Origin of the sequence: Acinetobacter sp. ANC 3781 (assembly GCF_004331285.1) — a bacterium.
Classification (GTDB): Bacteria; Pseudomonadota; Gammaproteobacteria; order Pseudomonadales; family Moraxellaceae; genus Acinetobacter.
This window is the reverse complement of sequence record NZ_SJOH01000016.1, coordinates 1-105,910: the sequence shown is the minus strand read 5'-3', so window position 1 is coordinate 105,910 and position 105,910 is coordinate 1. Positions and strand designations below refer to the sequence as shown.

Here is a 105,910-nt window from a genome sequence, read left to right as displayed (position 1 = left end):
GCGACAATAGCAAGAGTGAACCACCTGATCCCTTCCCGAACTCAGAAGTGAAACCTCTTTGCGCTGATGGTAGTGTGGGGTTACCCATGTGAGAGTAAGTCATCGCCAGCTCATTATTCCAAAAGCCCCGCTCAATAGCGGGGCTTTTTTTATGCCTCAAAAATAATCACTGAAAGAGCCAGAAAAGAAAAAACGTTTTATATACAATTCCTTATTTTTTTTAAATTTTTAGTATTTAAAAGGAATAATGCAAAATATTTAAAACAAAAAAAGAGGGTAAGATTAAAATCATTTAACTATATAACAAGCAGCAGATTTCTTGAATATTTAAAAAATAAGATTTGAGCAAAATATGCAGTGGTATAAGCAGTAGAATAGTTGAAGATACTATGCAAGCTATAAGTAGATTCCAGATAAAATGTGAAAATTACATGCAATGGAACAAATCAATGGTGAACCTGAGGTGCTACTACATGATCATATAGTGATCAGTGTATTTTTATGGATTGTAGGATAGAAAGTCGATTGGATCATAGAATCTTATCCTATGACCAAAAAGTATTAAATATCAAGAAAAGCCAATAAATTTAAAAAATGCAGTCTTGAATCTTACTCTATTTATGGGAGTGGAGTGCTTAAGCGAGCATGAATATTATGAATTGCAAGTGAAATATTCGAGGAGTAGGCAAACTTCAAACTAGTTATTCCCAGCTAATAAAATTCGAAAGAAAGGTGGTGTTTTTTTGCTAATAAGGGTTATGGACGAGTTCTCGTTTATTACAACGGAGCAGAATCTTATATGGTTGTTGAGGTTTTAGAGCTTACAGAGAGTCTGCAAAAGAGATTAAATAAGTAAGCAGAATTGCCTCCTATCTAATTGATAGGAGGATTTCGATTAATTTATAAAGCATCTTTTAAGGTAGTGTGGTGTTGTTTAACTTGTTGGGCATATTTTTCACCTTGTTTTTTCATCTTAAGGTTAGAATTATAGCCTGTAGGTCCAACATTGTAATAAGCAAGAGCTTTAGGCCAACTTCCCGCTTTATTGTTATATGAGGCTAGAATATACGTTCCGCAATTAATATTATGATATTCATCACTTAAATCACCTGGGCATATCTGTTGCCAGTAACGTGGAATTACTTGAGTGAGGCCCACAGCACCAGCTGGTGAAATAGCATAGTTTCTATAGCTAGATTCTTGTCGAATCATAGCCGCTAATAGTAAGGGATCGACAGCATATTTTTCTGCACTTTGAATAATCATTGGTGATACACGATTTGCAGTATCTGGCGCAACAGCATATGCTTTTTGAATACCTGTAGATAATTTAGCAGATCGTTTAGCGACTGAGCCCCCATTAAAGGAAGTACAACCGGTAAAAGCTAAAGTAGTAATGACGATAGCTATTGATTTAAATGAAAAAAAATGAACAGAAGGGAGTTTTAAACGTAGGCTCGATAAATGATGCGTAATTAACAAGGTTAGAAACCCAAAGAAAATTTTATTGAAGTTATGCTAGTGGTCTGGGCAGAGCGAGTCAAGAGCCAAGGCTTTGTATTATTCAAATGATTTATGAAGTATTTTTATAAGTTGATCTTTGAGTGATTAAAATTTTAAACTTATGAAAGAACGAGTTCCATTATATTAATGGAACTGATCTTCTTAGTATATTTAATCAATCCATCTCATGCAAAATTGCCTGATTAAATGCCAGAATATCATCTGGGCATCGAGAAGTAATTAAAGGCCAGTTATTGGTATTACAACGATGGACTTCTTCATTTACCCAATTTGCACCGGCATTTTCTAAATCCAGTTTTATACTTTTATAAGAAGTTAAATTTTTATCTTTAATTCTTTGGGCATTAATCAATACCCAGGGCCCATGACAAATGGCTGCAATCGGTTTTGCATTGTCAGTAAAGTGCTGAATAATTTTATGAGCATCTTCATTTAAACGTAAGGTATCTGCATTTACCGTTCCACCCGGAATTACTAAAATATCATAATCCTCTGGAGAAACTTTAGATAAAGTTGTTTGCGGTGTATAAGCGGTTGTAGGTTCCTTATCACTTTTAACTGTTTGAACATCCTTTAATTCTTCTGCGGCATGAATCACTTCAATACCTTTTGATTGTAAAAATTCAAATGGTTTAATCAACTCATCTTGTTCTACGCCGACATTAGAAGTAATAAATAATGCTTTCTTAGACATGTTAGTGATCCTGAATTACTTATTGAATATTCAACCTTAACAAGCTGAACGGATGAAGCTGTACAGATTTTGGCTTATTCTTGTTAAGGTTTGAAAATTCTTGGTAAAAATAAGCCCTATCATCATAACGGGGCTTATTTGATATCAGTTGCAAGGTATAACTCCTGTTTTACCCTTATCCTTCCTGCTTATATCGTTAATTGTTTTTATTATGGAAACATCCTGCTTCCTGATCTTTTAATCATAAGGTGCATACTAGTTCTAGCATAGGCGTCAATAAATACTTTCTGTGTAAGTAAATGCTGACGTGATTTATAAATAAATTGAGTTAATAGAGAAGATCTCACTTTAAAAAGTATTATTTTACAACTGAGACAGGTTTGAAAATGTAGAAAAATTACAATCGTTTTTCCATCCAGATCTCACATGCATGACTATGTCCAGTGTTACCTTTGGGATGATTTAGATACTCAAAACCCAATTTTTCATAAAGTTTGACTGCTTGCCAAAGTTCTTTGGTCGTTTCTAGGTAACAAGATTGGAAACCATGCTGTAAAGTAAACTGAAAGGCTTTTTCCAGAAGTTGCTTAGCAAATCCTAGACCGCGTATTTCGGGCAGAAAGTACATTTTTTGAATTTCTAGAATGCTAGGATCCCCTTTTAAAGGCGATAAACCACCACCACCTAAAATTTCACCCTGTTCATTTTCAATCACCCAGTATTGAGCATTAGATTGCTGATAAACCGTGTATAAGTCATCTAAAATGGGGTCAGCTACAGCAAAACCTGATTCAGGAGCAAGTTCAAACTCTTTGGAAACTTCGCGAATAACACGTGCAATTTCAGCATTATCTTGTGCTTGAATAGGTCTAACTTGATACATAAGCTTAAATATATAGAAATAAAAAGAGATGGATTTTTATAGCGCTATATCTGATAAAAATCCATCTTTTGGCCAATTTTATGCTTTGAAAAAGCGAGATATTATTTTAACTCACTTGAACTCTTGCCCAATTCCCGACGGGCAATAATGAGTTGTTGAATCTGTTGTGTGCCTTCAAAAATATCGAGGATTTTCGAGTCACGTGCCCATTTTTCCAATAACTCTTCTTCGTTATAACCTACACTTGCAGCAAGTTCTACGCATTTTAAAGTGATTTCATTACACATTCGTCCAGCTTTTGCTTTGGAAATGGAAGCTTCACGTGAGTTGGGCTTTTTATTATCTGCCATCCAAGCTGCCTTCATGGTAAGTAAGCGAGCCGCTTCCCACTCCGCCTCCATCCGGTAAATTTGTGCTGCAATATAAGAGGTTTGCAAATAAGGAGTAGCATAATTTTCATCTAATTGATCTTTAAAAATTTGTTTAATTCTTTCTAAAGAGGCTTTTGCACAACCGACCGCCATTGCAGCAACTAAAGGACGAGTATTGTCAAAAGTTTCCATTACACCTGCAAAACCTTTGGCAATATCAATTTCAGCATGCCCCAGCAAATTTTCTGCAGGTACTCGGCAGTCGATAAAGCTGATGACAGCCGTGTCGGATGCTTTGATCCCCAATTTATGCTCCAGACGTTCTACCTTCATGCCAGCTGTTCCTTTTGGAACGACAAAGGACTTAATAGCGGCACGTCCAAGTTTTTTATCCAAAGTTGCCCAGACCACAATCGAGTCTGCACGCTCACCAGAAGTTACGAAAATCTTTTCGCCATTTAAGATATAGTCATTACCGTCTTTTGTGGCTGTAGTATGAATGGCAGCAGAATCTGATCCGCAGCCGGGTTCAGTAATCGCCATTGCGGCCCATGTGCCTTTCAAACGTTCCAGCTGTTCGTCATTTGCCACAGCTGCAATGGCAGAATTTCCTAAACCCTGGCGTGGCATGCTCAGTAATAATCCGGTATCTCCATAGCACATCTCGATCACTCCAAGTACTGTAGACATATTGACGCCATTTTTATTGCCGACTTCAGTGTTGCCACGTTTTCCGACAGCAGCTCCGGCATTAATGCCTTCGCCACCTTCATTCATGCCATCAATGAGTGAGGAAAACATGTCGAGTTCCTTAGGATAGTGGTGTTCGGCTTTGTCATACTTACGTGAAATGGGGCGTAATACATTTAAAGCTGATTCATGAGCTTGATCAATCAACATTTTAAATTTTTTAGGATTTTGTAAATTCATCTGCATAATTCCTTATTTTTATAAATTAAGCATGTAGGCCTGACTGTAAGATAGCTGTAGCACGTAAATCACGATACCAACGTTCAACCGGATGTTCCTTAGTAAATCCGTGACCACCCAGAATTTGCACCCCATCGGTACCAATTTTCATGGATTTCTCGGCGCAAAGTAAACGTGCTAGATAGGCTTCCCGATGGAAAGGTTGGCCTGCCTCAGCCAGACTGGCAGCATTTAGAATCAACATACGCATGGCATCAATTTCAATCGACATATCTGCAATCATGAAAGCCACACTTTGGCGATGTGAAATAGGTTCGCCAAAAGCTGTACGTTGATTGGCATATTGAATACAGTAAGCTTTTACTGTTTCACAGGTTCCCACAGCCATCGCACACCACATTAAATTCCCTAAATCTAAAAAAGCAAAATAATTAAAGTCATCATCACCTAATAATTCAGCTGGGGTATGATTGAGATGTAATGTCACGGTTTCTGTAGCTTTCAGGCCCATTGCTGGACTTTTTTTTGCGGTAATGCTGCTATCGCGTTTTACGATGAAAACTTCGGGTGAGCCATTCAGTTCAGCATTTACCAGAAATAGATCGGCAGTTTCCCCCAATAAAACTAAAGTTTTTTCTCCATGAAGGGTGTATTTCCCATCAATTGAATTCGCTTTGGTTTTTAGCTTAAAAGGATTGAAGGCAGCGGTTGCTTCTTGTATCGCAAATGTCGCGTGAATATCCGCATCATTTGCAAAACCAGGTAAATAGGTGGACTGAATTTTTTCAGAACCCCATTGAGTAATCGCATTAATCACGCTAAAGGTTGAAAGTAAGCCTGCCGTTAAACTGAAATCGCCCTTAGCCAAATGTTCAGCAATGAGGATATTACTTAAAATATTTTTTTCGGTTGCCACTCCACCCAGAGCCTCTGGAAGTGCGTAGTAATTTAGTCCCAAGTCTGTTGCATGTTGCCACAATGCTAGGGGAAACTTTTCATCTTGGTCAGCTTGAGCTGCCAATGGATAAAGCACTTCTGATGCAAAATGATCCATCACATCGCAGGTCATTTGTTGTTCTTCAGTCAGGTTTAAGTCAAATAATGCTTTGTGTTGATTCGGTAAACGTTGCTTGCTGACATGAGAATCTGCTTTAAATACCTTTTGGGTTTTACTTAATGTTTTAAAACCAATTTTTGAACCTTGATATAAAGATTTTTCAATAAATTTACGTAGTTTGAGTTGATCAAGAACCTCGCTACCTGCAATTTTAGTGATCAGTGATAGCCCAAATCCTTGTGCCTTATTTACCATATTGGTCATTGTTATCGTCCATCAATTTTCGATTCTTTGTATTTTTATGCTGACATGGGGAGATCGAAATGACTATGTCGTGGCTGACAATTTAAATTGACTTGGATGGGTGGTTTGAAATGAATTTTAAATTTATTAAATAATTGAATAATATTTATTTTTAATCATTATAAGAGCGGGTTGGGAAGTGAAAATTGACTAGAATGACAAAAATGTCATCCTAGTCAGCAGTCACTATAAAAAATTTTCGACCATTTTGCGCACATTGGTTTTTGCATCGATCACGGTCATAAAGGTATATGCGCCAATGAATTTACGACTAATAAACATAAATTCTTTCGGTGGCACGCTGAAATAACGCGATGCCATGGATTTAGAGGCACGTTGCATCACACGACTATGCAACTGGCTCTTTTTCCAGTCATAACGTTGCTGCTCATCCATGACAGCTGAAGGTAAGTCCGGATTATTTGCTATTGTACTAAAGGCCTCAGTGGCCAGTAAAAATACTTTTGCCATATCTGGTTTAATACTCTGCGGAATTGAATCAAAAAATTCATAACCTGTCATGGCACGAACCATTTCATCAAGATCATGATGATAACCGGCTTGAATCAAATTGCGTGCAACACTCAGCAGGTGCTCATCAAATTGACGAATGGCACCAAAATCTAACAGGACAATTTTATCTTGGCTATCTAAACCATTGCCCAAACGAACTAAATAATTACCAAAGTTTGGGTCGGTCTGCATTTCACCCCATTCAAAAATTTCACGTACCGCAATCTCGAGAGAAGCTTCACCGAGCTGGTTGCGACGTTCTTGAGGCAGAGACAACATGACAGGGCTATTGATTGGTACGCCTCGTTCAAAAGTCATGCATAAAATTTGATCGGTACAATATTCGTCTACAATCTGCGGCACGATATAACGTGGATCATCTTTTAAACGCTCAGCGAAACGACGCGTGGTCGCAGCTTCAATGTCATAATTTACTTCACGGTGCAACATTTCACGAACTTCATCAAACCACTGATCAAATTCACGTGTTTGTGGCACTATGCGAGTCAATTTAAGCATATTTCTAAACAGACTCATATCTGAATCAATGGCGGCCGCTACACCTGGGTATTGGATTTTGAGTACAATTTCCAAACCATCTGATTTGCGTGTCGCGCGATGTACCTGAGCTAAAGATGCAGTACCGAGTGGTTCATGATCAATCGTTAAATCATTGAGCTTAGAACCCAGTTGTTGTTCTAGATGCTGTTTAATTGCAGGCCAAGCAAGAGCGATGGTTTGGTTGTTTAAAGTATTCAGTGCTTGAGTAATTTCTTCAGGTAAAAAATGTTCGCCATAAAGCGCCATCATTTGCCCAATTTTAACGATAGAACCTTTGAGTTTGCCAATTTCAGAAACAAGATAATCTGCCTGTTCTTTCATGGCTTTTTTACGTTTCTTTTCTTTTTCTGCTTCACTGGAAAACATGGTGGTCGCACTCGAGGCGGCCCATCGCGTTCCTGCCAGTAAGGATGCTTTAGCGATAGATAAACGTCGATCCATAGAGGAGGTTTTGAGTTGTTTAAGCTTATCGTTCTGATCTGACATTAAACAAAATCCTTTAATCAGCAAGTCGCAGAATAATTAATTGTAGCGGATATTACCGTGTATTCACGTATTAAAAAAGTTCAACCTGCTGTACAGGGCATTAATATGTCTAATATTTAATTTATTTCCCATAAAAGCTTCAGTCTTAGAAGAGGGAAACGCTTTTCACATGAGTGAACTAAATGAGTTACTCGCACCGGTATGAGCGTTGAGAAGGATATCCACACTAAAATTGTGCTGTATATAAATTGGACGAATATTTACATGCGGAATTGAATTTTAATGTCACTTTTGTGCTGCAATATGGTTTTATGAGTTTGAAGATGTTTAAAAATCATGGCTTGCACGGTGCCATGTTTAAAACCCAAGGCATAACCTTTGACAATAATAATACTCGGTAAACTGAAAAACAGATATTTTGCATCATCTTCGGAGGGTGTGGGATAAATTGTATTTTCGATTAAGACTTGTTGAAAAAATTGTTTCTCGCTTTCAACTTGGGCAGAATGGGTATCATTCCAGTAGTTTTGGCGCATTGCCATTAAATTATTGTGCTTGTAGCTCATAACAAGAAGTATTTAGAAAATAATGAGAACTATATAAGGTCATTTTAGTCAGATTCAATAGCCAAAATGTTGCAATGTTTGTTGTGCGTTGGCTTGAACTGCGGTGATATAGGAATCTTCACAGCTTTGTTGTAGTATTCCTAAATAAATAAAATGAATATTATTTAAAATTGAGTCATTTAAGACAGGGGAATATGATGCGATTTTTAATGCCAGTGATTTTCAGTATGGCTGTTTTGGGTTCAACTTCAGTTTTAGCACAAGGATATTCTGACGAATATAACAAATGTCTTAACACATCTTATGGTCAAACTGAAACAGTCAAAAAATGTGTAGAGAAAGAGTTGAAAAATCAGGAAAAACTCCTCAATAAATATTATAAAAATTATTTAAAAAACAGTGGAAATAACCAAAGTAATGTCGAGCAACAACATCAACTTTGGTTAAAACGTGTTAATCAGCAATGCTATTTAAAAGTGACCTCGAGCTTGCTTAAAGTCAAACAGGAAAAATGTATTTTGGAAATGACGATGGAACGTGCTTACTATTATCAAATTAAATAAATCGCTTATAGATTATTGTTTTTAATCTGCTTGAAACGTTATAAAAAACCAATAAAACAAGGTATCATAAGGCGTTTTAAAAAATTTCACCTTGGAGATGCCTTAAGTGGATCAACTGACAATTAGCCCTGAACATTTACAGGAAGCCGCTGAAAACTTAACAACTATTCGTGATTTTATCCGTTTTGGTGTTTCAGCTCTACGTCAATACGATGCACACTTAGGTCAAGGTACAGAAGACTTTTTTGCAGAAAGTTCGGCTTTAGTATTGCAAACACTGGCACTGGACTGGAACGCAAATCCAGAAATTTTAGATGCCAAATTGTTACCAAGTGAAAAAGCAGAATTTATCAGTTTGCTGGAACGTCGTATCAATGAAAAAGTGCCGACTTCATATTTGTTAAATCTAGCATATTTCTGCGATAAACCTTATTACGTAGACGAACGTGTACTTATTCCACGTTCACCGATTGCAGAATTGATTAATCAACGCTTTGCGCCTTATTGCCTCGATGAAAATGGTCTGGTGCGTGAAGCGTTAAACAATCTTCCTGAAAATGATCATCCGCAAATGCCGCGTCGTATTTTAGATATGTGTACCGGTTCGGGTTGTATCGCGATTGCATTAGCTTATGCCTTCCCTGAATCTGAAGTGGATGCAACCGATATTTCTAAAGAAGCTTTAGAAGTGGCATCGATTAACGCTGAACATCACAATATGCAATATCAGGTTGCATTGATGGAATCAGATTTGTTCGCAAAAATTCCTGCTGAAAATCAATACGATTTAATCGTGTCTAATCCTCCGTATGTGGATGCAGAAGACATGGCTGATTTACCGGCTGAATTTTTACATGAGCCAGAACTTGCACTTGCTGCAGGTCAGGACGGTTTGGATTTAGTTCGTAAAATGTTGGCGCAAGCTGCAGATTACTTAACTGAAGATGGCTTGATTGTCATTGAAGTGGGTAATTCTGAATGGGCAATGAAGCAAAACTTTAATACGGTTGATTTCCATTGGTTAACTTTCCAAAAAGGTGGTTCGGGTATTTTTGCTTTAACCGCAGAGCAATGCCGTAAATACCGTGATTTATTTGTACAATCTGTTCAAGCATAAGGAGTTTTGAACATGGCAGGTAATAGTATTGGACAACTGTTCCGTGTAACGACTTGTGGTGAATCTCATGGCGTGGGCCTGATGGCAATTGTCGATGGTGTGCCGCCTGGGATCGAACTGACTGAAGCAGATTTACAAAAAGATTTAGACCGCCGCAAACCGGGTACCTCTAAATTCGCGACCCAGCGTAAAGAGCCGGATGAAGTGGAAATTATTTCAGGTGTATTTGAGGGTAAAACCACAGGTACATCCATCGGTTTATTGATTCGTAATACGGATCAAAAATCCAAAGACTACGGCAATATTGCGCAAACTTTCCGTCCCGGTCATGCTGATTATACCTATACCCAAAAGTATGGTTTCCGTGATTACCGTGGTGGCGGTCGTTCAAGCGCACGTGAAACTGCGATGCGTGTGGCTGCCGGTGCAATTGCAAAGAAATATCTGGCTGAAAAGTTTGGTATTAACATTCGTGGTCATGTCACACAAATTGGTACGGAAAAAACCGAAAAATTAGATTGGAATGAAGTTCCAAATAATCCATTTTTCTGTGGTGATATCGATGCCGTGCCACGTTTTGAAGCTTTAGTGACTTCATTACGTGAACAAGGTACAAGCTGTGGTGCGAAACTAGAAATTCTTGCGGAGAATGTTCCAGTCGGTTGGGGCGAGCCAGTCTTTGACCGTCTGGATGCGGATATCGCGCATGCCATGATGAGCATCAATGCTGTTAAAGGTGTGGAAATTGGTGATGGTTTTGCTGTTGCAGAACAGTTTGGTCATGAATCGCGGGATGAATTGACTACAGAAGGTTTCCTGGCCAACCATGCCGGCGGGATTTTGGGTGGTATCTCCAGTGGTCAAACCATTCGTGTGGCGATTGCCCTGAAACCGACTGCAAGTATTACCACGCCGGGTAAAACCATTAATATCGGCCGAGAAGATACGGACGTATTGACCAAAGGTCGTCATGACCCGTGTGTCGGTGTTCGTGCGACACCAATTGCAGAAGCCATGTTTGCGATTGTGTTGATGGATCACTGCATGCGCCATCGTGCACAAAATGTCGATGTCATTGCGCCATTTGCCCCGATTTAAATCTAAGTATCTCGTTAAGGCTACGAGATTTAATGATAAAAAACCAGACTTTAAGTCTGGTTTTTTTATTGCTAAAATTTTACTCGATGATACTTTGTGATAATTTTCTTTTAATTCAAATTTTTAGAAAAATAATGAACTCATTAAGATATAGAACCGGAAATTTAAATGATATCGACAACCTAATAGGCTTGATTAATTAGGCATATTGCAAGAATACTGGTTCTAGTTGGACCAGTGAACAAGATATTGTTGCTGGAGATCGAATCAATCAACAGCAATTATTGCAAAGTTTAAAACAAGAGAATTTCTATCTGTTTATAGCTGAAGCTATTGAAGATGTGCAAACACATTTGGTGGTATGTATAGGCTTAACATTCAAAGCAGATCATATAGAAATTGGAACGTTTTGTGTAGCTTCAGCTCAAAATCAGGGTATTGGCAAACATGTTTTAAAATATGCTGAGAAAATGGCAATAGAACACTGTCCTACATTAAATCATTATGAAATGTGGGTGCTGGATAGCAGAACAGAACTGATTCAATATTATGCACGGTGTGGCTATGCTAAAAAGCAGCATACCGAACCTTATCCCATTCATGCCAATGTAGGACAACCCTTGATTGATTTGCAATTACAACAGATGTCAAAGTCGGTGCTCAGTAGTATAAGTTAAGCACTCAAAACAGTACATAACCTTAAAATAATAGCCTAAGCTATACCATTGAATTAAATTGGTTATAATTTTAAGTAATTAAAAAATATATTTATTTATATCGCAATAACTGTGCTTAACAAATAAATCAATTTAGTGCTCGCGCATGGTATAAAAATTGCTCATATTAATATAAGAAAATTATTGCAGGAGAGATGTTCTTCTGTGAACACGCCGAAGGAGCAACGACCCCGGAAACTCTCAGGCAAAAGGACTGTAATAATTTCAAAAATCTGGAGAGAAGCATATAAGAAAATATGCTCACCGAAGGGGATGGTCAGCGTTAAAATTTTAACGTCATGATCGAAGCTCTCAGGTAACCATGAAAGATGGGGCTCAGAAGAAATGTATACACATTTCCAGGGAGTGTCGTATGTGTCATATCGTTGTGATCGGGGCAGGCATTACCGGTGTTACTTCTGCCTATGAGCTGGCGAAATTGGGTTATAAAGTTACCGTTATAGATAAACATTTATATCCCGCCATGGAAACCTCATTTGCCAATGGTGGACAGCTCTCTGCCTGTAATGCAGAAGTCTGGAATCAAAAAGCCACGGTACTGAAAGGTATCAAGTGGATGTCCAATAAGAATGCACCACTATTACTTAACCCTTCATTTGATGTGCATAAATATGGCTGGTTAATAGAGTTTCTTGGCAATATTAAAAATTACGAAGCCAACACTCGCGATACTGTGAAAATGGCGCTATTAGCCCGTGAGCGTTTATTTGCTGTGGCTGAACAGGAAAATATTCAGTTTGATTTGGAAAAGCGTGGAATTCTACATTTTTACCATAGCAAACTGGATTATGAAGTGGCGACTCGGGTAAATACTTTGCTTATTAATGGTGGTCTAGAGCGAATTGCAATTACACCGAGCGAAATTAAAAGCATAGAGCCAAGTTTGAAGGGTGAATATTATGGCGGTTTTTATTGTCCCGGAGATGCCACAGGCGATATTCATAAATTTACCAAAGGGCTTGCCGAAGCATCTGAAAAATATGGGGTGAAATATATATTTGGTATGGAAGTGACCCATGTAAAACATCATCCCAATGGGATCACTGTGCTTTACCATGCCAGTAATGAAAATATGCATCTAGATGCAGCTTCAGTTGAATCCTTGGAAGCGGATGCTGTAGTGGTTTGTGGCGGTGTCGGAAGTTGTCACTTGGCAAATTTACTGGGCGATCGGGTCAATATATATCCAGTCAAGGGTTATTCAATTACGCTAGATTTGAATGATGAGGGCAGCATCAAGAATGCACCATGGGTAAGCCTGCTTGATGAAAGTTCTAAAATTGTGACTTCACGTTTAGGGGCAGATCGTTTACGCGTTGCAGGAACGGCAGAATTTAATGGTTATAACCGGGATATACGTGCAGATAGAATTCAGCCCTTAATTGATTGGGTGAATAAAAATTTTAATATCAGTACTGAAAATGCTGTGCCTTGGGCAGGTTTAAGACCAATGATGCCCAATATGATGCCGATTGTACGCCGTGGAAAGCGTGAACGGGTTTTTTATAATACTGGACATGGCCATTTAGGTTGGACTTTGTCTGCGGCGACAGCGGTGATGATTAGTCAGCAAGTGGCTTCGCAACATCCGGTTTAATTACATAGAAACTAAAAAGTGCAACGTGATATGTTGCATTTTTTTTGCCAGTTTAATATATGATTATCAAAAGATTTTCGTGAGATGTAAGATAATGAACAAAGTTTGTCCAGTAATTCTTCGGAAAAAAAATCAAATATTGGAAGTTTTACTTTTCAAACATCCGACAGCGGGTATTCAGCTTGTAAAAGGTACAATTGAGAGATCAGAACGAATTTTTCAGGCAGCTATACGTGAATTGTATGAAGAATCGGGGATCGTTGTGGAAGAACAACATTGTTATGATTGGGGATCACATCAAATAAGCAATCAAACGTGGTATTTTATTTTTTGTGATACCTTAAGTCAAAATTTAAAGGATCAATGGAGTTATGAAACATTAGACGATTATGGGCATCGTTTTGAGTTTTTCTGGCAAAATATTAATGCATATAACCTTCCAGATTTACCTCCCAAATATGTACAAGCTCTAGATTTGATCAGGCAAAAAATGAATCTGTATGTTAAGCAATAAAAAAGCGCTAATATTTAATTTCCAAAATCACTCATTATATTAGAATAATTAATCATAAATCCGATAGACACCTACAAAACGTTCACAGCCTTTTTGCTCAGTTTTAACCGATAAAATGGCCTTATTAAAATCAAACTGGTATTTGCAATCATGTTCGTTATCCATGATTTCACTTTTCTTATCGGGTGTTGTATAGGCCAAGAAAGGAATGGTTTGTGTTTCTAATTTATTGTTCGGGTTGCGGTAGGCGATGCCTTCAATTTTAATTCTGTCTTTAGTGAGTTGATGGACTTGTAAATGTACGGGTTGACTGGCAATTTTCCCATTTTCAAATTTTAAATAATGATTAGTTAAACTCTGATTTAACGAGGTATAAAAATTCAGATCATCAGTACGCAATTCAAATTGTTGCTTATAACAATTTAAACTTTTACATTGCTCTAAACGCTTAAACCATAAAGTGTGGGTATCTTCTAATAACTGAACCGGTGCATCACTAACCAAAAAAGCAGTCATATAGTGATTGGTCAATTTTTCCCGCAATTCGGTAAAACTTTCGGCACAAATCTGTTTCATTGACGACGTATTCGGACTAGAACAGTCAATTTTTTGAGCATGAGCCAAAGTTGAGCACAAACAGCCAATACTGAATAATGTGCATAATGTTTTAATGAGATTAATTTCGGTATTCACCAGCATGATCGCTTATAATTTCACTATGTTGCGCTGCTGTAACTATAGCGAAATAGAAAGCGTAAATACAATATTTCAATCATTTATTTCTTAAGGATGCTTAAAGTGGTCGCACAAATTCGAATTGGTCAGGGAATGGATGTACACGCTTTTGAAGAAGGTGATTTTGTCACTTTAGCAGGGATTAAAATTCCGCATACCCAAGGCTTAAAAGCCCATTCAGATGGTGATGTGGTATTACATGCTTTATGTGATGCTTTATTGGGTGCGCTGGCTTTGGGAGATATCGGACAGCATTTTCCAGATACCGATGCAAAATTCAAGGGAGCGGACAGCCGGGGATTGCTTAAACATGTTTATCAACTGATTTTAGACCGCGGTTATGTGTTAAATAATGCCGATATTACCGTGGCATGTGAACGCCCAAAACTGGCAAAACATAATCTGGAAATGCGTCAAAGTATTGCAGATGTTCTGGATGTACATGTTACCCAAATTAGTGTGAAGGCAACCACCACAGAAAAGTTAGGATTTACCGGACGTCAGGAAGGAATTTTATCGACCGCAACCGTGTTAATTTCACATCAGCCAAAATGATCTGGATGCATTAACGACTGCTGTAATTCTTGGGTACCCTTGCGACCTTGCAGTTGTAGGGCTACTGCATGAATGAGACCTGTCCAGGTTTCATTCGGCTCCCAAATGCTGTGCATCAGTTCCTGCGCCGTAGGCATGTCCATATCCATATAGTACTGACGATATAAATACATCAAACAACTGACATGATAATTCTTGCTACAGTGAACCCAGACCATTTGATCTTGGACTAAATGATTGAGCAGATCTAATATCAGTAAACATTGATCATCCGAAGGGGTGTCTGGTGAAATGGGAAACTGAATATAATTTAAGCCTAAATCCAGACAAATCTTATCTTCATGGTGTAAATGCTGCTCTGCATCAGATAATGCCAGATTGACAATAGTCGTCACGCCGTATTCTTTAATCAGTTTCAACTGTTCAGCAGAAGGCTGAGCTGACGTGAATAAATGTTCGTGAATAAACTGGAAATTTTCGATGTGGCTCAATGCATTTTCAATTTCATTCATGAGAGAAAATTTTCCTAAGGTTAAAGTAGAAACGCCATCTATCTAGATGGCGTTTTAAATCTCTTAGCGATTTGATAAAACGTCTTTGAGGGCTTCATGCATATCGAGCAGGGCTTTTTCAGTGGTTTCCCAATCGATACAGCCATCAGTCACTGATTTGCCATATTCAAGATGATCCAGATTGTCAGGAATATCTTGACGGCCGCCTTTAAGATGACTTTCAACCATCAGACCAACAATGGACTTGTTACCATCCAGAATTTGTTCTGTAATGTTTTTCAATACCAGCGGTTGCAAGTATGGATCTTTGTTTGAATTGGCATGACTGGTATCAATCATGATTTTGTTGCTGACTTTGGCTTTGGCTAAAGCATTCTCAGCTTCTGCCACAGAGCCTGCATCATAGTTCGGCTTGCCATTACCACCACGAAGCACCACGTGTGCGTATTGGTTGCCGCTAGTACGAATGACAGAAACCTGACCTTGATCATTCAGACCGAGGAAGCTATGACCGTGTTTAACTGATTGCATGGCATTGGTAGCCACTGTTAAACCACCATCTGTACCATTTTTAAAGCCTACAGGTGAGGATAAACCTGAAGACATTTCACGATGCGTCTGGCTTTCGGTAGTACGTGCGCCAATTGCTGACCATGAAATTAAATCTTGATAGTACTGCGGTGAGTTCGGATCAAGTGCTTCAGTAGCGCAAGGTAATCCTTTTTCATTCAGTTCAACCAAAAGCTGGCGACCAATGCGAAGACCTTTTTCAATATTGAAAGAGTCATTCATGTCGGGGTCATTGATTAAACCTTTCCAACCAACAGTGGTACGTGGTTTTTCAAAATAAACACGCATCACAATATAAAGGGTATCTTTAATTTTTTCGCTTAAAAATTTCAAACGATTTGCATACTCATGTGCAGCAACTGTGTCGTGAATTGAGCAAGGACCAATGACTACAAATAGACGATTGTCTTTCCCATCAAGGATATTGCGAATGGTTTCACGACCTTTTAGTACGGTTTGATAGGCATGTTCAGTCAGAGGTAACTCTTTTTTTAATTCAGCAGGAGTTACCAAAGGCTGAATGCTTTGTACATTCACGTCGTCGATGTCTGATTGGATAATAGGATTTGACTGTAGTGTATTCATTGCCGTCACTGGTTCGATCATACAAAAGTTTATTCTCAATCTGAATATAACACGAATATATGTTCACCATGTTATAAAAAAGATCAATATATAGGTCAAAAAAAAGTGATGAATCGTATAGTTAAATTAAACTTTCATCGATTTTTCAATAATGATCACTTGCGCTGTAGCTGGTTTTTCTACAGGTTTTGCTTTTACCGGATGAAGTATGAAATTCATGCCTAAGGCGAATAAGGTAATCCCCAGAATCTTACGGATAATTTTTTCTGGCAGACGAGAGCTGATTAAAGTTCCAACCACAATGGCAGGAATTGAACCGACTAACAACCATCCAAGTAAATGTAAATCTACATTACCCGAGCTCATGTGTCCAAGTCCTGCGACTAAAGTCAAAAGCACGGCATGGACGACATCGGAACCAATAATACGAATCATCGGTAAATTCGGGAACATCAACACCAGTGCCATGATGCCAAATGCCCCTGCACCGACTGAAGAAAGGGTCACAAATATACCCAGTACAATGCCCATAATCACAATATACGCACGTTTGTCTTTTGCCCGAAAATTGACCTTTTCTAAATCTTGAGTCATATCCAAAGCTTCATTTTTACGGAATTTGTTAAAGAAGCGTTCAATGTGACTACGGAACATAATTGACACACCGGTTAAGGTCAACATAAAGCCCAATACCATGGTCAAAACAGCTTTATAACTGCTTGAGTGGCTAAGATAAGTGTCTAAAACCCAATGGGTTGCAAGCGAGGCGGGAATACTTCCCACTGCAAGCCAGATCACAATTGGCCAGACAATATTCATTTTTTTTGCATGAACTAAAGATCCGCAGAATTTAGAAATTGCGGCATAGAGCAAATCGGTACCAATCGCGATATGAGGCTCGATTCTAAACAGGCTAATCAGGATGGGGGTCATTAATGAACCACCGCCAACACCCGTAATCCCAACACAGAAACCGACCAAAACACCTGCTAAAATAAATTCCAGTGGACCAAACATGGTTATATGCCAAATATCAAAAAACGTGCTTATGTTATGACTTTTTCATATAAGTCGTTGTCTTGATTATTGATTTGCTTATGCAAAAAAATGAAATAGAAAAATAGCTATTCTTAGAAAACAGAATTTAATTTGAATTTTTTCATATTTAAATTCAGGTATTGTTACTTCTGAAAAGATTTAAGTTCATTCATAGATAAAATAAAGATAAAAATCAGCGGGGTGGAAAATATCCAGAAACTGACAAACCCGATTGAAGCACCTTCTTTTTGTATAAAAATGAATAGCGCTAGTATCAATGAAAGCAGGCAAACAACGCGTGTAGTTTGTGGATATACGAGCAAAATAGACCACTTAGACAGTCTGGTTTTTTTAATTTGTTTTTCACTGACCTGATATAAACCCCAAACGCCTAACAGAATGAACAGAAAACTAAAGAGAATATTCATCAGCAGCCTTCCTCTTTATGTTCAGGTTCCACTATTTTAAGTTTGGTTCTTATCCTGCTTTGCGCTTTGTGCTGAATAGGAGTGATATTTCTATAAAGAAATATGGCTAATAAACCGAAAATAAGAATAAATAAATCAAGTTTAAAAAATATCCAAAAACCTGTAAAGTTTGGAATGAGGTTTTGCTGAAGAAGAAATAAAAAATTAAAAACAGGTAAACAGAAAGCCAAAGCAATAAAAATCCCCAAGTTTATTTTCCAGAGATATTGTTTTTTAATGCATAAACTCATTCCAAAAATGCTCAGCCAAATGATAAAAAAACTCATCACTTCATAATTTTGTGAACTTTGAATTAGTAAGCCGATCCGGTTTGCATAAAAGTAACCCAATACCGCAATCGGCAAGCCTACAATTGCACTGATATTCAGCCGTTGCACCAGATAATGTCCAACATGGAATTTTTCAGTTTTAGTTTGTAATTGCCGTTTTAAACTCCAGAGCAGTAAACCTGATGCCACCATCACACAGCCGAGTAAACCCGAAAAAAACAGCGCCAGACGAAGCAGGGGTTGGGCAAAGGTTGCCATATGCAGTCCATATACGCCGGCATTAAGTGTGGCAATCGCACTATCATTTTTAGTGCTGGATAATTTTTTTCCCGTGATTGCATTCAGGGTGATTTGTGCCTGATTACGGGTAATCGAGTGATCTTTAGCTTCGGTAAAAGTAATTTGTGCATGTTCGGTATTTGGATTTTTCACATGGATGGTGCTGTACTCAGTTTTTCCCCATTCACGTTGTAGCGGTTGCATCAAATTGTGAATAGATTGCATTTGAGCAGGTGAGTTGTTTTCAATTTTAGGAGTAATTTTAGCGTTAATTTCTTCGAAATACTGAAAATTATTTTCAGAATAAAGTTTCTGCATACCCCAAGGTAAATATAAGTAGAAGAAAATGGCCAAGCCGGTAAAAGTAATGGTTAGAAAGAAGGGTAAGGCAATAACAGAGCTGACATTGTGAAAATCCAAATAAGAGCGTTGTCCTTTAAATGCACGTAATGTAAAGAAATCAGTCAGAATCTTTTTATGGGTGATAACCCCGGAAATAAGAGCAATCAGCATGATAAATGCTGCCAGTGAAACGATTAACCGGCCAACTAAAATAGGCACGCCAAACAGTTGAAAGTGGAGTTGATAGAAAAAATCTCCGCCTTGTGTTTGTGCCAGATTCAGCTCTTGTCCTGTATTTGGATTTAAAGTCTTGTTTTCATAAGCGCCGTCGGAGCTTTGCCAATAGATTTGGTTTACCGGTTTTTGCTGGTTCGCGACATTCATAAACCATGTCTTGGCATCAGGCGCATGTTGTTCTAAATACTGATATGCCGTGCGTATTGCGGTATCTTGATTAACCTGGATGCGGGCAAGTGAGGGCTGCATCCATAAACTAATGTCATGACGATAATAAGACAGCGACCCCATCAAAAAGATGGCAAACAATAACCAGCCAAAAATCAGACCTGTCCATGAATGTAACCAAGCCATAGATTGACGTATCGATTTTTGCATGACTTAACCTGCGATCCGGTAAATAGCAGCCAGACCAGTAGCCAAACTAATGCTGATCAAACTTAACTTAGGTAAAGATGGAATGCAGAAACTGCTAATGACAAAACTGACAAAGAATAAAATACTGATGAATGCTGCCAGATAGATCGCTTCTGCTTTTGAAAATAGAAGATAAAACAGTACCGTTAAGTTGCTGGCTAACAATGCGGTGCAAGCATAACCGAGCAGAAAGGCGATGATAAAGCGGTAGAGCACAGCAAAGCGATATTGAACGGTACTGGAAATCATGAGCATTCACTCGCATGAAACAGATAAAAAAGAACCTAAGTCAGTTTTAACTTAGGTTCAGGGTTACAGATTAATATTTATAACGTACTGCTACGCTATAGTTTGCAGGTGCACCATAGAAACCTTGTGCATCCGGGAAATTAAATAAATATTTTTCATTGGTAATATTATTGGCATTGGCTTGTAACGACAACTGATCATTAATCTCATAGCTTGCCATTAAATTAATCAGGGCGTAGGAGTCTTGACGAATGATTCCGGCATTTTGAGTAATTACACCAGCGGTGTCGGTGGCTTCAGGTACATCTAGATAAGTGTTGTCCTGCCATTGTACGCCTGCACCAATTTTGAGTTGCGGTAACTGCGGGACGGTATAAGTCGTAAGTAAGTTAAACATCTGGTCTGGATTGTAGGTTCGGGCTTTACCTCCATTGATCAGGTCTTTCAGACTGAACAGGGTATAACCGAATGAAACATTCAGATTATCGCTAAGCTGCCCAGCCAAGCCAAATTCATAACCTTGCGAGCGTAAGTCGCTGACCTGTACTTTACGATTGATCGGTAAACCATCTGAATTTCGCAGCGGATAATTACTTTCTTCAGTTCTGAAAATGGCCATTGAGCCAGTCAATCGGTCATCTAGCCATGAGCTTTTTACTCCAAGTTCATAGCTTTCACCTTCAATCGGTTTATTTAAACTGCCATCCAAAGCCCGGGTGGTCTGAGGGCGAAAAATCGAGCTATAGCTCATATAGCCCGTATATTCAGGTGTGAAATTATAAGTCAGGCCGGCATAAGGCAGTATTTTATCTTCATCATAATAGGCATCTGCACCATAGCTATGGCCTTTGCTTTTTGCCTGTACGTAGTTGCTACCCAAAATCATTTTCAAATCATCATTAAAATGAATGCGCGTCGCTGCGTAATAGCTTTGCAGGTTTTGCCGCATATGGGCTTCACCACTGGTCTGGGTCATCTCCCAAGTGGGTTCAGCAGGCGTCCAACTGGCTAAATCGGTAGTCAAAGGATTGGTGTAACTGCCCGCATAGCCCAAGCCATTTACCTGGTTTTCTGCCCAGCTGTAGCCGATGACTGCTTCATGCCGTTGTCCAAATAAGGGGAATGTCCCTTGAGCACTGATACTGGCTTGGCGCTCTTTATTATCATCTATATATCTGCCTGGCCATAAAAAAATGCCCGAGGTATTGTCACTACCCGGGTTGCCAGAAAGATATAACAGTTTTGCATCACGGTCGATGTGAGTTTCATCATAATTCAGCTTGAGTTCCCAGTCACCGCCAAGCTGTTGCTTGAGTTCTGCAAAATAATTTTGAATATTGCTATCCCAATAGGTCCACTCAGGGCTGTAATTATATGAACGTGAATAGCCAAGCTGTTCACCGCTGCTATTCATCAGAGGATTTGCGCCCCAGTTATTGCTATCCGATTTGCTATTGGTGTGGCTATAACCTGCACTCAGTAAAGTTGAATCAGTCAGATCCGCTTCTACAATCACCCCGACGCCATTTTTTTCCTGAGCGTAATGATCGAGGTAAGAATCCCCCGTCTGCTGATAACCGAAGACTCGTCCACGAATACGTCCATCTTCCGTCAAGGCAGAGGAAACATCGGCTTCATAACGCTGGGTATCCCAAGATCCATAACTGGCAGAAACAGAACCTTGTACATCCTGGGTAGGGCGTTTGCGCACCATATTGATCGTTGCACTGGGGTCACCAATCGCATTGCTTAAGGCATCTGCACCTTTGATGACTTCAACGCGGTCATACAAGAAAGTATCCGGGTTACTGTTGTTATAGTTATAACCTTCCAAGGGAAAACCTATACCATCGACCTGAATATTGGAAATTTCAAAGCCGCGAGAGAGATAGGACGTACGATTAGTTTCCTGACTACTCACGCTGACACCGGGGGTATTACGTAAGACATCACGCGTATTACTAATGGCAAAATCATCTAGCTGTTGTCGTGTCACGACATTAATGGTTTGCGGTGTTTCTTTGGTTTCAAGATTGAGCTTGGTGGCATTGCTGCTTTTTTTAACGATATAGGCTTTAGTTTTTTCTGAACTCTCTTCGGTATTAGCGGATTGAGCTTGTAATTGAATGGTCGATAAAGTTGGTACCTCCTCAGCAAAACTAGATTGCACGCCAAATAGGGCCAAGCTGAGAAGTGAAAGTTTGAAATTATGGGAAAAAAGGGGAGTTATTGTGTGCATTTCTATATGGTAATGGAAGTGATTATCATTTATATTAATGTTAATTGAGATTAACCTCAATATTGAGGTAATTGGTATTTTAGATTGATCATTAGTAGGAAAATGATAATTTAGATGGTGTTCAATCGATATAGCGCTATTAATTTATGCATCTGTTGCTACAGATAAGATTTAAAATAGATGGATATGTTAAAATCTTGATAATTTTACAGAGGGTAAAAGTCTTGCAAAATCGGAAGCTTAAAATCGGTATGGTGGTCGGGGAAGTGTCTGGAGATACGCTTGGTGCTAAACTCATCCGCAGTTTTCGTGAGCAAGGAATTGATGCCGAATTTGAAGGCATTGGTGGCCCTCAAATGATAGCAGAAGGCTTCAAGAGTTATTATCCGATGGATATTTTATCGGTGATGGGAATTGTTGAAGTTCTAAAAGATCTTAAAAAGCTGTTTGCGGTACGTGATGGGCTGGTCGAGACCTGGACCAAAGAGCCGGTCGATGTGTTTGTCGGAATTGATGCCCCAGACTTTAACTTGCGCTTATCCAAAAGCTTAAAACAGAAAAATTTACCGATTAAAACTGTGCAATATGTCAGTCCTTCAGTTTGGGCATGGCGTCAGGGACGGGTACATGGCATTAAAGCCAGCATTGATTTAGTGCTGTGTTTATTTCCGTTCGAAAAAACTTTTTATAAAAAATTTGATGTGCCAGCCGCGTTTGTGGGGCATCCACTTGCCAGTCAATTGCCTTTGCAAAATCCTCTGATTGAAGCTAAGCAAGAGCTGGGGTTAAATGTTGAACATAAACATATCGCACTTTTACCGGGCAGCCGCCGTGGTGAAATTGAAAGACTTGGGCCGTTGGTACTTGATGCAGCGAAAATCGTGAGTCAAAAGCATCCTGAATATATTTTTTTGATTCCTGCGATTAATGATGCACGCAAGCAGCAGATTGAAGCATTGCTGCAACAATATCCTGCTGATTTTGTCGCTAAAGTTTGCTTGATGGAAAATACGGAGACAGAATCGAAAATTGGTCGTCAAGTCATGAATGCCTCAAATATTGTGGCCTTGGCATCAGGAACGGCAACTTTAGAGGCAATGTTATTACATCGTCCGATGGTGACGTTCTATAAGTTGAATTGGCTGACGTATGTAGTGATCAAATTCCTGATCAAAATTCCTTATTATTCTTTACCCAATATTATTGCCGGTAAAAAAATTATTCGAGAATTGATTCAGAGTGATGCAACGCCAGAAAATTTGGCTATTGAAATTGAAAAACTGATGAATGTTGAAATCGCACAAATTCAGGCCATGCAGCACATTACCATGCACAAGAAATTACTTTCCGGAAATAGCGAAGATCCCGTTCAAGCCATTCTGAATATCTTAAATCCGGTGAACATACCCAACCCAGAATGATTTACTGAAATTGTTGCCGATACTGGCTTGGGGTCAAATCAAACAGCCGCTTAAAGGTTTGGCTAAATGCAGTTTCTGAAGAATAGCCTACGCGATGGGCAATTTGCTGAATCGACAATTGTCCTTCGCGTAAATGCTGTGATGCCAAACGGAAACGATATTGCTGTAAATATGCCAACGGTGTTTCACCTACAATATTGCTAAATAAAGGGGCAAATTTTGAGCGCGACATACAGCATTGTTCTGCCAAACTTTCCACTGTCCAAGCCTGTTCCGGTTTGCCGTGAATAGCGGCCAAAGCATTCGCCAGTTCGGTATGCACTAAAGCTCTAAGCCAATTATTAGAATCCTTTAATTGCGCGATGTAGTCACGGACACATTCAATAAATAGAATACTAACCAAATGATCCAGAATTTTGTCGCGACCCGGCCGAATTTGATAGGCTTCAACTGCTAAAAAATGTAAGCCAATTTGTAGCCATTCCGGTGCGGTACTGCCGGTTATATGATGAATATGAATATAGTTGGGCAGGGCATTGAGTAGAGGACGCGCCATAATCGTATCGATATGACAACGAATCGCTAAAATGAGCGCAGGCTCACCACTTGTACTCCCAAACTCGATGGTTTCCTGCCTTTTTCGATCAAAAAGTTCAGTAATATTTAAGGCTTCAACCAAATTGCTTTTATTATTTTTATGGCAAGAGTGGTTTTGCCCTGATGGGATTAGCACCAAATCCCCCGCTTCAACATGTAGTTGAGTATGAAGATTCAGTTGAATCGTCATCTTGCCCACCAGAACCACATAGCCAATCATGGCATCTTGTTCCTGATACGAATAGGCCCAGTCACCTTGCGGTTTTAAATAAATATATTCAGATTTATTAAGATGAATATCATCAAAAATTTTACTTAAAGCATCCATGTCTTATCGTTCTGTCATCATCTAGTAAAATTATAAAAGCTTTGATTCACTCAAGCATGTGTTTTTAGGTCAAATATTGGCTATTAATGCCAAGGACGTTTGCATAGCTTTTTTGGACGTTTAAAACTGTTCTTGATGGCCCATTTCTAGAAATATAACGGTAGAACAAAAAATAGGGAAGATCGTCAGCATGAATGCACCAGTAAATTTAAATCAAACAACAATTCAAACCCTTCCAACTGCGTCAGGTTTAGCACTGGATAAAAAACGCTATTGGTGGTTATTAAGTCCAGGTTTACCTGTCATTGGTATGGGTATTTTGGCCGGCTATCAGTTTGGTCCTAAATTGACGAAAAAAATATTTGCTTTGGGAGGGCCTTTATTACTGCATGTGATTATTCCCAGTATCGATTCAATTGTAGGTAAAGACAGTAATAACCCAAACGATGACCAAATTACCTCATTAGTTAACGATCCTTATTATGACCGTATTGTGAAATTGTTTATTCCTTTGCAAATGGCAGCCAATCTATTTGCAGGCTATGTGGTGAGTCGTAAAGATACCTCTTTTGTCGATCAGCTCCTGTTGGGGATTTCGATGGGAGCAATTAATGGCATTGGGGTAAATACTGCCCATGAATTGTCCCATCGACCGAATAAAAAAGATCACTATTTTTCTCATGCCACATTAATGCCGTTGTTTTATAACCATTTTCGGGTTGAGCATCCGTATGGGCATCATAAACGTGCTGCAACACCTGAAGATCCGGCATCTTCTAAAATGGGGGAAACCTTCTATGAGTTTTGGCCAAGAACGGTATTTGGGGGTCTTAAATCAGCGGTTGAAATTGAAAAGAACCGTTTAAAACGCAAAGGTTTATCATTTTTTAGCAAAGAAAATGAACTGCTTCAAGGCTGGGCGATGAGTGCAGGTTTTCATGCCACCATGTTGAAACTGTTTGGTAAAGATGTGATTCCGTATTTGGTAACACAGGCTTTTTATGGGGTAAGCTTATTTGAAATTATTAACTATATTGAACATTACGGTTTAATGCGTGATAAAAAACAAGACGGAACTTATACGCGTACCATGCCAGAACATAGCTGGAATAATAATAACATTACCACAAATTTGTTTTTGTACCAGTTACAGCGTCATTCAGATCATCATGCATATCCTACACGTCCATTCCAGGCATTACGTAACTTTGATGAAGCACCTGAATTGCCAAGTGGTTATGCAACCATGTTATTGCCCGCTTTAATTCCATCGCTATGGTTTAAAATGATGGATAAACGTGTATTTGATCATTACGAAGGCGATTTAAATAAAGCCAATATTCATCCGAAACGCCGTGCGAAAATTTTCAAGAAATTTGGCGTGCTTGATCGTTTATTGAATAAAGAACAATAAAGTAGAGCGCTTAACAAGCAACTTATTTGAAGGAAAGCCTAGTTGATAAATTGTTAAAAAAGCCTAGCTGATTAAAACTAGGCTTTTTTAAGTATATTTATACAATTATATTATAATTTTATGTTATTTCATCTTTTTAACGAGTTGTTCAGCCATTTGTAAATGCTTGGTAACTGCAGTACGAGTTTGAATCAGCATATTTTTTAATTCTGAATTTTTGGCATTTGGTATCAATTGCTTATCAATAGTCATTAAAACTTTACGATGTACTTCAACTTGAGTCATCATATAGTCTTTGTCAGCTGCTGATGAATGAGTTAGTTTATTCACCATCTTATCACTATCATTTTGCAATGATGTACTGAGGTTGCTCACTTGTGGAGTTAACTTTAGACGACTTGCCAACGCTTGGCCTTTTTTCTCATTCGCTGAATGCTCATTAATCATCAGTTGAGCATATTTACGGGTTTCATCCATTTTAAGTTTTGGCAAAGCAGTTTTTGCCTGCTTAATCTCACCGTTATTAGCCGTACTTAACACTTTGATCACTTGACTATCAGTTAAATTTTCATGATTGTCATGCAACATTTTGGGTGGATTTTTGCTGTCATGTGTGGGTTGCTGATCCATTGCCGCCATAGTTTGAAAGGCAGTAAAACTCAATACACTACTAACAGCAATACAGTTGATCATCTTCTTCATTGGAATAGTTTTCATCGTGGCATCCTTTAAAGTTTCTATTATTTGATTTGCCTTTATAAGATAGGTTGAGGACACTGAAAACAGTGTATCTTTTGCGTAGATTTCTTGGATAGATATATAAATCGGTTATTGATTTAAGTAAAGATGAGGAGCTATTGGTTTATTTAAGGTCAGCACAAAAAAAGGAGAAAGCAAGGCCGCATAGTGCTTTACCTGCATATAATAGGAATTAAGAAGATAGTATCATTCAATTCTATCGTGCTTACACGATAAATATGAACTACTTAAAAATTTAAGTCTAAGCAAGAACTAGGCGAAAATCCGATTATGAGGCCACTTAGTTATTTCAGGAATATTTTGTCACTAGAGTTAATTTTTATTTGATCAAATTAAAGCTTGCTTCGATGTTCCATGTCTTTTCAAGGCAAAAAATATCCCTAATTTTTGCGAAAAATTCTGAACATAACTTTTAATCAATTATGAAGGTTTTAGCTCACAATGATTCAGAAGAGCTTTCTCTCATCTCGATTCCAGATAAGAGTAGCTAGAATATTCTTGGCCTTAAAGCACAGATACAGGGATGCTATAGCAGATCATTCTTTTTGAAATGATTAATATTCAATATGCTCTAAATTAGTGCGATAATATGATGTAATTTAGACTAGGCATTGAGGTTCAATATGAGTTTTTTAAAAAAGAAAAATAAAGCGAGTTTTGTATTTTTCATCATCACACTTTACTCATTCATTGGCTTCGGTCTAGGTTACCTTATTTGGGAATATTTTCTATAAGTGAATAGGGTAAAGAGAAAGGGAACTCTACATTGAGATAGAGCTTCTGGCAATAAAATATACAAGCTTCAAGGTTGAGTGAAAATTAAAGCTTAAGTTCTACTTTGTGGTTTTTTTTATTTCATTTCAAAATACAAAATTTTATCAAATAGCATTATTTAACTTATAGGCAATTATATAAAGCATTTTATTTTATAACTTACTTTGATTCACAGATAAAGTAAAATGAAGATAAATTAAGCTAAGAATAGCCTAAGCATGCTAAACATTGACTTTGAAAAAGCATATAATTTAGCGCTCCAGTTCTTTATATAACCGAAAAATGACACCTGCTTGCAAAGTTTTAAAATCAAATAAAATCGAATTTTCTATCCACGAATATGAGCACAATGTAAATGCAAAAAGTTTTGGATTAGAAGCGGCTGAAAAGTTAAATTTAGAAGTCAAAGAAGTCTTTAAAACCTTATTGGTGAGCGATGATAAAAATTTCTATGTTGCTGTTTTACCGGTTGCACATCAATTAAGTTTGAAGAAAATAGCTGCAGCGGTAGGGGCTAAAAAATTACATATGGCAGATCCGAAAGATGCCGAACGCTTAACTGGTTATTTGGTGGGTGGGATTAGTCCAGTCGGACAGAAAAAGCGCTTAAAAACTGTGATAGATGGTTCTGCCGAGTCATTAACCAAAATTTATGTCAGTGGTGGCAAAAGAGGCTTAGATATTGGGGTAAAACCACAAGATTTAGTCAAAGTCTTGGGGGCACAATTTGCAGATATTTTAGATCAAGATTAAAACTAAGCATTGTATTCAGAACAAGTCTTAATAGTAAAGATGGGTTGAATATAAAATGGAAAAAATCCATTAGGTCGGTATTGTTGCGTGTATAAAAATAAAATTTGTTTAAATTGAATAATGAATCAGCACAATGCAGGCTTTATTGTATTTGGTCCATTGGCCAGTTCCGGTTTGTATCAGTAGCATAGCGATTATCCATTTTATTTGCTAATTATAATGTTTGTACTTCTTGCTGTTTATTTCCTGTGTTATCAAAAGAATATGCAGCCATCTTCAGTTCCGGTGTGAATTTCTTTATGAAGTTATAGTTCTAAGTTGGATTTTGGAGATCTATTGATGAAGCAACGATGTGTGTGACACGATTTAAGTATCTAAAAAGCTGAATATAATTCATTGTTGGTTGAATATTACTAAATCAACACCTCGAGAAAATTAATATCATTCATGCTTTAATAAGGTGATTGAATTTAAAGTGATTTGATGTGTGTTCTTAAAGCCTTCTACGCCCGTTGTTCCTACATTTGCAGGGGATTATCCTGAATGGCATCGCGGACGCGAGCATTTTTCGTTATGGTATATCGAAATTCAGCATCCAGAATTATTAGAGTATTTAAATCAGCTGCGTTCGGTTTTTTCAGATTTTTTATACACGCCAAATACCCGCCAATTTCACATTACTTTATTTATTTGTGGCTTCCTCACTGAACAAAACCCAGTTTGGGATGATGATTTTGCTATTGAAAAGATGCATCAACATATTCGACACTTAACCGATGATTCTCAAAATATAATTCAATTAAAAACAGGCCGTATCAACAGTTTTGAAAGTGCCTTATTTGTCGAAATTATTGATGAAAATGATGTACTTTTAAAATTGCGTCATTTATTTGGACAAAGTTGCAATGAAATTGCACCGCTCGACTATTGTCCACATTTGACTTTAGGTTTGTATCATCAAGATTTTAATAGTGATTTAATCTTTAGTCATATAAACAGCATCGAACAAAAAAGCTTTGAATTTTCAGTCGGCCAACTGACTTTTGGCACATATAACGCAAAAATATTGCAAGGTCAGCTCTATCCATTTCATCAATTTCAATTGGGTGACGTATGATGCAACTCATTTTAGGTGGCGCACGTTCTGGTAAAAGTCGCCTTGCGGAACAAATCGCAAAAGATTCAGGTGTGGCTGTAACTTATATTGCAACCGCACAAGCGTTCGATGCCGAAATGCAGGAACGTATTCATCATCATCAAGCACAACGACCAAAGCACTGGACTGTGATTGAAGAGCCTTTATATCTGGCCAATTGTTTAATCGAGCTTGATCAACCCAATCAAGTGATTCTTGTCGATTGCCTGACTTTGTGGATGAGCAATTTGTTGATGCATGAAAATCCTGAATTACAGATGCACCAATGCCAAAAACTGCTGGATATTTTACCGATATTAGAATCAGACGTTATTTTAGTCAGTAATGAAACAGGCTTAGGCGTGATACCAATGGGCGAGATCAGCCGCAAGTTCGTGGATGAGTCCGGGCGTTTGCATCAACAGTTGGGGCAAATTGCCGATAAAGTTGTATTTTGTGTTGCGGGTTTTCCCATGATTTTAAAAGGAAATAAATAATGAATTGGTGGTTGGATGCGTGTAAAACGCCAAGTGTGGAAGCAAAAAAACTGGCTAAAGAACGTCAATTACAACTGACCAAACCCACAGGCTCATTATCTGAACTTGAAAATACTGCAGTGCTATTGGCAAGTTTGCAAGACAATTCACGTCCTAATGTAGACCAGCCCTGGATTACGATTTTTGCCGGTGACCATGGCGTAATGGAAGAAAATATTTCTGCTTATCCACAAGCCGTGACACGTCAAATGCTGCAAAACTTCACCACCGGTGGTGCTTGTATCAGCGTGATTGCCAAAGAATATAATGCCAAATTACAGGTCATTGACTGCGGTTCTGTGGGTGATGCCTATGAATATGCAGGCGTAGAACGTCATTGCATTATTCCGGGAACAGCCAACTTTGCCAAACAAGTTGCCATGACTGAAGCGCAATGTATTGAAGCGATGAATCTGGGACGTAAAAGTGTAGAAGATGCCGTGGCTTATGGCGTATCTATTTATGTCGCTGGGGAAATGGGCATTGGCAATACCTGTTCTGCATCAGCAGTCGCCTGTTTTTTACTGAATGAGCCAGCTGAACAGCTTACAGGTGTGGGTACGGGTATTTGTGAAGAACAATTGATTCATAAAAAAAATGTTATTAACCAGGCTGTTGCTTTACACCAAGATTATGTCGATCAAGATGTCTTTAAAGCACTTTGCGCAGTCGGTGGTTTGGAAATTGCAGCAATGACGGGTGCCTATATTCGCTGTGCACAGCTCGGTTTGCCTATGGTGATCGATGGTTTTATTACCACAGTTTCAGCACTTGTGGCGGTACGTTTAAATCCTGCAGTTCGTGAGTGGATGCTGTTTGGACATCAATCGGCAGAATATGGACATCGCCGTTTATTGCAGGAACTGAATGCAAAACATCCATTACTCAAACTGAACTTGCGTTTAGGCGAAGGTAGTGGTGCCGGGGCTGCTTTAGGCGTGATTAAACTGGCATGCAGTCTGCATAACCACATGGCCACTTTTGCAGAAGCAGCCGTTATTGGCGAAAAAGTTTAATCCTAAGAGGATTCAACAGGATATTGAACATGTTCAAGATTGATCTGCTTCGCCATGGTGAAACGACTTTAAGTCATACCTTGCGCGGTTCTACAGATGACGATTTAACCGAGTTGGGTTGGTCGCAGATGCAGCAAACCATAGATCAGTCTTGGCATGCTATTAACCCCGATTCTATGCATAAACCGCTGCAATGGGATGTGATCTTTACTTCGCCCTTAAAACGCTGTCGTTTATTTGCAGAATCGGTCGCGGATCAAAAGCAACGACCTCTCTTTTACGATGCAGGTTTGCAAGAAATGCATTTTGGTGAATGGGAAGGCATATCGACCCAAGTCATTTATGAAAATGAACCTGAATTACTGGCAAATTTTTGGCAACAACCGACTCAATTTACCCCACCCAATGCAGAAAACATGCAGGATTTTTATCAACGTATTTTTAATAGTCTTGAAAAAATGCAACGACAGATGCTGGAAAATGGTTGGCAGCATGCTTTAGTAGTGACGCATGGCGGTGTGATTAAACTTTTAAAATGTATCGCTTTAAATCATTCAGTGGATGATATTTTAAAAATGACAGCAGAATTGGGGCAACTCAATTCCTTTGCAATTCATGAAGATGCTTCAATCCATTTGCTCAAGGAATTGCCGTAATGACAGCATTTTTTATCGCTTTGCAGTTTTTAACGACATTTCCGGTTCAATTGAAAGAAATGCCGAGCAAACAGCAAAATGGTCAATCTTTACTGTTTTATCCATTGATTGGTTTGATGATTGGTACAATTTTATTTGCCATCGCCACGGTGCTGCATGCATTGCCGGTGATCTTGCTAAGCAGTTTGATTTTAGTGGTCTGGATTTGGTTGACGGGTGGTTTACACCTGGATGGTCTAGCCGATACTGCAGATGCCTGGGTCGGTGGTTTTGGTGATAAAGAGCGCACTTTAAAAATCATGAAAGACCCTAGTTGCGGGCCAATTGGGGTTTTAAGTTTAATTATTCTGTGCTTAATTAAATGGTCAGCACTATATGTATTATTAGAAAAACAACTCTATTCAGCCCTGTTTTTATTTCCGATATTGGGTCGTTTAGCACCACTATTTTTATTTTTGACTACTCAATACGTGCGTGAAAAAGGTTTAGGATCTTCAATTGCTGAATTTATTCCTAAAACGGGTTCAGTAATCATATCTGCCTTGTGTTTGGTTGCATCTGCATATTTTGCATGGGTGGGTGTTTTGACTGCAATGATATTTATAGGAACCTTAATATATTTACGGCATAAATTTATCCAGCGGATTGGTGGCATTACTGGTGATACAGTCGGAGCAAGTATTGAAATTTGCGAGGCTGTGAGTGTTTTGAGTCTGGCTGTATTTGGTTTTTATTTTCCTGTGGTTTGGCTTTAAATATTTTTGCTTCATTCAGCGTGATTCAGTGATATAGAATCACGCTGATTTGAGGTTCAACTGTATATGATTATAAATAAGTCACGATAAGTCGAATAATCGCAGGTCCCAACAACACCATAAATACCCCCGCAAGTACCATGGTTAAACAGGCAACAACGCCTTCTTCGCGATGACGCATAAAGGCTTTACTGGTACCAAAACCATGTGCTGAATTACCCAAAGCTGCTCCTTGCGCAAAGCGTGAATTTAGCTTTAAGGCAAGCAGAATCATATCAGCCATAGCAACACCGGCAATACCGGTAATCATGGTGAATAAAATCACCAGTTCAACTGAACCGCCAATATTTGAAGTCAGTTCCATGGCAAATGGTGTAGAAATAGAGCGTGCCATTAAGCTATAAGTGGTTTCTTGATTAAAGCTGAATAACTTTGCCAAATAGAATGCGCTCATCACACCAGCAATCATTCCTACCACAATACCCAAACTAATCGAGAGCACATGTTCTTTAATGACTTTGCGATATTCATAAATAGGGATGGCAAAAGCAATGGTTGCAGGTCCAAGCATCCATATGATCCATTTATTTTCCATCATGTAGGTGTCGTAAGAGACATTAAAAATGACCATCAGCACCATGATGATAAAAGGCACAAAAATTCCAGGCGCTAAAAGCATATAGGGATATTTTTGATGCAATTTTTTACTCAGCACATAACCAATTAACGTAATAATAAAGCAGAGAATAGCAACCAGGTTCATCTTACTCTCCCTGTTTTAGCAGTGGATCAGAATGATGCTTATGTTTTTGCTTTAAACGCGCTTCTAGTTTAAAACCCAAATAGACGCTATATGCCGTTGCAAGCATTACGCAAATCGTGCCGATAAATACCGCAAGAATAAGTTGCCAGCCTTGGGTTAAAAACAGCTCTTTATATTTAATGATGCCGACGACGCAGGGAATAAATAATAAGACCAGTTCTCCCAAAATAAAATCTGAACCTGTTTTGATCCATTGCAATTTAAATAGACCGCTCAGCAAAGCTAATAAAACCAATAAAAGACCAATCACACCGGCGGATACAGGTAAATTGAGTGTGTGCTGTATAACTGAAGCAACCCACCAAATGATGACCAAAAAACTCAATTGCAGAATGATTTGAGCAATATGCAGCAGTTTGGGAGAGAGTAAAGAGGTAGACATAATAACAAGAGATAAAAGCTTGGTCGTATTTTAGATTTGACCGACTATCTATATTATGAATAATAAAAAAAAGATTATGCCTAAATGGAATGTTTTGTGGATATTAAGAGCTTGAGCATGTTCGTTAAAATTGTGCAACTGCAAAGTTTCACACGTACAGCGGAAGAAATGTGTGTCACACAGCCCACCATCAGTAAGGCAATTCATGCTTTAGAACAAGAAATTGGCGTGCCTTTATTTTATAAGGGAGAAGCAGGTCGAAAACGCGATGTCGTTTTGACTTATATGGGGGAGCAAATTTACCAACATGCTTTAGTGATATTGCAAGAGCAACAGCGTATTTTTGAAACCGTGGCTAAAGTGCGAAATTTGAAACAAGGTAAATTAACCATCGGACTTCCACCGGTAGGATCGGCATTACTTAGCAGCCTAATTGCCAAATTTCACAAGCAATATCCTAATATTGAATTAAGTTTTTTAGAGGTTGGTGCCACAGGTATTGAAGATGCCATTCTGGCAAAAAAAGTAGATGTCGGGATTTTACTGGGGCATTTAAAACCGATTTTAAGTGGCATTCCGATTATTGATTCGCCTTTATGTTTACTTTCACGTAGAGATACGCAATGGAAGAATAGAGAAAAAGTTTCTTTAATTGAACTGAAAGAAGAGTCATTTCTACTGTATGCCGATACCTTTAGTTTAAATAATATGATTATACAAGCAGCCCACTATGTCGGATTTGAACCCAAGGTGGTGTGTAAAAGCAGTCAATGGGACTTTATTGCCAAAATGGTGGAATCGGATGTTGGAATCGCATTGCTACCAAAAACCTATTGTGAACAACTGGATCAAGAAAAATATAATGTCAGTATATTGGAAAATCCTAATATCAATTGGACCTTGAGTATGGCCTGGAATAATACGGTTGCAATGAATCCTGCGACCCGAGCCTGGCTAAAAATTATTGAAGAAAATCAGGATGAAATTCATTTTTAATCATTCAATCACCTATAAAACAACAGGTTCTATAGGGAATGATGAACTTAAACTGATCATTCTAAAAAGCTGAATATAATAATTTTTTTGTTTTCATATTTTGTAGATTCAGATTACAAGCCTTTCAATATTGAGATGAATGCGGTAACTTTTCTGGGTTAAACTTTTTGTTGATGATTTTTCTTTATGAAATGGGATGATATTGGAGAACAGCCGTGTTCAATTGCCAGAACCTTATCGGTTATTGGTGATCGTTGGACATTGCTGATTTTAAGGAACGCCTTTTTGGGCACACGCCGTTTTGAATCCTTTCAACAAAATTTAGGTGTAACCCGTCATGTGCTGTCAGATCGTCTAAAACGTCTGGTTGAAAATGATATTTTAGTCAAAACCCCTTACGTGCAACGACAAGAACGTTATGAATATCGTTTAACTGAAAAGGGTTTGGCGCTTTATCCGATTTTAATGTCGATGGCCAACTGGGCAGATGAATGGATGAATGAGGGCTTCGGAAAGCCGATGCAATATACCCATAAAAGCTGCGGTCATAAAATAACACCACGACTGGTGTGTTCCGAATGTAATGAAACCCTTCATGCCAAGCAAGTTAAACCCGAATTGACCCAAGATTATTTTAATTATTTAGAACAGCATAAAATACCGTCTTAAACCTGAATCAATCATCTTTATAGACAATTCGGTGGTTTTGGAATACCTGCCAGACGGCTTAAATGACGTGCCACCAAACCTGTATTAAATTTGTCTTGTAACACAGCATTATTAATGTCGGAACTGACTGTTTTCATCAGAAATTTAATCAGTGGTCGCGTCGCAGGTGAATGACCAAACTGTTGGTAGAATTGACGTACCGCATGCAGGACTTCAAAATGCCATGCTGTGAGTTCTAAAGTTAAAGTATTTGCCAATTCTTGCGCAATTGCTTCATTCCAAATGGTGTAATCGACTAAGTGACCATCTTGATCGAGTTCTAAATTCATCATTAATCTCACATTAACTTAAACGTATACAGCGGGTGTGAGACAGGCAAATATCGGCAAATTCGGCATAAGAAATAATTTTCATATTCTCTGTCTTTTGTCCCGCTAAAATTTCAGCATCGTTCTCTAGTACATACACCCAATTCACTTGTTGCAAGAAAGGCTGTTGAAACTGCAATACAGATTCACCCATTAAAATAACGGTATCTTCAGGGCTGTAAAGTTGTTCTAGTTTTGCCAGTACCGATGGCGTAGCTGAAAAATTACTTTGCACTAAATATAAGCTTTTATTTGACATGATCATTTCACTCTTCATCTTTACCAGTACAGCACAAAATCAAAAAATTGAATAAACTCACTATTTAGTTCAATAAATTCAATATCCTGTTGAGCTTGAGCAACGAAGTGTGAGTTCTGGAGTTTCTTTTCCACCAAGACAGGCGTGAGATCGTAAAACTCAAAGCTGTCGACCATATTGGAGGCAATTTTAAAGGCATGTTTAAGCTGTTCAAATTGCAGTTCTGAATTGAGTAAACTTAAGCCTGCATCTTGCAGCAAGACTTTGACTTCACAACCAAAAGTCGCCAGTACCATCGTGGCAGACAAGCTTTCATGCACTTGTAAATTGGCAAGATTGGCTTGAGTTAAAATAACGAGTACAGATTTCACACAATTTACCTTTTAAAAGCCACAAATTCCTGAAAATAACGCCTTAGAATTGAATCAGACGTTGTGCGGATTGCACTGCATCGGCAAGTTCACCCAGTCCAATCAATTCAAAGCCTGGTGCAAGATTGTGTTGACTAATTTGATGTCGTTTCGCATTTTCCACATCTGTAATACCACGTGCCAAGGCAGCACTCACACAAACCGGTAAGCGAATGGCTAACTTTTGCCATTCTTTCGTCAAATGACGTTGATCGTCAGGAACCCACTGTAAGGAGTTCGCCAAAAAAACACCGTCTTGATAGAAAAATACACGAAATGTCTGGTTCTTAGCGTGTAAGGCCTGTGCCAGACCTAGCGCATGCCAGGCATAGATCGAGGTTGGAGCAGAGGTAATTAGTAATAAGGTACTCATCGAAATTCACTTGAGGAATGCCCAATCCAATGTTGATGCATCCAAACTTCATAAGAAAAAGGTAGTATACAATGATTCTACGTAGTATCTGAATAATTCAGCACTTCATATTAAAAATATTTTAATAATAGTTATTTAAAAACAATATTTTATAGATTTATTGAGGCATAAAAGTATCAAGGCATTTATTTTATCTGAATGATATTACCTGTATTTCCTTTTCCTACAGTTTCTTTACCATTGGAATCAGTGAAAATCACATTTGCAGTTACCACAACTACTGATCCAACTTCCTGTACCTCGTTAGTAATGATCAGTGTGGAGTGGTATTTCGGCAGGAATGGCTTAACTGCTTCAAATATCTCTTCACAGTTACGATAGGTATAATTACCAAACAAATTACATTTGCTTTTAGGCGCTTTTAGTTCCAGTTGGATTTGCTGCAAAACATGATAAGAGTGTTCTGCAGGATTTTGAATTTGATTATTAGAATTAGTCATGTTATTTCCCCTTAAGCCCCAGGCGTTTTTTATACGCACGACGTTCATGTAATGGAATAGGTGAACTTTGCATACTAATCGCGAAGGCTTTGCGACGTTGAAAAGCACGTTTACGATCAAAGTTTTGGTGGATCCAGGGCTTGGCAACGTATTTTTCTAAAGTTAATTTTTCGAGTTCACCTGATTTAAGGTTTTCAGCAAAGAGGTCTTTACCTTGCTCCATAGACAGTGTGACCAAGGCGCATATCAGGTAATACGTTTTACAGAAAAAATGAAGTCAGGTTTAGCGGTTCAGCAAATTGAGAAGATGGTAGGGGATTTATAACGATGAGTACTAGTAGCAAAGCAACATATTTTACATTCAGTAGATTGGTCACGTTTTGATTTAGAGGGGTGGCTACATCATTTTTATTCGGGAGAATGGATTACCCCACCAAAACTGGCTGAATCCGATGCTAAATTTTACAATATCGATGTTCCTGAAGAAGTTGAATATAAGCAGTCGGAATTATTCTGTTCGTGCATGTACATGAGTAAGGTCCATGTTTAAATCAAGATGAATCCTAAGTGAATTACAAAAGGATTATGATTTTAAGCGGAGTACTATTAGCACTTATACTCTTTACCGGTTTCCATGTTTATAACCTTTCTCAACAAGAAAAGTTAGATAGTCTGAAGACACTATCTGAGGGGGCTGAAACCTCCTATTAGCTCTATCTTGATATAATTAGTATAGAAAGCTCATCGAAAGGTGGGCTTTTTTAATGCTTAGAATTGCTATGCTCTTTAAAAAATAATGGATTATTATCATGACTGTTTTTTCTATGGAAGAGATAAGGTCACTATTGGTGGCCACAACACAAGAGAATGAAGAGCTAAGGAAAGATAATCACGGTTATTACTAATTGTCACTGATGCTACTGACCAAATAAAAACAGCTAATGAAATGGCGGAAAAATATCAGCGAAATTTTGATAATTTATCTAAATTTGTTAAAGCTAAATATGACAATGATTTTAAAATTAATGATATTCCAGAGGTATTAAAATTCATATTTGATTGGTTTCCAATCAAGTTGTTAATAAATAATAACTTAAGTTAAACATCTCCAAACATATCAATTGTATTTACTATACTTTTCATTTGAATTTTTAGTGATATATTTTAGTCATTCCAAAAACTTAACAATTAAAACAATGTAATGTGAATTGAAAAGCCCACTTGATTAGCAGCATTAAGTAGGCTTTTTATTTTCATCAACAGTAAGTTAATCCACATACCTAAAGGGGGGAATTTATGCTCCGATTTATCTTATGTTTCGTTGGGTGTCATGGTATTGCTGAGTTTGATCATACCGAAAATGATGAAGATATTAAGGTGTGTCGCGACTGCCTAAGAAAAGTTAAATAATTCTTGGGCCAAACGCCTATCTTAAAGTTAGACTGGGATAGACAGATTGAAGCTCGCCAAATGGTGGGCTTTTTTGACATAGTTTGTTCATAAAATTGAGCGATAATAACTTTTTGTTTTGAGCTTTAATTAAAATGACAATCTTAACTGTTAAAAAATTAGAAGAAACTCTTAGTGCGTTAGCAGTTAACGGAAAAAAGCCTGAAAAGATTTTGTTAGGTTATAAAGCATATGGCGAGCTAATGAATGATCGTAACTTTTTTGAGGAAGTTGCCGGCTCGGCAATGGATCCAAATAAACGAAAATACAAGAATATTAAAATCAAGGTTACTCAAGATGAATACCAGTTTGAAGTGAAGAATTCAAAAAAATAGATTTATATGGCAACGAAAGCTCGGTCACTGATCGGGCTTTTTTATATTTAATAAATCATAAATTAATTTTTTATAATGAACTGATTTAATTAATTTAATTTTTAAATTTCGGCATATTTTGCCAATGATTGAGAATTAATGGTGTATAGAATACGCGCAGAATCTATCGCTGTAGTTTCTGGTTTTTAGTTTTGCCTCCCACCCTCGGGAGGTATTTTTTTGTCAGGAGAAAAGTCATGCTCCAATTTCTACGCAAGTTATTTTGCCTTCATGCTTATGAGTTTGATTACGATCATGAGCGTGGATATATCCAAGAATGCGTAAAGATGATTAAATAATTTCTCCAAACTTGCGGGATGTATTACGGCATATAAATTTCCTTTGCATGCTCGAAGTTAAGGGGGTTTTTCTTTTCTTCTTAGGGGTAATCATGACAGATCGTGTACAAGCTAAAAAAGATTTGCAGTTTTGTTGTGATGAGTTGATTAAATATCAAAATTTGAGTCGGTGACAGACTCCAAGGCTATCTTGCAGAAGAATGACACGACGAGCATTGCGCAGATCATTGATGTTTTGATTACTGGTAAAGGTGAGTTTAAGGTGGTAAATATTGGGACTGATCCGACCGGAAGTATTTGGCTTGCCAACTTATAAGAGTTGGGTAGATTGTTGACTTGTGATGTAAATATGTTAGAACTAATTTTGATATAAATATGAGAATAAATAACAATGTTTATGAAATATATTGTCCCGTACAACAGGTCGGAAATTTTTATCAACAAAGATAAAATTAGGCTTATAGAAAATCTTTCAACAGCAAATAATCTTCAGGCAATGAAGTTACAACTAAATATTGGGTTTTCAAATGACCATATATTAACTCTTTCTTTTGAAACTCAAGATGAGCTCGATACATTTCTACAAAAACTCACATCACAACTGAATTAGGCCCACTTCGGTGGGTTTTTTAATGGCTGAAATTTATGATCAGCAATAATTATGTGCTGGAGTGATACATTTCACCTTTTGTACACTCAAAATACACTCTAGCTTGTAATCAAGATCAATTCGACCTGCTGTTTGACGATTTGACCGAAACACAAGAGTTTATGCACTTAGGTGCAGGGACTCAGGTTAATTATTACGATGGGGGTAAGCATTGCATTATCCAATTAGGTGATTGCAGCGAAAGAACACTAATCGAAGTTCATAAGCTTTTATTGCATGAAGCTGTGCATATTTGGCTAAGAGTTAAAAACTCATGGGTGAGAAAAAACCTAGTGTTGAATTTGAAGCTTACTCAATACAGCGTATCGCTCAGGATTTTTTTTGCGATGTTTCAGGAGAGTGAAACTGATGATCTACATCAATGATCAAAACTTAATACACTAAGCCATGCATACAGATGGTATTTATCATGCTGATGTGGAGCAATCCGAGCCTAGAGTTAAAAAGGTCTTGCTGGATAGCATTAAGATACTACATGTGATGTTTTGCGACACAAATAAAGGCTACTTCATAAAGCATAAACAAGCAGTGCATGGGAATCCCATTATAGAGAATGGCACTCTTATTTATGAAATAAGAGTAGGCAAGGTTGAGGTAGTATAAATGTCTTGGAAAACAAACCATCTAATTTTGCGATTGATGTGCTTAAAACAGTAGATGACCACCTTAAAAAGATTGTAGGTGAAACAACTTCAGCAAGTCGTGATTCGATCACCTGTTCAAGATGGTGAATTTAGAGCGTTGCACAAAGTTACGCTTGATAGTCCGCAGAATGCTTATGAGAAGGGCTTTGATCTATCAGGCAATGAAATGCCAACCTATAAAGCAGGTATTCGATACAACTTCTAAAAACAAACCTCCTCCAGGAGGTTCTTTAATGCTTGAATAAGCTTCCAATATTTACGTGTTGTTGCATTTGAATTTGATAACAATTCTTATTATGATGTATAACAATAGAACAATAAAAGCAGGAGGGAATCATTATGAATAAAGTAGAAATGCTTGCGACATCATCTTCAGCTCTTGCTCTTATGTTGGTTATTTACCAATTGGGGCAAATGTTCAATTAGTGTAAACATAACCATACAAAACCATTCTTCGGAGTGGTTTTTTTATGTGAAAAATAAAGGTAAGGTGAGCCGTCAAGAAAAGGAAGGACTATGAAGAAGAAAATTTTACTGTCACTTGCAGTAGGTATGGCGAGTTGCAGCAAAGTTGAAGCAGATAATCAAATATCTACTCTTGGAGCGCTAGAAGAAAGGCAACAAGAAGAGTCAAGAAATTTTCTTAGAAAATCATTACCAGGCCCAGATTCAGTAATATTCCGGAATCAACTAGGGGTATGTGGCGAGGTTAATTACATAAAAAAGCGCGATACCTACACTGGCTTTAAACGTTTCATTATGGTAGATCGCAATATTGTTCTTATAGAAGGCTTTACAGATTCGGAAAACTTTGAGTTTGCATGGAATAACACCTGCAAGCGAAGATGGAGTTAGTTTATTTAGCTCTAAAAAAGCCCTCAAATAGAGGGCTTTAATTTATTCATTCGGTGTTTTAGATTGATTGTCCTGTTGGTGTTGGTAATCCAGGGCAGCTTGTTGGGCTTCTGCTGCTGCAGTAGCTTCTGGTGGAATTGATTCATCTGCTATAGCTATTGTACCCACAAAACTAGTTAAGGTGAGTAATAGAATTTTTGAATACTTTTTCATTTGAATTTCCTCTATGTTTCTAAAACTTAAATTCAGAGTAAAGAAGAAAATTATCTGATTGAGTATTAGCTATGTCTGCATATGTAAAATAATCAAGCTTTTGGTTAGAGCGCTACAAGTTTATGTAAGCGCGATTATCTAGTGATTTTTTTGGTTAATTTTCTTTTAAATTGGTTACTTTTAATGTGTCCAAATAAGAATAATTTATTTAGAAACACAAATACCCTAAGAAGCTTCCTTAGGGGCTAAAAAAAATCATTTTTTTCTATGTTAAATTCATAAACTCAAATCGCACAAATAAAAGAGTAGTAATTATGGGGCTAATCTTTTTAATAGTAATAATCATAGCTGTCACTGCTTTTGTTATGGTAGGCGCGCATACTAAATTTAAATTGGGTGGAGAAATTAAAAAAGTTTCAAAAAATAAATTTACCCATAGCGTTATTGGTGAAAGAGATCACCAAGAGCCATTAGTTGAAATAGTAGGCCCAAAGCTTGAAAATTCAGTAAGCAAAGTGGTTACTGCGCTTTTGGTTAAGGACTTCACCAATACTGAATATACACATGCAGTTATGGTACTTATTAATGATATTCAAGTGGGGTATTTGAGCGACGATGATGCTCTAAAATTTCTAAAATTATTAAATAATAAGAACTTATCTGAAGATGCAGCAATTGAAGTTACAGCATTAATATATGGTGATTGGGGAGGTGAGAATGAAATTGGAAATTTCAAAGTCAGTCTTAATTTACCTAAAAATATTGAAGAATCTGAAATTAAATAATTTAGTTAAGACTGCATATAAGGCACCCTAGGCTGCTTTTTTACTCCCTAAACCTATATTAACCAAAGAAAATCCCAGTGACCTAACACCGGGGTTTTTGATTTCACTGGACCGGAAAGTAAAGAGGAAAACATATTTCCTATGAAATATGTTTTCCAACTACCCATTGGTGTCGAATGGAATTATGAAAAATGCAAGCATGATGGTTCTTAACAATTTTGCTCACAATAACTATTTGTACCTATATCTAGAAAATGTAAGCCAACCCAAATGAGATCGGTTTTTTATGTCTGTCCACTTCTTAGATGTTCTTTTATTGCTTACAGGAAAGGAAATGACTCAAGAGTCTCGCTTATCGCCGCATGCATCTGAGTTGGTTCATCCATTATTCAAATCACTCATGAAAGAAAAAATCACACAACTTGAGGAAACTTTAAAATGAAATTAATTGAAGACTGGAAACAGGCTTGAAAACTCAAGTAGGCTCAATTAGCGCCTTTTTTTATGTCCTGATTTTATTCTTAGAACAGTTTTTAACTGTGTTGGAGAACGGCCTGTTGCCTCAGCCTATTCAAGAATATATTTCAAATTCCAACCGACACCACGAATTTGTTTAGTATCTGGACGTGTGGCTAAAAAGGCTTGAGTTTCTTGTTTATAACCTTCCAGACTCGGCGCTGCTAAGTTTACCCAATACATCGATTCTGCACGAAGATATGCATGGTTATGAGTAGCAATAAAGCCTGGCAATAAAGTTTTACCTTGTAAGTTGATCACGCGTGTATCTTAATCACGCCATGTTTTATGCCCGGTATCATTACTCATATAAACAATTTTTCCATCTTTTTCCGCACCTGCCTGAGCTTCAACATCCTTAGTATCTGCAGTATAAACTGTAGCACTTTCAGAGATTAAATCTGCCTGTTTAGTCTGTTGATTTTGCTCATTATTATTTCCGTCCTGGTTTATTGACAATAAAAACCCTCTTTATTGTTATTAGCATGACAAAATTTTTAAATATTGTTTTGTTGTATTGCCCTCTGTCTAAATTAGACAGTAAAGGTTAGAACGTCAAAAACCATCGAAGTATATTTTTATAAGCAGAGAATATATTGAAAATAGACAAGTTTAATTGAAATTTTTACAAGACTAATTACACAAGCATTAAAGCTTTTAGATATTTTTCTTAAAATTCTTGCAGAATACAGATGACGCAAAACTATGAAGTTTACAATATAAGATTATTCAATCAGATCGACTTTTTAAAAGCTCTCAAGTCGGGGCTTTAACCATTTTAATATAAAAATAGTCTTAATTCATTTAAAATTAATGAAGAATCGTCTGAATAAAAACTACTCAATGAGTAATTATCTCTTATCATAAATAACAACAGTTAATAGTCATAACTGCAACACATGAAATATTCTAAGCCTTTAACATAATCTTATAATTCTCTTGCAGACTAGCCGACTCAAGAGAAATTTTGAGTCGGTTTTTTATTTATAGTATCTGTGGATAAGTTAGCAAGGACACCAAAAATACATCTATAAAATATAAGATACTGATTAATATAAGGAGTATCTAAACAATGATTTTAGTGACTGGTGGTTTAGGCTTTATTGGTTCACATATTGCTTTAAGCCTCATGGCGCATGGGCAAGAAGTCATTATTGTTGATAATTTATCCAATGCAAGTTTACAAACCTTAGAACGTCTCGAATTTATTTCCGGTATGTATGTGCCATTTGTCAAAATTGATATTCGTAATACACCCGCTTTAAACAAAGTTTTTGAACAATATTCTGTAGAAGCGGTCATTCATGCCGCAGGCTTTAAATCAATTGAGGAATCGGCACTTAAACCACTGGAATACTATAACGATAATGTGAGCTGCATTATGAGTTTGCTGCGTGCTATGCAGCGCACAGGAGTTCGAACCTTAATCCATTTATCCAGTTTGGCCGTATATGGACAGTCAAGTTCAACCCTGTCAGAAGAAATGCCTTTTAACTATTCTTATCCGAATCCTTATATCAAGTCGCAACAAATGGCAGAAGAAATCATCCGAGATACTGCATTAACAGACAGTGAATGGAAAATTGCAATCTTGAGATTAAGTAATATTGCAGGTGCCTTTGAACATGCGGTGTTAGGAGAGTTCGTGGCACCTTTACCTAAAAATATTATTCCCTTGGCATTGCAAGCTGCCGCCAAACAACGAGATTATATTGAGTTACGTCAGCAAGCTCATACCTTAGATCGTACCGTCGAACGCAGTTTTTTACATGTGTTGGATTGCTGTGATGCCATTATAGCGACTTTGCAATGGCTTAGAATTCAACCTTATACCTGTGATGCTTTTAATATTGCAGGGCAGAATATGTCCATTCGTGCTTTACTGAGCGAAGTCGCCAAAGTCACCCAGAGCGAAATTAAAACTATAGATGCACCATTTTATACTTATGCTGAATTAGACCAGATTGGGGCAACCACAGGCAAAGCGCATGAAATTTTGAAATGGCAGCCTAAACGCACCATTACCCAAATGATAGAAGATTCCTGGCGATTTTATCAGCAAACACTAAAAGGACATTAAAAAAATTATATGTAAACAATAATCATTTATAATTATAAGACATTTGATTAAGATCATTAAATATGTCAAAACAGATGAATTGGCTAAAGTTATATAACTAGATTGAAATGAGGTTGAGGATGCAAACACGTATTGAACACGACACAATGGGCGATGTTGAAGTTCCGAGTGAAGCAATGTGGGGTGCGCAAACACAGCGGAGTTTGCAAAACTTTAAAATTGGGCAAGAACGCTTACCACGACCAATGATTCGGGCCATGGGGCTGGTAAAAAAAGCGGCAGCCATCACCAATGCCGAGTTAGATCAAATTCCGCATGAATTGTCACATTATATTGTCAATGCAGCGGAAGAAGTGATTACTGGGAAATGGGATGCACAGTTTCCATTGGTGGTCTGGCAAACCGGTTCAGGTACGCAAAGCAATATGAACTGTAATGAAGTGATCGCCAATATTGCCAATCAAAAACTGGGCAATCCTTTAGGTTCGCAAAAGCCAGTACACCCGAATGATCATGTGAACCGTGCGCAATCCACTAATGATTCTTTTCCAACCGCCATTCATGTTGCAGCCAGCCTGCAAATGAACGAATTGCTCATTCCAGCAGTACAACGTTTACGCGATACATTAGACGAAAAATCGAAGGAATTTTCAGATATTGTTAAAATTGGACGCACACATTTACAGGATGCAACACCATTAACTTTAGGGCAAGAATTTAGTGGCTATGTATCACAGCTTGACCACGGATTGAAACGTTTACATCAGGCACTTGAAGGGTTGTATGAGCTACCTTTAGGAGGAACGGCTGTCGGGACTGGCTTAAATGCACATCCGGAGTATGCAGTAAAAGCAGCGGCAGAATTGGCGACATTAACCGATTTGCCATTTGTCACTGCGCCGAATAAGTTTGAAGCTTTAGCAGGGCGTGATGCTGCGGTATTTGCGTCGGGTGCTTTAAAAACATTAGCAGTCAGTCTAAATAAAATTGCCAATGATATTCGCTGGTTAGCCAGTGGGCCACGTTGTGGTTTTGGAGAGATTCGTATTCCTGAAAATGAACCTGGTTCAAGCATTATGCCAGGCAAGGTCAATCCAACCCAGAGTGAAGCCATGACCATGGTAGTGGCACAGGTTATGGGTAATGATACGACCATTAATGTTGCAGGGGCTTCGGGTAACTTTGAGTTAAATGTATTCATGCCAGTGATTGCATTTAACCTGTTGCAATCGATTCAATTACTGGGTGATGCATGTAATAGTTTCAATGATCATTGTGCTGTGGGAATTGAGCCAAACCGTGAAAAAATTGATTATTTCCTGCATAATTCACTCATGTTAGTCACTGCTTTAAACCCGGTAATTGGATATGAAAATGCAGCAAAAGTGGCAAAAACAGCTTATAAAGAAGGCAAGACCTTAAAACAGGTTGCAGTTGAATTGAACTTGGTGACAGCAGAACAGTTTGATGCCGTGGTGATCCCTGAAAATATGGTTTCAGCTAACGTGAAATAAGCATCTAGTGGCTTGAACACTGATCTATTGATCATCAGTGGTTTTTATCTGTGGCATATATGCGTACAATATAGCGAGAGATTAACTGCTGATGATTGATTATGCTTGATGTTTATTTAACAGATGTTCAGAAAAAGGTGCAATTTAAGGATTATCCTGGTGAGCATCCTGTTAAATTTATTTTGAATTTTAAAAAGATTTTTCCGAGTGTGATGGAGCTGCTGCTTCCGGTGCTTCCTAACGATGAGAATCTGGATGAAATGACGTGGGAATCGACCACAAAAGATTTTGAGTTATTTAAATTACTGTTAAGTGGCTGGGGCGTGATTGAATTACGTCTAAATGCGATTTCTCAATTTAAAAATAAGAATTATGCAGATCAATTGGTTAAAGCCGCGCAACAAAAGCGTAGAGAGTTTGCCAAAGCTCATAAGACCCTGAAAACAGTTGAATTGGATTATTTGTTTATGCACGAAATTCATGCATTAATTGATGCTGAACTGGTTGAAATTGGTGAAAAATTCTATTTACCAACTTTACGTGATATCTGGAAGCAAAAAGTATCACAAAGTATATTAAATGCTAAATTCTAAAATAGAAGTTAATAGTATAAAAATCCTCCAAATATTGGGGGTTTTTTATAGCCTCGTCGTTTATAAAAGCTTTGACTGAATTGTAGGCAAGATTCTATATAAAAAATTAAAGATTTAATTATCAATAAAATGTACTAGATATTGGAATTATTATTGCATATGGTAAGGCAGTAACAAATTTGCATTTTCATTGTTATGAAATTTAATATTTCACATTTTCTTAACAGCGTAAGCAGATTGGTTCAAATCTTCCCGAGGAAATATCAAAGGATTTCAGTAAATGTCGAATCAGTTTTTAGATTTAATTAATAAACGCCGTACCATTTATGCAGTGGGTAAAAATGTAGAACAAAGTCCAGAATACTTAACTGAATTGATTCAACATGCAATTAAGCAAAGTCCATCATCTTTTAACTCGCAATCTTCACGTGCCGTAATTTTATTTAATGATGAGCATGAAAAGTTTTGGGGCTTTGTGAAAGAAAAACTCAAGTCTTATGCGAAAGATGAAGACGCTGCTGCAAAAACCGTAGCTAAAATGGATAGCTTTGCTGCCGGTGTAGGTACCGTTCTATTTTTTGAAGATATGGACGTGATTCAAGGCTTGCAAGAGCAGTTCCCATCTTATGCCGATAACTTCCCGGTTTGGGCAGAGCATTCTACAGCCATTGCACAATTCGCGACTTGGACTGCCTTACATACTGATGGTTTAGGTGCATCACTACAGCATTACAACCCGATTGTCGATGAGCAAGTACATGCTGAATGGAATATTCCTGCAAGTTGGAAACTCCGGGCACAGCTCGTGTTTGGTTCAGTCGAAGGTGAAGCCAAAGACAAAGCTTATATGGATGATGCAGTGCGCTTTAAAGTGTTTAAATAATTGTTGATTTTGCAAGAAAGAAAATAAAAAAGAGAGGTCAGATTGATCTCTCTTTTTTTAAATCCGCTTTTGTAAAAGGGGACTTTCTACCAGCGCTATTTTTAGATGCCTGTTTTTAAGCAGAGATGTATCGGCGTTTGCTTGCCTTGCGGCCATGCAATAGATAGTAAACTACAATACAGACTAAAACACACATTGCGCTGTAGAAATACAGTTGTGAATAATCAATATAATCCAGTGCGTGACCAATGAAATAAGGACCAAAACCTAAACCTGCATCGAGAAAAATAAAGAAGGTTGAGGTCGCAAAACCCATCCGCTCAATACTGGCACTTTTTACCGCAACAGTTTGGCAAACAGATTGAATATTGCCATAACCAAAACCCAGTAAGCCTGCACAAACCAGAAGCATCAACGAACTTTGTACCTGGCTTAATAAAACCATGGCAATTGCCATAATAATAAAAGCAGGATACATGATGATATTTTCACCCTTACGATCCAGCAATGGACCGGTAAAGGGACGCGATATCAAGATCGCAATGGCATACATCAAGAAGAAAAAAGAGGCTGTTTCAACCAGATCAATTTCTTTGGCGTAAAAGTTGATAAAGGACAACACACCTGAATAGCAAACAGATGCCAATAACATAACAAAAGAAATCGGCAGTGCTTTGTGTTCAATAAATTGGGAAATCCAGCTGGGTTTCTCAGCGGGCACAGAAATATCAAGCAGGTTATTTTGTTGCGCAAGATTAGGTACTTGAACCAGCAGAGCCACTATAAGACAACTCAATGCGATAATGCTTGAAACAATAAAAATGGAATCATAACCAATGTGCAGCATCATCCATATGGCGAGGAAAGGACCAATCGCTGTTCCCAAAGTACTGCTCATGCTGTAGTAACCAATGCCTTCACCGCGACGAGTTGGCGGCAATATTTGCGCAATAATGGTTCCTAAAACAGTAGAGGCCATGCCCATCATAAAACCATGCATAAATCGCACAAGTAAAAGCATACCTACATCGAACTTCATAAAATAGAAGCCAGAAAAGATCAGGAAGCCGGTTAAACCCACAATTAGTGTGGTTTTACCTCCAAAGCGTTCTAGAAATTTGCCTACAAACAAACGGCCAATTAGCGTACCGACAATAAATAAACCCGAGACTAGGCCTGCTTGCGCCGTGGTTGCACCGAGTTCAGCTACCGCATAACCGACGATCACCACTACAAGCAGATAAAAGGTCAGTACCAGTTGAAAGTTAATAGCGCTAACAAGAATAAAATTTCTCGACCATAAGGGGGCATTTTCATTCATGGTTGTGTACCTGATTTAAGATCTTGCAGATGATCCATAAGCGTATGAAGGGTAGTCAGGGTAATTTTTTGCATATCTTGATCTAGTGGAAAGAGCAATTGCTGTTCAAAAACATCCATTTTTTCAGAGCAAATTTGAAAAAGTTGTATACCTTTTTGACTCAGGATCAGTTTCTTTTGCCGTTTGTCTTCAGTATCGACTTGTTCAAGTACTTCTAGTTGCATCAGTGCATGGATACGTTTTGCAATGGATGGCTTGGAGACATTCAGATACTCTGCAATGTCGATCGAGGTGCAGCCTTGTTTTAACTGAATTACATACAGCACTTGCCATAAGGAATAATTCAAATGATGGGGCAATAAAATGGTATTGATTTCATCACTCAGGAGACGCGCGCAGCGTAATAATGAAGCTCGGAATTTAAGTTGAGGTGACATTATAGTTAGCCAGGGTAACTAAATTAATTTAACTTTACGCCTCTTTATAAGATGATTCAAGTATTAATCAGGTTGAAAATAAATTTTCTAGACAAAAAAAGACCAATGACTTAAATATATTCAGACCACCTTGAAAATACTTTTTTATAAACTAGAAGGTAGATAGAAGTTGAATTGAAGGGTATGGAATTTAAATTCTGCTCTTAAATGCTTCTAATAAATCGCCAGGTAAACATGGTTTGAGATTAAATTTTGCTTCTACGTAATGGGTTGCTGCTTGCTTTTGCAATAATACTTTTACAGCTTGCTGTATATTTACAGCCATTGCTGCCGGGAAAATATCATATTACTCCGGTCTGTCTATCCATGACCCATCATTTAATTGCACCTTCATTTGATCAGGTCGATACTTCTAATCCAGTTCGTGAAACAAAATATCATTTAGAATTTTTAGGTCATTATTTTTCTTATCAGCATGACCCTATACATCATGCACATAATCATCAATGTCAATATTGCAAAGTTTATTCCGACCTGGTTCTGCATCCTGATTTTGCTATTAAAACAGTGATAGAGCGGATACAGGTACGTTTTTTGGTATTTGTACAGCGCTTTAAATACGTTTATTTTGAGCTACAACGGCTGTTTTTAATACCGCAGGGTCGAGCTCCACCTTGATCTGTATAAAAAATTGGATGCCATGTTTTAGACATGAAACTAATGAACCATTTTTATAGAGATTGCCATGAATATTTATTTCTTTCCTTCATATATGAGGAAAAAGACAGCCTGGGCCCAAATTTTAAGTCCTTTAAATAATGCTGAAATAATAAATCAACATACTTTGCTGAAGTTTCGAGAGTATTCTGAAACAGGTCAAAACAAAAAAATAACGCGATTGTGTATCTGCGTGTTCACTCACCATATCGACGAATTAAAAAAGGTGATGTTATGAATCTAGGATTAACCGCACTTGAACTGGCACGAATTCAATTTGCTTTCACCGTATCATTTCATATTATTTTTCCTGCAATTTCGATTGGTCTTGCAAGCTTCCTTGCTGTTTTAGAATGGCGCTGGCTCAGAACTCAAAACCCGGTATATCAAGACCTGTTTAAGTTTTGGGTTAAAATATTTGCGATTGCCTTTGGTATGGGGGTGGTTTCAGGCGTGGTCATGAGTTACCAGTTCGGAACCAACTGGAGCGAATTCTCGCGAATCTCGGGTAGTGTTACAGGACCACTTTTAGCCTATGAGGTGCTGAGTGCCTTCTTTCTGGAGGCCGGATTTTTGGGCATTATGCTGTTTGGCTGGGGGCGCGTTGGTCCTCGGGCACATTTCTTTGCAACTGTCATGGTGGCAGTCGGAACCTGTATTTCCATGTTCTGGATTCTATCTTCAAACAGCTGGATGCAGACCCCACAAGGTTTCAGCATTGAAAATGGCATTATCGTTCCACAAGACTGGTTGGCGATAGTTTTTAATCCCTCTTTTCCATACCGCCTGGCGCATATGGCAATGGCTGCATTCTTGGTCTCAGCCTTGCTGGTGGCCAGCACAGCAGCATGGCATTTAATCAAAGGTCGCCGTGATGCTTTGGTAAAAACGTCTTTTTCCATGGCCTTATGGATGCTGTTGGTTCTTACACCTTTGCAGGTTCTGATTGGAGATATGCATGGGATCAATACCTTAAAGTATCAACCGGCGAAAATCGCGGCGATAGAAGGGCACTGGGAAACCAATCATAATGAAGGCATGCCTTTGTATTTATTTGGTATTCCAGATATGCAGGCAGAAGAAACGAAATATGCAATAGGTATTCCAAATGTGGGAAGCCTGATTTTAACCCATTCTATGCAGGGCAAAGTTCAAGGCTTGAAAGAATTTGCACCTGAAGACCGACCAAACTCAACCATTGTGTTTTGGAGCTTCCGGATCATGGTCGGTCTGGGCGTGTTGATGCTGTTATTAGCACTAATAGGTTTGTGGCTCAGAAAAACTGGCAGGTTCTATGAAAGTCCATGGTTTCACCGTTTTGCACTGATTATGGGGCCATCTGGTTTTATCGCAATGTTGGCGGGCTGGTTTACCACAGAAGTAGGACGTCAGCCTTGGGTTGTCTATGGGGTGATGCGGACTAAAGATGCCTTATCCCCAGTGTCGGCAGAACAAGTCGGATTAACCCTGATTATTTTTGTAGTGGTGTATTGCGTGGTCTTTGGTATTGGCATTTATTACATGTTGCGAATCATGCATAAAGGTCCGGAATTTGTTCATTCAGTACCACATAGCGAAGAAAAGGTTATTCAAGCTTCGCATCGTCCATTGGGCAGTACCGATGAAGAGCTGGATGGTCAGCCTCTCGACAACCACCAGGAGAATGACAAATGATTGATTTATCTTTTATCTGGATTGTAATTATTGCTGTTGGTGTACTGATTTATGTGGTACTGGATGGTTTTGATTTAGGTATCGGCATCTTGTTTCCCTTCTTTAAAGGTCAACAAGAACGTGATGTGATGATGAATACTGTTGCTCCAGTATGGGATGGCAATGAAACCTGGATGGTGTTGGGAGGAGCCGGATTATTTGCTGCATTTCCTCTGGTTTATTCAACGGTACTTTCTGCACTGTACTTGCCCATTATTCTGATGGTGGTGGCGCTTATTTTCCGTGGAGTAGCTTTCGAATTCCGTTTTAAATCCAGACGTAACCGACATTTTTGGGATATGGCCTTTATTGGAGGATCTATTTTAACCGGATTTTTACAGGGCATTATTCTAGGGGCGTACATTCAAGGAATTAAAACCACAAATGGCGTATATACCGGTGGCGGTTTAGACTGGTTAACCCCATTTTCAGTCTTTACAGGTATAGGCGTGGTGGTGCTTTATGCCACCCTGGGCTGTGGCTGGCTCATCTTTAAAACAGATGCCGACTTGCAAAGTCGAATGTACCAAATCATGCCGAAGATGATTGTTGCCTTATTCATTATTTTTGGCTGCGTTAGTATTTATACGCCTTTAGCTCATCCGGAAATTGCCGAACGCTGGTTTAGTCAACCACAACTCACCTATTTTAGTCCTGTCCCGATTCTGGTTTTAGTGTTTACCTTTATGGCTTTACGTGCCTGTAAACAGCGCAAAGAACTTAGCCCGTTTATGTACACTCTAGCTTTGGTAATTTTGGCTTATACCGGCTTTCTCATCAGTTTATGGCCTTATATCATCCCGCCATCCGTTACCATCTGGGAGGCCGCCGCCCCACAGAGTAGCCAGTTATTTACCTTAATTGGTGCGCTACTGCTGATTCCCATTATTCTGATGTATACAGGATTATCCTATTGGGTATTCCGCGATAAAGTCCGGATTGGTGATAAAGGCTATCATTAAGGAGTGAATATGAAACTCTCACAAACCCAGTGGTTTATTGTGTTGTGGCTAGGTGGATTTTTCGCTTTAGTTCTAGTGGCGGGTGCATTCAGGCTCTTGATTCAATTGGCCTATATCTAATCAACAACTCAAGTTACTTTAAAAGCGGTCTGCTAAAAACAGACCACTTGCTTGTCATAACGCAGACCACTTCATTGTAGTTCAAGTCTTATATTATGTTTATTCATTTTATAGTGCGTATTGTCCGAGGCGATCATGCTGCAAAGTCTAAGCTTCCAATTTATTTTAGATTTTTTTGATTTGAATCAAATTGATTCGGAAAAAATCCTGCAAAGACTGGGAATTCATACTCTTGACGAATTTGATGCCATTCTTCAGCAAAGTCTAGCCGCCCGATCTATGCAGCAATCATCCCATAATTACATCCTTCAAAGCTCCACTTTAGAAAATAGCCTAAGTTATTTATTTACACCTTTTATCCATGCTATCCTGAATCAGAATACGATTTATATTGCCCCCAGACAGAATATTGTTAAACAGGTCTATACCCATTATTTTCGTCTTGATGCGTTAGAACTGAAAAATCAGCAATCCATTGCTGAAATGAATTTATGTCTGGATTTGGTGCCGAGTGAATTTAATGCGGTTGAGTTTAAAATGTATGCTTTAGCCAAAGCCTTACTTGATCCTGCTTGTCAGCATATAACCATAATCGGGCAGAGTGGAATGGATTCTGCTGCCAAACAACAGTTAGAAAGTCTATTTCAAGTCCAGCTTGATGAGATATTACTGGAGCAAAAACAGTTTAATTTGACAGAAATTGATTTTAAAACACTATTCTGGAAAAGAAAGACTCCCGAATTAGCACGAGTTTGTCAAAACATCACAAATGAAAATGCACCTTTAGTCAGTCGTCAGTTTCATATGAAATTAAATGATGCAGCGCATTTGATTGATGATTTGATGTACAGCGAACATCTTTTTGAAAAATTATCTGTTTTTGGTGAATTTACCGAAACCATCTTTAAAAACAATCTTGAATCAAAATTGAGATATGCTAATGAATGAGCTAAATAACCCTTATCATATTTGGTGCTGTGAATCATTCTGCTGTTAGGCTGCATATTCCTTAGTTTTTTCTTCTTGGCAAAAAGCAATGAACCACAGTATATGCTTTCACATCAGAAGAGGCTGCCTGAAGCAACAAAGGTACACGCTCAAAAAGATAATTCACTCTTAATATTAAGTTTTTTGAAGACACTCCCTTGTTTCGATAAGGCGTTTTTAATTGTTGTCTAAATAAGCAGGATACGTGCAGGTTATGAAATGAAAAAAAATGAATTTATCCAGTTATTAAATCAAAATCTTGCACAGAATAATGAGAATAAATTAAGAACTAAAATATATTTAGCCATTAAAGAAACCTTGCCACAATTACATTTGCAGTCTGATTTTAAATGCCCATCCACACGATTTTTATCCGAATACTTAGGGGTATCACGTGATACCATTGAAAAAGTGTATGCCCAATTAGAACAAGAAAGAATATTTGAACGAATCAAAGGGAAAGGCACTTTTATTAAAGCACAATTAAAAGTAGAACAGCTACCATCTGAAACGGTTGAATATCGACTTCCGGAAAATACCGAACAATTAGAGAATTTATTTTTTGATCAAAACCTGAATTTTTTTGCTGACGGTATGCCTGAAATACGTAATTTCCCATTTAAAAAATGGTACGAAACAGAAAAAAATGCGCTAAACCAGTATGGTTTAAATATCTTCTTAAAAGATAATACTGCAGGTGATGATTTATTATGTCAGCAAATTGCCCAACATATTAATTTGAATCGTAATGCTCAAATATCTGCAGAACAAGTGCTTATTGTGAATAGTACCCAGCAAGCCTTATATCTGTGTGGACGGGTACTATTCAATTCGAATGATAAAATTATTATGGAGAATCCATATTATTCCAATGCCTATCAACTTTTTAAGCATATGAATCTGGATTTAAAATGTATTGGCTTAGATCCTGAAGGATTGAAAATACAGGATTGTGCCAATATTTACGATGTAAAAGCAATTTATGTAACACCTGCTAGTCAGTATCCGAGTGGTATTCAAATGAGTACAGCACGAAAAAAGCAAATTCTTGAATACGCAGAAAAAAATAATAGTTATATTCTTGAAGATGATTATGATGCACTGTTATTAAATAAAATAGGAAATACTGCCATTTTAGGTTTTGATCCTTATCAACGGACGATTTATCTTGGCTCTTTCAGTAAATATATTTTACCAAGTTTACGACTCTCTTATATGATTTTGCCCAAAGCTCTAATTGAGCCTTTTAAGCGTTATCGTAATTATATTGATGGCAGTGCGCCGTCCCAATATTTTCAGGTTTTGCTTGGAAATTTTATGCAACGCGGCCATTACGCTGAATATTTAAGACAGATGCAACAGCTCTATTTAAAGCGTTATCAAACGTTTATGAGTTGTTTTGAGTTCTATTTATCTGAATTCTGTTTTGTGAAACAGCATCATCCGAGTATGCAGGTTGCATGTTATTTTAAAGCAGAGATTCCAAATGCATTGGAGCAAGCTTTGGTCAATGGTGCAGAACTACATAATATTGCCATTACCCGTCTAAGCCAGTTTTATGAATATGATAATGAATATGGTTTTGTACTGGGGTTTAGTTCACTTAACGACACTGAAATTAAATTATGCATGAAAAAATTACGCCAACTCATACAAAATGAATTAGCGCGTTTGATATAAAAATTTATTTTAATTTTGATATGTATTTAAAATTTATATACATCTATCTTAATATTCAAATTTATAAAAATATTATTTGCCCTGTTTACGATAAACACTCGGGCGTACAGGGCGGGAACTTTTCCATAAACCTTTTTTCTGTTTTTTGGCCTTATTTTGCAAGTCCAGCATATAGCGCAAATGGTTTTTATCCTTGATATATTCTTCATATACCCATGCAGCACCGCGTTTAACAATCTCTTCATTAATATTCTTGCGATAGCGATATACCACACCGACACAGCGTCCATAACGGTCGATATCGGTAATTTTTACCCGAACCATTTTATTTTTTACCATGCTTTGGACCAAGCGCTGGGATTCCTTGCCATAGCTTTGGCTAGATTCAGGTGCATCCACATAAGCAAAGCGTAATTTGGTTTCAGAGCGTCTTATATTAAAACGGTAGCAGGTAAGAGTATCGCCATCACTTACTGCACTCACACGGCACCAGTATTTTTTACCTTTCTTAAACGGCTGAAATAAATTCTTTAAATAAATGGTGATTTTATGCAGCACATAATAGGAAAAACATAAGGCTAATAGCCCCAGCACAATTTGCGAGGTAGGGGAGAGATGCAACAAAGTTATAATCCAAATCCTTAAAAATTAGCTATATATAGACACAGCTAGGAGATGGATCATTGTAGGTGAAAGCCAGAGTTTGTACGGCTTAAAAGCTAAACAGTTAGTGTTTCATTTTGTACTATTAAAAATAGCCTAAGCATTTCCTCTAAATGCTGAAAGACTATAGATGCGTGGATAAATAGCCTAAGTTAAATAAATCATTCTTGCTAAAATAGCCTAAGCAAAAATTTTAGAAATTTCACTTCGTAAAAATTTATGCCGTGAATTTAATTCACGATCCTTATGCCAATACATCCCCATAACAAGATTAGGTAATTCAACTGGAATATCAAAAACATTCAAACCCTCTGCCAATTGTAAATGAACCAATATATGTTTAGGAATGGTAAGAATGGCTTGAGATTGTTGACTTAAAATCTGTAAGGCAGTTGAATAATGTTGACAACGTAAAAAAATATGACGGGAAAGTTGTTTTCGATTCAAATAAATATCTTCAACCAAAACCCCAGTACGTCGTGATGAAACGCCAATATGTGGTGAGGCCAGATAAATATCTTCGGTCATGCTTTGCTGTTGAGTACATACCACAAATTGGTCTTGCACCAGTTTTTCAAACTGAGTTTTTTCTCCAAAGTTTTTTTCTAAATCAATCACAAAATCTATTTGCTGAGTAGCAAGATCAGTAACCACATTTTTACGGTCTAGCTTAATACTGGAAAACTGAATGGCTAAATCAAGTTGATGAAAATGCTTCACCAGTTTAGGGAAGATAATCGGTTCAATTTCATCATGCACTGCAATTTTTAAAGTTTGCACCATGCTTGAATCAAAATTTTGTTTTTGTAGTGAAATACCTTGAATTGCAATCAAAGCATTTTTAATCACAGGATAAATTTGTTCCGCAAAGGGAGTAGGTAACATTTTACTGCCTGCACGGACAAATAAATCATCCTGTAAATTTTGTCTTAAGCGTTGTAAAGCATGACTGGCCGCAGATTGGCTGATACATAAAATTTGTGCAGCTTTGGAAATACTTTTTTGCTCATAAATCGCAATAAAAAGTGGATATAAATTAATATCGATACGGTGGAAAATTGCCATATCAACAGTACTACCAATCGTACTTTTATTATGAATATTGTTCATAGTGTTCTATTGAATTAAATCATTTTGTTCATAATATTTTTCAAGCTAAGGTGTTGTAAAGAGCAGTGATGAAAATATTTAGAGGGAAGTTGCCATGTTTGAATTATCAGCACGTGCACAAGATTTTATAGAACGCACCAAAATTTTTATTAAAAATGAAATTGAACCTGTTGAAACAGCGTTTTGGAATGATGTTCATACGCTAAATCAGGGGGGTAACTGGACAACATGGCAATGGCCCGTGCAAATCGAAGTCCTAAAAAGTAAAGCCAAAGCAGCGGGGCTTTGGAACATGTTTCTGCCTGATCCTGTATTAGGACAGGGTTTATCTGTACAGGAGTATGCCCATATTGCTGAACTGACAGGACGCAGTTTAATTGCACCCACGGTATTTAACTGTAATGCACCTGACAGTGGCAACATGGAAGTGTTATGGCGTTATGGTAGTGAACTGCAAAAACAGCAATGGTTAATGCCATTACTTGAAGGAAAAATCCGTTCTGTATTTTGTATGACGGAACCAGAAGTAGCTTCAAGTGATGCAACTAATATGCAAGCTACCGCAGTGATAGAAGGTGATGAAATTATTTTAAATGGTCGTAAATGGTGGTCGTCAGGTTTAGGCGATCCCAATGCAAAAATCATCATTTTTATGGCACACACGCCAGATGAAAGCAAAGACCGACATCATCAACACTCTATGGTTTTAGTGCCTATTAATAATCCGGGTGTGAAAATTGAACGCATGTTACCGGTGTTTGGTGATTATGATGCACCACATGGTCACGGCGAGATCAGCTTCAATAATGTCCGTGTACCAGTTGCCAACTTTATTGGTGGTGCTGGGCAAGGTTTTGAAATTGCACAAGGTCGTTTAGGCCCTGGCCGAATTCATCATTGCATGCGTTGTATTGGGGCTGCGGAAAAATCATTAGAATTAATGATTGATCGTGGCATGACTCGAACTGCTTTTGGTAAAGAAATTTTAAAACTGGGCGGTAATCTGGAACGCGTTGCTGAAGCGCGGGTCGCCATTGATCAAGCCCGACTTTTAACCTTGTATGCTGCTTATAAAATGGATACTTTAGGCAATATGGCTGCTTTGAGTGAAATTTCTGCGATTAAAGTGGTTGCGCCCAGTGTGCTGGAAAAAGTGGTGGACATGGCGATCCAGATGCATGGCGGTGCAGGTGTTTCCCGTGATACACCACTGACAAGTTTCTTTGCCCAAGCACGTAGTCTACGTTTGGCTGATGGTCCTGATGAAGTGCATAAAGGCATGATTGCCAAACTTGAACTGGCCAAACATGGTTATGGTTCACATCGTAAATAAGATTTAAAAATCTAGCGTGTAGATGAGACTTCTTACAACTTCATGCAAATTTTCCTATCAATGGAAAATGAAAAAGGTGTAAATAAGGAGAGTAAGAAGTCTTTTGAAATTGATGATTTAGGGAAATAATCATGTCAGTTATTGATATTGGTGGAAAGGTCCGTGAAGGTGAAGAACTGGATGCGGTCGCTGTAGAAAATTGGCTTAAGCAACAAGGTATTGATCTACACGGTCAGGTCGCTGTCACCCAATATTCAGGGGGTGCATCGAACTGGACGTACCGTTTGAAATATGACAATGCCGATTTAATCTTGCGTCGTCCGCCCAAAGGCACCAAAGCCAAATCTGCCCATGACATGGCACGTGAATATCATGTTCAACATCATCTTTCACCTTTTTATTCTGTACTGCCAGAAATGGTTGCGCTGTGTCAGGATGAATCGGTGATTGGTTGTGACTTTTATGTGATGAAACGTATTAAAGGCATTATCCCACGGGCAAAATTACCGCCTGAATTGCAGTTTGGCGAAGCCGAAGTCAATAAGCTGTGTGTCAATGTCATTGATAAGTTGATCGAATTGCATCAAGTACCCTATCAGGGGACTGAACTTGAAAAACTCGGCAAGGGCGACGGTTATTGTCGTCGTCAGGTCGAAGGCTGGGATGCACGTTTTGAGAAAGCGCATACCCTCAACGTCCCTTCATTCAAATTTGTGCGTAAATGGTTATTAGAAAATATTCCTGACGATACCAATACCTGTATTATTCATAATGACTGGCGTTTTGATAATGTGATTCTAGATCCGAACAATCCCACTGAAGTAATTGGCGTGCTGGATTGGGAAATGGCGACTTTGGGCGATCCGTTGATGGATTTGGGTTCGGCTTTGGCTTATTGGGTCGAAGATACTGATAATATGATTTTTAAATCGACACGTCGTCAGCCCACTCATTTAAAAGGTATGTTTAGCCGTAAACAAGTGGTCGATTACTATTTAAAAAAAATGGATCTTCAAACTGAAAACTGGGCTTTTTATGAAGTGTTCGGCATTTTCCGTTTAGCCGTGATTGCCCAGCAAATTTATTATCGTTATTATCATCAACAAACCAATAATCCCGCATTTAAGGATTTTTGGATCGTGATTCATGCCTTGCATATTCGTGCATTAAAACTGATTGGTAAACAAAAGTTCGAAGCCAATGATATTGCGCAAAAATATAAAGCAAAACTTCAGGAAATTTTAGGAAAAGTAAAATGACCACGATTTATCTGATTCGTCATGGACAGGCGTCCTTTGGTGCGGAAAGCTATGACAAACTTTCACCGAATGGCGAATTACAGGCAAAATTATTGGGTCAGTATTTTAATCAGATTCTGAAAGAAGAACCGTATGTCATTGCCGGTTCGATGCAGCGCCATCAACAAACCGCCAATCTTGCTTTGGCTGAATGTTTTCCTGATACCCACATCATCACTAACAATGCTTGGAATGAGTTTAATCATCAACAGGTTTTTGCCCAGTATGAACCGCGTTTTAATGAACCACATTTGTTAAAACAGGATGTCGAAAATGAAGCCAATCCACGTGCGTATTTAGCCAAAATTTTCGAAGGTGCCATTGAACGCTGGACTGGGGGAGATTATCACCATGAATATGACGAATCTTGGCCAAATTTTAAAAGCCGTGTAGAAACAGCACTGCAAAATTTAAGTGATGAACTGGCAAAAACCAAGCCTCGTTATGCGGTGGTGTTTACATCCGGTGGTGTGATTTCAGTGGCTGCAGGAAAATTACTCGAACTTAATGCAAATCGTACTTTTGCATTGAATTGGGCAATTGCCAACACTAGTATGACGACATTACGTTTGGTTGGAAACGAGCCGCAATTACTGAGTTTAAATGAACATCATTTTATTAAAGCAGCAGATTCTCAATTACTGACATGGATTTAAGATTAAAAAAAATAGGAAAAGGAATAGATCATGGCAAAAACAATATTAATTACCGGATCAAGTTCGGGAATTGGTGCAGGTATGGCACGTGAATTTGCACAAAAGGGTTATAACCTTGCGATTTGCGCACGTCGTTTGGAACGTCTTGAAACTTTAAAACAAGAACTTGAAAGTAAATATGGTATCAAAGTGATTGCAAAAACTTTGGACGTTACTAATTACGATCAAGTCTTTGAAGTATTTAAAGCTTTCAAAGCAGACTTTGGCACAATTGACCGCGTGATCGTAAACGCGGGCGTAGGGGAAGGTCGTCGTATTGGTAAGGGAAATTTTGAGGTTAACCGTGCCACAGTAGAAACCAACTTTATTTCTGCTTTAGCGCAATGTGAGGCGGCTGTTGAAATTTTCCGTGCGCAAAATTCAGGTCATCTGGTAATGATTTCCTCCATGAGTGCGATGCGTGGTATGCCTAAACATTTAACGGCGTACGGTGCAAGCAAGGCAGGGGTTGCACATTTGGCTGAAGGTATACGCGCTGAACTCATGAATACACCCATTAAAGTCAGCACCATATTCCCGGGTTATATTCGTACCGAACTGAATGAAGGCGCGAAGAAATTACCTTTTGAGGTAGATGAGAAAACCGGTTCCCATTTACTTGCTCAAGCCATTGAAAAAGTACCGGTCAAAGCTTATGTCCCACAATGGCCATGGTTGCCACTGGGTTTGGCCATGAAAGTATTGCCTTTAAAGTGGATAAATAAGTTGGGTTGAGGATCTAATGAATAAAAGGCGCTGAATGCGCCTTTTATTTTTTAATAAACTTTAAGAGCTTATGTTGATAAAAATAATATATTTATAAGACAGTGATTTATATTTAGCAGATACTGAAACCCTATAAAAGAGCAGTTATAAGATCGCAATAAGTGACAAAATTATCTATTATTTTTAGAAATCAGAATTCCTAACATCATAATAAAGGTACTCACTCCACCTACAACAAAACTCATGAGTCCCATTTCAGCAGTCAATACCTGGTTCAAAAGGTTATTATTGTTCCATGATATATAGATACCTTGTTTCCACAAAAAGCTAATCGTGCATAAAACCAGAAAGCTGATCAGGGTAGAAATTATGAGCGTAACTATAAGGTTTTTCCAAATTTTGCAGCCAACGATTAATGTGATAACGGTAAGACCAACTATTGCAATGATTGCAATTAAAAAGACACTATTCCAATAGTCCATATTGATTACTCTTGACCAAGTCAATAATAAAAGTATAAGAGTTTCGTATTTAAATTATTAGAATCACTTTAATATGAATCCCGTGTGAAACGTAGACAATTTATTCCAAAAATGGAGTCCTTTAGCTTTTTTATGAATTAATTTTTATTAATTTACTGAAAAGCTAATTTTTTATTCTAAATAGATAGCGCTGAATTTTACAAAGAATTAAAAGAATATATTTACTGAATAGAAGTCTCTTCTCAGATATCAAAAGACCCTAAATTCCAATCATTAAAATGATCATACTCTATACATTTAGCATTTTGTAATCCCCAATACGCTCCACCTAAAGTGGAACCAAGTAATACCGTTTTGAGCGTCACGCTGATTCACAACTTCAGCCTCTATCTAGAGGATAAGTTTTTGATTAAAGAATTTTTAAAATTCAGGATGAGGAAAATGAAAATAGACAAAAGATATGACCCTTTTCCATATTTAACTTAGATAGATAAAGATTTAGAGGTATTTTGCAATTGAGCATATTACTGACCATCAAAGAGAATTGCTGTGATGTAATATAGTGATACCGCAAAATAGAATAATATTTCATATTTTAAGACCATGATATTGTTTTAATTTTTGCGTCCTACATCCATTGAGTCAATGATTTTAACAAGCTAAAATTGTATATTGCTCAGAATATTTCCGTGACTTGTATCCGTTATGTTTTTAAAAATTTCGACTATTGTCCTTATTCCATCACTGATTATTCAAGGCAATGCAGTCAAAAAAAATACCTTGCGCTTACCAGAACCGGATGGCAATCGTCATGGGATTATCGGGACAGGAAAGCCCTTGTCTATTTTAATTTTAGGTGATTCTGCTGCGGCAGGTGTCGGGGTGGAAACTCAGAAGGATGCTTTACTAGGTGCCGTGTTGAATCAATTAAAAAATCAATACGAAATCAGTTATAGGCTTGAAGCAAAAACAGGGCATACCACTGGAGAAATAATCAAAACTGTCAAAAATATGTCGCTTCGACATTTTGATGTTGTCATTACTTCTGTAGGAGTAAATGACATTACCAAACTGACGCCACCTAAAAACTGAATTAAAAAACAGCAAAAACTTTATGCAGAAATTAATCAGAAATTCATGCCCGAGTTGATTATTGCCTCTAGCGTACCGCCAATGAATAGATTCCCAGCTTTACCCAATCCCTTGGCATGGTTATTGGGGGAATATGCCAAAGGCATGAACAAAACTCTTGAAAGATTTGTGCAGCAGCAGGTCAATATGCAATTGATCGAGTATGATTTGGAACGATTTAAAATGCTTAATTTAGAAATGGCAGAGGATGGTTTTCATCCTGGTAAGGAAATCTATACATTTTGGGGACAACAAATCGCAGATAAAATCCGTCAAATGTTTTAAATTAAGTTAAAGATTGATAAATGGGCTGTTATGAGCACTGAACTGCAAATTGAAACTCATCCACTTAAACCATTTCTACCAGAAAATGCCAAGTTGCTCATGATGGGCAGCTTTCCACCACCCAAAAGTCGTTGGAAAATGGAATTTTATTATCCAAACTATCAGAATGATATGTGGAAAATTTTTGGTTTGGTTTTCTTTCGGAATAAAGAATACTTTTTAGATATCAAGAATAAAAATTTTAAAGAACAACAAATCCGAGATTTTCTGACTGAAAAAGGCATTGCAATTTTTGACACGGCATATCAAATTGTTCGCTTAAAAGGCAATGCCTCGGATAAATTCCTGCAAATAGCCAAACCGACTGATTTAGCCAAACTGCTACAACAGATTCCGGCGTGTCACAGCATTATGACCACGGGCGATAAAGCGACAGACACCCTCATGCTTTCTATGCCAGAGCATACTGAAAAACCGCAAATTGGACAGTCTTCTCAAGCTAATTTCGCAAATCGTGAATTAACTTTATATCGCATGCCTTCATCTTCAAGAGCTTATCCTTTAGCAGTTGAAAAGAAAGCCGAAGCATATGCCCAGTTATTTAAAGAAACAGGCTTACTATAAGTAAGTTTCTTGATTGAAAGGCATCATTTTGGGATATTTTACCCCTCTAAAAGAATGAACGGTAAAATCCCGGACCTGGGTAAAATCAGACCAGATTAACTGGCTACCTTTGCTCCATTTCAGAATTTGAATACGTTTTGCAATTTGAGTTAACTCTTCATTCATGGCAGGGCGTAGTTCACCAATTTCGACATAAAGTCGCACACCCCGATAATCACTAAATTCACCTTTCAATAAAGATTTTAACCAAAATAACCGGCTGCTATTAATCGCTTGAATACAGTCTTTATTATTCTACGGCAAATTTTCTTTGAAAGACTCAGCATAACTATCAAAGAAAAAATCGGTTTGGCTTTCTCTAAGAAATAAAGTACCAATCGGTGTGATGGTCGGCTGCAACTGTGCATCTACTGTGCAATAGAGCAGTGCATGCCAGCTTTTTGAGCGTCATTCACTATTTTACGAATATACTGCCATTGTTGTAGATTCATTTTGATTTTCCTTTTTATTATTTTTAATAAGATAAAGTAAATTTAAATACAGTTTTAGCTATCTGACTGGTCATTCATACCAAAATCGAGCTTCAAAAATTAAATGAAACTGTTTAAATCCGTTTGAATAGATTTCAACACTTATCCATCATATTCAACATAGTCCCATAGATTTAAACGGGATTTAATTTCACGGCGGATATTCGGTAGCATGGGTAGTAAGGCGCCATTAATCCATAAACTTAAAGCTTGTGCAGAAATTTTATTTCGGTCACGATCTACAATTTGAGCGCCTTTAACCAAGAGCAAGGTTTCTTCATTGGCTTCAGTTTCAATACCTTTAAATAAAACCTGCAATTCTGCACCGGTATCCTGAATTAACCATTCCAGTTCCAGTTGAATATTTTCACTGGATTTCAAAACAGCCTGACCTTCAACAATTTCAGAATCTGATAGGCAATCATATTCCACACGAACTTGAGCTAAAAACCATTCTTGTTGTCCAAGTTCATTCAATGTTTTGTTGGGCGCTAAAATATCAATCAAATTAAATTGACGACTTAAATCAAAAAATTGCATTACAGATGATCACGATAGGGAGAATGTGAGTTAGAAACTCGAAAGAAGGCAATGTTAAATCAAATCAGGAAATGAGTAAAACCATTGTACTGATTGATCTAAAATATGTATAAATGAGATGCGATCTTGTATAAGTCAAAACCATAATGTTAATTAAATAAGTACCGAGTTCTATTGATTTAAATCATCAACCATATTTTACAAACCAAAAGACCAAGGGAATTAAAAAGGTATTATGGATGTAAGTGTCATTAACTTGTCATTACATCATCCATTCAATAGGTAAATAAGACACTACTTTCATGGCAAAACGTTGAAATTTCGTACTTTCAGGGTCTTGGCTATATCTAACTATAGATCCATCTTTTTGATGATCCAGCCAAATCACTTCACTTTGCGAGTTGAGTTTTAATTCATAAGCAATTTGCGGTAAATATTGATCTAGTGAGGTTGAAATCTGATCTTGAAGTAGATTTGATTCAACCACCAATCCCACTTCGGTGTTTAAATTGGCTGAACGTGGGTCAAAGTTAAATGAACCAATAAACACCATGCCGTCGATATCAAAAAATTTTGCATGCAAGCTAGAGGCATTTTTATTTTTAGCTGGAATGACATTACCTGTGACCACTTCATACCAAGTACGTTTATGCCGTTCAATATAAGGTTTGAACTCATAAAGTTTAATCCCGCCTTGCAGCAGATCATGACGATACTTTTTATAAAAAGCATGTACCAAGGGAACATCATTGGCCATGAATGAATTGGTCAGTACCCGAACCTCCACATTGTTCTTCACCAGTTGGGTTAAATACTCTGTACCTTTTTTGGTCGGGACAAAATAGGCGGAAACCAGCTCAAGGTGTTGCTTTGGCTCACCCATAATATTTAACATCTGACGATAAATCAGTTGATCACCTGATGCTTCTCCACGAATTTTATCCGGCGAGTCTGCAATAAAATGTGCTTTAGCCCAATTGATGGGACGGTCTTTTAAGTGCTGATTGATCTGCTTTTCGGCCAATTCAATTCGTTTTTTGAGCTGATCTTTTTGCAAGGCGGTAAGTTGATAAAACTTGCGTAATTTGGAGAGTTGCTCTTGTCGAGCAGTGCCCAGTAACTGCACGGTAGAATAACTTAAATCATCATTCCAAAAGTCCTGAAAAACTTGATTAGCATTTTTGACTGCATTTCCATAGAACAAAATATCCATATCGGTAAACTGGAAATTTTCACTGGCATCAAAGTATTCACGGCTGATATTGCGCCCGCCAGTAACCGCAATCGCACCATCCGCAATAATCAGCTTGTTATGCATACGGCGGTTAATGTTTTTTAGACGAAATACGTAATCAATCACGCGCAACTTTCTGAATTTATATGGATTAAAAAGTTTGATTTCAAAGTTTGGATGTTTCGCCAGTTGTTTTAAGGTGAAATCGAGTTTTGTTCCGTTCTGGTCATCAATCAGTAATCGAACTTTTACTCCACGATCTGCGGCTTTTAAAAGCTCTGCCAGCATCAGGTGTCCAATCGAATCATCTTCCCAGATGTAGTACTGCAAATCGAGATTATGTTGCGCTTTATTAATCAAATGCAGCCTTGAGGCAATACTGATAAACGCATCATCCAAAGTCAAATAAGCAGTGAGACCTTGTGCTATTTGTGTGTCAACATTTGAACCGTTTAACCAGTGTTTAGCATGAACCTGAATAGGAGGCTGTTTTTTTGATTCATTCATCGGCAAACTGCATCCTGTCAGTATGAGTACTGTAAAAGAAAACAAGACAGCATGAATAGATGATCTAATCTGCATAATTATTATAAAGTCATAAAGTTATAAGTACATATTATCATCATGTTAAAGGTTGAATCGGACAATAAAAAGCGGTTACTGTAGCTCATCTGTTAAAGAACCCTATAAAGGATGATTAATTCATGAAATCACGTGCTGCTGTTGCATTTGGTCCGGGTCAACCCCTCGAAATTGTTGAGATTGATGTAGCTCCACCCAAAGCAGGTGAAGTTCTGGTGAAAATCACTCATACCGGCGTATGTCATACCGATGCATTCACTTTATCTGGCGATGATCCTGAAGGTGTTTTCCCTGCGGTATTGGGACATGAAGGTGCGGGTATTGTGGTGGAGGTGGGAGAAGGCGTGACCAGTGTTAAACCTGGCGATCACGTGATTCCACTTTATACTGCGGAATGTGGTGAATGCTTGTTCTGTAAATCTGGAAAAACCAACCTGTGTGTCGCTGTTCGTGCAACCCAAGGTAAAGGTGTAATGCCGGATGGAACAACACGTTTTTCTTATAACGGTCAGCCGATTTATCATTACATGGGCTGTTCAACCTTTAGTGAATATACCGTTGTTGCAGAAGTGTCGTTAGCGAAAATCAACCCGGAAGCAAATCCAGAACAGGTTTGTTTATTGGGTTGCGGCGTAACCACAGGAATTGGTGCAGTACATAATACTGCAAAAGTTCAAGCCGGTGACTCGGTTGCCGTATTTGGTTTGGGCGGTATTGGTCTTGCAGTTGTACAAGGCGCCCGTCAAGCCAAAGCCGGTCGGATTATGGTGATTGATACCAATCCGGAAAAGTTCGAGCTCGCGAAAGAATTTGGGGCGACAGACTTCTTAAATCCTAAAGATTATGACAAACCGATTCAAGAAGTGATTGTTGAAATGACCGGTTGGGGCGTAGACCATTCGTTTGAATGTATTGGTAACGTCAATGTCATGCGTTCTGCGCTTGAATGTGCACACCGAGGTTGGGGACAATCCGTAATTATTGGAGTAGCGGGTGCAGGTCAGGAAATCTCGACTCGTCCATTCCAATTGGTAACCGGTCGTAAATGGATGGGTACAGCATTTGGTGGTGTGAAAGGTCGTTCACAACTTCCGGGTATGGTTGAAGATGCAATGAAAGGCGAGATTCAACTTGAACCTTTTGTCACGCATACCATGGGGTTAGACAAAATTAATGAAGCTTTTGACTTGATGCACCAAGGTAAATCAATTCGTACCGTAGTAAATTTTAAAGACTAATCTTCAAAGACTAATCTTCTGCAATATAAAAAAACGGGCATATTGCCCGTTTTTTATATTAGCTGGTTTAAGCAGTTGCCTTAATCACTTCTGTAATTGAATCTGCGACATAATCAATATTATTTAAATTTAGACCGGCTGCGCACATACGGCCACTACGTACCAAATAAATACCGTATTGATCTTTCAAGATATCAACCTGTTCAGCCGTTAAACCGGTATAGCTAAACATGCCTTGCTGTTTGACCAGATAACTAAAGTCACGCTCAGGCAAGGCTTGGCTTAGTTTTTCATTTAAAATTTGACGCATTTTAATAATACGTTCGCGCATTTCTTTCAGTTCAGCTTCCCATTGAGCAGTCAGATCGGCATTATTCAAAACATTATCAACCAACAAAGCGCCTGTGGTTGGAGGGCTTGAGTAAATACGGCGTACTGTTGCCTTTAATTGTCCTAACACTTTTTGTGCAGTAGCTTGATCATCACAGACAAATGTTAAACCGCCGATACGTTCGCCATAAAGAGAGAAAATTTTAGAGAATGAATTGCTGACAATAAAATTCATCCCGGTTTGATCTAAAGCGCGAATGGCATAAGCGTCTTGTTCCAGACCCTGGCCAAAACCTTGATAAGCAATGTCCAAAAATGGAATCAGATCCCGTTTCTGTAATACTTCAATCACTTGATCCCATTCAGCAGGCGTTAAATCTGCACCTGTCGGGTTGTGACAACAAGGATGTAACAGCACAATACTTTTAGTAGGAAGCTGTTTTAATTTTTCCAGCATCGCTGGCACATTGACACCATTGGTTGCTGCATCAAAATATGGATAGAAATGCGTATGCAGACCAGCACCATTAAAGATGGCAATATGATTTTCCCAAGTCGGTTGACTGACCCAAACATCAGATTCAGGAAAATATTTTTTAAGAAAATCTGCACCGACTTTGAGTGCGCCAGAACCGCCCAAAGTTTGAATGGTCACAGCACGACCATCACGACGTGCTTGGCTTTCTTGTCCCAAAACGAGCGCTTGAGTAGCTTGATTATAAGATTTCAAGCCATCCATAGGTAAATAGAGCTTGACCTGATCATTGCTCGCTTCAATATTTTTATAAGCCGCTTTAACGGCATTGAGTTGAGGAACAATATTGTCTTCATTGTAGTACAAGCCAATACTTAGATTAACTTTATGAGAGCGTTGGTCTTTTCCAAATTCTTCCATTAGAGAAAGAATCGGATCACCTGCATAAGTATCAACATGGTGGAACATGAATACATCCTTCGTTATATGTAGTAAACAAATCAAGCCTTCGGAACAGAGCGCATTTTATCTTTTATTGCCAATTGAGGATCGGTTATTTTCTTATTTTTAAAATAATAGGCAATCGACAAAACTGCAATCCAGACGGGAATCATCAGTACCGCAATGCGCATATCAGGGGTTTGGCTCATAATCAGCAAAATGCCGCACATAAAGATAATGCAGACATAATTTGTAAAAGGGTATGCAATGCTTGGAAATTGCGTTGGTGCATTCATCGCAATTCTATGTTTCTTAAATTTCAAATGTGTATATGAAATGACCACCCAGTTAATCACAATCGCTGCAACCACCAGCATCATCAGCAGGCTAAACGCTTTTTCAGGAAATAAGTAATTGACCAACACACACATTAATGTAAAAAATGCAGAGATCATAACCGCATTCACTGGAATACCACGCGTGTTAATTTTACTTAAAATTTTAGGTGCATTTCCTTGTTGAGCCAAGCCTAACAACATACGGCTGGTACAATAATTGGTACTGTTATATACAGAAACAGCCGCAGTCAGCACTACAAAATTTAAAATCGTTGCGACGGTTTGACTGCCCAGAGAATCAAAAATAAGAACAAAAGGACTGCCACCTTGTGCCATTTGATTCCATGGATAAAGCGATAAAATAATCACTAGACTTAAGATATAAAATAACAGGACCCGGTAAACGATTTGGTTAATCGCTTTAGGTAAGGTTTTTTGCGGATTATCCGTTTCTGCAGCCGCAATCCCCACCAATTCAATGCCACCAAAAGCAAACATAATCATCGCCATTGCCATGACCAATCCCATGACACCATTCGGGAAGAAGCCGCCTAATTCCCATAAATTTTGCAGACTGGATTGGGTGCCACCACTGCCACTTGCCAGTAAATAGCTACCAAAAGCAATCATTGCAATAATGGCCAGAACTTTAATAATGGCTAACCAGAATTCCATTTCACCAAACAATTTGACGTGTAAAAGGTTAATTACATTGATGAAAATAAAGAATCCCAGTGCTGAAACCCAGGTCGGAATTTCCGGCCACCAGTAATGAATATAAAGACCAATCGCGCTGAGTTCTGCCATACAGACCAGAATATTCAAAACCCAGTAATTCCATCCAGACATAAAGCCGGCAAATTTGCCCCAGTACTTATAAGCAAAATGACTAAACGAGCCACTGACGGGTTCTTCTACAATCATTTCACCCAATTGGCGCATCATTAAAAAAGCAATCAGTCCGGCTATGGCATAACCTAAAATAACCGATGGACCAGCAAGCTTAATGGTTTGTGCAATACCGAGAAATAGCCCTGTACCGATCGAACCACCCAATGCGATCAGCTGGATATGACGATTACTTAAACCTTTTTTCAGGTTTCCTTGTTCAATTTGCTGCATTTTCTATCTTCATCCGTGCTGAGATAGTGCTCTATATCGGGATGATTGTGATCATTTCTAATTCTTATTTTATGCAATCATCAGAGCAGTATCAGAAATTTTATTAAAATATTTAAATAAGATGTATATTTTCCATGCACATACTCAATGTATGCGCATGAAAATAAAGGACAACTTAAATGTTCACACTGCGATTAGGCTTTTGAAATATCCAGTACACCACGTTTGATTTGATCGCGTTCAATTGATTCAAACAATGCTTTAAAGTTGCCTTCTCCAAAACCGTCATCATCTTTACGTTGAATAAACTCAAAGAATACGGGACCCAACATATTTTCCGAGAAAATTTGCAATAACAGACGTTTGTCTTCGCCTTCAGTATTGCCGTCTAATAAAATACCGCGTTTTTGAAGTTCATCAGTCGGTTCGCCGTGGTTCGGTAAACGATCAGGAAGCATGTCATAATAAGTGGCTGGAGGGGGCGTCATAAATTTGGCACCCAAGGCTTTTAACTTATCCCAAGTCGCAATCAGGTCATCGGTAATAAAAGCGATATGTTGAATGCCTTCACCATTGAACTCGTTTAAGAATTCAGCAATTTGACCATTACCTTTGTCAGAATCTTCATTCAGGGGAATACGGATTTTCCCATCAGGTGCAGTGAGCGCTTTAGAAGTCAAACCGGTATATTCACCTTTAATATCAAAATAGCGAATTTCCTGAAAATTAAAAATTTTCCCATAAAAATCTGACCAATACTGCATACGACCTTTGTAGACGTTATGGGTTAAATGATCGATTTCTTTTAAGCCTGTTCCAACTGGATGCGAATTCATATCATCAAAGAAAATAAAATCACTTTGATAAATATCACGATCGACCAAGAAAATAGGCGAGCCACCAATGCCTTTAATCGCCGGAATATTTAGTTCCATTGGGCCGATTTTTGAATAAATCGGTTCTGCGCCCAATTCAACAGCTTTGTTAAATGCTTTCGCGGCATCTTTGGTCCTAAAACCCATTGCGCATGCAGAGGGACCATGTTCTTTAAAGAAGAACGCTGCATAAGATTCAGGCTGATAATTGAGAATGATATTAATGTTGCCTTGACGCCATAAATACACATTTTTCGATTTATGTTTGGCAACTTTGCTAAAGCCGATGGTTTGAAAAATTTCATCTAGATCTCCATCTTTAGACACGAATTCAATAAATTCAAATCCACAAAGTTCTAAAGGGTTGGCTAGCTTATTCATACAACATCCTCATTTTATTAAAAGCAATCCTATTGCCTGTTTTTAACCTATTCACTTTTAAACAAACAAGAAAAATCATATTAATCAGTTCAATTTTTATGACAAATCCGTTTGCCTGATACTCTTTTATCGTTCGAGTTTTTGCTCGAAAACAAAACCTTATACGATAAAATTAATTTATTTTCTCATCATACGGCGGCTTTTTTATTATTCAATACATAATTTAATTACGTATTGCGTAATAATTTAGATTGATAAGTTTTCTTATAATATAAAGTAATGATATTTATAAAATAATGTTTTGTATTTTTGACATCACTTCCTAAATCTGTAATTGTGTTTTTTTGTAACTGAAAAAACTGTTCAAAATATCAAGCCGTAAACATAAAAAACTAATTTTGTTTTACTTATTAATGTCTTAAATTATTAATTTATACAAAAAAGAGAGAAATTATAAAATAAAAATTAACCCTGCTGCATAATCAAAGCTAAATGATCAAGGCAGTAATTTTGCATAAGGCGATCTCGTCTACATATAAATTCGAAAAGAGCTCTTACTCATCAGTCCATAAATTTAATAATTAAATTTTTTTCTCAACTTATCGTAATAGATCAATCTATGAGTAGATTGCTCAATGGCGCATTGTGAATTTTCGGAATCAAGGAAAATGGGCCATAAAAGTTTGAGTAGAAAGTGAGGGGGGCATGTTTATAAAATTTGAAAAAAAAGCAAAGCTTATTGTTTTGGTGTTTTTTTAAACCATAGATAAGTAAAAGTTGACCAATTTATGTATTTTTATTTTGTATAAAACCCTTGTCAAATGTATGAATACAGCGTATTTTAATTTTAATACACATACTTTTTTGAAGAAATAAAGATGTTAAAGCAACCAGTCACCTCAAACGCACGTTATTATTTTTGGCAATTTAGATAGTTGCCTGAATGCGTTCGGGCAATAAATGGTTGCCCACCAAGTTTTATAACCTGATCGGCAACCCTGATCAGGTTTTTTTATGCTTTATTTTTTATATACTTTTGGAGTTACTTCATGAAAACATTAAACTACTCATATTTTAGTAACTTCTATTGGTTTTATTTTAGTCAAGTAATGACCCTTGCCTCGCAATCCGTTAGACCCATAACGCTCAAATAAAAGATTGGACTGGAAAAAGTCCCCAGGAAAGACCAATGAATGCTTTAAATACTGCTTTACAACAAACGCAAACTCCTGAAAAAGAAACTATTTTAAGTTTGCCTCATCAATTGAAGGCACAATTGCCTTTATCTGGAAAATTGGCTCAGCAAATTGCCGAGCAGCGTCAAACTATTCAAAACATTTTAGATGGCAAAGATCATCGTTTAATGGTGGTAACAGGCCCATGTTCAATTCATGACCCCATTTCTGCACTCGAATATGCTGAAAAACTACAACAATTACAAAGCCAAATCGCTGATCAAATTTTTCTGGTTATGCGTGCATATATTGAAAAACCACGTACCACTATTGGCTGGAAAGGTTTCCTGTATGACCCAAATCTAGATGGTTCATCGAATATGCAATTGGGCTTAGAGAAATCACGTCAGTTATACTTACAAATTATAGAAATGGGTTTACCCCTTGCTTCTGAAATTTTAAGCCCGATGGCGACTGCATATTTCGATGATTTACTGGCTTGGGGTGCAATTGGTGCACGTACCAGCGAATCACAAATTCACCGTGAAATTTCAAGTCACATGCCGTACAGCATTGGTTTCAAAAATGGTACAGATGGCTCTATTCAAATTGCACTTGATGCCATTCAATCGGCTGCACATCCACATCAATTTTTAGGCATGAGTCAATCTGGCCTACCGTGTATTTTAGAGTCTAAAGGCAATCCGAAAGCCCATCTGATTTTACGCGGTGCAAATTCAGGGCCTAACTACGCATTGGCTGAAATTGAAAAAATTAAAGAAAAAACCAAAGGGGAATTACCTGCTTTAGTGATTGATTGCAGTCATGGTAACAGCCACAAAAACCCTTTATTACAATCTGAAGTTTTACGTACCATTATAGATGAACGCGTTCATACCCATGTTCGTGGCGTGATGTTAGAAAGTCATTTGGCGGACGGTCAGCAAAAGATTTCATGTAATATGACTTATGGTCAATCTGTTACTGATGGTTGTTTAGGGTGGGATAAAACACAGCAACTTTTATTAGAAGTTGTAGATTCACTTCGTATTTCTCAATTAAAGCGCAGTGCTTAATATTTCTGAACCAACATGCTTATTTTATGATGCAGCCCCGTTAATCGCGGCTGCATTGTTGCTCATAAGCACCTTTGTATTATCTGTTTAAATTTAGAACAATACTTTGTTGATGCTCTATACATTTTTTGTCAATTTCTTTAACTGATTAGAATTAACAGATTTGAGTGGTATGATTTCTTTAGGCAGAATAATAAAAATTGAGACTAAGTAATAACTGATTGGTTAATAAATACAATTCACTCTATGTGTTGCTTGGTACTTGAAATAATTTTAAATGGGAACAAATATGTATAGTGCGGAATTATTGGAAGAAGCGCGTAAAATAATATTTCATATGCTCACCAAGGTCGTGGAATATGGTGGCTCAGACTTGTTTATTTCAGCAGATTTTCCGCCGAGTATTAAACATCAAGGGATGATGAAACCGATTGGACAACAAGCGCTAACAGCGGATAAAACCAAACTGTTTGCCTATAGTTTAATGAATGAAAAGCAGCGACAGGAATTTGAAAATGAACTCGAATGTAACTTTGCCATTAGCGTTCCCGATGTTTCGCGTTTTCGTATTAATGTATTTCAACAACAGTTACAAGTGGGTATGGTGATTCGTACCATTACTGCTGAAATTCCAAATTTTGCCCAGTTAAAATTACCTGAATCGCTTAAAGATGTGATGATGGCAAAACGTGGCTTGATTTTAGTGGTGGGCGCGACCGGTTCGGGCAAGTCAACCTCTTTAGCAGCCATGATTGATCATCGCAATGAAAATTCAGCAGGGCATATTATTACGGTTGAAGACCCGGTAGAATTTGTACATAAACATAAAAAATCCATGATTACTCACCGTGAAGTTGGGGTGGATAGTCACTCATGGCACAATGCTTTGAAAAATACTTTACGTCAGGCACCAGACGTTATTTTAATTGGTGAAATCCGTGATACTGAAACAATGGAACACGCAATTGCTTTTGCGGAAACCGGGCACTTATGTCTAGGAACGCTACACGCGAATAATGCCAATCAGGCCCTTGATCGGATTATTAACTTTTTCCCTGAAGAACGAAAAAATCAATTACTGATGGATTTGTCTTCCAATATGAAAGCCATTATTTCACAGCGTTTAGTCCGTACTCAAGATGGACGTGGACGTCGTGCGGCGATTGAAATTTTACTGAATACTCCTTTAATTGCCGATAATATTCTTAAAGGTCAATTGCATGAACTCAAAGAAATCATGAAGAAATCCCGTGAACTCGGCATGCAAACTTTCGATCAGGCCTTATTTGATTTGTATAATCAGGGTGCAATTAGTTATGAGGAATCCTTACGTAATGCCGATTCCATGAATGAATTACGCTTACAAATCAAATTAAAAAGTCCGAGAGATGATCAATCTGTAGCTGGTACAGCAACATCATTTAGCATGGTGCAAGAACGTAATCCAGAAGAAAGTGAAAGCAAGCAAGAGAACCTAACCTAGTGGAGTCATGGGCAAGTAATGTCCAACGATATGATAAAAATAAGCATTATTCCATTTTGGGAGGATGCTTATTTGTTTTGTACCCATCTAGATAGCCTTTTTAGGCTACAGTATGTTTACGATCTACAAATAACTTATAAAAAATTAAGCTTGATGCCGTGATCAATGCACAGAGGAGATAGGCAAAACTGTAGCCTTGGTGAGCAATCACCGCACCGAGCAAGATCGAACCAATCGCAATTCCGATGTCATAACAGGTAAAGAAGGTTGAGGTTGCATGCCCAATTCGATCTTTGGGTGAGCGCTGAATGGAAATGGTCTGCAAGCAGGGTTGAGCCGAACCAAAGCCCATACCCACAAATACTGCAGCAAGCATCAATCCAGTCACTGTATTGATTTGGCTTAAAACAATCAGCCCAATGGAAAATAAGGCAATAGCAGGATAAACCACATAGTTGGGGCCTTTACGATCATAAATTTTCCCAGTGATTGGTCGCAAGCTCATCATTGAAATTGCAAAGACCACAAAGAATAAGCTGGCATAGGGAAGCAGATTTTTTGATTCGGCAAATGTTGAAATGAACGACATGATACTGGCATAAGAAAAAGAAATGATCATGGCCATAATTGACACGGGCAAAGCCTTCTTCTCTACAAAATCTTGCATAGATAAACGCTGTTTGCCTTTCGTTAGCACTGGTTTGGCTTCTGTCTGAATGGGAATCATAAAACAAAAAATAAAGCCTATACAGATAATAGCAGCTAGAATTGCTGCGACCATGGTATAAGACAGGGGCTGGATTAAGGTCAAGCCGAGCAAAGGGCCAAGTACAATACCCAAATTAATAGACATGACAAAATATCCCATACCTTCGCCTTTACGCTGTGCAGGAATGAAATCATTGGCAATCGGTACCGTCACCGTAGTTAAAATGCTGAACCAAATTCCATGCAAGAATCGAATAACTAAAAGAAAGCTTAAATTGTCAGCAAATAAATAAGCAAAAGAAAACAGACAAAATAAGGCTTCGGAAACGTATAAGGTTTTTTTACGTCCAAATTTTTCAATAATTAAACCACTAAAGGGACGAACCGCAATTGATGATGCCATAAATAGTGTCATGGCTAAACCCGCTTGCGCTAAAGTTCCATGTAGCTCATTTAAAATATAAATAGGTAAAATAGTCGTTTGGGCAAAATAAAACACAAACAAGAATAGATTATTGGCCAGACATAGAATAAAGGATTTATTCCATAACTGTTGTGTATTTGCAGGAGACATAATTTACCTAGATTCGTAAGAAGTAGACGATTTATCAGGCTTATCGAGGCAATTATTTTTGTAGGCTAGAAAAATGTTTTTATAATAAATAAAGATAAGTCAGATCATCGTTAGATTGTATAGATTTTAGATGATTACTATTAAAAAGTATAGCTGAAGCAATAATAAAATATATTAATTTGTTTAATTTTTAATTTTTTTAATTATTAATCTCATATTGTGATTTTAGATCCAGTATTTATATATTTAACTAGGGTTCGCTTGAAATAAAAAAAATCAGTCATAAAGACTGATTTTTTATAGATATAACCAGGATTATAAACCTGCTTCATATTCACTGTTTGAAAGTAACTTTTCGACATCTGCCATATTGTTTGGCTTGATTTTATAAATCCAGCCCTTGCCATATGGATCATCATTCACAAAGTCCGGATCATCTTCAAGATCAGGATTGACTTCAATTACTTCACCCGAAACAGGAGCATGAATATCAGAAGCTGTTTTAACCGACTCCACCACACCTGCTTGTTCGCCGGCAGTAATTTGCTGGCCTACTTCTGGTGCTTCTACGTAGACTAAATCCCCTAAAGCATCCTGTGCATGATCGGAAATACCGGTAACAACCAGATCACCTTCAATTTTGACCCATTCGTGAGTACTGGCATACTTTAATTCTGAAGGGTGATTCATTGATGACTCCTTTAAAATATTCAAATCATTTTTGCCATGTTTTATACATGTTTTTTGCTAAAAAAAAAAGTTTATAAGTAAGGATCTTTACGCCAATTGCTTGGACTACGGCCACTCCAGCGTTTAAATGCCCGGCTAAAATTGGCCACGTCACTATAGCCAAGTTCATCTGCAATCAGCTCTAGGGTGTAGTCTGTTCGGGAAAGCAGCGATGTTGCGTGACGATAACGTACTTCATCTACGATAGTTGAAAATGACGTACCTTCGGCAGCTAATTGGCGTTTTAAAGTCCGATCGGACATATGCAGTCGATCTGCGACATTTTCGATACTTAAATAATGCTGCTCTGAATTGGTCAAAATATCCCGCACCCGCATGGCCAAACGACGGCGTTCACCTAATGCCGAGAGTTCAGCTTCACATTGGTTAATCGCAATCTGGCTGGCAAGGGGGTCAGCATTGACCATTTTTAAACTCAGGTATTTCTTATCAAAACTTGAGAGTAAATGGGGGTGTTCAAAACGAAAATGATGCGATGGAAATTTTGCCATATAACGCTCAAAACCGGCTGGTTTCGGGAAATCAAAATCAATTTCACCAGATAAATCCTCACAGCCCGTTAAGGCTTTTGCCATGGTGACAATACCAAAGGTCAATGCTATCGTAATTTCAGTTCTTAAAGGCTCAATATCAAAATCACATTGCAATTGCAGTGTTGCCTTCTCGCCAAAGGTTGAGAAGTAAAGCTGTAAAAATGGTAAACGGAGCTGAATAAAGCGATTAGCCAAGACCAGGGCATCGGTAATATCATGTGCCGTCATAATGGCATAACCAATAAAACCATGAATGGAAATTCGCATTTGGGTACCCAAATGAAAACCCAACGTCGACTCGCCGGTTAAACGTAATGCATGTTTAACCAGTTCATTTGCAACAGGGGTTGGAATGCGAAAATTTGGCTCTGCCAGCTGTTCACTGCTTAAATGGAAAGGAGTAAACAAGGCTTCTGCATTATAGCCCCAGCGTGACACTACATCGAGGAGCAATAGACCGTAAACCCCTGGTATTCCCTGATCCTGTCTTGGAGAAATCGTTTTCATGCGCTATCCATTGCACTTAAGTCATTTTTATATTTGTTGATTTTTCATATTGGCATGAAAAGAAACAGTATCCTATTAAAATTGTTCGACAATTTATCAAAGCCTGTAAATTAGACAGGTTTGAATTCCTTTTTAAAGACCACAATTTTCGTTGTAGAGATAAGCAGCACATCATGATTCTGATTCAATGCCTGAGTTACATAGCTCACTATAGCGCGGTCAGTTTTGGTTTTTGATGGCGTAATCGCAACAATTTCAACCTCAACATGAACTTTATCGCCAGGACGGGTTGGTCGTGGCCAGCGCAGGTTAGATTCTGAACCAATCAGGCCATAAGCAATCGGAAAACATTCTGTCCATAAACGCATCGTCACGGCACAGGTATGCCAACCACTGGCTGCAATACCTTGAAAAATAGGATGCTCGTTAGCTTGATCTTCATCAGTATGGAAAGTTTGCGGATCATACGCATGCGCAAACTGTTTAATTTCATCCAAGGTCATTTCATATTCACGACTAATGAAATGATCCCCGATTTTTATATCTTCTAAATACAGCATCAATGCGCTTCCTTTTTCTTCAATGCCTGTTGTTCTATCAAAAAACTGCCAGTTTGTCTTTGCCACAAATGCGCATATATACCATTCAGCGCGACCAGTTCATCATGCGTACCTTGTTCCACAACTTTTCCTTCATCCAGTACAACTAAACGATCCATTTGGGCAATGGTCGATAGGCGATGTGCAATGGCGATAACGGTTTTACCCTCCATTAAATCATCCAGACTGGATTGGATTGCGGCTTCAACTTCAGAGTCTAAAGCACTGGTCGCTTCGTCTAAAATCAAGATTGGTGCATCTTTTAAAAATACCCGTGCAATCGCAACACGTTGACGTTGTCCACCCGAGAGTTTGACACCCCGTTCACCGACATAGGCTTCATAGCCAGCTTTGCCACGCAAGTCGGTCAGTTGCGGAATAAAATCTTCTGCCTTAGCTTTACGGACGGCTTCAAACATTTCTTCATCGCTTGCATGGGGGCGACCATATTTAATATTTTCGGCCACAGTGCGGTGCAATAAGGAAGTATCTTGAGTCACCAAAGCAATGCTTTTACGCAGACTATCCTGGGTTACATCTTCAATGTTTTGACCGTCAATCGAAATGCGACCTTGGTTAAGATGATAAAAATGCAATAACAATTGAATCAGGGTAGATTTACCTGCACCTGAACGGCCCACGATGCCGATTTTTTCACCGGGTTTGATGGTTAAATCTAAATGATCTATCACATTTTTATTGTTATAGGCAAAGCTGACATCTTCAAATTTGATTTCACCATGTTGTACCAGTAAAGGCTTGGCATCTTTCTTGTCTTGAATGCTAATCGGGCGGCCCATAGTTTTCATGCCGTCTTGAATGGTGCCGACATTTTCAAATAAAGCAGAAGATTGCCACATCATAAATTCAGCAATGCTGTTGAGCTTTAATATCATGGCAGTCGTTGCAGCAATAATACCCAGTTCAGCTTGTCCATTGATCCAGAGCCAAATCGCTGTCCCTAACACGCCTACATATAAAACCACACTGAGTAAATTAATGCTGATTTCATACTGCACCCCTAAGCGCATTTGCTTATACACCGTGATCATGAAGCCTTGCATGGATTCTTTGGCATACTGACTTTCACGCCCCGCATGGGCAAACAGTTTCACAGTTTGAATATTGGTATAGGCATCCGTCACGCGACCGGTCATTACGGCACGCGCATCGGCCTGTTTATTGGAAATTTGGCTTAGACGTGGAATAAAATAGCAGGCAGCCGTAATGAATAGTACTAACCACAGCATGAGTGGCAAAATCAGCAGAGGAGAAATAGCGCCCAGAACAAAACTGATGGTGACAAAATAAATCAGCACATAGGCCAGCATATCACCCAAAATTACCCAGAACTCACGTATTGCAAGCGAAGTTTGCATCACTTTGGCCGATAAACGGCCGGCAAAATCATTGTGGAAAAAATCCAGACTTTGCAATAAAAGTAGGTTGTGAAAGCGCCAACGCAGACGCATGGGAAAGGTGCTATATAAAATTTGATGCTTGATCACGGATTGCATGCTAGCGAATAAAATATTGGCCAACAAAATACCTGTCAAGAGGGTCAAATTTTGCGAATGCTCTGCTAAGAAGGTGTCGGGTTGACTCTTGCTCAACCAATTAACCAAATCGCCAATTTTTGCATACAGTACCGCTTCAAAACTTGCCGCTCCCGCAGTACATAACACCAGTAACAGCAGATATCGGCGAACACCCGTTGCAGCTTGCCATACAAAAGGAAAGAAGCGTGTTGGAAGTGGTTCGTTTAAACCTTTGGATGGGTAAGGATCGACCAGTTTTTCAAACCATTGCAACATGGGTTACGCTCCAATTTATTCAAACGATTCAATATCAGTATTATGCAATTGTTACAGTATAAACACTATTCTATATTAACGCTTAAGGCTCTTCTGAATAGCTGCAAACAAGTATCTAGATATTAGAACCTGATCAGGTTGAGGCCCGAATTGCGCCATACTTGGTAAAACGGTTAAGGTATAAAGATTCATGGGTATAATAAAAGCCGGAAGCCTAAATCCAAAATTAATTTGCTCAATTTAGTCAAAAATCTACTATTTATCAGAAGTCTATCATGAAAGTAAATTATAGGAATTCATCAGCTCATAGAGCTCTTTAAAAAATATTTAATTAACAATTAGAGGGGGAGTTATTGAATCTGCTACGATTAAATAAGTGCTTCATAGCGCTATCGCTTTTTTCAAAAATACATTACTTATCTGGATATTTAGAGCATAAATAAAGCTGGATAGAAATTCTAGTCTTTAAAAGACTACAACCGGTACGTTATATTTTTAGTGATCTATTTTAATAAAAATATATTAATAATATAAAAACACTAACTTATCTTTTATGTATCTAGAAATTAGTATAGCGAATCATTGTGTAATATTGATTTATTTTATGGTGTATTGCTTAAATCTTATGATGCTTTTAGTAATAAATGTTAATAAATGCTTCAAGTTTTAATTATGGATCAAGCATATAGATTTATAAAATTTACATTGAATGAAATTGAAACAGATGAAGACTTGGTGAATGAAATATAAAGAGTAAAGTGAATAAAGTCAGAATGAGGGCGTTATAGACCAAAATATTATAGGAGGTAAGTGTAAATGACTACTCAAGAACCAGCTAAACAAAATCCAAAAAAACAATCAAATCAACAGCAGCAACAACAAAATCTGCAAAAGCAACCTAATCAACAAAACGACCACCAACAACAACACCCACCTAAACAACAGAAATAAAACTTTGATTTTTTGCTCCTGAATATTAATTCTTTATTCATGGTTTTATCTGTGTTCAAAGTTTTACCAGATTTATAGTTTCATTATTTCTATTCATCATCAAAAGGGAAAAATAATATGAACTCAAAAGATGTAAAAATCATAGTCGCTGTCATAGTCGCTGTAATCATTGCGGTGATTCTTTATTCCCTATATGAAAGAAACAAAAATGAAAATATGGGAAATTTAAAGAATGGGCAAAGTAATACACTGCTTAGTCCTATGCACAAGATAAGCTCAAGCGCATAGAGCCGTACCAGCATGCTAAAGATGGACTAGAGCAATAATATTTTAACGTTTTTATGAAGATGAACCTTTATAAGTGAAACTGGCTAGAATCAGCCAATTTTTCTAAACACAATACTGTTATAAGGAGAAAAAAGATGGCAAATTCTGATGAAGATCGTATTAAAAACAATCCAAATAATGATGAGCGAGATCCACACCCAGTAGGAACAGGTGTAGGTGCTGCAAGTGCGGCTGCTGCAGGTGCCGCAATCGGTAGTGCGGGTGGCCCAATCGGAGCTATAGTCGGTGGAGCAGTGGGTGCGATAGTGGGTGGTGTAGCCGGCAGTGCGGCAGGTGAAGCGATAGATCCCACTGTTGAAGATACCTATTGGCGTGAAAACAGTGCTCATCAACCCTATTATAAGTCCTCGCAAAATACTTATCCGGATTTGGACTATGATCGCGATTATCGGCATGCTTATCGTGTAGGTTATGAGGATTTATCTACATATGATTCATCCAAAAGGTTTGAAGATGTAGAGCCAGATCTTCGTTCTAAATGGGAACAATCAAAAGCAGAATCCCGCCTGTCCTGGGAAGAGGCTAAACATGCCTCACGTGATGCATGGAATCGTTTACGTCCCTAGAGCGACTCTATAATCTCAAGCACGTTTAAACCAATCTTTTTAATTTTAAAAGGGTTGGTTTTTTGATTCAGTCTTCATGAAAGAAACGGAATTATATTTTTTCTCATATTTTTATAGCTTCAAGTGATGACTATTTTTCAAGCTCTACGTGATCATCTTAATCAATAAGTTTTTCAAAATCCGGATTCCTAATTTTTTTACAGTAGTTATTTAATCGTTCTCATCTTAAACAATATTAAATTTGAAGTTTCACTATTAAATAATGCTGAAATAAATATAAGTAAAGAGATTTTTAAGGATGACTTTAATATTAAAGATCGGTGGTTTTAGGTAACAATTGTGAACGTGATTTTAAAGGTCTAGTTGGGAATCAATAATATAAAGTGATGCCGGTTTACAATGAAGGAAATTGACACAGAGTTAGACTAGGATAAAGCAAAAGAAAGAGTAAATTGATAGTACCGTAATTTAGGCGATGTAAAATTCACGCGATATAGATTCATCATCTGAACAGGGAATTAAACATGAATAACCAACCACAAGATCCGCAACTGGATCAACCGAACCTACATATTGAATTCTCTCAAAGACCTAACGAAGAGAAGGGATATACTCCACCTAATCCACAGCTGGATCAACCCAACCAACATCTTCAACATACAAATTTAATGAAGCAACCTCAGTAAAAACTTGTAAATTCCTAAATTAAAAGGTCATATAGGTTCTCATTTAAAATTTTGAATTCAGTTCTTTAAAACTGTTTTTATTAGAAAATAAGAAAAATAAAAGTAATATAAAAAACCCTCATTTGAGGGTTTTTTAAAGTCATAATCAGTTTGGCATTTAAATTAATTACATTTCATTAATACTTATAAAAAATATAATTTATCATTGATTTTCTTAAATAAAGAGTTATTTCAATTCATACAACAACTCTTTATTTTAAAGTTTAAACCAATGGATGATTGGGTTCTGCTATCACCGCTGAAACAGCTGAGAATTGCTTAAAATCAGCGCCAGAAGGAGCTTGATAAACTTTCAAACCAAATTCTGGGATAATTGCAATCAGGTGATCAAAAATGTCCGATTGTATTGCCTCATAGTCCTTCCATACCGTAGTGTTTGTAAAAGCATAAATCTCCAGTGGCAAACCTTCACTGGTCGGTTGTAATTGGCGAATGATTAAAGACTGATTTTGCGCGATACCTGGATGTTGATTTAAATAAAATTCCACATAGGCTCGAAATGTCCCTAAATTGGTTAAACGTCGCTGATTATAGGATGCCTGATTCGACAGTTGCTGATTAAAGCTTTCCAGTTCACTATGTTTGGTGTTTAAGTATTGATCGAGCAATAGAAATTCTTTGAGTTTCTGCTGTTCTTTGTCGGTCATGAAATGTACGCTACTCTGATCAATATAAATTGATCGTTTGATGCGGCGCACACCAGCAGAGGCCATGCCACGCCAGTTTTTAAAGGTATCCGTCACCAGTTTGTTGGTCGGAATGGTGGTAAAAGTCTTATCAAAGTTTTGCACGGTAATGGTATGTAATGACATATCAATGACATCACCATCTGCATTCAGGGTAGGCATTTCAATCCAGTCACCAATACGCACCATGTCATAAGATGAAATCTGTACTGAAGCAACTAAAGACAGAATGGTATTTTGGAACACCAACATCAGAACGGCAGCCATGGCACCAAAGCCTGCAAGCAAGGTAAAGACATCTTTTTTCAGAAATGTCCCTAAAATCATTAAGCCACAGACAATAAAAATAATTAGCTTAACCAACTGTAAATAGCCTTTAATCGGCTTATTTCTTGATTTTGGATTACGCTGATAAATCAGGTTAAAAATACTTAAAAATTCACTGATGGCCAGCGCCAGAGTCAGGAAAATAAAGGCTTGTGCACCCATCTGGACCAACGTAACCACTTTTCCTGAAATGTGCGGAATCGTCACTATGCCGTTCATAATGACAATCGCAGGCACAATATTTGAAATACGGCTGATGACGCTATGTTCAGCAAAAATACTCGAATTAGCCCATTTCATCTTTGAAACGAGCTTGCGAATACCCCGAACCACCACTTGTTTGGCAATAAAGTTTGCGAGAACTGCCAGTAAAATCAGGATACTTAGGGAGGTTAGCATCTCTAACCATGGATATTGATCTGACCAATCTTGAATATTACGGATAAAAGCAAAATGCTCCAAAAATGCACCCTCAATATAGAAATTTAAAAATTCTTTATAGTTTATAGAGTTATGATTTTATCATTGTAGGCGGTAACGTTTTTGCTACATGAATTCAAACTGAATTAACGACCAAGTAAAGTTAAGCTCAGGCTATGAGTATTTTTGAAATTTGATTTAATCGTATTATGTATTTGAAGGAGATGCCAACACCGATATTGGCATCGCTTTTTAAATTACTGAAAAACTAAACTTACCACATCAAATCATCAGGAATCACATAAGCTGCATATGGATCTTCTTCATCAGTAATTTGCTCATTCTTCTCAGAATTATTCACAATAATAAAGCCTTCCATTTTGTCATTAATGCGATCTGCCAAGGCTTTCGGTAAAACTGCATAACTCTCGCTTTCTTTGGCAATCACCAATGAACCGGAAACCAGCGCATTATAAATTTGTTGATTGAGATAAATCTTTTTGATTTTACTCTCGTCAATAAATTGATAAGACACTTCACCATCGATATCGCGAATTTTGTGCTGATTGATCATTTGGATAATGGCAGCTTTTAATTCTTTACCCTGCAACAGGCGTTTTTTCTCTAAATCCAGCGCTTGATCTTTCGCGAGTTTTTCCTGCTTATCTTGCGCAATTTTCGCTTTCAATTCAGCTTCGTTGCTTTGTCCAGTACGTTGTTCATGAACTGCCTGTTTAGACAATTTTTTAGCCTTTTTATTATCGACTAAACCGGCTTTTAGCAATTGAGCCTGTAATGCATTTTTGACCATAATAAATTCCGAAACTACTCTTGAATACGTCGATAACGAAAATAAATAACCCAATATACGATGCTAAGCGTCAAACTCAACAGCACAGGGATAAGGAATGAATCTAATTTTAAATAAGGATAAATCAGGCTGGCAATTAAGCCACCGATGAAAAATCCAAATAAAATGGCTAAATGGAGAATAATTCGTCTGCGATCTACATCTAAACCACGTAAGCGATAACCTAACGCTAAACCTAAATCGGTCAAAACACCAGATAAATGGGTGGTTCGAATAATCGTGCCTTTATAATGACTAAACATGGCATTTTGTACACCCATTGCCACACATGCCCAAAGCAAACCATAGCGTGGGAAATAGGGCAACAGAAACCAGCACACTAAAATAAAAAAAGCCACCAGGCTTAAAGGCAAACCATAACGGCGCCCTAAGCTAAAGTGGCTATTTCCCAGTATTATTCCGCTATAACATGAACCGATTACATAACACAGGACAACCAGGCCTAAGTAAACGATCTGTTCAGGTTGCCAGTGCAATAAAGCCATGGCCAACATGCTGACATTACCGGTCATATGTGAAACGGACTGATGTAAAATGGTTACCAGCCCGAGGACGTTAATCATTCCCGCATTCATTGCAAGAAAAAAAGCACCTAGTTGAACCCAAAGCGGTAAAGTTTGAAGAGGCATAACGTCATAGAAAAATTCTTAATAATGACTATCTTAATCTAAACCGCGGTCTACAGCAGCAGTAAATAGCACATCTGTAGAAGAATTTAATGCCGTTTCAGTCGAATCTTGCAAAACGCTGATGACCATGCCAATCGCAACCACCTGCATGGCAATATCTGAACTAATGCCGAATAAGCCACACGCTACTGGAATCAGCAGTAAAGAGCCACCGGCAACACCAGACGCACCGCATGCTGAAACAGTTGCAAGAACCGATAAAACCAGCATGGTGGTGAAATCAACCGGAATCCCTAAAGTATTCACAGCAGCCAGGCTCAGCACCGTAATAGTGACTGAAGCACCGGCCATGTTAATGGTCGCACCAAGGGGAATGGCCACATTTGCCGTAGATTCATTCACGCCTAAACGTTTGGCTAAATCCAGGTTGACTGGAATATTTGCTGCAGAGCTTCGGGTGAAGAAGGCAGTAATTCCGCTTTCACGTAGACATTTAAACACCAGTGGGTAGGGGTTTGTACGAGTCACAAATGCCACCATAATTGGGTTAATCACCAAGGCCACAAAGAACATCGTGCCAATCAGTACGGCCAATAATTGGGCATAGCTCTCGAAGGTACTTAAGCCGGCTTCTGCAACTGTGACCGCCACCAGACCAAAAATCCCCACTGGGGCAAAATTAATCACCAGACGAATCACGGTGTTTACCGCATTTGCAGCGTCGGTGAGCAATACTTTTGTGCTGTCATTGGCATGACGGAATGCAGCACCCAAAGCAACAGCCCAAGCCAAAATACCAATAAAGTTCGCTTCACTAATCGCAACAACAGGGTTGGCCACAAAACTTAAAAGCAGATTTCTTAAAATTTCAACCAGACTGCCGGGCGGTTGTAAGTCCGTATTTGCAGGGATATCCAGAAACAAGGTACTTGGGAAAATAACGCTGGCAATCACTGCACTTAACGCAGCCAAGAACATCCCCACAGCATACATCACTATAATTGGTTTGATTTTAGCGCCATGTCCAACTTTAAAATTAGCAATGGAGGATAAAACCAGCACGAAAACCAATATAGGAGCAACAGATTTAAGCGCTTTAATAAACAAGTCACCCAACAGACTTAAATAAGGAGCCAGATTAGGGAACAAAACAGCAACACCAATACCTAAAATAATGGCGATAATAATTCGGGAGACTAAACTTAAACGCATTAAAGCAGTGAACATAGAGGTGCCTTGTTACAAATACGAGGACTAAAAAATTTACAAATATGCTCGCCATTTTATACCTAAAATAGTTGCTGCTAAAAATTAATTTTTATATAAAAACTAACTACTTATTTTTAAAGTTGATATTCTTGTTTTTAAATATTTTTAAACTCATAGAAATTAAATATTCTGGTTATAGATATACTTTAAAACTCCCTTATTAGATCGAAATTCCCTCAAAATCTTCTCTTGATTACCAAGCCTTGTTTAGATTTAATCCAGTCGATTGTTGCGAACCGACTAGACAGATTTATAGCGGGACATATACATCTTAAGAATTTAAAAAAACTTCAGGAGAAAGTTCTTGCATGGCCTGAAAATGAGACAGATAAATTTGACCACTTAAATGTTTTAACAGTTTTGAATGCTGTAATTTATCCATTACTGGACCCTTAATTTCTGAAAAATGTAATTTGATATTAATTTTTTTAAATTCTGCATTTACATCCTCCAGCATTTCTAAAGCACTCAGGTCAATCGCACTAATACTTGAACAGTTGATCACCACATGTTCTAAGTCCCTATGCTGACTTACCGCATTAATCAAGAAACCTTTTAAAGTATTGGCATTTAGAAAAGTCAGGTTTTCATCAATACGCATAGAAAGCACCTTAGAAGAGGTCAGCACCTGACGGCGTTGTACATTTCTAAAATGTTGCGTGCCTTCAACCAAACCAATCACCGCAATATGGGGACGACTAATTCGCCACAATAAAAGCATAAAGGTGGAGACAATACCAATGATTAAACCGGTAGAGATATCTATGCAGATCACGCCAAAAAAGGTAATCCACATGGCAATACCATCTGCTTTTGAATAACGCCAGGTTTCAATAAAAGGTTTGAAATCGACCAGCTTCCAGATAGAAACTATAATGGTGGCTGCCAAAATAACCAGAGGCAAATCACGGAAAAAACCAGTGAAATATAGGCTGACCACCACAATTAGCAGCGATGAAAACACACCTGCCAGTGGTGTTTTAGCCCCCGAATCTGCATTCACGACAGTTCGAGATAAACTGCCGGTGACCGGAAAGGCAGAACTAAGACCGGCACTTAAATTGGCTAAACCTAAGGCGACGAGTTCCTGGTTGCTGTTTAAATGACTGCGCTGCTGTAATGCTGTCGCTTGTGCGATGGATAAGGATTCGACAAAGCTAATCATGGCGATCATTGCAGCACCCGGCAATAGAGTGATGACCAAGTCCATATTCCAATACGGCATACTGAGAGGCGGAAAACCTGACGGGATTTCTCCAACAGTTTTAATGCCGATTTCTTGCAAATTTAGAAAATAAACCGCAGCAATTGAAGCAACGACGAGTACCAGCGGTAATGCTTTAGAGATAAAAGCTGTCGACCCAATACGACTTTTAATGGCATTGGAATTTAAAACTTTAGGTAGATAAATCAGAAAGAGTAGGGCAAACATGCCAAAAATGAAGGTTTGAATATTGCTATACCCAATGTATTGCCAAAAGCTGAGCAAAAATTCAGGAATATTATTGGCTTTTAAAGGAATATCAACCAGAAATTTGAATTGACCTAAAGCAATCAGTAATGCAGAAGCGATAATAAAACTTTGAATTACGGGATGGCTAATCAGTTGAATCAGAAATCCAAATCTAAAAATCCCGAGCAGTAAGGAGATGATTCCGACCATCACTGCAAGTAAACAGGCGGCTTGTATATAAACTGGAGAACCGACTTCAAATAATGGATTTAAAGTGGCAAAGGTCATCATGGAAATAATAGCGACCGGACCAATGGATAGCGTAGGACTACCACCAATCATCGCATAGATAATCATAGGCAGAATGCTGGCATACAAGCCCATTATAGGCGGTAAACCTGCAAGCATGGCATAGGCCATGCCTTGCGGAACCAGCATTGCAATCACAATCAGCGCAGAAAGAAGATCTGATTTAAATTTGGCTTGGTCATATTTGCGCAGCCATTGCCAAGCGGGCAATAATCTTGTTAAGCGAGAATTTAAATCTGACATATCTAAAGCTAAATCACTATTTTAGATATATTATGCATAAAAAATGCTAAGAAGTCTTAATCTGATCATTTTATCTATTTAATCTACTGATATTAATAAAACTAAATTAGATTCTTAGGGCAATAAAGTTGGTATAAAGTATTTAACAATTGAACAAGTTTTTCATCTTTAATCGAATAAAAAATCTGTTTGCCATCACGACGGGTGGAAACGACATCGCTTTTGCGTAACATCATCAGCTGTTGAGATAAGGTCGGTTGATTAATTTGGGTCAATTCTTCAATTTGCGAAACATTAAGTTCCTGTTTGGCAAGATGGCATAAAATAAGTAGGCGATCTGTATTGGCGAGTGATTTTAATATCGTGACAACGATATCGATAGAATCATGCATAGAAGCAATTTCAAGCTCGGTGTTCATATAACAGCATTTCCATACTACTCATCAGTAATATACGCAGTATAATGCCTGTATAGTTGAATACATGAGAAAAAAGCACTATTTTCAATGGTTTTTAATGAACTTAAATATCAAATATTCTTATATCAATAAAACAAGGCATTTAATTTCAGTTAAATGCCTTGTTTTATTGCTAGATGTGAATAATTTATTTTTTACTGGTTTGTTTAAATTCTTTTAATTCCTTTTCATTAAAATGAAGTGTTTCAATTATGGCTTGACGATTATCAGGATCATACCAATTGAAAATAGCCGACATTTTTTCTTCAAAATGATCACTGAGAACAAAATGAGTATCTTGAATACTTAATAAACTGTTTTGTTTAAGTATGGAAATAAAACTTTTTAAGGTCGCACTGTCAAAATAATAACCAGACGGAATTTTTTGAGCCTGGAAAAGTTTTTGCAATACCGTTTTGCCCATTTTCTCTAACTCCTTCATCGTAAGCGCTTGAGATGGAGCATACTGCTTAAGTAAACCTGAAATTATGATCATGTTATTCAAGCTAGAGCTAGATAGATGCGCAAGTGATAACAGCTTATTTTGCATCTGTTCATCTAACGCAATCGATACCGTGGTTTCTTGTTGAATAATCCAGCCCAACTGTTCTAAACTATTTAAAATTAATCCAATCTCATTTTCCAATTCATCTAGATTCCATTTTAAGAAAAACTCTTCTTTAAAATAGGGATACATATTTTTAACACTATCCATTAAATAATGACGTGAGATCTTTTTATAAGATTGAATCAGCATGGCGACTAATGCAGGAACAATAAAACAATGCAGAATATTATTACTAAAATAACTTAACAGGATTTTTTGACTTTCCGCCACACGAATCCAGTTTTCATTATTTTGACTAAAATTTTCAACTTGTTTTAATTTTTGAGCATATTGAACAATTTCAGCGCTGGATAATTCCGTCATCATCATTCGTTGATCGTACTTCGCCTCATTTAATAACTGACGATATTGATCAATTTGTAAGATTAAATCATATTCCCTTAAAGCATGATTTTTAGCATTAAGTAAAATTAGTGAGATCAATGAAATAGGATTAACCACCACTGCTTTATTAATATTTTCTAAAATAGAATTTGCGACCTGGTTGACAGTTTGAACCACAGGTTGAGGTAATTCGTCATCAATATTTAATTTAATTTGATCGGCTTGATTAGCGGTTAAAATTTTATCCAGAAAAATGGGTTCACCAAAATTAACATGCACTTGTCCAAAGACTTTTTCAATTTTACGCGCTGAACTTAAAATGCCCCAGATCGATTCCGCTTCCTTGGGCTTGCCATTCAGTTCATTTAAATAAGAAGTCCCTTCCATCAGCTTTTCATAACCAAAATAGGTCGGAATAAAAGCAATCGGCTTGGTCGCGCCGCGTAAATGACTTTGGACCGTCATCGAAAGCATGCCTTTTTTAGGCGGCAACAATAATCCTGTGCGCGAACGACCACCTTCAATAAAATATTCCAAAGGCGTGTTGCGTGATAAAAGGCTATGCAAATATTCTTTAAATACGGAGGTGTAAAGTTCATTGCCGCTAAAGGTACGGCGAATAAAATAGGCACCGCCGCCACGCATGATTTGACCGACAATCGGCAGGTTTAAATTAATCCCCGCGGCAATATGCGGAACCATGAGTCCACGGTTAAAAATCACATACGAGAGCAGTAAGTAATCGATGTGACTGCGATGGCAGGGCGTATAGACAATCTCATAATCCTTGGCTAACTCACGTACTGTATCGAAATTATGTACTTCAATGCCATCATAAAGTTGTGTCCATAACTTGGTCAGGGCAAGTTCAGCAAAACGTAAGGTTGAATATGAAAAATCAGAAACCACCTCGGTTAAATAACCTTTGGCACGATTTTCCGCTTCAAACATACTAATTTTATGATCAATACTTTCTTTACGAATGGCATCTTGAACTGTTTCAGTCTTCATTAACTTATTAATGAGATTACGACGGTCAGATAAATCGGGGCCTAAAATTGCTTCTTTATGTTTATTAAAATTGCTATTGAGTTGTTTAACAATTGAATGGGCGGGAGAAAAATTCGGATGCTCAATTTTGGCTTTTTGCATGGCAGATTTAAGTGAAATGGGCTTATGAAATTCAATATAGTTATCACGACTATATAATGAAATATTCAGGGCCTGTTTTAATTTGGATGGGGTAGACCATGCATCAGAAAATAAAGCCTTAAACCAGGAGTCTTCATATTCAGGCGAACGTCCCCATAATACCGTCACTGGTACCAGTTCAATATCGTATTCAGGATATTTTTCTAAAACTTCAATTAGCCGAATCAGTTTGGCAGAATAGTGATAAGCCTCATTTTTTGAACTCGGTACATTTAAAGCCAGGATCGAGTCATCTTCTTTAAATTCCTGAATCGTTAATGGCGCAAAAACTGAAGGCAGTTTGCGCGCTTTCGCTTCAGTGTCGATTAATACCGTATTACTGAGTGACGCATCTTGTAATACATAACAAATTAATTTTTTGTCGTGTTTATTTTTTATATTTTTTTCTAATTCTTCTGTATTGCCCAAGACTTGAGGAGTCACGATTTTATCAAGGATTTTCTGCGTAAATTGTCGATAGAATCGGCTATAACCCTTATTAGACATTTGCTTCCCTAAAATCTGTTTTCATTTGCTGGATATTGTGTGCAATAACAAGGATAAATACAAATCTTATTGATGACAAATAAGTCATTTAAGTTGTAATGACTTAAGAAAAACCAAGTTGAGATATGATGAAAAAATCTTTATTTTTTAGGCTTAAACAGACAGTTAAGACGAAAAAAATGGAATAGAAAAACTTATCTTCACGGTCTAAATGACTTATGATGAATGTATGGCTTTAAAATCAAAAAATCGCTCAAGGAGTTAAAATGAGTACAGATTCTGCATTTCCAACACCAAATAATTTAGGCATTGCGGTTTATAGTAATAATGCTGAGTCTATTGGCAACACCCCATTAATTCGTATTAACCGTTCAATTTCTTCACCTGCAACGGTACTGGCTAAAATTGAAAGTCGTAATCCTGCATTTTCAGTAAAATGTCGTATTGGTGCCGCTTTAATTAAAGATGCTGAAGAAAAAGGTTTGCTTAAACCCGGCATGCATATTGTAGAGCCGACCAGTGGTAATACCGGAATTGCACTGGCATTTGTCGCTGCGGCAAAAGGTTATGACATCACCTTGACCATGCCTGCAAGTATGAGTGTTGAACGTCGCAAAGTGTTAAAAGCATTTGGTGCAAATCTGGTCCTGACTGAACCTGCAAAAGGCATGAAGGGTGCGGTGGATGAAGCCGTACGTTTGGCCACTGAACAACCGGAACTGTATTATTTACCGCAGCAATTTGAAAACCCGGCCAACCCTAAAATTCATGAACAAACCACAGGTCCAGAAATTTGGGAAGCCACAACTGGTAAGGTGGATATTCTGGTTTCAGGAGTAGGAACGGGCGGAACTATTTCAGGGATTTCACGTTATTTTGAGCGGGTAAAAAATCAAGCGCTATATTCAGTGGCTGTTGAACCGGCTGAATCTCCAATTATTGGACAAGCCAAACGTGGCGAGCCTTTGACTCCTGGACCGCATAAAATTCAAGGCATTGGGGCAAACTTTATTCCCAAAAATCTGGATTTAGATTTAGTGGATGAAGTCATTGCAATTGATAGTGCAACAGCAATTGAATGGGCACGTAAAACAGCGACTCATGAAGGCATTCTGGTGGGTATTTCAAGTGGTGCTGCAATGGCAGCAGCTGCTCAACTGGCAGCACGTCCTGAAAACGCGGGCAAAACCATTGTGGTGATTTTACCGGATGCCGGTGAGCGTTATTTATCATCTGTTTTATTTGAAGATATTTCTGCCGATTAATGTGTCACGAATTTTTTGAGAATAAAAAGGCTGAAGTTGATCTTCAGCTTTTTTATTAAGTACGTATGAATCACAAAATCTTAACGGATAAACAGTTTTAAAATCAGTTTTTGAATAAATGTGCCATAAGGCGGATAAAACAAATACATCAAACTAAATTTCGGGCGGTTAAACACGGCTTTCGCATGACTAAAGGTGATAAAACCTTCATAGCCATGATAATGACCCATTCCCGATGTACCCATACCGCCAAAAGGCAGATCTTCCTGTCCGACATGAACCAAGGTTTCATTGAGGCAAACACCGCCACTATGCGTTTGCATGAGTACTTTTTGCTGATCTTGTTTGTTATAACCAAAATAATATAAAGCCAAAGGTCGCGGTCTTTGATTAATGTAGTCAATCGCTTCATCGAGCTGTTGATAAGTCACAATCGGCAATAAGGGACCAAAAATTTCATTTTGCATCACCTGCATATCATCTGTGACATTGCTTAAAACATAATGTGCTAAACGTCGACCTGAAGATGTGTCAGTAATGACATTCACAGTCGCATTTTTTGCAGTTGCATCCTCAATATAGCGATTTAGGCGGTTGAGCTGCCGCTCATTAATAATGGCAGTGTAATCCGGATTATTGTCTAGTGTCGGGAAAAACTCCTGAATGGCTGTCGAGTAATCTTCAATAAATTGGGCCTCTAAGTGCGCAGGAATCAGCACATAATCGGGCGCCACACAGGTTTGTCCAGCATTCATGGCTTTTCCAAAAGCAATTCGCCGTGCACTTTCACGAATATTGGCATCGGCCAAGACCAACGCTGGAGACTTTCCTCCAAGTTCCAAAGTCACAGGCGTAAGGTTGCAGGCTGCTGCACGCATGACGTGTTTACCGACTTCACTGGCACCGGTAAACAAGATGTGATTAAAAGGCAATTGGGTAAATTGCTGCGCAACTTCTGCATCACCATTGACCACACACACCAAATCTTCAGGAAAGGCTTGAGCAATCAGTTGCTTGAATAAGGCAGAAAATTCAGGGGTATATTCACTCATTTTCAACATCACCCGATTACCCGCCGCAAGGGCTTGGCAAAGTGGGCCGATGGCTAAAAATAGCGGGTAATTCCAAGGGACAACTATCCCCACCACACCAACCGGTTGATACAAGACATAACCTGTCGCAGGTTGGAAAAGAATACCAATATGACGTTTGCTTGGACGCATCCATTTTTTCAAATTTTTTAAGGCATATTTAATGCCGAATACACTGGTCATGACCTCGAACATTTCAGTTTCCGAATGACTTCGGTTAGAAAAGTCCTGACTAATTGCCTCATTGATCTGGGTTTTATTTTGCAGAATCAATTGCTGCAAATTTTTAAGCTGCTGCCTGCGCTGCTCTAAACTCGGGTAACTGTTTTCAGTAAATGCCTGTTTTTGCTTCTCGAATAATGCTTGTAACTCAATCCAGATACTTTGATCTGCACTTTGATCCATTTTATGATTCAACATCTTACATATCCTTTGTCAGTAGCGAGAGAGTAACTTGAATTTTTCAATATCATTCCGTTATTCTCACTTTGTTATACTTTTAAATCTTTTAAAATATTACATAACAGGTTCAAATCTATCCTCAAGTCATTTTGAGTGGACTGAGCATGATGCGCTTCTCTTTGGAGTTAAGCATGTAACTGTTTGGCGCGTATCATATCCACCGCTTTTTCAGCAATCATGATGGTTGGCGCGTTGGTATTGCCATTGACCACATTGGGCATAATCGAGGCATCGACCACGCGTAGATTTTCAATCCCATAGACACAAAGCTGCGGATCAACCACGGCCATATCATCAACCCCCATTTTACAGCTGCCGACAGGGTGATACACCGTATCTGCACGTTCACGTAAAATATGCCGGATTTCGTCATCGGTTTTGACCGAAGCACAAAACAGATCTTTTCTATGCAATGCTTTTAAGGCAGGTGAATGCATCAGTTGTTGCGTTAATTTATAGGCATTGACCATATCTTCAATATCATCTTCATGATCAAAAAAATTCGGGTCAATTAGGAGGGGATCTTCAATGCTTGGGCCACTGATTTGAATACTGCCGCGACTTTTAGGATTCAGCAGGCAGACATGACAGGAAATACCGTGACTGGCATGAAAAGTACGAGCGTGGTTATCGACCAAGGCCACAACAAAATGCAGCTGTAAATTTGGAATGTCCTTATCTACTGTACTTTTTAAAAAGCCGCCACACTCGGCAAAATTGGTACTGAGCATGCCACGGCGCTCTTTACGATAGCGTGAAATTTGCTTCATCAAGTCAATCGTACCGGCCAGCGAAACGCCAAAAGTACCCGCAATATCACTAACGGTATAACTAAAAATAAAATCAGGATGATCGTGGAAATTTTTACCGACACCGGGCAGGTGTTTGGTCACGGCAATATTATGCTCGCCCAGTTTCTGTTCATCTCCAATACCGGATAGCATTAAAATTTGCGGCGAATGCATCGCACCTGCGCTTAACAGCACTTCTTTATGGGCACGCAGCTGTTTAAGTTGTCCTCCATGTTTAACCTCGACCCCCACTGCAACCTGATTTTCAATTAAAATGCGCTGGGTAGAGGCATGGGTATAAATGGTCAGGTTGGGACGTTCCAGATGCGGAAATAAATAGGCACGCGCCGCACTACAGCGCTCGCCATTAATATGGGTGACTTGATAAACACCTAAACCTTCTTGTTCGGCCCCGTTAAAGTCATTCAGAATTTTATAACCTTGTTCTTTCGCAGCAGTGATATAACGTTCATGCCATGGACTATCGGTGCGCAAATTCGATACTGATAAAGGTCCGGCATTGCCATGATATTCATTTTGAATATCGTGATTGTTTTCCGAACGAATGAAGTACGGCTGAACCTCCTGATAACTCCAACCGTGATTACCCAGTTCCGCCCACCGGTCATAATCTTTTTGATGGCCACGCACATAAATCATCGCATTAATGGCAGATGATCCGCCTAAACATTTACCACGCGGTTGATAGCCTTTACGGCCATTTAGACCTTTCTGTGACACAGTTTCAAAGGCCCAATTGTTGATTTTGCTGGGTATGCTGATCACGGCTGCGGCGGGGGTATTTACCGTCCATGTATTGCCATGACTGCCAGCTTCTAATAAACACACTGAAATTTCTGGATTTTCTGATAAACGTCCAGCCAAAACACAGCCGGCACTGCCACCACCAATGACAATATAGTCAAACATCTGGTTTTCCATAGAGGATCTTGTTCCTGTTATTTATTCTTGAATATCATTTTTGTTTTAAGTGACATTTCTATTGTTTTATCACCCATTTAATTCGATCTTACTGAAGCTTTAGGCGAAAAGATATACAGTTTAGCGCTTGATTCAAAAAAATAAAAAATGGTTTATTCTTACCTGTACTTATATAATTAACTGCCGTTCTAATTACAGTTTCATACGATATTCGGTATAAATGAGCATTGGAAATAAGACTAAAAAAGCAGATGATGTATATCTGTTATGGATTAAAACAAGTAGGATTTTAATTAGTGTTTGAGCTTGACTGTAAATTACTCAGTGTTTTTCTTTATATTTATAAATATAAAAGTGTTTCGGTTGCAGCAGAAAATCTGTCGATGAGTCAACCGACGGTCAGTAATATTCTGAATAAAATTAGACAGCATTATAATGATCCGCTTTTTTTAAGAATTGGCAATGAGATGATTCCTACCGAGTTATCTAAACAGCTTTTTCCCTTGGTCAGTGAAGCACTAAGTAAGGTCGAGATCATCAATAATTTCACCATTGATTTTGATCAATCGGTTTCGCAGCAGAAATTTACCATTGCCATGACCGATGTTTCACATTTGGTGTTATTACCTAAAATTTCACAGTATTTAAAACAACATGCTTCGCATATTCGCTTGAATGTACGCGCGATTACTTCAGAAACTAGTTATCAGATGGCCAATGGGGAAATTGATTTAGCCATTGGTTTTTTACCCAATTTGGAAAATGGTTTTTATCAACAAAAATTATTTGAACAATATTATGTGGTGATTGCTTCTAAAGATCATCCAAGGCTGAGTGGAAACAGTTTAACTACTGAACAATATATCAGTGAACCCCATATCGATATTGATGCTGGAATGGGGCATTACCATATTGAAAATGAGTTACTTAATTTAGAATTAAAACGTAATATTTTAATGCGTTTACCAAGCTATTTAGGTGTGGGGCTAGTGGTACAGGAAACCGATGCCATAGCAACCGTGCCTTATTATTTAAGTAAAGTGTTATTGTCGCGCGGCAATTTACAAATTTTAGAAGCGCCGATTACCTTTCCAAGCTATGCCGTAAAACAATATTGGCATATGTCTTGTCATCACAAAACCAGTCATCAATGGCTGCGTCAGATGTGTTATGAATTATTCAGCCAAATGAATGAACTGGATGGTTCGATGCCTGGAATGATTCAGCAACAAGAATAATGATTTAAATCATATCGATTTACTAATCTACGGAAGAAATTTTATCCGGGGTCATGAGTGCCTGATTGATATACAGCTTGATTAAACGTTCACGAGAACCAATGGATTTTTGATAATGGGTTGAATTGAGGAGTAAAGATGCACCATAGGTCACGGTCCAGATATAAGATAAATAATCGCGAATTGACATGGCGCTATCTAAGGATGTTAAATATTCATCGGTCATGTCTTTGATTTCAATAATCCGTTCTTCACGCACCTGATATAATTCTTCAAATAATTCTTTTAATTTTCTTTCATTGTTGGTTAGTCGGTCTTCAATCACGTGTAATAAAATAGTCCGGTTAGAATTTAACATGTTGTAAAGCATGTACTGTGAAACATAGGTTTTAATATTGTTTTTATATTTTTTTGAAATTTCTAATAATCTTTTTTCATTCAAAATAATCAGTTCTAAATACAGCTGATTTTTGCTTTTAAAATGTTTATAAATGGTGCCTTTGGCAATATCCAGTTCAGAGGCTAATTCTCCAAGCGTAATATCTTGATTGTTATCCAGCAAAAGCGTTTCTGCCATGGCTAAAATTTTCTCTTTTCGTAATAGAAAATTTTGTTGGCGTACTGTATTCATTGCAATTGTTCCAAGCAAACATTAAAAAAGCGTCTTCAACATATACTAATAAAATTATTATGACCATGCCACTATGGTTAGAAATTGGTAAAAATTAATATTTAAAATTCGATATTTATATTTGACCCCCATTTTGAATTTCATAGCGCTCAAGTGCATAGCAAAAATTAAAAGTCAATAAATGAGAACCTGAGAGGTCAATAATCGCCAATAAAATTCCAATTGGATAATAATTATTTTATTGTTATTTAGCCCTAAAAAGTGGAATCACAGATTAAACGCAAAGAAATAATATTCTGATCAAACGGTATTTTAACCGTACATTTAAAGATGAGGTTTTAGAATGAATTTCTTAAGTCAAAGTCAATTTAAATGACAGAAAAGAGGTTTTGTTCAGCTAGCATTAGAAGCCAGCCGATTCAATTTTGGTTCATGGTGATGTACGCCGTACGCTCCTTAATGGTCGTGCCAACAATGAAACATCACATGCATTTGCGATGTATGTGGGGCAGCAACTGGATATCACTAAATGCCCTAGCGATGCAGAAGCGGTGAAAAAGTAAGGATCGTGTAGCGTTGTTAACCCTAATTACCAAAGCCTATTTAACCGATACGGCATTGAATACTGTGCTTGATGCCCAAATGGTGTTTGGTGATCATGGATATATCCGGGAATGGGGCATGCAACAATGCGTGCGTGACCTGCAGATCTCGCAAATTTATGAAGGCACCAATGGTGTACAAGCTCAGGATTTAATCGGCCGTAAAACCATTCGCAAGAATGGTACTAATATGACGAAATATATCACTGAAATTCGTGAATTTTTTGCTACATTAGATAATTCACTTGCGATTAAAGCCGCGACTTTAAAAGCATGTAATGAAGTGGAAGCGATTACCCGGTTTATTTTGCAACAGGCGAAAGGCCAGCTGATTTTGCTAATGGGGTTGCGGTAGATTACTTGTATACATTGGGCTTACTGAGCTTTAGTTATATGTTTGCAAGAATCTCGCAAGCAGCTCAAGCTAAAACAGAAGCACTCTGTCAAAACAAACTTATTTTGGCGCAGTATTTTGCAGAAAAAATATTATCTGGCTTAACTGCATATATTGCCCAAATTAAAGCCGGTTCAAACTTGATGATGCAGTTACCTGAAGACTACTTTACTGCTCAATCTTAAGTCTAAGACCAATGCTTTACTTCAAAAGGAAATGACATGGGTAGAGTATTCTGTTCATGTCAGTGGATAAGATCTATAAATGAGGATGGAAAAGAATGATTGTTATTGTGAATGCTGTACGTACAGCGATGGGTGGTTTTCAAGGCTCGCTTTCAGCATGTACAGCACCAGATTTAGGTGCAGTGGCTATTAAAGAAGTAGTCACACGTTCAGGCTTACAGCCTACAGATATTGATGAAGTGATTTTTGGTTGCGTGTTGCCTGCAGGTTTAAAGCAAGGGCCAGCACGTCAGGCCATGCGCCAGGCAGGCTTGCCTGATTCGACCGGTGCAACCACCATCAATAAAATTTGTGGTTCGGGTATGAAAGCGGTTATGCAAGCGGCCGATGCAGTTAAAGCCGGTTCTGCACAAATCGTGGTTGCAGGGGGTATGGAATCGATGAGTAATGCGCCATATTTACTTGAAAAAGCCCGTGCCGGTTACCGTATGGGGCATGGTAAAACCACAGACCATATGTTCCAGGAAGGTCTGGAAGATGCGGAAACCGGTCTTTCGATGGGCATACTTGCACAAGAAATGGCAGATAAAAAAGGCTATACCCGTGAGCAACAAGATGCTTTTGCAATCAGCTCTCTAAATAAAGCCGTTACTGCAATCCAGAACGACTATTTTAAGGCTGAAATTGCACCTGTAACCGTCTCTAGCCGTAAAGGCGATGTGGTGGTTGAGCAAGATGAGCAACCCCTGAATGCCAAAGCCGATAAAATTCCGACTTTACGTCCTGCGTTTAAAAAAGATGGCACTATTACCGCTGCAAATGCCAGTTCAATCAGCGATGGGGCTTCTGCACTGGTAATTACTTCAGAAGAAATTGCAGCTGAACGTGGACTTGAAGCTGTTGCTAAAGTTTTAGCTTATGCCAGCCATTCACAGCATCCTTCTGAATTTAGTATTGCTCCGGTGGGTGCAATTGAGAAAGTTCTAAAGAAAACCGGCTGGACTGCTGCTGAAGTTGATCTTTGGGAAATTAATGAAGCCTTTGCGATGGTAACCATGGCGGCTATGGATGCTTTTAATTTAGATGAAGCTAAGGTCAATGTGAACGGTGGTGCATGTGCCCTCGGTCATCCACTCGGTTCATCAGGTTCACGTATTATTGTGACCTTGATTCATGCATTGCAACGTACTGGCGGCAAAAAAGGTATTGCTGCATTATGTATTGGTGGTGGTGAAGCGACTGCTATTGCGGTTGAATTAATTTAAACTGGCACAATGAATCCAGCAGTAAGCCCAACAAATGCCATGATTCTAGTACGCTAGGATGATGGTAAAAGGAATTGATTAAGACAGTGCTGTAGTAGGTCCAATGGGGTTTGCTGGTACAGATGAAGCCGACACTGTTCCTTTGGCTTTGGTCTATTCTGCTCAGTAACATCCTTTAAAAATTACCCTGACAATCAGTGCAAGTCTAAGTAATAAAACTGCTGGTCGCTTAAATGAAGCGCATGCCATTTACGTCGTTGTCTCCCTATCAGGCCGATCCAGGCTGGCGTAAAGTGACTAACGCTGATGAAGTAATCTATCGTTAGCACCTGTCTGAAATGGAAAATAATCTGCGTCATCATAATTTACTGCTTACTAATATGGCGGTTATCGCAGCATTCTCCCTCACTAAAGATAGTTATTCCCACTCTGGTTCATACAGTAACTTGGTTAACTTTATTAAAATGGAGGAGCAGGCCATTATTGAGATTGATCCAAAACACTAGGTTATCTAGGGTACTTGGAAAATGCTTTAGAAAATTCAAAACTTAAAAGTTGACTCATGATTAACAAAAATGGTGACAATTATTTCATTAACCATATGTTAAAAGATAAAGCTACCGGAAGAACCGAAGATTTGGTGGATTCAAAATCAATTTATAAAAAGTGAAATAGTTGAATGACTATAGCCGATGCCGTATTTTAGTTCAGCCACGACATCTTTTCTTTTCTATCCCGTGAATAGAATTTAATAACTCGGCATAATCCTGCACAAAATAATTTGCCTGAGCTTTAATTGCCTCTAACTCATGTGCCGAATATTGGTCATAAATGGCAATAACGTCAATACCGGCTTGTTTCGCTGCCTCGACACCAATGAGTGAGTCTTCAATAATTAAACATTCTTCCGCCTTAAAGCGAAAATGCTGAAGTGCGGTTAGATAGACTTCAGGATGTGGCTTGATATTTTCGACATTTTCTCGGGTTAAGATGAGTGAAAAATCGTTCTTGAAATCAATTTTACTATTGATAAGGGTATTGTTGTCTTGATAACGCTGAATATTGTACAAACTGGTGGTTGTAGTCAGTGCTAATTTTATCCCTTGTTGTTTGAGCGCATCAATCAATAGGTGGGCTTGAGGTTTGAGTTGAACAATATGATCAAGAAAATAACGTGAAATACTATAACGTCGTGACTTAACTTCTGCTTTAGTTAATTTAAAAGCATAAAATTCGTTGAGATAGCCACAATATTCCAAATATGGATCAGGAGATTGTCTGAAGTTTTTCAGCTGGATATCCCGCTGCTGCTGAATGGTATTCAGATCCACTTCAATCTTCGATAATTGCTGAATCAGGGTTGCATCGACTTGATTCCAGATTCCCACGGAATCAATCAGGGTGCCATCTAAATCAAAACAAATTAACTTTTTCCCCTGAAACATTTTCATCTGACATTTTGTTTGAATGAGCTGAATTATATCTCGTCTGAATATGCACAGTAAGATTAATAGAAAATATTTCTTGTTTTAAGTTTTGTTTGGAAATCGTTCTTTAAGTTGGGTAAATAGCATCTGCATACCTTGAGTCGCGGTTTGGGGAATTAAATGATATTGCTTGGGTACACGAAGATGATCAGCTTTAGGATCAATATAATAGGCTTCACATGTTGCAGGTATTTCATGAATCAGTCCGGCAACTGGGCAAACCACCAAACTGGATCCAATGACGATAAAAATATCGGCATCTTGAACCAGTTGAATGGCGTGTTTATAAGCGGGGACGGCTTCGCCAAACCAGACCACATGCGGACGTAGCGGATAGCCCAGCGGACATTTATCGCGTTGCAGATTTAATTCCCAGCCTTGAACAGGGTAGAAGGTCTCAGAATATTGTGCCCCCGGTGCAGAGCTTTTGGCTAAGCGAATATTGCCATGTAAATGTAAAACATGCCGGCTGCCAGCGCGTTCATGTAAATCATCTATATTTTGGGTAATGACATCACATTCTGCAAAGTCCTGGATTTTGGCAATGAGTTGATGTGCTAAATTTGGCTGTGCTTCCAAAACACTTTTGCGCCGTGCATTATAAAAGCGCTGCACCAATTCTGGATTTCTTTGCCATGCCTGCGGTGTCGCTACATCTTCAATCTTGTGATTTTCCCAAAGTCCATCATGATCACGAAAGGTATTAATTCCACTTTCTGCACTCATTCCTGCATCGGAAAAAATCACGATTTTTGGCATTTCTATCGGTTCGCTGTCTTTAATTTAGATAAACTTATCATAAATTATTCAGCTTTTTATAAGTTTTACATAACACTTTAATTTTACTTTTAAGCAGCTATAAAAACAAAAGCCCCCACAAAGTTGTGAGGGCTAATTGTGTTATTTTTCTATCAAGCAATAAACTCTTGAACCGCCTGATTGAACTCATCTGGACATTCAATATTTGAAATGTGCGAGGCATTAATTTCAAATAAAGCACTATTTTTAATCTGGTTAACCATAAATTGACCATCAGCTACTGTGGTCACGGGATCTTGCTGACCTGCTACGACCAATACTGGCACAGCAATGTCTTTGAGTTGTTCGCGTAAATCTGCTTTTGCTAAAGCTTCACAACAACTTGCATAACCTTCAGCGCTGCCAGCTGCCAGGCTATTTTGCAACTTTTCAACTTCTGCTGCATTGCTTTGAATAAACTTATCTGTAAACCAGCGCCCGGCTGCAGTTGAAGCGATCGGTTGTAAACCTTGTTCACGTACCAGTGCTGCACGCTCATTCCACGCTTCTTGCTGACCAATTTTCGCTGCAGTATTACATACAATAACTTTGTTAAAACGCTTGGCTTTGTAAACAGCAAGCCATTGACCAGTTAAGCCACCCATCGAAATACCGCAAAAAACAGCTTTTTCAATATTAAGATGGTCAAGCAGATTCACGACATCTTGACCTAATTGCTCAAGCGTATATGGACCTTGAGGCGCTGAAGATGCGCCATGACCACGTGTGTCATAACAAATCACAAAGAAATCATTTTGAAAATGACTAATCTGAGGTTGCCACATTCCATAATTCGTTCCGAGCGAATTTGAAAAGATAATCGCCGGTTTATTGACATTACCAAAGGTTTGGTAATTGATTTGAGCACCATTAGAGTTAAAAGTTGGCATTTTTATTTCCTAATTCTCCCTCGATCCCTCCTTTACAAAAGGAGGGAGGAAAGAGCATTTAATAATTAAACACGTTCGATAATTAAAGCGATACCTTGACCGACACCAATACACATTGAACACAGCGCGTAGTGGCCACCCGTCTGTTCCAGCTGGTTCAGCGCAGTCGTCACCAGACGAGCACCGGATGCGCCAAGCGGATGACCCAATGCGATCGCGCCACCATTCGGATTGACTTTGGTTGAGCCATCTTCAATACCTAAGTCACGCGTCACCGCCAAGGCTTGTGCGGCAAAGGCTTCGTTCAGTTCAATCACATCCATCTGCTCCAGCGTTAAACCGGTTTGCTTGAGCAGCTTTTTAATCGCAGGTGCAGGGCCAAAGCCCATGATGCGGGGTTCCACACCAACCACGGTGGCGCCAATAATCTTGGCACGCGGTGTTAAGCCATATTTTTCTACCGCCTCATCCGAAGCAATCAGCAGGGCTGCTGCACCATCGTTAATCCCGGAAGCATTACCCGCCG

The 105,910-nt window shown here is 38.1% G+C and carries 103 protein-coding genes, 1 rRNA gene, 4 pseudogenes and 1 riboswitch; of the genes and pseudogenes, 51 read left to right on the top strand and 57 right to left on the bottom strand.

Annotated features, from left to right (window positions below):
• Positions 1-111, top strand: a 5S ribosomal RNA gene (rrf, locus tag E0H89_RS12535); the annotation flags it as partial.
• 789 nt (positions 112-900) lie between these two features.
• Here rrf and E0H89_RS12530 read toward each other — a convergent pair.
• The 7 genes from E0H89_RS12530 to E0H89_RS12500 form a co-directional block, all read right to left on the bottom strand.
• Complete coding sequence (locus E0H89_RS12530; RefSeq protein WP_502698408.1) at positions 901-1,482, bottom strand: lytic transglycosylase domain-containing protein; 582 nt, start codon at positions 1,480-1,482, stop codon at positions 901-903.
• Positions 1,483-1,678: 196 nt separating this feature from the next.
• Positions 1,679-2,218, bottom strand: coding sequence for a type 1 glutamine amidotransferase domain-containing protein (locus E0H89_RS12525; protein WP_131217597.1), 540 nt, complete (start codon positions 2,216-2,218; stop codon positions 1,679-1,681).
• A gap of 397 nt (positions 2,219-2,615) precedes the next feature.
• Positions 2,616-3,101, bottom strand: a complete 486-nt coding sequence (locus E0H89_RS12520; protein ID WP_131217596.1) for a GNAT family N-acetyltransferase — start codon at positions 3,099-3,101, stop codon at positions 2,616-2,618.
• Positions 3,102-3,202: 101 nt separating this feature from the next.
• The gene (locus E0H89_RS12515; RefSeq protein WP_131217594.1) at positions 3,203-4,402 is read right to left on the bottom strand and encodes an acyl-CoA dehydrogenase family protein; all 1,200 of its coding nucleotides are present in this window, start codon (positions 4,400-4,402) and stop codon (positions 3,203-3,205) included.
• A 25-nt stretch (positions 4,403-4,427) separates the two neighbouring features.
• Entirely contained in the window at positions 4,428-5,714 is a 1,287-nt protein-coding gene (locus tag E0H89_RS12510; RefSeq protein ID WP_171459164.1) for an acyl-CoA dehydrogenase family protein, read from the bottom strand.
• Positions 5,715-5,948: 234 nt separating this feature from the next.
• Positions 5,949-7,322 (bottom strand): ABC1 kinase family protein, encoded by a 1,374-nt coding sequence (locus E0H89_RS12505; protein WP_131217590.1) that lies wholly within the window; start codon positions 7,320-7,322, stop codon positions 5,949-5,951.
• A gap of 260 nt (positions 7,323-7,582) precedes the next feature.
• The gene (locus tag E0H89_RS12500) at positions 7,583-7,888 is read right to left on the bottom strand and encodes a hypothetical protein (protein ID WP_131217587.1); all 306 of its coding nucleotides are present in this window, start codon (positions 7,886-7,888) and stop codon (positions 7,583-7,585) included.
• Positions 7,889-8,085: 197 nt separating this feature from the next.
• On the opposite strand from E0H89_RS12500, the gene E0H89_RS12495 reads away from it, so the two are divergent.
• The 6 genes from E0H89_RS12495 to E0H89_RS12470 all read left to right on the top strand — a co-directional run bounded on the left by E0H89_RS12495 (position 8,086) and on the right by E0H89_RS12470 (position 13,514).
• The gene (locus tag E0H89_RS12495) at positions 8,086-8,451 is read left to right on the top strand and encodes a lysozyme inhibitor LprI family protein (RefSeq protein ID WP_165494057.1); all 366 of its coding nucleotides are present in this window, start codon (positions 8,086-8,088) and stop codon (positions 8,449-8,451) included.
• Positions 8,452-8,557: 106 nt separating this feature from the next.
• The gene (gene prmB, locus E0H89_RS12490) at positions 8,558-9,568 is read left to right on the top strand and encodes a 50S ribosomal protein L3 N(5)-glutamine methyltransferase (RefSeq protein ID WP_131217583.1); all 1,011 of its coding nucleotides are present in this window, start codon (positions 8,558-8,560) and stop codon (positions 9,566-9,568) included.
• Between the two features lie 12 nt (positions 9,569-9,580).
• Positions 9,581-10,666, top strand: a complete 1,086-nt coding sequence (gene aroC, locus E0H89_RS12485; RefSeq protein WP_131217581.1) for a chorismate synthase — start codon at positions 9,581-9,583, stop codon at positions 10,664-10,666.
• Between the two features lie 248 nt (positions 10,667-10,914).
• Entirely contained in the window at positions 10,915-11,343 is a 429-nt protein-coding gene (locus tag E0H89_RS12480; protein WP_284702746.1) for a GNAT family N-acetyltransferase, read from the top strand.
• Between the two features lie 176 nt (positions 11,344-11,519).
• A riboswitch (glycine riboswitch) is annotated at positions 11,520-11,609 on the top strand.
• 146 nt (positions 11,610-11,755) lie between these two features.
• Positions 11,756-13,000, top strand: a complete 1,245-nt coding sequence (locus E0H89_RS12475) for a D-amino acid dehydrogenase (protein WP_131217580.1) — start codon at positions 11,756-11,758, stop codon at positions 12,998-13,000.
• A 94-nt stretch (positions 13,001-13,094) separates the two neighbouring features.
• Positions 13,095-13,514, top strand: a complete 420-nt coding sequence (locus E0H89_RS12470; RefSeq protein WP_131217578.1) for an NUDIX domain-containing protein — start codon at positions 13,095-13,097, stop codon at positions 13,512-13,514.
• Between the two features lie 48 nt (positions 13,515-13,562).
• Here the strand turns inward: E0H89_RS12470 and E0H89_RS12465 are convergent, their stop codons facing one another.
• Positions 13,563-14,213 carry an A1S_1983 family putative colistin resistance protein gene (locus E0H89_RS12465; RefSeq protein WP_131217576.1) on the bottom strand — a complete coding sequence of 217 codons (651 nt, stop codon included), beginning with the start codon at positions 14,211-14,213 and terminating at the stop codon, positions 13,563-13,565.
• A 99-nt stretch (positions 14,214-14,312) separates the two neighbouring features.
• Between E0H89_RS12465 and ispF the strand changes: the two genes are divergently transcribed.
• Positions 14,313-14,804 carry a 2-C-methyl-D-erythritol 2,4-cyclodiphosphate synthase gene (gene ispF / locus E0H89_RS12460; RefSeq protein WP_131217574.1) on the top strand — a complete coding sequence of 164 codons (492 nt, stop codon included), beginning with the start codon at positions 14,313-14,315 and terminating at the stop codon, positions 14,802-14,804.
• Here the strand turns inward: ispF and E0H89_RS12455 are convergent.
• The 6 genes from E0H89_RS12455 to E0H89_RS12430 form a co-directional block, all read right to left on the bottom strand.
• Positions 14,792-15,316, bottom strand: a complete 525-nt coding sequence (locus E0H89_RS12455) for a protein tyrosine phosphatase family protein (RefSeq protein ID WP_131217572.1) — start codon at positions 15,314-15,316, stop codon at positions 14,792-14,794. The two genes, ispF and E0H89_RS12455, sit on opposite strands and share 13 nt — an antisense overlap.
• 63 nt (positions 15,317-15,379) lie before the next feature.
• On the bottom strand, positions 15,380-16,471 hold the full coding sequence (locus E0H89_RS12450; protein ID WP_131217603.1) for a 3-deoxy-7-phosphoheptulonate synthase: 1,092 nt from the start codon (positions 16,469-16,471) through the stop codon (positions 15,380-15,382).
• Positions 16,472-16,597: 126 nt separating this feature from the next.
• Positions 16,598-17,488, bottom strand: coding sequence for a sulfite exporter TauE/SafE family protein (locus tag E0H89_RS12445; protein WP_131217570.1), 891 nt, complete (start codon positions 17,486-17,488; stop codon positions 16,598-16,600).
• 448 nt (positions 17,489-17,936) lie between these two features.
• Positions 17,937-19,502 (bottom strand): PepSY-associated TM helix domain-containing protein, encoded by a 1,566-nt coding sequence (locus E0H89_RS12440; protein ID WP_131217568.1) that lies wholly within the window; start codon positions 19,500-19,502, stop codon positions 17,937-17,939.
• 3 nt (positions 19,503-19,505) lie between these two features.
• Complete coding sequence (locus E0H89_RS12435; protein WP_502698407.1) at positions 19,506-19,790, bottom strand: hypothetical protein; 285 nt, start codon at positions 19,788-19,790, stop codon at positions 19,506-19,508.
• A gap of 70 nt (positions 19,791-19,860) precedes the next feature.
• Positions 19,861-22,029 (bottom strand): TonB-dependent siderophore receptor, encoded by a 2,169-nt coding sequence (locus tag E0H89_RS12430; RefSeq protein WP_131217563.1) that lies wholly within the window; start codon positions 22,027-22,029, stop codon positions 19,861-19,863.
• A gap of 224 nt (positions 22,030-22,253) precedes the next feature.
• Here E0H89_RS12430 and lpxB point away from each other — a divergent pair, with 224 nt between their 5' ends.
• Positions 22,254-23,450 carry a lipid-A-disaccharide synthase gene (gene lpxB, locus E0H89_RS12425; RefSeq protein WP_131217561.1) on the top strand — a complete coding sequence of 399 codons (1,197 nt, stop codon included), beginning with the start codon at positions 22,254-22,256 and terminating at the stop codon, positions 23,448-23,450.
• A gap of 1 nt (position 23,451) precedes the next feature.
• On the opposite strand, the gene E0H89_RS12420 is transcribed toward lpxB, so the two are convergent.
• Entirely contained in the window at positions 23,452-24,375 is a 924-nt protein-coding gene (locus E0H89_RS12420; protein ID WP_131217559.1) for an AraC family transcriptional regulator, read from the bottom strand.
• A gap of 190 nt (positions 24,376-24,565) precedes the next feature.
• Here E0H89_RS12420 and E0H89_RS12415 point away from each other — a divergent pair, with 190 nt between their 5' ends.
• Positions 24,566-25,789: an alkane 1-monooxygenase gene (locus tag E0H89_RS12415; protein WP_131217557.1), complete on the top strand. Its 1,224-nt coding sequence runs from the start codon at positions 24,566-24,568 to the stop codon at positions 25,787-25,789.
• Between the two features lie 123 nt (positions 25,790-25,912).
• Here the strand turns inward: E0H89_RS12415 and E0H89_RS12410 are convergent, their stop codons facing one another.
• Positions 25,913-26,506, bottom strand: a complete 594-nt coding sequence (locus E0H89_RS12410) for a DUF4142 domain-containing protein (RefSeq protein ID WP_131217555.1) — start codon at positions 26,504-26,506, stop codon at positions 25,913-25,915.
• A gap of 665 nt (positions 26,507-27,171) precedes the next feature.
• Between E0H89_RS12410 and E0H89_RS12405 the strand changes: the two genes are divergently transcribed.
• From E0H89_RS12405 to E0H89_RS12375, 7 genes are all read left to right on the top strand, one after another.
• Positions 27,172-27,282: a hypothetical protein gene (locus E0H89_RS12405; RefSeq protein WP_131217553.1), complete on the top strand. Its 111-nt coding sequence runs from the start codon at positions 27,172-27,174 to the stop codon at positions 27,280-27,282.
• Between the two features lie 322 nt (positions 27,283-27,604).
• Positions 27,605-28,075 (top strand): Cys-tRNA(Pro) deacylase, encoded by a 471-nt coding sequence (gene ybaK / locus E0H89_RS12400; RefSeq protein WP_131217552.1) that lies wholly within the window; start codon positions 27,605-27,607, stop codon positions 28,073-28,075.
• A gap of 487 nt (positions 28,076-28,562) precedes the next feature.
• The gene (locus tag E0H89_RS12395) at positions 28,563-29,192 is read left to right on the top strand and encodes a 2'-5' RNA ligase family protein (protein ID WP_131217550.1); all 630 of its coding nucleotides are present in this window, start codon (positions 28,563-28,565) and stop codon (positions 29,190-29,192) included.
• A complete protein-coding gene (cobU, locus tag E0H89_RS12390) occupies positions 29,189-29,707 on the top strand; it encodes a bifunctional adenosylcobinamide kinase/adenosylcobinamide-phosphate guanylyltransferase (protein ID WP_131217548.1) in 519 nt (172 codons plus the stop codon). The genes E0H89_RS12395 and cobU overlap by 4 nt, the downstream gene beginning before the upstream one ends.
• On the top strand, positions 29,707-30,762 hold the full coding sequence (gene cobT / locus E0H89_RS12385; protein WP_131217546.1) for a nicotinate-nucleotide--dimethylbenzimidazole phosphoribosyltransferase: 1,056 nt from the start codon (positions 29,707-29,709) through the stop codon (positions 30,760-30,762). Before cobU ends, cobT begins: the two co-directional genes overlap by 1 nt.
• A gap of 29 nt (positions 30,763-30,791) precedes the next feature.
• A complete protein-coding gene (locus E0H89_RS12380; RefSeq protein ID WP_131217543.1) occupies positions 30,792-31,418 on the top strand; it encodes a histidine phosphatase family protein in 627 nt (208 codons plus the stop codon).
• Positions 31,418-32,173 (top strand): adenosylcobinamide-GDP ribazoletransferase, encoded by a 756-nt coding sequence (locus E0H89_RS12375; RefSeq protein ID WP_131217541.1) that lies wholly within the window; start codon positions 31,418-31,420, stop codon positions 32,171-32,173. The genes E0H89_RS12380 and E0H89_RS12375 overlap by 1 nt, the downstream gene beginning before the upstream one ends.
• A gap of 70 nt (positions 32,174-32,243) precedes the next feature.
• Here the strand turns inward: E0H89_RS12375 and E0H89_RS12370 are convergent, their stop codons facing one another.
• A complete protein-coding gene (locus tag E0H89_RS12370; RefSeq protein ID WP_131217538.1) occupies positions 32,244-32,936 on the bottom strand; it encodes an LrgB family protein in 693 nt (230 codons plus the stop codon).
• Position 32,937: 1 nt separating this feature from the next.
• Complete coding sequence (locus tag E0H89_RS12365; RefSeq protein ID WP_131217536.1) at positions 32,938-33,378, bottom strand: CidA/LrgA family protein; 441 nt, start codon at positions 33,376-33,378, stop codon at positions 32,938-32,940.
• A gap of 96 nt (positions 33,379-33,474) precedes the next feature.
• On the opposite strand from E0H89_RS12365, the gene E0H89_RS12360 reads away from it, so the two are divergent.
• Both E0H89_RS12360 and E0H89_RS12355 read left to right on the top strand, forming a co-directional pair.
• Complete coding sequence (locus tag E0H89_RS12360) at positions 33,475-34,374, top strand: LysR family transcriptional regulator (protein WP_131217534.1); 900 nt, start codon at positions 33,475-33,477, stop codon at positions 34,372-34,374.
• A gap of 186 nt (positions 34,375-34,560) precedes the next feature.
• On the top strand, positions 34,561-35,043 hold the full coding sequence (locus E0H89_RS12355) for a winged helix-turn-helix transcriptional regulator (RefSeq protein ID WP_131217532.1): 483 nt from the start codon (positions 34,561-34,563) through the stop codon (positions 35,041-35,043).
• Between the two features lie 17 nt (positions 35,044-35,060).
• Here the strand turns inward: E0H89_RS12355 and E0H89_RS12350 are convergent, their stop codons facing one another.
• From E0H89_RS12350 to E0H89_RS12325, 6 genes are all read right to left on the bottom strand, one after another.
• Positions 35,061-35,372 (bottom strand): TusE/DsrC/DsvC family sulfur relay protein, encoded by a 312-nt coding sequence (locus E0H89_RS12350; protein WP_131217601.1) that lies wholly within the window; start codon positions 35,370-35,372, stop codon positions 35,061-35,063.
• 13 nt (positions 35,373-35,385) lie between these two features.
• Complete coding sequence (locus E0H89_RS12345; RefSeq protein ID WP_131217530.1) at positions 35,386-35,670, bottom strand: DsrH/TusB family sulfur metabolism protein; 285 nt, start codon at positions 35,668-35,670, stop codon at positions 35,386-35,388.
• A gap of 20 nt (positions 35,671-35,690) precedes the next feature.
• A complete protein-coding gene (locus tag E0H89_RS12340) occupies positions 35,691-36,041 on the bottom strand; it encodes a hypothetical protein (RefSeq protein ID WP_131217527.1) in 351 nt (116 codons plus the stop codon).
• Between the two features lie 43 nt (positions 36,042-36,084).
• Positions 36,085-36,453 carry a sulfurtransferase complex subunit TusD gene (tusD, locus tag E0H89_RS12335; RefSeq protein WP_131217525.1) on the bottom strand — a complete coding sequence of 123 codons (369 nt, stop codon included), beginning with the start codon at positions 36,451-36,453 and terminating at the stop codon, positions 36,085-36,087.
• A gap of 185 nt (positions 36,454-36,638) precedes the next feature.
• On the bottom strand, positions 36,639-36,953 hold the full coding sequence (locus E0H89_RS12330; protein ID WP_131217523.1) for an ERF family protein: 315 nt from the start codon (positions 36,951-36,953) through the stop codon (positions 36,639-36,641).
• Between the two features lies 1 nt (position 36,954).
• Positions 36,955-37,176 carry a hypothetical protein gene (locus E0H89_RS12325; protein ID WP_131217522.1) on the bottom strand — a complete coding sequence of 74 codons (222 nt, stop codon included), beginning with the start codon at positions 37,174-37,176 and terminating at the stop codon, positions 36,955-36,957.
• A gap of 1,321 nt (positions 37,177-38,497) precedes the next feature.
• On the opposite strand from E0H89_RS12325, the gene E0H89_RS12315 reads away from it, so the two are divergent.
• The 5 genes and pseudogenes from E0H89_RS12315 (at position 38,498) to E0H89_RS12300 (ending at position 41,244) form a co-directional block, all read left to right on the top strand.
• Positions 38,498-38,737 carry a hypothetical protein gene (locus E0H89_RS12315; protein WP_131217520.1) on the top strand — a complete coding sequence of 80 codons (240 nt, stop codon included), beginning with the start codon at positions 38,498-38,500 and terminating at the stop codon, positions 38,735-38,737.
• Between the two features lie 507 nt (positions 38,738-39,244).
• Positions 39,245-39,391 carry a hypothetical protein gene (locus tag E0H89_RS16490; protein ID WP_165494055.1) on the top strand — a complete coding sequence of 49 codons (147 nt, stop codon included), beginning with the start codon at positions 39,245-39,247 and terminating at the stop codon, positions 39,389-39,391.
• A 362-nt stretch (positions 39,392-39,753) separates the two neighbouring features.
• Positions 39,754-40,110, top strand: a pseudogene (locus E0H89_RS16745) (hypothetical protein).
• 316 nt (positions 40,111-40,426) lie between these two features.
• The gene (locus E0H89_RS16740; RefSeq protein ID WP_250697868.1) at positions 40,427-40,594 is read left to right on the top strand and encodes a hypothetical protein; all 168 of its coding nucleotides are present in this window, start codon (positions 40,427-40,429) and stop codon (positions 40,592-40,594) included.
• 311 nt (positions 40,595-40,905) lie between these two features.
• Complete coding sequence (locus E0H89_RS12300; RefSeq protein WP_131217518.1) at positions 40,906-41,244, top strand: hypothetical protein; 339 nt, start codon at positions 40,906-40,908, stop codon at positions 41,242-41,244.
• Positions 41,245-41,286: 42 nt separating this feature from the next.
• Here E0H89_RS12300 and E0H89_RS16485 read toward each other — a convergent pair whose 3' ends face one another.
• On the bottom strand, positions 41,287-41,457 hold the full coding sequence (locus E0H89_RS16485; RefSeq protein ID WP_165494054.1) for a hypothetical protein: 171 nt from the start codon (positions 41,455-41,457) through the stop codon (positions 41,287-41,289).
• Between the two features lie 314 nt (positions 41,458-41,771).
• On the opposite strand from E0H89_RS16485, the gene E0H89_RS12295 reads away from it, so the two are divergent.
• Positions 41,772-42,242: a hypothetical protein gene (locus tag E0H89_RS12295; protein ID WP_131217516.1), complete on the top strand. Its 471-nt coding sequence runs from the start codon at positions 41,772-41,774 to the stop codon at positions 42,240-42,242.
• Between the two features lie 567 nt (positions 42,243-42,809).
• On the opposite strand, the gene E0H89_RS16735 is transcribed toward E0H89_RS12295, so the two are convergent.
• Positions 42,810-43,019 (bottom strand): amidohydrolase family protein, encoded by a 210-nt coding sequence (locus E0H89_RS16735; protein ID WP_250697867.1) that lies wholly within the window; start codon positions 43,017-43,019, stop codon positions 42,810-42,812.
• A 9-nt stretch (positions 43,020-43,028) separates the two neighbouring features.
• Positions 43,029-43,217: a hypothetical protein gene (locus E0H89_RS16730; RefSeq protein ID WP_250697866.1), complete on the bottom strand. Its 189-nt coding sequence runs from the start codon at positions 43,215-43,217 to the stop codon at positions 43,029-43,031.
• Positions 43,218-43,830: 613 nt separating this feature from the next.
• Between E0H89_RS16730 and E0H89_RS12285 the strand changes: the two genes are divergently transcribed.
• The 4 genes from E0H89_RS12285 (at position 43,831) to E0H89_RS12270 (ending at position 47,828) form a co-directional block, all read left to right on the top strand.
• The gene (locus tag E0H89_RS12285; RefSeq protein WP_131217514.1) at positions 43,831-44,838 is read left to right on the top strand and encodes an SDR family NAD(P)-dependent oxidoreductase; all 1,008 of its coding nucleotides are present in this window, start codon (positions 43,831-43,833) and stop codon (positions 44,836-44,838) included.
• A gap of 119 nt (positions 44,839-44,957) precedes the next feature.
• Positions 44,958-46,352 carry a class II fumarate hydratase gene (gene fumC, locus E0H89_RS12280; RefSeq protein WP_131217512.1) on the top strand — a complete coding sequence of 465 codons (1,395 nt, stop codon included), beginning with the start codon at positions 44,958-44,960 and terminating at the stop codon, positions 46,350-46,352.
• A gap of 101 nt (positions 46,353-46,453) precedes the next feature.
• Positions 46,454-46,945: a hypothetical protein gene (locus E0H89_RS12275; protein WP_131217509.1), complete on the top strand. Its 492-nt coding sequence runs from the start codon at positions 46,454-46,456 to the stop codon at positions 46,943-46,945.
• A 280-nt stretch (positions 46,946-47,225) separates the two neighbouring features.
• Positions 47,226-47,828 (top strand): nitroreductase family protein, encoded by a 603-nt coding sequence (locus E0H89_RS12270; protein ID WP_131217507.1) that lies wholly within the window; start codon positions 47,226-47,228, stop codon positions 47,826-47,828.
• A 115-nt stretch (positions 47,829-47,943) separates the two neighbouring features.
• Here the strand turns inward: E0H89_RS12270 and E0H89_RS12265 are convergent, their stop codons facing one another.
• Both E0H89_RS12265 and E0H89_RS12260 read right to left on the bottom strand, forming a co-directional pair.
• Positions 47,944-49,149 carry an MFS transporter gene (locus E0H89_RS12265; RefSeq protein WP_131217506.1) on the bottom strand — a complete coding sequence of 402 codons (1,206 nt, stop codon included), beginning with the start codon at positions 49,147-49,149 and terminating at the stop codon, positions 47,944-47,946.
• Positions 49,146-49,589 carry a MarR family winged helix-turn-helix transcriptional regulator gene (locus E0H89_RS12260; RefSeq protein ID WP_502698409.1) on the bottom strand — a complete coding sequence of 148 codons (444 nt, stop codon included), beginning with the start codon at positions 49,587-49,589 and terminating at the stop codon, positions 49,146-49,148. The genes E0H89_RS12265 and E0H89_RS12260 overlap by 4 nt, the downstream gene beginning before the upstream one ends.
• A 249-nt stretch (positions 49,590-49,838) precedes the next feature.
• Between E0H89_RS12260 and E0H89_RS12255 the strand changes: the two genes are divergently transcribed.
• The 6 genes from E0H89_RS12255 to E0H89_RS12235 all read left to right on the top strand — a co-directional run bounded on the left by E0H89_RS12255 (position 49,839) and on the right by E0H89_RS12235 (position 55,765).
• Complete coding sequence (locus E0H89_RS12255; RefSeq protein ID WP_131217502.1) at positions 49,839-50,264, top strand: DUF2946 domain-containing protein; 426 nt, start codon at positions 49,839-49,841, stop codon at positions 50,262-50,264.
• A 273-nt stretch (positions 50,265-50,537) separates the two neighbouring features.
• Entirely contained in the window at positions 50,538-51,977 is a 1,440-nt protein-coding gene (locus tag E0H89_RS12250; RefSeq protein ID WP_131217500.1) for a cytochrome ubiquinol oxidase subunit I, read from the top strand.
• A complete protein-coding gene (gene cydB, locus E0H89_RS12245; RefSeq protein WP_131217498.1) occupies positions 51,974-52,978 on the top strand; it encodes a cytochrome d ubiquinol oxidase subunit II in 1,005 nt (334 codons plus the stop codon). Before E0H89_RS12250 ends, cydB begins: the two co-directional genes overlap by 4 nt.
• A gap of 9 nt (positions 52,979-52,987) precedes the next feature.
• Positions 52,988-53,098 (top strand): DUF2474 domain-containing protein, encoded by a 111-nt coding sequence (locus E0H89_RS12240; RefSeq protein ID WP_131217495.1) that lies wholly within the window; start codon positions 52,988-52,990, stop codon positions 53,096-53,098.
• A 135-nt stretch (positions 53,099-53,233) separates the two neighbouring features.
• The gene (locus E0H89_RS16480; protein WP_165494052.1) at positions 53,234-54,046 is read left to right on the top strand and encodes a hypothetical protein; all 813 of its coding nucleotides are present in this window, start codon (positions 53,234-53,236) and stop codon (positions 54,044-54,046) included.
• 258 nt (positions 54,047-54,304) lie between these two features.
• A complete protein-coding gene (locus tag E0H89_RS12235) occupies positions 54,305-55,765 on the top strand; it encodes an aminotransferase-like domain-containing protein (protein ID WP_131217493.1) in 1,461 nt (486 codons plus the stop codon).
• Positions 55,766-55,837: 72 nt separating this feature from the next.
• Here the strand turns inward: E0H89_RS12235 and E0H89_RS12230 are convergent, their stop codons facing one another.
• Together E0H89_RS12230 and E0H89_RS12225 are read right to left on the bottom strand one after the other, a co-directional pair.
• A complete protein-coding gene (locus tag E0H89_RS12230) occupies positions 55,838-56,389 on the bottom strand; it encodes a thermonuclease family protein (protein ID WP_131217491.1) in 552 nt (183 codons plus the stop codon).
• Positions 56,390-56,608: 219 nt separating this feature from the next.
• Entirely contained in the window at positions 56,609-57,538 is a 930-nt protein-coding gene (locus E0H89_RS12225) for a LysR family transcriptional regulator (protein WP_131217489.1), read from the bottom strand.
• Positions 57,539-57,632: 94 nt separating this feature from the next.
• Between E0H89_RS12225 and E0H89_RS12220 the strand changes: the two genes are divergently transcribed.
• From E0H89_RS12220 to E0H89_RS12205, 4 genes are all read left to right on the top strand, one after another.
• Entirely contained in the window at positions 57,633-58,871 is a 1,239-nt protein-coding gene (locus E0H89_RS12220; protein WP_131217487.1) for an acyl-CoA dehydrogenase family protein, read from the top strand.
• 131 nt (positions 58,872-59,002) lie between these two features.
• Positions 59,003-60,130, top strand: coding sequence for a phosphotransferase family protein (locus E0H89_RS12215; protein ID WP_131217485.1), 1,128 nt, complete (start codon positions 59,003-59,005; stop codon positions 60,128-60,130).
• Positions 60,127-60,825, top strand: a complete 699-nt coding sequence (locus E0H89_RS12210; RefSeq protein WP_131217483.1) for a histidine phosphatase family protein — start codon at positions 60,127-60,129, stop codon at positions 60,823-60,825. Before E0H89_RS12215 ends, E0H89_RS12210 begins: the two co-directional genes overlap by 4 nt.
• A gap of 30 nt (positions 60,826-60,855) precedes the next feature.
• On the top strand, positions 60,856-61,599 hold the full coding sequence (locus tag E0H89_RS12205) for an SDR family oxidoreductase (RefSeq protein ID WP_131217482.1): 744 nt from the start codon (positions 60,856-60,858) through the stop codon (positions 61,597-61,599).
• Positions 61,600-61,760: 161 nt separating this feature from the next.
• Here E0H89_RS12205 and E0H89_RS12200 read toward each other — a convergent pair whose 3' ends face one another.
• Positions 61,761-62,072 carry a hypothetical protein gene (locus tag E0H89_RS12200; protein WP_131217480.1) on the bottom strand — a complete coding sequence of 104 codons (312 nt, stop codon included), beginning with the start codon at positions 62,070-62,072 and terminating at the stop codon, positions 61,761-61,763.
• A gap of 705 nt (positions 62,073-62,777) precedes the next feature.
• On the opposite strand from E0H89_RS12200, the pseudogene E0H89_RS12195 reads away from it, so the two are divergent.
• Positions 62,778-63,488, top strand: a pseudogene (locus E0H89_RS12195) (SGNH/GDSL hydrolase family protein).
• A gap of 30 nt (positions 63,489-63,518) precedes the next feature.
• Complete coding sequence (locus E0H89_RS12190; protein WP_131217478.1) at positions 63,519-64,112, top strand: uracil-DNA glycosylase family protein; 594 nt, start codon at positions 63,519-63,521, stop codon at positions 64,110-64,112.
• Here E0H89_RS12190 and E0H89_RS12185 read toward each other — a convergent pair.
• From E0H89_RS12185 to E0H89_RS12175, 3 genes and pseudogenes are all read right to left on the bottom strand, one after another.
• Positions 64,107-64,603 (bottom strand): annotated as a pseudogene (locus E0H89_RS12185) (pyridoxamine 5'-phosphate oxidase family protein). The gene E0H89_RS12190 and the pseudogene E0H89_RS12185 sit on opposite strands and share 6 nt — an antisense overlap.
• Before the next feature lie 141 nt (positions 64,604-64,744).
• Positions 64,745-65,182 (bottom strand): hypothetical protein, encoded by a 438-nt coding sequence (locus E0H89_RS12180; protein WP_131217476.1) that lies wholly within the window; start codon positions 65,180-65,182, stop codon positions 64,745-64,747.
• A 262-nt stretch (positions 65,183-65,444) separates the two neighbouring features.
• Positions 65,445-66,998, bottom strand: coding sequence for a phospholipase D family protein (locus E0H89_RS12175; RefSeq protein WP_131217474.1), 1,554 nt, complete (start codon positions 66,996-66,998; stop codon positions 65,445-65,447).
• A 122-nt stretch (positions 66,999-67,120) separates the two neighbouring features.
• Here E0H89_RS12175 and E0H89_RS12170 point away from each other — a divergent pair, with 122 nt between their 5' ends.
• On the top strand, positions 67,121-68,236 hold the full coding sequence (locus E0H89_RS12170; RefSeq protein ID WP_131217472.1) for an S-(hydroxymethyl)glutathione dehydrogenase/class III alcohol dehydrogenase: 1,116 nt from the start codon (positions 67,121-67,123) through the stop codon (positions 68,234-68,236).
• Positions 68,237-68,303: 67 nt separating this feature from the next.
• On the opposite strand, the gene E0H89_RS12165 is transcribed toward E0H89_RS12170, so the two are convergent.
• The 3 genes from E0H89_RS12165 to hppD all read right to left on the bottom strand — a co-directional run bounded on the left by E0H89_RS12165 (position 68,304) and on the right by hppD (position 72,198).
• Positions 68,304-69,509: an amino acid aminotransferase gene (locus E0H89_RS12165; RefSeq protein WP_131217470.1), complete on the bottom strand. Its 1,206-nt coding sequence runs from the start codon at positions 69,507-69,509 to the stop codon at positions 68,304-68,306.
• 32 nt (positions 69,510-69,541) lie between these two features.
• Complete coding sequence (locus E0H89_RS12160; RefSeq protein ID WP_131217468.1) at positions 69,542-70,942, bottom strand: amino acid permease; 1,401 nt, start codon at positions 70,940-70,942, stop codon at positions 69,542-69,544.
• A 194-nt stretch (positions 70,943-71,136) separates the two neighbouring features.
• The gene (gene hppD, locus E0H89_RS12155; RefSeq protein WP_131217466.1) at positions 71,137-72,198 is read right to left on the bottom strand and encodes a 4-hydroxyphenylpyruvate dioxygenase; all 1,062 of its coding nucleotides are present in this window, start codon (positions 72,196-72,198) and stop codon (positions 71,137-71,139) included.
• 1,189 nt (positions 72,199-73,387) lie between these two features.
• Between hppD and E0H89_RS12150 the strand changes: the two genes are divergently transcribed.
• Both E0H89_RS12150 and E0H89_RS12145 read left to right on the top strand, forming a co-directional pair.
• Positions 73,388-74,449, top strand: a complete 1,062-nt coding sequence (locus tag E0H89_RS12150) for a 3-deoxy-7-phosphoheptulonate synthase (RefSeq protein WP_131217464.1) — start codon at positions 73,388-73,390, stop codon at positions 74,447-74,449.
• 289 nt (positions 74,450-74,738) lie between these two features.
• A complete protein-coding gene (locus tag E0H89_RS12145) occupies positions 74,739-75,932 on the top strand; it encodes a PilT/PilU family type 4a pilus ATPase (RefSeq protein WP_131217462.1) in 1,194 nt (397 codons plus the stop codon).
• Positions 75,933-76,032: 100 nt separating this feature from the next.
• Here E0H89_RS12145 and E0H89_RS12140 read toward each other — a convergent pair whose 3' ends face one another.
• The 5 genes from E0H89_RS12140 to E0H89_RS12120 all read right to left on the bottom strand — a co-directional run bounded on the left by E0H89_RS12140 (position 76,033) and on the right by E0H89_RS12120 (position 81,417).
• Positions 76,033-77,214, bottom strand: coding sequence for an MFS transporter (locus E0H89_RS12140; protein WP_131217459.1), 1,182 nt, complete (start codon positions 77,212-77,214; stop codon positions 76,033-76,035).
• Positions 77,215-77,529: 315 nt separating this feature from the next.
• Positions 77,530-77,904, bottom strand: coding sequence for a glycine cleavage system protein GcvH (gene gcvH, locus E0H89_RS12135; protein ID WP_131217457.1), 375 nt, complete (start codon positions 77,902-77,904; stop codon positions 77,530-77,532).
• A 71-nt stretch (positions 77,905-77,975) separates the two neighbouring features.
• A complete protein-coding gene (locus tag E0H89_RS12130) occupies positions 77,976-79,004 on the bottom strand; it encodes a helix-turn-helix domain-containing protein (RefSeq protein ID WP_131217455.1) in 1,029 nt (342 codons plus the stop codon).
• 110 nt (positions 79,005-79,114) lie between these two features.
• A complete protein-coding gene (locus E0H89_RS12125; RefSeq protein ID WP_131217453.1) occupies positions 79,115-79,564 on the bottom strand; it encodes a MaoC family dehydratase in 450 nt (149 codons plus the stop codon).
• Positions 79,564-81,417 carry an ABC transporter ATP-binding protein gene (locus tag E0H89_RS12120; RefSeq protein WP_131217451.1) on the bottom strand — a complete coding sequence of 618 codons (1,854 nt, stop codon included), beginning with the start codon at positions 81,415-81,417 and terminating at the stop codon, positions 79,564-79,566. The genes E0H89_RS12125 and E0H89_RS12120 overlap by 1 nt, the downstream gene beginning before the upstream one ends.
• An 816-nt stretch (positions 81,418-82,233) precedes the next feature.
• Here E0H89_RS12120 and E0H89_RS16860 point away from each other — a divergent pair.
• The 3 genes from E0H89_RS16860 to E0H89_RS16475 all read left to right on the top strand — a co-directional run bounded on the left by E0H89_RS16860 (position 82,234) and on the right by E0H89_RS16475 (position 83,968).
• The gene (locus E0H89_RS16860; protein WP_284702745.1) at positions 82,234-82,368 is read left to right on the top strand and encodes a hypothetical protein; all 135 of its coding nucleotides are present in this window, start codon (positions 82,234-82,236) and stop codon (positions 82,366-82,368) included.
• Between the two features lie 422 nt (positions 82,369-82,790).
• Positions 82,791-83,282 carry a hypothetical protein gene (locus E0H89_RS12115; RefSeq protein ID WP_131217450.1) on the top strand — a complete coding sequence of 164 codons (492 nt, stop codon included), beginning with the start codon at positions 82,791-82,793 and terminating at the stop codon, positions 83,280-83,282.
• Positions 83,283-83,806: 524 nt separating this feature from the next.
• On the top strand, positions 83,807-83,968 hold the full coding sequence (locus E0H89_RS16475; protein ID WP_165494053.1) for a hypothetical protein: 162 nt from the start codon (positions 83,807-83,809) through the stop codon (positions 83,966-83,968).
• A gap of 263 nt (positions 83,969-84,231) precedes the next feature.
• Here the strand turns inward: E0H89_RS16475 and E0H89_RS12110 are convergent, their stop codons facing one another.
• The 7 genes from E0H89_RS12110 to plsB all read right to left on the bottom strand — a co-directional run bounded on the left by E0H89_RS12110 (position 84,232) and on the right by plsB (position 93,343).
• Positions 84,232-85,503, bottom strand: coding sequence for a mechanosensitive ion channel family protein (locus tag E0H89_RS12110; RefSeq protein ID WP_131217448.1), 1,272 nt, complete (start codon positions 85,501-85,503; stop codon positions 84,232-84,234).
• Positions 85,504-85,735: 232 nt separating this feature from the next.
• Positions 85,736-86,272 (bottom strand): DUF2058 domain-containing protein, encoded by a 537-nt coding sequence (locus E0H89_RS12105; protein ID WP_131217446.1) that lies wholly within the window; start codon positions 86,270-86,272, stop codon positions 85,736-85,738.
• A 14-nt stretch (positions 86,273-86,286) separates the two neighbouring features.
• The gene (locus E0H89_RS12100) at positions 86,287-86,961 is read right to left on the bottom strand and encodes a YoaK family protein (RefSeq protein WP_131217444.1); all 675 of its coding nucleotides are present in this window, start codon (positions 86,959-86,961) and stop codon (positions 86,287-86,289) included.
• 33 nt (positions 86,962-86,994) lie between these two features.
• Complete coding sequence (gene sstT, locus E0H89_RS12095; RefSeq protein ID WP_131217442.1) at positions 86,995-88,188, bottom strand: serine/threonine transporter SstT; 1,194 nt, start codon at positions 88,186-88,188, stop codon at positions 86,995-86,997.
• Between the two features lie 313 nt (positions 88,189-88,501).
• Entirely contained in the window at positions 88,502-90,235 is a 1,734-nt protein-coding gene (locus E0H89_RS12090) for a SulP family inorganic anion transporter (RefSeq protein ID WP_131217440.1), read from the bottom strand.
• A 101-nt stretch (positions 90,236-90,336) separates the two neighbouring features.
• Positions 90,337-90,654 (bottom strand): ArsR/SmtB family transcription factor, encoded by a 318-nt coding sequence (locus E0H89_RS12085; RefSeq protein WP_131217438.1) that lies wholly within the window; start codon positions 90,652-90,654, stop codon positions 90,337-90,339.
• A gap of 187 nt (positions 90,655-90,841) precedes the next feature.
• Positions 90,842-93,343 (bottom strand): glycerol-3-phosphate 1-O-acyltransferase PlsB, encoded by a 2,502-nt coding sequence (plsB, locus tag E0H89_RS12080; protein WP_131217436.1) that lies wholly within the window; start codon positions 93,341-93,343, stop codon positions 90,842-90,844.
• A 266-nt stretch (positions 93,344-93,609) separates the two neighbouring features.
• On the opposite strand from plsB, the gene cysK reads away from it, so the two are divergent.
• Positions 93,610-94,608: a cysteine synthase A gene (gene cysK / locus E0H89_RS12075; RefSeq protein WP_131217434.1), complete on the top strand. Its 999-nt coding sequence runs from the start codon at positions 93,610-93,612 to the stop codon at positions 94,606-94,608.
• Positions 94,609-94,688: 80 nt separating this feature from the next.
• Here cysK and E0H89_RS12070 read toward each other — a convergent pair whose 3' ends face one another.
• Together E0H89_RS12070 and E0H89_RS12065 are read right to left on the bottom strand one after the other, a co-directional pair.
• Positions 94,689-96,119, bottom strand: coding sequence for a coniferyl aldehyde dehydrogenase (locus E0H89_RS12070; RefSeq protein ID WP_131217432.1), 1,431 nt, complete (start codon positions 96,117-96,119; stop codon positions 94,689-94,691).
• Between the two features lie 167 nt (positions 96,120-96,286).
• Positions 96,287-97,894 (bottom strand): GMC family oxidoreductase, encoded by a 1,608-nt coding sequence (locus tag E0H89_RS12065; RefSeq protein ID WP_131217430.1) that lies wholly within the window; start codon positions 97,892-97,894, stop codon positions 96,287-96,289.
• Between the two features lie 296 nt (positions 97,895-98,190).
• Here E0H89_RS12065 and E0H89_RS12060 point away from each other — a divergent pair, with 296 nt between their 5' ends.
• A complete protein-coding gene (locus E0H89_RS12060) occupies positions 98,191-99,132 on the top strand; it encodes a LysR family transcriptional regulator (protein WP_131217428.1) in 942 nt (313 codons plus the stop codon).
• 22 nt (positions 99,133-99,154) lie between these two features.
• On the opposite strand, the gene E0H89_RS12055 is transcribed toward E0H89_RS12060, so the two are convergent.
• The gene (locus tag E0H89_RS12055; protein WP_131217426.1) at positions 99,155-99,763 is read right to left on the bottom strand and encodes a TetR/AcrR family transcriptional regulator; all 609 of its coding nucleotides are present in this window, start codon (positions 99,761-99,763) and stop codon (positions 99,155-99,157) included.
• Positions 99,764-100,170: 407 nt separating this feature from the next.
• Between E0H89_RS12055 and E0H89_RS12050 the strand changes: the two are divergent.
• Both E0H89_RS12050 and E0H89_RS12045 read left to right on the top strand, forming a co-directional pair.
• A pseudogene (locus tag E0H89_RS12050) lies at positions 100,171-100,944 on the top strand (acyl-CoA dehydrogenase C-terminal domain-containing protein); the annotation flags it as partial.
• Between the two features lie 95 nt (positions 100,945-101,039).
• Positions 101,040-102,209, top strand: coding sequence for a thiolase family protein (locus E0H89_RS12045; protein ID WP_131217425.1), 1,170 nt, complete (start codon positions 101,040-101,042; stop codon positions 102,207-102,209).
• 707 nt (positions 102,210-102,916) lie between these two features.
• Here the strand turns inward: E0H89_RS12045 and E0H89_RS12040 are convergent.
• The 4 genes from E0H89_RS12040 to E0H89_RS12025 form a co-directional block, all read right to left on the bottom strand.
• The gene (locus E0H89_RS12040; RefSeq protein ID WP_131217599.1) at positions 102,917-103,654 is read right to left on the bottom strand and encodes an HAD family hydrolase; all 738 of its coding nucleotides are present in this window, start codon (positions 103,652-103,654) and stop codon (positions 102,917-102,919) included.
• An 84-nt stretch (positions 103,655-103,738) separates the two neighbouring features.
• Positions 103,739-104,455 carry an SIR2 family NAD-dependent protein deacylase gene (locus E0H89_RS12035; protein ID WP_131217423.1) on the bottom strand — a complete coding sequence of 239 codons (717 nt, stop codon included), beginning with the start codon at positions 104,453-104,455 and terminating at the stop codon, positions 103,739-103,741.
• Positions 104,456-104,607: 152 nt separating this feature from the next.
• Complete coding sequence (gene pcaD, locus E0H89_RS12030) at positions 104,608-105,384, bottom strand: 3-oxoadipate enol-lactonase (RefSeq protein WP_131217421.1); 777 nt, start codon at positions 105,382-105,384, stop codon at positions 104,608-104,610.
• Positions 105,385-105,449: 65 nt separating this feature from the next.
• A partial coding sequence (locus E0H89_RS12025; protein WP_502698406.1) for a thiolase family protein occupies positions 105,450-105,910 on the bottom strand: 461 nt, incomplete at its 5' end.

Bases quoted from the DNA above. Each gene is read 5' to 3' on its own strand.
- E0H89_RS12085 (WP_131217438.1), bottom strand. From the start codon at position 90,654: ATGAACACCGAGCTTGAAATTGCTTCTATGCATGATTCTATCGATATC.
- E0H89_RS12520 (WP_131217596.1), bottom strand. From the start codon at position 3,101: ATGTATCAAGTTAGACCTATTCAAGCACAAGATAATGCTGAAATTGCA.
- E0H89_RS12200 (WP_131217480.1), bottom strand. From the start codon at position 62,072: ATGGACTATTGGAATAGTGTCTTTTTAATTGCAATCATTGCAATAGTT.
- E0H89_RS12470 (WP_131217578.1), top strand. From the start codon at position 13,095: ATGAACAAAGTTTGTCCAGTAATTCTTCGGAAAAAAAATCAAATATTG.
- E0H89_RS12250 (WP_131217500.1), top strand. From the start codon at position 50,538: ATGAATCTAGGATTAACCGCACTTGAACTGGCACGAATTCAATTTGCT.
- E0H89_RS12175 (WP_131217474.1), bottom strand. From the start codon at position 66,998: ATGCAGATTAGATCATCTATTCATGCTGTCTTGTTTTCTTTTACAGTA.
- cysK (WP_131217434.1), top strand. From the start codon at position 93,610: ATGAGTACAGATTCTGCATTTCCAACACCAAATAATTTAGGCATTGCG.
- E0H89_RS12420 (WP_131217559.1), bottom strand. From the start codon at position 24,375: ATGGATGCTTTAAGTAAAATTTTTGATGATATTCATCTTAATAAATCT.
- E0H89_RS12505 (WP_131217590.1), bottom strand. From the start codon at position 7,322: ATGTCAGATCAGAACGATAAGCTTAAACAACTCAAAACCTCCTCTATG.
- fumC (WP_131217512.1), top strand. From the start codon at position 44,958: ATGCAAACACGTATTGAACACGACACAATGGGCGATGTTGAAGTTCCG.
- E0H89_RS12365 (WP_131217536.1), bottom strand. From the start codon at position 33,378: ATGTCTACCTCTTTACTCTCTCCCAAACTGCTGCATATTGCTCAAATC.
- E0H89_RS12405 (WP_131217553.1), top strand. From the start codon at position 27,172: ATGAGTTTTTTAAAAAAGAAAAATAAAGCGAGTTTTGTATTTTTCATC.
- E0H89_RS12035 (WP_131217423.1), bottom strand. From the start codon at position 104,455: ATGCCAAAAATCGTGATTTTTTCCGATGCAGGAATGAGTGCAGAAAGT.
- tusD (WP_131217525.1), bottom strand. From the start codon at position 36,453: ATGAGTACCTTATTACTAATTACCTCTGCTCCAACCTCGATCTATGCC.
- E0H89_RS16860 (WP_284702745.1), top strand. From the start codon at position 82,234: ATGACTACTCAAGAACCAGCTAAACAAAATCCAAAAAAACAATCAAAT.
- E0H89_RS12105 (WP_131217446.1), bottom strand. From the start codon at position 86,272: ATGGTCAAAAATGCATTACAGGCTCAATTGCTAAAAGCCGGTTTAGTC.
- E0H89_RS12065 (WP_131217430.1), bottom strand. From the start codon at position 97,894: ATGGAAAACCAGATGTTTGACTATATTGTCATTGGTGGTGGCAGTGCC.
- E0H89_RS12150 (WP_131217464.1), top strand. From the start codon at position 73,388: ATGAATGCTTTAAATACTGCTTTACAACAAACGCAAACTCCTGAAAAA.
- E0H89_RS12205 (WP_131217482.1), top strand. From the start codon at position 60,856: ATGGCAAAAACAATATTAATTACCGGATCAAGTTCGGGAATTGGTGCA.
- sstT (WP_131217442.1), bottom strand. From the start codon at position 88,188: ATGTTCACTGCTTTAATGCGTTTAAGTTTAGTCTCCCGAATTATTATC.
- E0H89_RS12370 (WP_131217538.1), bottom strand. From the start codon at position 32,936: ATGAACCTGGTTGCTATTCTCTGCTTTATTATTACGTTAATTGGTTAT.
- E0H89_RS12190 (WP_131217478.1), top strand. From the start codon at position 63,519: ATGAGCACTGAACTGCAAATTGAAACTCATCCACTTAAACCATTTCTA.
- E0H89_RS12430 (WP_131217563.1), bottom strand. From the start codon at position 22,029: ATGCACACAATAACTCCCCTTTTTTCCCATAATTTCAAACTTTCACTT.
- E0H89_RS12300 (WP_131217518.1), top strand. From the start codon at position 40,906: ATGAAGAAGAAAATTTTACTGTCACTTGCAGTAGGTATGGCGAGTTGC.
- E0H89_RS12295 (WP_131217516.1), top strand. From the start codon at position 41,772: ATGGGGCTAATCTTTTTAATAGTAATAATCATAGCTGTCACTGCTTTT.
- E0H89_RS12240 (WP_131217495.1), top strand. From the start codon at position 52,988: ATGAAACTCTCACAAACCCAGTGGTTTATTGTGTTGTGGCTAGGTGGA.
- E0H89_RS12215 (WP_131217485.1), top strand. From the start codon at position 59,003: ATGTCAGTTATTGATATTGGTGGAAAGGTCCGTGAAGGTGAAGAACTG.
- E0H89_RS12145 (WP_131217462.1), top strand. From the start codon at position 74,739: ATGTATAGTGCGGAATTATTGGAAGAAGCGCGTAAAATAATATTTCAT.
- E0H89_RS12055 (WP_131217426.1), bottom strand. From the start codon at position 99,763: ATGAATACAGTACGCCAACAAAATTTTCTATTACGAAAAGAGAAAATT.
- E0H89_RS12270 (WP_131217507.1), top strand. From the start codon at position 47,226: ATGTCGAATCAGTTTTTAGATTTAATTAATAAACGCCGTACCATTTAT.
- E0H89_RS12265 (WP_131217506.1), bottom strand. From the start codon at position 49,149: ATGAATGAAAATGCCCCCTTATGGTCGAGAAATTTTATTCTTGTTAGC.
- E0H89_RS12475 (WP_131217580.1), top strand. From the start codon at position 11,756: ATGTGTCATATCGTTGTGATCGGGGCAGGCATTACCGGTGTTACTTCT.
- E0H89_RS12495 (WP_165494057.1), top strand. From the start codon at position 8,086: ATGCGATTTTTAATGCCAGTGATTTTCAGTATGGCTGTTTTGGGTTCA.
- E0H89_RS12465 (WP_131217576.1), bottom strand. From the start codon at position 14,213: ATGCTGGTGAATACCGAAATTAATCTCATTAAAACATTATGCACATTA.
- E0H89_RS12510 (WP_171459164.1), bottom strand. From the start codon at position 5,714: ATGGTAAATAAGGCACAAGGATTTGGGCTATCACTGATCACTAAAATT.
- ybaK (WP_131217552.1), top strand. From the start codon at position 27,605: ATGACACCTGCTTGCAAAGTTTTAAAATCAAATAAAATCGAATTTTCT.
- E0H89_RS12435 (WP_502698407.1), bottom strand. From the start codon at position 19,790: ATGATTTCCAGTACCGTTCAATATCGCTTTGCTGTGCTCTACCGCTTT.
- cydB (WP_131217498.1), top strand. From the start codon at position 51,974: ATGATTGATTTATCTTTTATCTGGATTGTAATTATTGCTGTTGGTGTA.
- E0H89_RS12180 (WP_131217476.1), bottom strand. From the start codon at position 65,182: ATGCAATTTTTTGATTTAAGTCGTCAATTTAATTTGATTGATATTTTA.
- E0H89_RS16485 (WP_165494054.1), bottom strand. From the start codon at position 41,457: ATGAAAAAGTATTCAAAAATTCTATTACTCACCTTAACTAGTTTTGTG.
- E0H89_RS12125 (WP_131217453.1), bottom strand. From the start codon at position 79,564: ATGCTGTATTTAGAAGATATAAAAATCGGGGATCATTTCATTAGTCGT.
- cobU (WP_131217548.1), top strand. From the start codon at position 29,189: ATGATGCAACTCATTTTAGGTGGCGCACGTTCTGGTAAAAGTCGCCTT.
- E0H89_RS12410 (WP_131217555.1), bottom strand. From the start codon at position 26,506: ATGAAAACTATTCCAATGAAGAAGATGATCAACTGTATTGCTGTTAGT.
- E0H89_RS12040 (WP_131217599.1), bottom strand. From the start codon at position 103,654: ATGTTTCAGGGGAAAAAGTTAATTTGTTTTGATTTAGATGGCACCCTG.
- E0H89_RS12165 (WP_131217470.1), bottom strand. From the start codon at position 69,509: ATGTTCCACCATGTTGATACTTATGCAGGTGATCCGATTCTTTCTCTA.
- E0H89_RS16475 (WP_165494053.1), top strand. From the start codon at position 83,807: ATGAATAACCAACCACAAGATCCGCAACTGGATCAACCGAACCTACAT.
- E0H89_RS12070 (WP_131217432.1), bottom strand. From the start codon at position 96,119: ATGTTGAATCATAAAATGGATCAAAGTGCAGATCAAAGTATCTGGATT.
- E0H89_RS16480 (WP_165494052.1), top strand. From the start codon at position 53,234: ATGCTGCAAAGTCTAAGCTTCCAATTTATTTTAGATTTTTTTGATTTG.
- plsB (WP_131217436.1), bottom strand. From the start codon at position 93,343: ATGTCTAATAAGGGTTATAGCCGATTCTATCGACAATTTACGCAGAAA.
- E0H89_RS12415 (WP_131217557.1), top strand. From the start codon at position 24,566: ATGAATGCACCAGTAAATTTAAATCAAACAACAATTCAAACCCTTCCA.
- E0H89_RS12350 (WP_131217601.1), bottom strand. From the start codon at position 35,372: ATGAATTTAGAACTCGATCAAGATGGTCACTTAGTCGATTACACCATT.
- E0H89_RS12285 (WP_131217514.1), top strand. From the start codon at position 43,831: ATGATTTTAGTGACTGGTGGTTTAGGCTTTATTGGTTCACATATTGCT.
- E0H89_RS12500 (WP_131217587.1), bottom strand. From the start codon at position 7,888: ATGAGCTACAAGCACAATAATTTAATGGCAATGCGCCAAAACTACTGG.
- E0H89_RS12450 (WP_131217603.1), bottom strand. From the start codon at position 16,471: ATGAATACACTACAGTCAAATCCTATTATCCAATCAGACATCGACGAC.
- E0H89_RS12455 (WP_131217572.1), bottom strand. From the start codon at position 15,316: ATGAATGAAATTGAAAATGCATTGAGCCACATCGAAAATTTCCAGTTT.
- E0H89_RS12355 (WP_131217532.1), top strand. From the start codon at position 34,561: ATGAAATGGGATGATATTGGAGAACAGCCGTGTTCAATTGCCAGAACC.
- E0H89_RS12120 (WP_131217451.1), bottom strand. From the start codon at position 81,417: ATGTTGCAATGGTTTGAAAAACTGGTCGATCCTTACCCATCCAAAGGT.
- E0H89_RS12170 (WP_131217472.1), top strand. From the start codon at position 67,121: ATGAAATCACGTGCTGCTGTTGCATTTGGTCCGGGTCAACCCCTCGAA.
- E0H89_RS12375 (WP_131217541.1), top strand. From the start codon at position 31,418: ATGACAGCATTTTTTATCGCTTTGCAGTTTTTAACGACATTTCCGGTT.
- gcvH (WP_131217457.1), bottom strand. From the start codon at position 77,904: ATGAATCACCCTTCAGAATTAAAGTATGCCAGTACTCACGAATGGGTC.
- E0H89_RS12100 (WP_131217444.1), bottom strand. From the start codon at position 86,961: ATGCCTCTTCAAACTTTACCGCTTTGGGTTCAACTAGGTGCTTTTTTT.
- E0H89_RS12345 (WP_131217530.1), bottom strand. From the start codon at position 35,670: ATGTCAAATAAAAGCTTATATTTAGTGCAAAGTAATTTTTCAGCTACG.
- E0H89_RS12380 (WP_131217543.1), top strand. From the start codon at position 30,792: ATGTTCAAGATTGATCTGCTTCGCCATGGTGAAACGACTTTAAGTCAT.
- E0H89_RS12090 (WP_131217440.1), bottom strand. From the start codon at position 90,235: ATGTCAGATTTAAATTCTCGCTTAACAAGATTATTGCCCGCTTGGCAA.
- E0H89_RS12140 (WP_131217459.1), bottom strand. From the start codon at position 77,214: ATGTCTCCTGCAAATACACAACAGTTATGGAATAAATCCTTTATTCTA.
- E0H89_RS12130 (WP_131217455.1), bottom strand. From the start codon at position 79,004: ATGAAAACGATTTCTCCAAGACAGGATCAGGGAATACCAGGGGTTTAC.
- E0H89_RS12275 (WP_131217509.1), top strand. From the start codon at position 46,454: ATGCTTGATGTTTATTTAACAGATGTTCAGAAAAAGGTGCAATTTAAG.
- E0H89_RS12220 (WP_131217487.1), top strand. From the start codon at position 57,633: ATGTTTGAATTATCAGCACGTGCACAAGATTTTATAGAACGCACCAAA.
- E0H89_RS12525 (WP_131217597.1), bottom strand. From the start codon at position 2,218: ATGTCTAAGAAAGCATTATTTATTACTTCTAATGTCGGCGTAGAACAA.
- E0H89_RS12315 (WP_131217520.1), top strand. From the start codon at position 38,498: ATGACAATCTTAACTGTTAAAAAATTAGAAGAAACTCTTAGTGCGTTA.
- E0H89_RS12330 (WP_131217523.1), bottom strand. From the start codon at position 36,953: ATGACTAATTCTAATAATCAAATTCAAAATCCTGCAGAACACTCTTAT.
- E0H89_RS12445 (WP_131217570.1), bottom strand. From the start codon at position 17,488: ATGTTTGGTCCACTGGAATTTATTTTAGCAGGTGTTTTGGTCGGTTTC.
- aroC (WP_131217581.1), top strand. From the start codon at position 9,581: ATGGCAGGTAATAGTATTGGACAACTGTTCCGTGTAACGACTTGTGGT.
- E0H89_RS12045 (WP_131217425.1), top strand. From the start codon at position 101,040: ATGATTGTTATTGTGAATGCTGTACGTACAGCGATGGGTGGTTTTCAA.
- E0H89_RS12325 (WP_131217522.1), bottom strand. From the start codon at position 37,176: ATGGAGCAAGGTAAAGACCTCTTTGCTGAAAACCTTAAATCAGGTGAA.
- E0H89_RS12440 (WP_131217568.1), bottom strand. From the start codon at position 19,502: ATGCAAAAATCGATACGTCAATCTATGGCTTGGTTACATTCATGGACA.
- E0H89_RS12515 (WP_131217594.1), bottom strand. From the start codon at position 4,402: ATGAATTTACAAAATCCTAAAAAATTTAAAATGTTGATTGATCAAGCT.
- pcaD (WP_131217421.1), bottom strand. From the start codon at position 105,384: ATGCCAACTTTTAACTCTAATGGTGCTCAAATCAATTACCAAACCTTT.
- cobT (WP_131217546.1), top strand. From the start codon at position 29,707: ATGAATTGGTGGTTGGATGCGTGTAAAACGCCAAGTGTGGAAGCAAAA.
- E0H89_RS12160 (WP_131217468.1), bottom strand. From the start codon at position 70,942: ATGCAGCAAATTGAACAAGGAAACCTGAAAAAAGGTTTAAGTAATCGT.
- E0H89_RS12225 (WP_131217489.1), bottom strand. From the start codon at position 57,538: ATGAACAATATTCATAATAAAAGTACGATTGGTAGTACTGTTGATATG.
- E0H89_RS12210 (WP_131217483.1), top strand. From the start codon at position 60,127: ATGACCACGATTTATCTGATTCGTCATGGACAGGCGTCCTTTGGTGCG.
- E0H89_RS12115 (WP_131217450.1), top strand. From the start codon at position 82,791: ATGGCAAATTCTGATGAAGATCGTATTAAAAACAATCCAAATAATGAT.
- E0H89_RS12235 (WP_131217493.1), top strand. From the start codon at position 54,305: ATGAAAAAAAATGAATTTATCCAGTTATTAAATCAAAATCTTGCACAG.
- hppD (WP_131217466.1), bottom strand. From the start codon at position 72,198: ATGAATAAGCTAGCCAACCCTTTAGAACTTTGTGGATTTGAATTTATT.